Below are 115,343 nucleotides of genomic sequence, written 5' to 3' on the forward strand. Positions count from 1 at the left end.
AAAACTGGAATACAAAATGGCATGGCGGGAGCTTCATTGAATCGATTTCAGCCACATTCCAAGCACTGACGATATGTCGGCGGGAATCCGGGTTGTTTTTAATCGTTTCAATGACATTCGCAATCTGATCGATATGTTGTCCGTCTGTTGTTTCCCACGCACGCCATTGTGAGCCATACACAGGTCCCAGATTCCCCTGCTCGTCTGCCCATTCGTCCCATATCGTAACCCCGTTCTCTTTGAGATAAGAGATGTTAGTATCTCCCCGTAAAAACCACAATAACTCATGGATGACGGATTTTAAATGTACTCTTTTCGTTGTCACCAAGGGAAAACCCTTGGCCAGATCAAAGCGGAGCTGTCTTCCGAAAACAGAAAGTGTTCCCGTCCCTGTACGGTCCTCTTTTTTCACTCCATTCTCCAATATATCCTCCAGCAGTTCCAAGTAATTGCGCACTTTATTTCTCTCCTTTAAGCATAAATAAACACCGGCATTCATAAAATCCGGACGTAACTGAACGTTAAAACCATTTCACGTTCACGAACAGCATCCGATATTCCAAAGCCAGCAGCGTCAAATTCTATTCTAGAAAAGAGCTGCTATTCTGCACCCATATCTATATTTAGTTTATCATGGACTACACATTATTGACTATCTACTGTGTGAATTTTCATCGTCGTCCTGAAAATCCTAAAATATGAAAAAAAGAGACAAAGAACGCAGATATAGCGCTCCTTGCCTCTCTTTCCATGTATGAAAACCAAAAACGAGATAATGAAAAATGGTATTAGCGACGTGGTGCCAATGCATGGATCGGATGACCAAGCACGACTTCCGCTGCTTCCATAACGATTTCGCCCAATGTAGGATGAGCATGAATAGTCAAGGAGATATCTTCGAGTGTAGCACCCATTTCAATCGCCAGACCCAGCTCAGCAATAAGGTTGGAAGCTTCCAGACCCACGATTTGCGTACCCAGTACCAGACCTGTGTCTGCGTCAGCTACGATTTTAACAAAGCCTTCAGCAGCGTTCAGGGAAACGGCACGACCGTTTGCTCCATAAGAGAACTTGCCAACTTTGACATTGTGGCCTTTTTCTTTGGCTTGTGTCTCAGTGTAGCCTACGCTGGAGCATTCTGGATCTGTGAAAACAACAGCTGGAATACATTTGTAGTCTACTACAGACGGTTCGCCTGCGATCGCTTCAGCAGCCACTTTACCTTCGTAAGAAGCTTTGTGAGCCAGAGCAAGACCAGCAACGATATCGCCGATTGCAAAGATATGAGGAATGCTAGTGCGTCCTTGGTGGTCAACTTTCACCAGTCCACGCTCATCCAGTTCTACACCGATCAGATCTAGACCCAGTTCACCGTCCGTGTTTGGACGACGTCCAACGGTCACAAGCAAGTAATCAGCAGTTACTTCTTTGCTTTCGCCGTTAACGGAGAATTTCACCGTTACGTCTTTATCTGTTTGCTCAGCACTTTCCGCTTTAGCACCAGTGAAGATTTCAATACCGGTTTTCTTCATGCTCTTCGCAACGATCGAAGTCATATCCTTGTCGAAGCCAGGTAGAACGGTATCCATACCTTCAATGATTGTTACTTTGGAACCAAATTTGGAGTACATTTGTCCAAGCTCTGCACCAATGTATCCGCCGCCGATTACGATCAGGCTTTTCGGAATTTCAGGCAGGTTCAACGCTTCTGTAGAAGACAGAATACGTCCGCCAAATGGGAATGGTTTCAATTCGATTGGACGGGAACCAGTTGCGATAATCGCATTTTTAAAACGGTAGCGTGGTGATTCATGTTCGTTGAAAACACGCGCTTCGTTTTCGTTGATGAACATGCACTCACCATTGAAAACTTCTACTTTGTTGCCTTTGAGCAGACCGCTTACGCCGCCAGTCATTTTCTTAACAACACTGTTTTTGAATTCTTGTGTTTTAGCAAAGTCAACTTTTACGTTCTCAGCAGTAATACCAAAAGACTCGCCGTGTTGGGCAGCTTCATATTGATGAGCTGCAGAGATCAAAGCTTTGGAAGGAATACATCCACGGTTCAGACAGACACCGCCCAGCTCTGATTGGTCAACGATTAATACGCTTTGTCCCAATTGTGCAGCACGGATAGCAGCTACATAGCCGCCAGGACCCGCACCGATAACCAATGTGTCAATATCCAGAGAAGCGTCTCCTACTACCATTGATTACACCTCCATAACAAGCAACTCAGGATTAGCGAGCAGCTGTTTGATATAGTTCATGAAGTTTTGAGCAGTAGCACCGTCAATAATACGGTGGTCAAAGCTCAAGGAAAGGGCCATTACAGGAGCGGCAACAATTTCACCGTTTTTCACGACTGCTTTTTCACTGATACGGCCAGTTCCCAAGATCGCAACTTCAGGGAAGTTGATGATTGGAGTAAAGAACATACCGCCTGCGGAACCGATGTTAGAGATAGAAATTGTGCTTCCTCTCATCTCATTGGCAGCCAGTTTACCATCACGACCGCGTACAGCCAGATCACGAATGGAATCAGCAATCATCCAGATGCTCTTACGGTCAGCATCTTTAATTACAGGAACGATTAGACCGTTGTCTGTATCTGTAGCAATACCGATGTTGTAGTATTTTTTGTAGACGATTTCGTTTGCTTCTTCGTCGATCGAGGCATTCAGAGCCGGGAATTGACGGGAAGCTGCAACCAATGCTTTTACGATGAATGGCAGGTATGTTACTTTTGTGCCTTTCTTCTCAGCGATTGGTTTCATACGAGTACGGAAAGCAACCAGCTCGGTTACGTCCACTTCGTCCATAATCGTAACGTGTGGAGCTGTGTAAGCCGATTTAACCATAGCGTTGGAAATCGCTTTGCGGATACCTTTAAACGGTACGCGCTCTTCCTCAGCACGTGGATCTGCTGCTGGTGCGGATGGCGCTGCTGCTTTCGCTTCTTTTTTAGCTGGTTCTTGCGCTTTTGAAGTTTCTTTCGCTGCTGGTGCAGCCGCTTGACCTCCACCATTTTTGAAAGCTTCTACATCTTCTTTAGTGATTTTACCATTTTTGCCGGAGCCACTCACTTGTGCGATGTTTACACCTTGCTCACGTGCAAATTTGCGTACGCTAGGAGTAGCCAGCACGTCTTTGTTTGTTGCAGCAGGAGTTGCAGCTGGTTTTGTGTTAGCTCCGCCTTGTGCAGCATCCTGTTCTTGTTTAGCGGCAGCCGGTGCTTCTTCTTGTTCAGGAAGCTCACCCTCTGCAGCAATTACTGCCACAACTTGACCTACGTTAAAGATGTCTCCGTCTTTGGCAAATACTTCTTGAACCGTACCATTGACTGGACATGGAACTTCAACTACAGCCTTGTCGTTTTGTACTTCCATGATGATATCTTCATCTGTTACTTTGTCGCCGGGCTTGATGTGCATCTTGATGATTTCGCCCTCGTGAAGACCTTCGCCCAGCTCTGGGAATTTATATTCAAATCTAGCTGTACCTGCAGCTCCGCCTTGTGCAGCAACACTTGGCTCAGAGCTAGCAGCTGGTGCTTCCGGTGCTTCTTCTTGTTCAGGAAGTTCACCTTCTGCATCGATTACAGCTACGACTTGACCTATGTTAAAGATGTCTCCGTCTTTGGCAAATACTTCTTGAACCGTACCATTGACCGGACATGGAACTTCAACTACAGCCTTGTCGTTTTGTACTTCCATGATGATATCTTCATCTGTTACTTTGTCGCCGGGCTTGATGTGCATCTTGATGATTTCGCCTTCGTGAAGACCTTCACCCAGCTCCGGGAATTTATATTCAAATTTAGCCACGTTTAAAACCTCCCAAATTTACGGTGTGCTTTAATTAAAATTCCAGTACTTTATTAACCGCATCAATGATACGTGTTGGCGTTGGAAGCCAAGTATCTTCAATTTGAGCAAAAGGATAAACGGTATCTGGACCTGCCACACGCAGAACTGGTGCTTCCAGATGCAGAATTGCTTTTTCGTTAATTTGTGCAATCACTTCAGCAGCTACGCCAGAGCTCTTTTGCGCTTCTTGAACAACGATAGCACGATTTGTTTTTTGAATGGAAGCCACGATTGTATCAATGTCAATTGGGCTAACGGTACGCAGGTCAATAATTTCGACTTTAATACCTTTTGTTTTTTCCAGTTCATCAGCAGCTTTGACAGAAGTGTGTACCATCATACCGTAAGTGATGATTGTAACATCGGAACCTTCACGAACTACGTTCGCTTTACCCAGTTCAACTGTGTAATCATCCTCAGGAACTTCAGCGCGGAATGCATGGTACAAGTTCAAATGCTCCATGAAAAATACTGGATCGTTATCGCGAATAGCCGCGATCATCAGACCTTTTGCATCGTAAGGATTGGAAGGAACAACAACCTTGATACCAGGTGTTTGAGCCAAAAGTCCTTCCAGGGAATCTGTATGCAGCTCAGCCGCTTTAACCCCGCCGCCAAAAGGCGTACGGAATACGATTGGAGAATTGTAGCGTCCACCGGAACGGTAGCGCATACGGGATGCTTGAATTGCCATTTGGTCGAGTGCTTCAAAAATAAAGCCTACGAACTGGATTTCAGCTACAGGGCGGAATCCTTGGACACCCAGACCCACAGCAAGACCCCCGATTGCGGATTCCGCCAACGGAGTATCAAATACACGTTCTTCGCCAAACTCTTTTTGCAGACCTTCTGTTGCGCGGAATACACCGCCTACATGACCTACATCTTCACCGAAAAGCAGGACGTTAGGGTCGCGTTTCAACTCTACGCGCAGTGCGTCACGAATCGCTTCTTTCATGTTCATTTGTGCCATTTGCTTCATTTCCTCCTTAAACATTGACAGATCAGTTTCAGTTCAGGTCCAATTGAAAGACAGACCGGATCGGGATGCCGCCCGGTCTCTCTGATTTATTTCAAGCTCAATTATTTAAAATCAGCTTTTTGTTCTTCCAGATGCTTAGGCGTAGATTCGAACATGCTGTCGATCAGACCGGAAATGGTCATTTTTTCTGTTTTCTCGGCTTTTTTGATCTCTTCGTTCACTTTCGCTTTAGCTTCTTCTTTTACGCGAGCTGTATCTTCTTCAGTCCAAAGACCTTTTTTCTCAAGATATTTCGCAAAACGGGCAATCGGATCTTTCGCATTCCATTCGCCCTCTTCTTCTTTCGAACGATACTTACTTGCATCGTCAGACAGGGAATGCGGGCGGAAACGGTATGTTACCGCTTCAATCAATGTAGCACCTTCGCCGTTACGTCCGCGTTCAGCAGCTTCTTGCACAGCCTTGATAACTGCGAGTACGTCCATTCCATCGATTTTAACGCCTTTGATACCGGCAGCAACGGCTTTGTGAGCGATAGAAAGAGCAGCCGTTTGCTTCGCAAATGGAGTTGTGATTGCGTAGCCATTGTTTTGCACAAAGAAAATAACTGGCAGCTTGTAAACACCAGCATAGTTCAGGCCTTCGTAGAAGTCACCCTCAGAAGATCCGCCGTCACCTGTATATGTAATGGCGACTTGTTTTTGTTTTTTCAGTTTGTATCCCATTGCAATACCCATAGCGTGCAAAATTTGCGCGCCGATGATAATTTGTGGCATCAATACATTAACACCGTCCGGCACTTGGCCGCCGTGTTGATGACCACGGGAATACAGAAATGCTTGATATAATGGCAGGCCATGCCAAACGATTTGCGGAATATCGCGGTAGCCTGGGGCAATAAAGTCTTCTTTTTGGAGTGCATATTCACTACCAATCATTGTTGCTTCCTGTCCAGATACCGGAGCGTAGAAGCCGAGACGTCCTTGACGACCCAAGTTAACGGCACGATCATCCCAAGTACGTGTAAATACCATGCGATACATAATTTCTTTCAACTGATCATCTGTAAGTTCAGGCAATTTATCTTTATTGATAATTTCACCATCCGGAGAAAGCACGGACAGAGCCTCAACTTCCTCTGTGTACACTTCATAAGGAACCTTGCTCATTTTCTTCACCTCAACAAAAAAATTTGAATATCAAGTTCCGCTGTTATAGGATTATTATACACCTGTTATATTGCTTGCGTCAAAGATTTAGTTATTTTTTTTGAGTTCGCCACATTTTGTGTGTGTAACAGGGGTTATTTTTTACTATAACAGCTTAGTACATGATTGAAATTTTAGACATCTATTGCAATCAGGGTAATCTTAACTTATTGTGATCCCGAATGCAAAATCATCCCCCCGAAAGGTGACGAAAAATGACGGATTCCCGGTATTTGAAACGAACCATCCTAAAGGACGAAATAAACAGCCGCTTTCTTGGCGAAACCAGAACACTCCGTATTTATTTACCGCCCGGCTATAATGAAATTTTAAGCTACCCGGTCGTGTACTGTCAGGACGGAGAAGAATTTTTCAATTTTGGCCGTATAGCAACACAGGCAAACCGTCTCATTCTGGACGAGGGCGTTGAGCCTTTCATTATCGTCGGCGTTGAAGTCAACACGAAAATCAGAACTCAGGAGTATGCTCCCTTTGGCAATCGCTTTGAGGCGTACACCACCTGTTTCGCAGAAGAGATTATTCCCTATGTAGAACAGAAATATCCTATAAGAAAAGATGCGTCGTCCCGGATTCTGGCTGGAGATTCACTAGGAGGCAGTGTGTCTCTGCATTTGGCCTTGCTATATCCTCAACTGTTCAATCGTATTATCAGCCTGTCCGGTGCTTACTATGAAGCTTCACAAGAAATTATCGCTCGTGAGCGTGATCTGTCCCAACTGCGGGTGTGGATGACGGTTGGTCTTCAAGAAGATGCGTTTGAGAGCGACACCGGTATTTACAATTTTGTAGAGCTTAACCGCCAATGCGCAGATTTGCTACGCGAACGGAACGCCGATGTTTCCTATCGAGAAAAGGATGGCAAGCATTTATGGGGCTTTTGGCAAAATGAGCTGCCTGACGCGCTAATGTATTTTTTAGATCGCTCCTGAGTGAAGCTTTTCCAAAGCTACAGAGATGACCGGGGATTGAGCATTTGTTGACCAGATTAGGTCGTTATGCTCTTTCCTCTTTTTTCTCCGCATGTTGGATACGCTTTCAAAAATGTAACGAAAAACGGCATTTTTTGCCGTCTTCTGTCGTTCACATTATAGCTTTTCTTCTATGATTTTGTCCAGCAAGGCATTGCAGCCCGCGTCCATTAATCGGTATGTTTCTTCAAAATTTCCGGTAAAATACGGGTCCGGCACCTCTCTCAGCTTTTCTTGTGGCAGCAGGTCCATAAATTTTAAAATGTCAGCCTCCGCTCCGCCCGCGAGTTTGCGCATGTTTCGCTCATTGGAATCATCCATACACACGATATAATCAAACGCTTCAAAATCATGGCTTTTCATCTGTCGCGCCTGTATACCTTGTTCACTAATTCCATGCAGCTTAAGCTGCTTTAGCGTTCCCTCATGCGGGGGATTTCCGATATGCCAGTCTCCTGTTTCTGCCGAGTCTACCCTGATTTTCGCACCTAGTCCTCGTTCCTGCGCTTTATGTCTCAGTACCGCCTCCCCCATTGGGGACCGGCAAATATTACCCAAACACACAAACAAAACATTAATCATTTCGCTCTCCTTCCTATTGCACGTTACAACTTCTTTTTCCTGTTCCATTGTAGCTATGCCCTCCAAAATTGTGCAAGCCATATTTAACGCGTTATACTTAAACTCTGGTAGTACATCTAGACCGCATGACAGACAGAAAGGATGTTCGATATGATTAAGAAGCGCGCCATTGTATTTTCCGGCGGTCATCTTAGCGAAAAAGATCTACAACAAATACAACCCGAAGATTTCATTATAGGTGCAGATAAGGGTGCACTTTTCCTGATTGAGCATGGCATTACACCTGATGTATCTGTAGGAGACTTTGATTCGGTAACCCCTGAGGAAAAGTCGCGGGTTGAAACTGCAAGTAGACGTATGCTTTCGTGCGATCCGGTGCTCAAGGACCTGACAGATACAGAGCTCGCTCTGGAAATTGCCATGAATGAGCAGGCAGAGCATGTGCTTATGCTTGGCGTTACGGGTACCAGGATGGATCATACGCTCGCTAACATTCAAGTATTGGTACGTGCGATGCAGCATCATATAGGCTGTGCCATTATGGACGCCCATAACTATATTGAACTCACTGGATCGACGCTGGAGATTGAGCCCATGGGCTATACATATACGTCGCTCATTCCTATGACTGCCGAAGTAACCGGTATAGAGCTGGATGGATTTATGTATCCATTGCACAATGCCACACTTAAAATGGGACAATCACGCGGAGTCAGCAACCAACTCGTAGCTCCAAAAGGAACGATTTCCATTGAAAGCGGGCTTCTGCTTGTGGTTCAAAGCAAAGATTGATTATGACATTTTTGTAACCTTTTCAAAAGGATTTTTTTCTTTTAAAACCCTTGATTATCAAGGGTTTTATCATTTTCTCCGATTTTAAAATTCGATATTTTTTACAAATTGTAATTTTTAATCGTTTTTTAATAATTGGCGTGTAAGCCTTGTCCCTCAAGCATTTGAGCGTGCTTTTCCAACTATTAGGCGGTTTTAAAGCTGTTATACTCAACGCTGTAAGTTAGTTAGCAACTCAGCAAAATATTGCACAAATCAATTTCTGGAGGTACTTACAACATGAACATGCATAAAATCATAAAAAAGGCAATTATCACAGGAATGGCAGCCACTATCGGCTTTGGAACGTTTGCATTAGAGGGAACAAATACAGCTCAAGCTGCCACAGCTACTACTTCTGTAGGTCAAAAAATAATTAACTACGGTGAAAACTATATGGGAACTCCCTACAAATTCGGAGCTTCCACAAGCACTACACGCAATTTTGATTGCTCTTCCTTTACGAAACATATATTTCAGAAATACGGCATCGACTTGCCACGTACCTCTGTTGCACAATCGAATGTTGGACATGCCGTATCCAAGTCCAATCTGAAAAAGGGTGACCTTGTCTTCTTTTCGAGCGGTAGTCGCGCCACGGGTCGCAATATTACACATGTAGCGGTCTATGCAGGTGGAGGTAAAATTTTACACACATACGGTAGTCCGGGCGTTACAATCTCCGATTTGAATTCCGGCAACTGGAAAAGAACATACATCAAAGCACGCCGCGTGCTGTAGCATTCATTTGATTTAACGTATTTAAGCCGGGACACAGGGTCTCGGCTTTTTTATATTTTCCAATACTACACTACTCTGCTTCCGGGGGTGTCCTGAGTGAATAGCCTATACCTCGTTGCGTGCGAATCATTTTGAAGCTTTGCCCTTTGTCTACCTTGACTCTCAAATGCCTGATATACACGTCCACTACGTTCGTATCTACAATATAATCATGCTTCCAAACATCCTTCAAAATTTGCTGCCTGCTACAGACCTGATTAAGATGTATAGCCAGATGAAGCAAAAGATCAAATTCCTTCGGAGTTAATTCCAGCTTCTGTCCGCCTCTGCTAACCAGTCTTCTTCCACTATCAATATGTAAATCACCCGCCAGTATCGGCTTTTTCACATCACGTGCAGTACCAAAAATCCGCAATAAATTAGCCACTCTAGCTTGAAACACCCTAAGGGAAAAGGGTTGAACAATCACATCGTGTGCTCCCTGCTCAAAACAGGAAACAATATGGTTCTCATCGTCGGATGAGGTCATTACGAATATCGGAACAGTGGGATCATTTTGCTGCATGGTACGGATCAAGCCTTGTCCATCAGGCTGCTCTTTATCCATATTCAGAAGCAGCAAATTCACAGGATTCTCCTCTAAATAAGACTTTCCTCCCGCTATATTGCGGGCGTTAACCACCTGATAGCCTTGCTGCTTCAACTGACGTGTATACGTAGTAGCAGATTCTTCATTCTCATCCAAGAGTAAAATTAACGGGTTCATTCTTCTCACCCACCTGTGTTTGGACATAGGACTGCGTAATAGATACAGACGTATTTGATACAAACGATTCAAACCTATTTATTATATTGTAACAAAAAAGCAGTGAAATCATTCCACGAAGGAAGACTTCCTGCTTTTACGGTTTATCCTAAATAGCGGTGATAGATTTTCCTTGCTTCTGTGACGTCCTTCGTTCCATGTATTAATGCTCTCCCATCTGCAAAAATAACTAAACGGTGCGCTCCCTCACTGAAAGAAACCAGAAACGGATTTTGCTCCACTCTTCCCTCTCCCAAAGAGGCCAGTCTGTCTGCTGTCTCCATAAGATTCACCCGTATCGGCTCTGCTGGTCTAATTTGAACGGTATCCCGGCCGCACAGTACATCTGTTTTCTGGCGATAGGCTCCCGACAAATACGGGTAGGTAGGATGAGTGCCACAAGAAGGACAATCCACTTTTTTGACACTGTCTACTACTATAGCTACATACTCATTTTGCCACAGATCAAACGAAAGCAGCTTCCCCCTAAGATCGTCCGGGTATCCACCAAGTAGCTTGAAGGCTTCCGTGGTCTGGTTGGCCGTGACCATCTGCACCGCCTGCGGTATAATTCCCGCGGTATCACAGGTTTCTCCACCGAACGGTACAGCTCCAAGCAAACAATGAAGACAAGGCGTTTTCCCTGGTAAAATAGTATACGTAACCCCATAGCTGCCAACACATCCCCCATAAATCCAAGGAATGTGATGCTTTTGTGACATATCGTTCATAAGTAGCCGGATATCAAAGTTATCGGTGGCATCCATAATGAGGTCTACTCCCTGAATCAGCTCCTCCAATTCCTCTACCCCTACATCCAGTATATGTGCGTGAATGATCGTTTCCGAATTGATTTCCTTTAATCTTCGCTGGGCAGCTACTGCTTTGGGACACCTCTCTGCGGCGTCACTCTCCTGAAAAAGCTGCTGGCGCTGCAAGTTACTCCATTCCACATAATCCCGGTCTGCGATGGTTACAGTGCCTACGCCTCCGCGAACGAGCGTTTCCGCAATCCCGGTACCCAGCGCTCCAGCACCTATGATCAGTACGTGGGATGAAGCCAGACGACGTTGTCCTTCCGGCCCGAAAGGGGCGAATCTTTCCTGTCTGGAATAACGATCACTTGGTTGTACTTGCACACCCGTTTTTTCAGTCGCCTTCATGCCTGAACCAAGCCTTCTGTCGGGCTGCTCGCAGAGGCATAACGTTTTACAGGAATCATGCCCGCCTCAAAACCGTATCTGCCCGCGCGAACAGCCAGCTTCATCGCCTCAGCCATTTTTACGGGGTCCTGAGCTCCTGATACAGCTGTATTCAACAGCACGGCATCTGCCCCCAGTTGCATCGCCATTGCCGCATCTCCAGGTGAGCGAATGCCCGCATCGACGATAACTGGAACCTCCGCTTGTTCAATAATTAGCTCCAATGAGAACGGGTTTAGCAAGCCGCGTCCGGTACCAATGGGTGAAGCTCCAGGCATAACGGCATGTACACCAAGCTTTTGCAGCCTTTTGGCAAGAATCACATCATCCGATATGTAAGGCAGCACGATAAAACCTTCCTCCAGCAGTTTTTCGCTGGCCTTGAGCGTTTCAAAAGGATCAGGCAGCAATGTCTTGCTATCCCCAATGACCTCCACCTTAATCATATCGCACAGACCTGAGGCTCTCGCCAGCTGAGCGATGCGCACTGCCTCATCCGCTGTCGTCGCTCCTGCCGTATTAGGCAGCAACGTATAACGACTCAAATCCAGCGTATCCAGAAAATGTTGCTTATCCCGTTCCTCCAAATTTAATCTTCGCACGGCAAACGTCAATATTTCGGTCTCCGCAGCTTTCACAGCTTCGGATTGAATATCCAGATCAGGGAATTTTCCTGTACCCAATAACAGCCTTGACGTAAAAGATGCTTTTCCAATCGTTAACATCATTAACCGCCTCCCACAAAATGTACAATTTCCAAGCTATCTCCATCCTTCAGTACCGCTTCATCATGATCTTCACGAGTCAATATGTGACGATTCAGCTCCACCACTACAGTTTTTACTTTCAAATCCAGCTCTTTCAGCAGTTGATCCACATGAATGATCTGATTAGAAAAGGTCATGTTCTGACCGTTAATCGTCAGCTTCATTTGCTCGCCTCCTTTATACGTTCAGGAGAAAAGCTGCTTATTCCAAGCTCAGCCACACCAGCCCCTTTTAACAGCGCTGCAATCGCACGCCCGGTAGCTTCGCTCAGCAACACACCGTTCCGGTAGTGTCCGACCGCAGTATATACTCCTTCCACGCCGGGAACAGATCCAATACAAGGACGCCCCGCCGCTGCCTGCGGACGCAAGCCCGCCCAAGTGCGTATAAAAGAAGCTTCACGGACGCGAGGCAGCCAGGCAGAAGCACGGACCAGCAGCCCCTCCAGGCTTCCAATAGTGACCTCTTTGTCATACTGATGTGGCAGACTCGTCGCCCCAATCCAAAGCTCGTTATTCCGCTTGGGCACCAGGTAAATATCATCGGCGTAAATAGTATATTCCAATGGATGATCCTTCAAGGAGACTGCAACAGCCTCACCCTTGACCGGATTAAGCGGATATTCAAAACCAACCTGCTCCAGCAGTCGCATACTATCCAAGCCTCCAGCAATAATGACCTGTTCGCAGGAAAAAAAGCCTCTGTCTGTTTGCACGCCACAAACTCGCCCATGCTGTACTATGAGTTGCTCCGCCTGTGTACCAGTCCATATTGTTGCTCCCAGCACCGTAGCTGCCCTTGTATAAGCACAGCAAAGCTGGGCCGGAGAAATCTGCGTCTCCTTTGATCGGTATATAGCCCCGATCACTTGACCATCCAAACCTGGAATTCGGCGGACCAATTCTCTGGCATCCCACCACACAGGATGATCACCCTCTTGCGCAATAGCCGCATTCCAGCGTCTTTGTCCCTCGGCTTCCGAGCGGAAAGGAGTCACAAATCCTTCTGTCCGGAATTCTACTGGAACACCGGACAAATGCTCCAGGTCACGAACCAGCTCGGGAAATGCATCCCGGCTTGAGCGAGCGAACTGTGCAAACTCCGGGTCGGTGAATTCCTCACTCTCTGCTGCCAGCATCCCGACCGCAGCTCCTGAGGCTCCCTCGCCCGGAATGAATCGTTCCACCAATATCGTACTGCGACCCTCCTTGGCCACATGATAAGCAATCGAGCTACCGATGACACCTCCACCAATCACCAAGCATTCAGCATGTCCAATAGCTTGTGCCCCTGTTTTTATCTCTGGCATATGTTCCATCTCTCCTCTCCACTAATGATTCTGCTTGCGGCGATCTCCTACTTTCGTTTCACCACTACAGGCTGTGCACTACCCGATCCGCCATTCGCTTGTACGCCATCGCAGCCGCAACGGGGGACTCAGCCTCCCAGATGCCGGACATCACCGCAATTCCGCTTGCACCCGCAGTATACAGCTCGTGAATATGGCGTGGTTGTATGCCGCCTAGAGCGATCACAGGAATGTTCAGCAGCCTGCATATGCGCTCAAGCTGTACTATACCTCGCGGAGTAACACCAGGCTTGCAGTGAGTCTCATACACATGGCCATAGAGTACATAATCCGCTCCTGCCTGTTCGGCAGCCTGTGCCTCTTCCAAAGAATGCACCGACACCCCGCACCGCGTACCCTCTGAAAGTAAGCTTTTAACAGATGCAACAGGTAATCCGTCAGCCGGTAGCTGGATAGCTCCAACGGAGGTCAGCAATGCAACATCCACCCGGTCATTTACTGCAATTTGCTGTAAAGGAACTCCACGATTCACCATACTGCGGGTTAAAGCAAGCAATCCAGATGCGCCCTTCTGCTTCAAGCGCACGTGTACATAATGAACATACGGATGAATAGCAGCAGCCACTTGGGCAGTATGTGCATATGCATCGGAATTGCCTTCCATCGTAATTACGTGCAATTCGATCTTATTCTCACCTCACAATGGACTCAATGGTTGTAAGCTGACCCTGTATCTTTATAGTCTCATATCGTGCCATACGGTATGGACTAACCACGTTTACCAGCAAAAAAATGAAGGGGTACGGTATTATGAATACGAATATATGAATACGAACGAAAACGCAAAAAAACCACTTCCCGAAGGAAGTGGTTTAACGTACGTCCAATAACCAAACGGATCATTATATCCGTATACGTATATCGTCCCACATACAAACAAAGTAATAAATTCGTTACCTTGCTTGTACGGCGCTCACTTCCCTACGCTGGCATAACCCAGATCAGGTGCAAAGGGTCCGAAATCCATTTATTCCGTCTCAGCCGCATGGGCGGCTCCCCTAGTGTAACTATTTTATTGTATCAGCTAAAGATAGCTTAGCATATTTTCCTAATCCTGCAAACCCTGCTTCTTGTGAAGCTTGGTACAGAACTGGATATTTAATTGACTTTACTTGACCATTCTTCCACATTCCACGTTTTGGTTACCCAATCCTCATAAAAGTCTGGTTCGTGAGATACGAGCAGTACCGTTCCTTTGTATTCCTTCAAGGCACGTTTTAGCTCATCCTTCGCTTTGATATCCAAGTGATTGGTAGGCTCATCGAAAAGCACCCAGTTGCTTTCCCGCATTAGCAGTTTGCATAGGCGGACTTTGGCCTGCTCACCACCACTGAGCGCGGATAGCGGACGAGTGATATGCTCATTTTTCAAACCGCAACGCGCCAAATGCGCTCTGACTTCATGCTGGTTCAAGTGCGGGAATTCATTCCACACATCTTCAATCGGTGTAACTTTCTCTGCGCGTACCTCTTGCTCAAAATAAGCTGGCTGCAAGAAATCCCCTTGATAGGTCTTGCCACTGATCGGCGGAATTTTTCCCAGAATGGTTTTGAGCAATGTCGATTTACCGACACCATTGTAGCCCACAATCGCAATTTTATCACCACGTTCAATCGTCATGGACATTTTAGGCAACAGGGCATGGGTGTAACCAATTTCAAAATCAATACCCTCAAATACTGTTTTCCCGCTTGCACGCGCTTCTTTAAATTGGAATGTTGGCTTAGCCGCTTCTTCCGGTTTATCAATGCGCTCGATTCGATCAAGCTGCTTCTCACGACTCTTCGCCCGACCTGACGTAGAGGCGCGAGCCTTATTGCGTTGAATGAAATCTTCCTGCTTCTTAATAAAATCCTGCTGCTTCTCATAAGCTTCAATATGCTGATTTTTGTTCAGATCAGCCATTTCAAGGAACTTTTCATAATTGGCTGAATAACGGGTCATTTTGGCAAATTCAAGATGATAGATGACATTCACGACCTGATTCATAAACTCAGTATCATGAGAAATAAGAATAAACGCATATGGATAATCCTTCAGATAACGTGTAAGCCATTCAATATGCTCTACATCCAAATAGTTGGTAGGCTCATCCAGCAGCAGCACATTCGGCTTTTCCAGCAGCAGCTTGGCAAGAAGCACCTTGGTCCGTTGTCCACCGCTAAGTGCGGATACATCCCGATCCAGTCCTATCGCCGCTAGGCCCAGTCCATTCGCCATTTCTTCAACCTTCACATCGATGAGGTAAAAATCCCCCATATCCAGTTGCTCCTGAATTTCACCCATCTGTTCCAGCAGGACTTCCAGTTCTTCAGGAGAAGCTTCCCCCATCTTGTCAGTGATCTGCATCATTTCCTTTTCCAATTCCAACAATGGGAGAAAGGCGTCCTTCAGTACATCCCGCACCGTTTTACCGGGTGTCAGCTTGGTGTGCTGATCCAGATACCCATAACGTACACGTGGAGTCCATTCCACTTTGCCTTCATCCTTAAGCAATTTTCCGGTCAGGATGTTCATCAGTGTCGATTTACCAACACCATTGGCTCCCACCAAACCTACACGTTCCCCTGCGAGCAAACGGAAGGATACATTTTTAAACAATGCGCGGTCCCCAAAGTTATGGGATACATTTTCTACAGTCAATAAACTCATAAGCTGTTTTTGGCTCCTTATTGTCATCGGCAATGCCGACTGTTCTTATTTCATATGCATTTCTTTCAAAGCCTTATTGTAGCACATCCAGTAGCCTTATCGGAATATTGAAAATGGGTGAATTTGAAGGATTTTGATATTGTCTGCTTATAAAAAAAGAAAAACCACTCGTAGGAGTGATTTATTTAAAGATTGTTTAAAGATTTTATTTATAGTCATTATCACATTTATATTCAAAATACCCTGAAGCAGCCGCAGATTTTTCATCTGTAAAACGCTCTGTCGCTTTAAAGGGGACTGGGCAGGACTCTCTGTAAAAATATTTCATTCCGGTATCCGGCTCTACGCCGCCGATCATGGCTTGCTTCCTGACGACTCTTCCGCCACCGAACCCATAGTTATTGTAGTACCTGTCTCCAACCGGGATTCCCTGGAGAAACGCCATCAGCCCCACATCATCTACCGTGTTATACCATTCCTCTTGTGAGATAAGCGGTAGCGTAAATGTATAGGATATACCATTATGTGCTGCTTTTTCGTTATGGAGACTAATGAGTCGGCCCAGATCCTCCTGAATGCTGTGAACAATGGTGGAACGTCGTACTTGCTCAAAAGCTTCCGGGTCATTCAGCAACGAGATCGTTGTCTGTCCCTGAAGCTCCTTCTGAAAACCCTCTACCCACCTGTGATTCCTAGCATCATAGGCATGTACATAATTATCCAAAGTAAACCCTACACTGTTACCTGCTGAATCGACGTAGGCATAAGGTTTTTTTTCACTCCATTTGGGTCCCTGGACAGCTTGTCCATGCTCATCTGTGTAAGATTCGGAAGCGAACACATAATAGCCGTCATAGTCCAGAATCATAAGTGCAGGCATATAATCCAATAATGCGCGTTGTGCCACTGTATCCCCATCAATTCCCATATTAAGAAAAAGGGTATGCAGGAACGTGTGCAGCGCTTCTTCTTTATCTACACGAAAAAACTTGTCCGAGCCATACCCAGCCTCTCGTTCCTGACGCTCATTCTGTGAAAGCACGACACCTGCATCCTGAGCTGCGGTACGAAGGGCCGAGGTATATTTCATTTCCAATTGCTGTACTTCGCGCTGGTTCTGCACCCGCAGGTCACTAACCACGCTAAAGGGCAGAAAGAGCAGTATAAATATAACTGCAAAATCAGTAATCTTCATTCAGAACCATGCCCCCGTAAGAAGCTGTAACCGCAGGTTTGCCGCTATCTGTCCCACCAAGGAGCCATGATTTGTACAAGTCCGCAGGAGTTCGATTCGTATTGTGTACCCGCACTGTAAAATAATCTCCTGACATCATGGTATACCGACGCGTTTGAGCCGGCTTTGGCTGCTGATTGTCCGGAAACAATACAGGCAAGATTTGCGGGCTATAGTAACCGTCATATACGGAGGAATAGTAGCCGAGAAAACTATCCGGCCTCGCCGCATCTGCATAGTCCGGTACATATTTTTTGTGCATATGCTCCAATTCAACCTCATACGTATTTCCCGTCAGCTCTAGCTCACGTATAAAGTCGTTATACATTGTCGGTGTAATATATCCCTTGGTTCTCACCATATCAACAAAACGTACGGTTGAATGATACGTATTTAACCCGGAAATATCATTCTGCCGTTCAGCAGCTTGAGCTGCAGGCACTATGTACAAAAGCAATACAGCGAGCAGTGCCCCCAACAGCTTGGAAATAGATTGAACCACTTCAGTCCTCCCCCAATTTCTCAAAACGTATGGATTGTATTTCTCCATACTGATCACGCTGTGGATTCATGGAATATAAAGAGGAAGCATCAAGAGCCGATACATCGGGCTCAAACGGTTCGGAATACATATCGTACACTGTACCATCGACTTGGACAGTAATGCCGTCCTGCAAGTTCATACGGATTGCCTGCATTACTTGAGTTCCTTTGACCCGTTCTGGCATACTCACCTCTAAAGTACGATTGATACGCCCCTCGGAATGCTCCTCCTGCTGCGATCTTAATTCCAGTGTAGTGCCCATCTGACTGGACAGTTCTGCTGCCGCTGCACATGCGGTTATAAACAGCGTAACTGACACACCAAGCCGCAGCATACTTGAAGCGTGATCAGACATGCTACACATCTCCCTTACAATTGTTATCCTTATTCTTCTTCCTAGGATTGGGTGAACAACAGCCCGCGAACAACGTTTGATTTATCCTTGACGATTTCCGCCTTGAATTTACCACTTGGATTTACATATTCGTTTTCTTTCTCACTCAGCGTATTCGTTATTTTTCCTGTCTTATCACTTCCACCATTCACCGCTCCATACTGTTCACTGTCTGTGCTAATGTTCAGAGCATTACCGTACCACTGACCTGCCATGTTTTTTCCGGTTTTAATCTGAATACCAAATTGGTCCTTACCCTGAAATTTTCGCAGCGCATTGGTCACCTGGGACCCGCTGATCGTTGTACCGTCATATACTGTAAAAGAGGCTTGAGACAACTCGGTCTGGATATCGGCAAAATTGTTTTGTGCCGTTTTGGTTGCCTCCTGTGCTGAAATAAACAAAATAACTACGATTGTGATCAGTGCAATGGTCAAAAATATGCCAGCAGCTACTTTTAAGGCTGTTGATGCGTTATTCATTATTTTTCTCTCCTTAGCTGTGATATCGTAACAGTCGTATTAAAACTGCTATTGAATCTTTTGTATTTGCTCATAATAGCTATCCATTTGGACAAAGCTCATACCGATCAAAGGAATGACCAAATATAAAAAGATAAGTCCGTACATCGGAGCAAAACCAATCATCCTTCCCCAGATGGCCTTGCTGTCTATCATTTTTTCATACTCCTGTTTTCTTTGTTCAAAATAGTAGGACATATGGGAATCCAAATCGTCGAAGGCCTCTCGAATTGTAATTTTGCCCAAAGACAGATGCAGCTTGTCCACCAAGCGTTGAAATTCGGGGAGTGGCGCTTCTTCTTTCAACAAGTCAAGTGCTGCCTCAGGCCCATGCTCATAATGAAGCAAGCATTTTTGTATAGGCCTTTTGAAAATAACCGAAAATCGGTTCAGCCATTCCAATATTTCCTCAACAGACATTCGTTCCATGGCTCGCAAAATCGAAATGACCGTCTGAAACTGGTAAACCTCATGCCTCATATCCAAGCGCCGCATTTTTCGCTGCAAGTACAGTAAAAACATAGGCATCTGATAGGCTACATACCCGGCAACCAAACTAATCAGCACTTCCCACCACTTGATGTATTCCGCGTTCCACGCTCCCAGCTTTTGCAAAATACGACGCGTATTTTCGGAAAGCTGCTCCGGAGTGGCTATGCTACCAGAAACGCGCTCCAGCGCTGCGTACGTCTGCTCATAAGTACTGTCCGCCCTCATATTTAGCGCGTGCATCATTTTGCGGTCAATTTCACTCTGCTTTAAAGCTTCCTTTTCCTCCACCGTACTCAAACGTCCAAACATTTGTCCCGATTGAACCGGAGCGTAAAGAATATGTGTTTTCTCAGCTTCATGTAAAATAAATACTGTACTGATGCTGAGCACTAGTCCTGCGATAAAAAGAGTGATTCTGCGTATGTACAGCCACTCCAGCTTGACCTCTGCACCACTTTCCTTTAGCAGCCGGGTCAGTTGGAAATAAGAGGGCATATGCTGCTGCGGAATTAAAGCATCCACCACACTACGAATAAAGGGGAAACGGTACAGCTTTTGCTCCCAGACCCGCCGTCCTTTGCCTGCACGATATCCAGTCTCGTCAGTCTGTTGCAGCTTTTGGAGCAGGAAGTAAGATACAATAATTACAATATAGACGGACAATTTTGTGATAAAGCCCCATTTCCCCTGATAAAACTCATCCATAGATGGAAAGCTGGACCTTGCCCATCTTTCGATTGGCGTTGTAAAGAAAACAGGTGCAAGTGCGATCACATTTAAACTTTTGAGCAGGTAGTCCAGTTTGTTTCTCCGCAGCAGTTCTAGCTGGATTTCGCGTGCAAGACTGCCAAGTCCCTTTAAATAAATGGAGCCTCCCTCTTCAATCCGGTCACCAAACTCCATTACCATATACGAGATACCGGCAAAGGCTTTTAAAAACCGACTTGGAGCAGACTCATAATATCTTTCCAGCGCTTCGTGCGGATCAACGTCCGTCAGCGCCTCATGAATAAGTCGCGCATGCCTTCCAGCCTCAGCCCCTGCCAAATCGGCCGCCTCGGATATTGCCTCCTCCACCATGCCGTGCTGATGATAATGATGGCGTACATTGGCGAACAATTCGATCATCTGTGCAAGCAGTCTTTTTTCCATCCGGCTAATCGCCATATCTAAGATGAGACTGTTAATCACCACTCCGCATAACAGAGCCAGTATGGCAAACTCTATCCCCGGTTTCATCATAAGCAATACAATCCCGCTGCAAGCAAAAGCCCCCCAAATGAACAACGTCATCTTCATCGTCTCAAGGCGAAGCTTATATTCATCGTAGGCATGCAAACCGGATAATCGTTTGCGTACACTCGTGATATACCCAGATGTAATAGGGAATCTCATGCCTAGCGTGTACAACTTGTGCATTGCAGATTGCAATTGCCGTTGCAGCACTGCTTTTCCCTTCCGTCCCTCTCGCACAGAATGGATTCGCCCTCTGCGAACTGCATGACCATTACGCTTACGCAACCACCACAAAGTCACATAGAGAAGCGCAAAGCACCCACCCGAAATGAGCAAAACCCACAGTAAAATTTCTTTAAGACTCATAGGCTTCCTCCCAATAGCGAGTCAGGAATCTGCGAAAATCTCCGGCATCCTTTACGTTCATCTGCTCACACATTTCTTCTGCGCTTTTGACTGTTAGAGGCTCCATCGCCATATATCTCCCATTCCGATATTCCATAACATGACGGTAGCTATAACTCGACGCAGAGCTGGAGCCTGAATCTGTATGATCGGAGTCGTAAGGAACACATTCCGTAATCCGTTCAATATATCGCCGTCCCTCAGCATCACGCTTGAGATGCACATCAAAGTTAATGACATGAACGACCTGTTCCTCAGCAATACCTTCATGCTGGAACACCCCTGTTTTGAGCAGTGAATTACGAAGGGAGAACACAAGATCACGAAAGGTTTTGGCGTGATGGGTAAAAATGGTGAACAGACTGGCAACCTGCGACATTTGAATCATCCATGCGGCTACCTCATCACTCGCTACCTCACCAAGGATATTGACGGTTCCATCTGTCTTTTTCTGCAAATCGAGCCCTTGTTGCCCTGAAATATGATCCGTTTCCCGAAAGGTCAGAATGTTACGGCGGCTGTATATGCTACGCAGATGCAGCTCAAAGGCCATTTCCTGCACACGAAGCGTATACGAAGCATAAATATGCTTGACCATCGCCATCAGCAGCGTCGTTTTACCTGAGCCTTGCGCCCCGGTGATTGCTGTGATCCGGCTGCCTTTCATTAAATAAGAAAGTAACTGTATCGGAAACTCAGCATTTTCTCCCTTAATCAATTGCTTGAGCGATGCGCTTTGAATATCGAATTTACGGACAAAGAAAGCCCACGATTCTGAAAAAGGAGGTCGTACCACAACAACCCGTGACCCATCCTTCATTTCGTTCACCTTATAACCATTTGCTTCGGAAAGCTGCCCCGGGTAGTTGTATTTGTAAATATTTTGGCACACCCTTTTAAGCTCCCGCTCTGAACCGAAGGAAAGGAACGAAAGATGAATGGTCTTGCCTTTATAAAAAATCCATACACTCTCATAGCCATTCGTTATCGGTTCAGATGTTTGTTCGAATGCATATTGATCCTGAGGCCAATCGGCCGATACAGGCATTCCGCCTTCCGGCACACCGCTAACGCCCCCACTGACACCGTCGATCCGCTGGTCACGAATATCATCAATGACGGAAAAGCCTTTATAGTGCTGATAGATCCGCTGTACAATAATATCTACCTTCTCCAGAAAGGAGAGAGGACGATGCTCACAGTCATAGATATAGCGGATATCCTCTGCCGTGATATGATAGCTTCCATCCTCTTCATCTTGCTGCGAATATCTCATTTCCGCCAAATCATAAGTATCCAGCAAACGAGACAGGGCATCCACGCCAAACTTTTGCTGATATTGATAAAATACAATCTCGAATTGATCTTGTACGCTAAACAGTTCTGGTCTGGAAAATGGCATAACGGTATCGACGATCTTTTCATTCAAGCCGTAACCGTTAATCAGCAGCTCAGCCATCAAATTTTTAACAAAACGTTTGTCTCCACTGCTACCATTGGCACAGTCCTTTAACGCCCTGCGCAGTTCGGCCCTTTGATGGATACGCCGCCTGTATTCCTCCTCATGTAATCCGGCATCCGCCATCTGACTATGACTTAGCTCGTGCAGCGCATTTTTGATATACTCCATCAGCGCCTCCAATGTGGCATCTTCACTCTCTGGAGCTATCTGAATGGTTGAATGCCGCAAGCGAAGGCTCCCTCGGTATTTAACGATAACCAGTATGATACACAACAGAACGATGCAGGTAAGAATCAGCCCGTTAATCATTTGAGCGGACAGCATTTAAGCGCCCCTCTCCAAAGCCTTGAGCCGAAGATCGGACTCTGCCGTCTCCAGAATAGCCTTGCTGATCTGACGTATGCTCTGTGCCCATCCCACAGGCGTAAAAAGCTTACGATCCTTTTCTTTCCCGCTTCGTACATCTCGTTGCACATGACCTATCACGTCTCTGCGATTCCACGCGTCCATAAATTCAGTACTGTAAGGAACGGTATGGAGGGCTCCCTTGTAGCCATATCTCCTGCGAATATTCGCCACATTCGCTTGAGAATGCACATCATATTTTCCAAGTACGATCAATAACGGCAATCCCGAGTAAGTGGATAATGGAGACACAGATTCAAAGTAGGCATCCAGCTCTCTCATATTTTGAGTCAGCGAAAGAACTGCCAGCTTGGCTCGCACACATGCTTCATGCTGTACAGCTCCCCATCCTGCCCCACTCCCTGCATCAACCAGCGTCAAATCATAATACTGATCCGCCGTATCCATCACTGCCCGTACAAGAGCAGAGGATAACAGGGGCGGAGCGGCTCCAAAGCTTGAGGTTCCCTCAAGCACATCGAGAGTCTGCTCCAGCACAGGCGTCGTATAATTACGAATATTTTCTCTGGACAAAGTCCCTCGCAGAACTAATCGTGCAAGAGCATCCCAACCTCCCTCCTGAAGCTGTAAGCTTGGATCGTCCATACGATGTTCTTGTATGGGAAATCCCGATTCTATCCCGCTATGTCTGCGCCCCAAATGAGTCAACAGCAATCGCCCTCTATAAAGATTACCTATGGTAACAGCTATGGACGCCGCCAAAGAACTGCTTCCACTCGCTCCCTTAACCGGACTCCAAAACAAAATGGTACTCATGCCTTCCTCCTTTCCGCACGCTTTAACGCATGACGGCTCTCTTTGGGTTCCCAACCCATTAATTCTCCAATACAACGACTCAGCTCTTTCTTGTACACCCTGGACAATGGCTTAAGCTTGAGCCGTTGTTTGTGCTCATTTTCCAGCTTTAGGGCTAGATGCCCCTCATCCCATGGCAGTATATACGGCTCTTGCTGCCAAGAGGCCGGAAAGCGGTTCATGTATTCCCATAAATACGACTCCTCCACGCCACAATCTACGGCGTGTATAAATAACTTGTGAAAAACAAGATTCTTGGGAAATTCAGGTTGACTGAACAAACGCTCAAGCCACACCTGTCCGTTGTCCATTAACATCCGGCTATAGTCACTAACCCAAATCCGCTGTTCCGCCTCTTGCCAAGCAGATACGGGGCAGAAATCCGGCGACTCTACATCCAGAATAACGATGTCATAAGTCAAACCTGCTTTCCGATCAGCCATCATAGCGATATGCAGATCCTCCCAAGATGTAAAACCCGTGGCGACATCAAAATCGCCAAACTGCACAATGGGAAGTGGTTTGTCGAGCATCCCTATGCTATATCGATACTGTCCTCGCAGCGTGGCATCCACAAGTAATACCTGTTGACCGGATGCTGCCAATATACTGCTGATGTATAACAAGGTATCGCTTTTATCACATAGCCCGGCAAATATCCAAGTTTTCATACTTTAGTCCCTTTTCTTTGATTTATTTACCATATGGATCAGAGCTTCCACTCTGCGTCAAGATGTCTGCTTGTTCTTTGGCATCCTGCCCGTTTCCATATCCGTCCCCTGTACCTGTGCTCTCATTCAAAGCTCCACCTGCATTCGCTCCCGCATGCTGTGCTGCAACTTCCTCACTCAGGCTTCTTTCTATAGGTGTCGATATTACATTGTTTGACGCACTAAGTGCATTTTCAAGAGACTCCCGCAACTGCTTGGACACCTTTTGTTCAGCAACGCGGATCAAATTAGGATCACTGTTCATTAACTCTAACACCTTCGAATTGGGTGGATAGGTCGGAATCGCCTTCGGCTGGAACTGCGGATCGACATACGTTAATGCATAGATAGATGCTTTATGTAGATAGGCATCAACAATCCCGCTCGAAAGCAATAATATCTCCTGCTCATTCAAAGTAACCCAGATGACCGGACCTTCCAGCTTGGAAATTTTCTTTTTGGATAGCAAAATATAATCCTGCCCCGTTGGAAATTGAATGCGGATATCCACTTCGTCTCCAGCTTTCAGGTTGTTTGGGAGAACCACCACCTTCAGCTCCCGGTTGCGCAAGTCTTTAGGAGTCGGTTCATCGACAGTAATCATAGATGATGTAAGTACGGACCCTTTTTTCAGCTCAATTTTAGCCGTGGTGCCGAAAGCTTCATTTTTACCCGCAACCAAATTGGCTGGAGCCTGAGAGCTAGGAACCGTGATTCCCTTCAAATCACTAGGTGTAATCTGCTCACCCGGAGAAATGTCACGAACGACAACCCAGCCCTTTTTCGCATTCCGTAGTTCTTGCTCATAACTTTTCCATTTTTGTGCTGCCTCTGCTTCGACCTGTTTCCTGACATCATTCAATTGATGGGTGTTAAATATAAGGTAGCTCGCGAAGATAACGCCAACAATTCCCGCACCAATACAACCGGCGTAAAGCTTCTGCCTACTGCTTTTTCTTAGCTTGGACACACAACTTCTCCCCTGCCTTTTTGATCTATACCTTCTATCTAGCGGTGACTGCGTTTGAGGAATCCGAAGCGTTTCTTTCGGGCATCGGGAATGGCTCCACGAAACAGCTCATCCAGCACCTGATCCATCTCGTCCTCCTGCTCAAATGGATCGGAATGGAACGGTAAAGCAAATACTTTGTCGTGATCCAATTCCTTACGCAGTCTGCGTACAGCCTCCGATGTTGCCAGTGGCAAGCAGTAATTCCATTTATGCTGTGGGTGGCGCTGAAGTGAACGAGATAGCCCGGCCATATCTTGTATTTTCCACTCGGCTCCAGAACCAACCACTATCGGGTAATCCGCCCTCAAAAATTCTTCCAGCCGCTCATTCTCCTGCCCACTCCCCAAATCAAGCACGATAAATTGGTAAGAGCCACCCAGTAACGCAATGACATCCGCACGGGATGTTTGCCGCCAATAATGTACTCCATCTACCTCAAAGCGCCGGCTTGAGCTCGCTCGCCCAACAGGTACTCCGTCTACCACTTCTTGAAGCCGGGCAAATGCTTTAGCTGTGCTATGCAGTTCGACCAAAGCCACTGAACGGGACCTTCGGGCCAGGTAGTGGCTCACCGCAATCGCCGTATGCGTTGCACCGGAACCAGAAGACACGCCCAGCACAGCTACAACCCTTGTACCTCCATATTCAATAGAAGCATCACCAACGGATACTCCTTGTTGATTAGCTTGAAAATCTGCACTACGCCGAAGCTCCTCAATCACCTCTCCGGCAGACTGAAATCGCTCTCCTGGATGATGACGCAGCAGCTTGCGAATCACCGGAATCAAATGACGAGGTAATTCCCCACGAATATATCCCTCTACCCCGGTCGTCCACTCGCTATATTTGCCACCTGTACAGAGATACAACAACAACGCTCCCAAGCTGTACAAATCCGAACGGGCATCCGTTTGGCCCGCTCCATATTGCTCCGGGGCTGCGAAGCCCACTGTTCCCAGCTTTACCGTATCCTGATCCAGTTCAGCCTTATAGCTCCGCGCTATGCCAAAATCAATCAGCTTAAATTCCATTTCCGGTGTCAGCATAATATTCGTTGGTTTCAGGTCCCGGTAGATGACAGGCGACTGGCGAGTATGCAAGTAATCCAGCACATCCAGTACCTGCAAAGCGAATGGAACCATTTGCTCCTGCGGAATATGGCCTTGGTAACCCTTCATATACGCTTCCAGCGTAATTCCTTCAATATAGTCCATAACCAGATATACCGCCCCGGATGGCGGATACTCGAAAAAGTCAACAATTCTCGGTAATCGTGGATGGCTCAGCGAAATAAGCATCTCTGCCTCCGCGCGTACAAGCTTCATCATTTGCGGGTCGGCAACGGACTCCTTCACAGCCCATTGCTTGCCTGGCAGCTTCAAATCCTCTGCCATAAACACGCTGCTCGTACCTCCCGTACCCAATGTGCGGATAATCCGGTAACGCTCACCTACAATCGAGCCGTATTCCAAATTCGTTTGTTTTTTCATCTCTCTCCTACCTCCTTCCATAAGCAAACAACGCAAAAAAGGGAAAGCCTACCGCAAAAGCACAATCTTCATGTCACCATGAAAACGATGTTCGCGGGATGCTTTCCCTTTATTTAAACGTGATTATACTATTTTTGAGGAACAATTGGGTTTATTATATAGCACACCTATACCGATTGTAAAGCATTATTTTCCATACTTGATCATATACAGTGTAATCTCATCCCGGTTATGGAATAACTGCTTGGCCCGCTGGATCTGCATGCCGGACTGCTCGAACGAAGCGATTACATCATGAATAAGCGCCAAAGGCTTTTTATGCATTAGCTTGACCGTTACGATGGCAGTACCGCCACTGCGTAAACTATACAGCAAATCGGTGACGAGCCTTGCCATTTGTTTGGGACTCCAACTCATATCACAGACCAGCAGATCGAATGTATTTTCTTTGAATTTGACCTCACTCGCATTTTTACGCAAAAAAGTCAGATTGGCATACTTCATCAACGAAGGCTCCATCTTTGCCGGATCAACCGCCGTTACCTTGAGTCCACGCTCCAGCAAAAAGGAAGTCCATCCACCTGGCGCTGCCCCGATATCCAGTCCTTGATGAAAAGCACTAAAATCAATGCCAAACGTCGCTTCTGCCTCCAGAAGCTTGAATTTGGCACGAGAGATTTGTCCGTCCTCCTTCTGAAAACGAACTGCGCCTCCGCTCCAGTCAGACAGATTATCCTGAGGTTCCGACACACCTGCATACCATGTATCCTTATCGGCATAAACGGACACAATAACCTCGGCTCCCTGCACCGTAAGCTCCATGGGAAGATCACTTATTTGATCACTCAAAGCCTGCTTGAGCGCACCTGCGCTTTCAGTCCAACTGCTGTCAGCTCCTTTACGCACCTGTAAAGAAACACGCTGATCTATCAGTTCTCGGCGGTTACGAATAAAAGCAACCAAACGCTCCAGCACCTGAGCCAAATCCGTACCTTCCTCCTGAAAATGAACAGGAAATAGATGACGCAAAAACATTGGCGGCTGCCCCGTAATCGTCCCTACTGCCTCGCTTGCATCTGCAGGTAGTGTAGCCAGAAAAATTTCACCTGGTAAAAGTATTGTGCTTTTCACAGAGCCAAACATTCTTCTAAGCTCTTCTTGGGCATAAGGTGCAAACCCATGGTTGGTCGTGCAAACAAATCTTGACGATAACAAAGCGGTTTCACCCTGTTCATCTGTGCTCTTGTATATTTCCTTCAAAATAACGTTACCCTCCAGTGCACACCCGAATCCAGGGACGTTCGCCATCCCAATCCAGCTCAACTGGAACTTCATAAGTGTGCATAATCAATTCTTTCGTTAAAACATCTTTTTTCGGTCCGGCTGCTGCTACCTTGCCATCACGAATTAGCGCTACATGGGTAAAAAGGGGGACAATCTCCTCAATATGATGAGTTACATAGACCACTGACAAATCCCGCTTGCGAAGACGATCAATTTCAACCAGCATTTTTTCCCGTTCAAATAGGTCCAGTCCGGCGCAAGGCTCATCCATAATCAGCAAACGAGGCTCCGCCATCAGTGAACGAGCCAGCATCACCTTTTTGCGTTCTCCCTGAGATAAGGTACCCAGCGGATGATGCATCAGAGCGCCTAAATTCATCCCTTCCAGCAGAGATACGGCTTTTTCCTTTGTCTCTGTCGGAATCTCCTGATAAAAACGCAAAAAAGCATACGCTCCAGTAGCGACCACTTCCCAAACCGGATCTTTTAGAGCCAATTTCTCCAGCAACGTCTGGCTGATATATCCGATCTGCTTGCGTACTTCCCGCACGTCACATTGACCATACGTTTGTCCAAGCACCTCGACCGTTCCACGACTCGGAAACATATACCCGGTCATCATTTCCAGCATTGTTGTTTTACCAGAACCGTTACGCCCCAGAATGGCCCAGTGCTCATTTTTCCGTATTTCAAGATTCACATCGTCCAATATTCGTCTATCTTCCCGCTGCAATGTGATATTCTTCATGGATATCATTCCACCACACTCCTTATCCTGCTCAGCAAGTGTTCCACAGATTCCATTTTGTAGATGATTTCAGGATTTTCGTTCTCACCGTTATATAAAAGCAACGCAGGAACACTGGAAATCCGGTACTCCTGTACCAGTTCGGGAATATAGTTAATATCGCTTTGCAACACGACTCCTTCGGGGAGCAAATGCTCTGCCACTTCCAGCATCCGCCGGGCCGCCGCACAGGTTCCGCACATGGGAGTGTACACAAACAAAGCCAGCTTGCATCCCTCCCATATGGCGCGACGCACCTCCTTTTGTCCCAGCTCCTTCATCGTTCCGACTCTTTTTGGATCTCGCGCATGCGCTCCTCCGGTACCGGCCCGTTATGCACGGTAACTCCTTCCGGCTTGTTGGCATACAGCAGCTCGTACATGGCTCGTCTGCCCTCTGGACTAGAGGAATGCAAATAAATTTCACGCGGATACAACTGCTTTCCTGCAATAGCAGCAGCCACATCTTTCCCCGTTGGCTGACCCGGTCCCAAATCATAATCCAGCGATAGCACCGAAATCGGGTATTCATGAAGCAGTAACAAACACTCCTCTGCATCCCTTGCCAGCTTAAAGCCAGGAGGACAAGGCCGATAATCGTCCATAAACAAATGCATCAACATCTCCTCCTTTTTTCCCATGGATGTAAGCTTCATAAGCCTCAAAGATGAAGATCATCCTTCAGACTGTTTTCTGCCAGCTTTGGATCATTTGAATATCTTCACGATGTGTCCCATCAGATCCCGTTTCGGTTTCCAAAACGACAGGAATGCCTGTTACCGGCTCCTGCTCCAACATCCAATGCATGCCCTCCAGACCAATACATCCCTGCCCGACACGTGCATGTCTGTCTTTTTTAGAGCCATACGGGTATTTAGAATCGTTCAAATGAACTGCACACAGGGCTGGCCAATAACCGAGTCGCTCCCCTTTTTCGATCAACGCCTCATCACTTCCACCGTTCCACAATCCAGCTGCATACGCATGACAGGTATCCAGACAAAAGCCGATGCTGTCAGGATATTGGCACAACTGGCGAATTTGCACCATTTCCTCCAGCGTGGTTCCCATCGGACCGTGATCCCCTGCCTGATTTTCAATCAGTATTTTTGCATTTCCCTGCCAACCTTCCAGCACATCATCAAAACAACCAATGATATTCCGATAGCCGTCCAGCGGGTCAGACGCATGGGTATGCCCAAAATGAACGACAATCCCCTTCGAGCCACAGGCTTCAGCGATATCCAGATCGTTTCGCAATGAAGCAACTGTCAGCTCATAAAGCTCCTGTCCGCGTTCGCGCCCGTGAGCTGGATTAACGGGATATGGCGAGTGGCCAATAGATTGAAGTTCATGTTTTATACAATAAGCTTTGCAAGCAGCCGCATCAGCAGCATTCCATTCCTTCTGCCTAAGACTACGCGGGTTTTTCGGAAAATATTGAAAAGAACGTCCCCCCTGCTCTCGTGCACGCGCAGCGGCTTTGGAAAAACCGCCTCGCGTGCTCACATGAGAGCCGATCAGCAGTTTAGGCATCATGCTGCTGTACCGGGCAATAAAATGCTTTTTTTCCCGCCAGCTCTACCCGCACAATTTTCCCGCCGCTTGGCGATTCTTCTCCTTCACGGTCATACACCCGGCACTGATGGTCAAAACCGCCCGTCAGCGTATCCCCCTCCATCAAAGGAATTTCCATATAACCACCTTCCGCAGTAGCTTCACGAAGTACGGATTGCGTAGCATGGTACAGCTTTTCCACTTTTTCTGGCGACTGCACGATGTTTTGTACTTTGGAACCTGGTGTAAATCCGGCGATATAAGCAATTTCGTCTGAATAACAATTGCCAATACCGGAAAAAACATGCTGATTCACCAGCGTTGTTTTCAAAATACCCCTACGTCCCTTCAGACGTGCCGTGAACTTTTCCAATGTCATACGACGATCCAGCGGATCAGGTCCGAGTTCAGACATCGTCTCTTCTGTTTCTTTTGCCGTCAGCAAGTGCAGGTAACCCAAGCGCAGCCCGATAAAATAAAGCTTTACTCCACTAAAATCCAGTTCAATTTGAACCGTACGGTCAGGGCGCTGCTCCTCCGTTCCCAGATACAGCATTCCTCCCAGCATCAGATGCAGCACAAGCCGCCCGCCCGTGTTCAGATGAAAAATCAAGTGCTTGCCTCGACGCTCCATATATACAACGGTAGTTCCCAGCAATTGCTTCTCAAATGTTTCCACTTCGGTATTAATGGATTTCACACGGTTAACCGTCACTCCGGTAATCGGAATGTCCAAAATTTGTTTTGACAATAGCGTTCTGTAGTTCTCCATCTCAGGAAGTTCCGGCATGTCAACATCTTTCCTTTCGTAGCTGCAAATCACTTTTGATTCATGCAGATTTTTTTAAAATGTATATTTACTATTACTTAAACTCTTCTCGGAGCCAATCCTGCAATTCATCCAGATTGTCAAATATCAGGTCAGGTTTTACTCCAACGGCACGCATATGTCCGTCCATATTAGCGCGGGTCGAAACACCCGATAGTATGAGAGCTGTTTTGCAACCTGCCGCCGCACCTGCCGCAATATCGGTAAGCATATTATCGCCCACAACCAGAGCTTCATCCGCTCTAATGTTCAAGCGATCCAGCGCATAGTTCATTAACACGCTTGAAGGCTTGCCGATGACGACGGGCTTTACCTGTGATGCCGCCTCAATCGCAGCTCCAATCGTTCCTGCCCCCGGCGTGAGTCCATCTTGTGAAGGTAATTGAAGATCAGGGTTTGTCAAAATAAAAGTGGCTCCTTCCCGAATCCATCGCATAGCAGCAACCAGCTTATCATATGTAAATTGGCGATCTATCCCCTGCACCACATAATCGGGATGATCCTCCACAAGCTGCAATCCGGCATCCGTAAGAGCCTGACGCAATCCCGTTTCACCAATACAATATACACTTGCTCCAGGGCTTTGCTGTGCAACATATTGTGCAGCCGCCAGCGCCGAAGTACATACTTCATCGCTAACTGCATCAATTCCCATACCGACCAAATGCATTGCCACCGACTCAGGTGTGCGTGAAGCATTATTCGTAACATAAGCATAAGGTATCTGGTTCGTGCGCAATTGGGATATGAGCAGATCCGCACCCTTGATCATCCGGTCCCCATGGTACAATGTTCCATCCAGATCAATTAGTAACGATTTTATCGTAATTCCCTCCCGCACTTCAAATCAATTCATCATAAACATTTGAATGATAATTCATCCCATGAATAATGTTCACCCTCTTATTTAATCACCTTAATCATTTAGGTCATAAAATAAGAGGGTCTCCCCATTTCATCTTATCTATTTTAAGTCAAAAATACGTATGAAGTCCATGAATTGCTGATAAACCGTTCAAAATAATGCCATTCCTCGCTAAAAGCCGTCGCTTTCCCATGGAATAAGCTTACACCTCCGTCGAAATCCATCGAAGATGCCTTTTTTACAAGGGAAATTTCCTGTAGTTCCTCACCCTGCTTAAAATATAAAAACCTTAAAATTCGATATATAGAAAACGGAATATATCACACCTCCATATGTGGTAGTACAAATTCATTCGACCCCACCCATATGTCGTCCTCAACTCTTGTCACATCCTGCGCTTTCCCGGAAAATAATTTCGCAGGAAAAACAAAGGCACCGGAGCAAGCCCCGGCACCCATACACGTTTTATCCTCTATTACTACCGTTTATGAACCGATATCAGGCACGGCTAACAGCACATGCTGCTCCGCCAGCAATGAATTGGGGAATATACTCCGCGCTTCCTCCAGCAACGGCTGGAGCTGCTCCTGATCTTTATATCTGGAACTAAAGTGCGTCATAATCAACTGACTCGCACCTGCCGCTTTTGCTGCTTCCGCTGCCTGGAGTGCTGTACTATGATGATATTCATACGCCGTTTCCGCCAGCTCATGCAGAAAAGTAGCTTCATGAACGACAACCGTTGCATCTTGAGCCAACACTACGGTATTCGGGCAAGGTCGCGTGTCACCAAGAATGGTGATGATACGTCCTTTTTTCGGCGTACCCATTACATCCTGCGGATGAAGAATGACCCCACCCTCCACCTCGACGCTTTCTCCACGCTTCAGCTTACCATACACCGGGCCTGGCTTGATTCCGTATTGCTCCAGCAGCTCCTGATTGAGCTTGCCGGGCTTATCCATCTCTACAATACGATATCCGTAGCTGTCAATTCGATGATCCAGCAAAGCCGACTCCACACGAAACTGCCCATCATCAAACAACAGCCCTCCCGTATGCTCCACAATGTGTAGTGGGTAGTTGATATGGGATTGGCTTATTCCCAGAGATAATTCGACGTACTGCTTGAGTCCGAGCGGCCCGTATACCATCAGCGGTGTCGTCCCCCCCTGATACGCCCTGCTCGACAGCAGACCCGGCAGACCAAAGAGATGGTCTCCATGCAAATGGGTAATGAATATTTTTTCAAGCCTGCTTAGCTTAAGCGGCGAACGCAGTACCTCCTGCTGAGTTCCTTCGCCGCAATCGAACAACCACATGCTTCTTCGTTCTTCCAGCAAACGGAGTGCGATGGACGTCACGTTTCGCTGGATGGTAGGCACACCTGCATTCGTGCCGAGAAAATAAAATTCCATGACTTTTTAACCTTCTTCCTGCTGACCAGCAAAACCTCCGAAGCTCCGGAGGGTCTTTGCTATCCCATCTGATAAAGGTGTTATACCTTTTCGACGTTAAAATACTGCGCTTGAGGGTGGCTGAACACCATAGCTGATACTGAAGCCTCCGGTTCCATCATAAACCCTTCTGTGAGTTCAACGCCAATATCCTCAGGTTTCAACAGCTGGAACAATGGTCCCTGATCCTCCAGATCAGGACATGCCGGATAGCCAAAAGATACCCGTATGCCCTGATATCTAGCCCCATGCCGCTGTTTCATCGTCATGTCTGCCGAGTCCGGGAAACCCCAGCTGTCCCTTATAATATGATGAAGTCGCTCAGCGAGTCCTTCTGCCACTTCCAGCGCTACCGACTGAAGTGCATGAGAGCGTAAGTAATCCCCTTTTTCTTTCCATTGCGTGGAAAGCTGCTGAATACCATGACCCGCCGTAACGACCATAAAACCTACATAATCCATAACTCCAGATTCCACCGATTTCAAGAAGTCAGCCAGGCATAAATAAGGCTCTACTTGTTGACGCGGAAACGTAAATGTATGCAGTACCTTGCTCACATCTGATGGATCATAAACCAAAATCTGATCTCCCTGTGACTGCGCCGGGAAGAAACGGTATACAGCATGTGCCTGAATAATTCCATCCGTAACGGCTTCAAACATGATACTATCTACGGTTTCCTTTAACTGAGTCGCTTTCGGATTCCCCGAAGCCAGCAATTGCTCTACATTTCCTTTTAATCCAAGATGGTGCCCCATCAGCATCTGCATATTCACATAAGGCAAAATATAATTGAGCGGATAGTTACGCAGTACATGGCGATCCGTATCCGGCGGAATATATACGGGCAAATCCTGAGCAATGTTAGAGCGAACAGCCCGGGTAAGTTTAGGCAACGGCTTGGCTTCCACGACCGTTGCGGCTTCCGCTTCCCGTTCAGCCTCCATTTCCTCTGCCATTTTCTTGCGGGACTCAGGATTCATCAGCTTGTTAGCTATGTCCAAACCATCCATTGCATCCTTCGCATAGACAACCATTCCGTCATACTCGGGACGGATACGGTTTTTTGTAAACTTACGCGTCAAAGCAGCTCCGCCAACCATAATCGGGATATCAATATTCGCATTTTTCAAATCCTGTGCAGTCAACACCATCTGTTGAGCCGATTTAACAAGTAAACCGGATAAGCCAATCGCGTCGGCCTTTTCTTCACGGTAAGCCTCAATAATGCGTTCTGGTGGTACTTTTATACCCAGATTTACAATATGGTAACCATTGTTGGATAGAATAATCTCTACCAGGTTTTTACCAATGTCATGCACATCACCTTTGACCGTAGCCAGCAAAATCTTTCCTTTTACCGAGGATTCATTTTTCTCCATAAACGGTTCCAAGTAGGCTACCGACGCCTTCATGACTTCAGCGCTTTGCAGCACCTCTGCAACGATCAATTCGTTATTGTTAAACAAACGGCCTACTTCTTCCATTCCCTTCATCAGCGGCCCATTAATAATTTCCAGCGAAGAATACTTGGCGAGCGCTTGCTCCAGATCTGGAATCAGCCCCTCCTTACTGCCCTCTACTACATAGGAAGCCAGCCGCTCTTCGAGCGAAAGGTTGGACACCTTCTCCTTCTTCTCCACTTTCTTATTACGGAAAGCAGCCACAAAAGCAGCTAATGTATCGTCGTTCGTTTTATAAATCAGGTCTTCGGCGAGCTTTCGTTCATGCTCGGGTATCGAAGCATAACGTTCGAGCTTCTCCGTATTTACAATCGCATAGTCCAAGCCTGCTTTGGTACACTCGTACAAATAGACGGAATTGAGAACCTCACGCCCCGCCTCCGGCAATCCGAAGGACACGTTACTAATACCCAGAATGGTGTGAACTCCTGGAAGCGCCTCTTTAATAATCCGAATCCCCTCAATCGTTTCCTTGGCCGAACCGATGTATTGCTCATCACCTGTGCCCACGGGAAATACGAGTGTATCAAAAATAAGATCCTCCGGAGCCAGACCGTAACGGTTCACCAGCAGATCATAAGAACGTTTGGCCACCTCAAGCTTATCCTCACGTGAAATAGCCTGTCCGCGCTCATCAATGGTTCCAACAACAACAGCCGCGCCGTATTTATGAATAAGTGGTGCCATTTTCTCGAATTTCTCTTCGCCATCCTCCAAATTAATGGAGTTAATGATCGCCTTACCTTGCGAATATTGCAAGGCGGTATCAATGACCTTGATATCCGTCGTATCAATTACGAGAGGAACCTTTACCTTATTCACTACCAGCTTCAAAAAGGCTTCCATATCCGTCATTTCATCACGGTCCGGGTCCTGTACACAAATATCTATGACATGCGCTCCGCTCTTTACCTGAGCACGGGCAATTTCGGAGGCCTCTTCGTATTTGCCTTCCACGATCAAACGCTTGAATTTGCGGGAGCCAAGAACATTCGTTCGCTCACCAACCATATAGGGACGATTTTCCTGTTCAATATATACAGGCTCAATACCCGATACAGCCGGTGGGTGATGGCCTTCCAGCGGACGCGGCTCAAACTGAGCCATACTTTCACTCATAACCCGGATATGCTCAGGCGTGGTACCGCAACAGCCTCCTGCGATATTAAGCCAGCCTTTTTCGGCGAAAGCAGCCATTTTACGTGCCAAAGAATCAGGAGATTCATGATATTGACCGTTTTCATCGGGCAGACCTGCATTCGGATAACAGCTAATTGCTGCTGAGGACATATCGGAGAGAGAGCGAATGTGATCCCGCATAAATTCCGGCCCTGTAGCACAGTTTAGCCCGATCGACACCGGATGCAAGTGTTCCAGCGATATGCAGAAGGATTCAATATTTTGACCTGCTAAAGTCGTTCCCATTGGTTCAATCGTTCCCGAAATCATTAACGGAAGCTCAATACCTGTCTGTTCAAAAGCCTGCCGAATTCCAATACTTCCGGCTTTGACGTTAAGTGTATCCTGTGAAGTCTCCAAAAGCAGGGCATCCACGCCACCTTCAATCAGCGCCAAGGCCTGCTCTTCATAGCTCTCAATTAGCTCCGCAAACGTAACACCACCTGTCACGGATAATGTTTTCGTCGTCGGTCCCATGGCTCCTACAACAAAACGAGGCTTGTCCGCAGTATAGTACTTATCTGCTGCATTACGCGCCAATTTAGCTGCAACCAGGTTAATTTCACGGGCACGCTCCGGTATATCGTAATCCGCCAAAACAACGGATGTTGCTCCAAAAGTATTCGTTTCAATCAGGTCTGATCCGGCCTCCAAGTATGCTTCATGTATCCCTTGAATGACATCTGGTCTAGTCAAGACCAGCATCTCGTTGCAGCCCTCTAGCTCTTCCCCGCCAAAATCGTCGGGGGAAAGGTCCTCTTGCTGGATCATGGTGCCCATGGCCCCGTCAAGAATGAGTATTCTTCGTTGTAATGCATCCTGTAAGCTAACTTTATCCAAAATCTCTTCCCCCCCGCAAAACGTTAAATCCTAGTTTAGCAGAAACCGTATCATTTAGATAGATTGAAGTAAAACATACGTTTTATACGGCTTCTTTTGTGCAAAAGAAACTTTCGATATTCATTGTTACAGTTTTCAACATAAAATATTTCAAACCTATATTGTACAACGATTCAAGACATGATATCCTGTATATAACATTAAACCAAGTGGAAAAGAGGGATAATAGATGGCTGAAATCTTTATACGCAATACGAATGTACGAATTAGCGATGAAGACAAGGTACGTGAATTTTTGGAAAGTCAAGAGGTATTGTACGAGCATTGGGATGCCTCCAAGCTGTCCGGGGAGCTGCAAGAAAACTTCACCCTGACAGATGAACAAAAATTGGCTGTTCTAAGCACTTTTGAAGCCGAAATCAAGGATTTAGTCGCCCGCCGTGGGTATAAAATATGGGACGTTATCACCTTGTCCGAAGCAACGCCGAATTTGGACGAGCTGCTTGCCAAGTTTGAGCAAATTCATACCCATACAGAAGATGAAATCCGTGCTATTGTAGCAGGCAAAGGTATTTTCATCATTAAAGGTCCTGAAGAAATCGGTTATTTTAATGTTGAGCTCTCACCGGGTGACGTTATTTCCGTACCAGAAAATATTCCTCACTTCTTTACCTTAATGGAGAATCAGAAGATCGTCGCAGTACGTTTGTTCATCGAAGAAAATGGCTGGATTGCCGAACCGTTTGAAGATCCATCGTTTATTAAGGCATAATACCTGCTATTAAAGAATAATAAGAATTCACCCTAATGTGGATAAAGCAACTCCCTCTGCTCTGAGATACCTGAGCGGAGGGAGTTTTTTTGCCTTATTACTATAATAAGAAACGGAGAGCACTTACTTAAACGATTGAATAATTCCATTCAATTCGGACAGATGCTTAATTTCGAACTTTGGCTTGATTTCTGTAGTATTGGTTTTGGCGTTTCGGTTCACCCACACGGAGTGCACACCTGCTGCCAGAGCTCCTTGAATATCAGTCGTCAGCTTATCCCCAACCATTAAAGCATGTTCAGGCTCAATACCAAGAAGCCCCAAAGCATGCTGAAAAATAGACGGATCAGGCTTGCCTTTACCAAACGAACCTGAAATAACAACGTGATCAAAAAATGGAGCTAACTGCGGAACCCCATCCAGCTTTTCCTGCTGTAGATCAGGGGAGCCGTTTGTCAACAAAAGAAGCTTATACTGCCCTTTCAATTGCTCCAGAATCTCAAACGTTTCTTCATAAACATGGGGACGGGAGCGTCTTTCCAAAGCAAATTGGGTTGCCAGCTTCTGCGCCAACTCCTCATTATCTATCCCCAGCTGTTGGAGACCTCTACGCCAAGATTCCTTTCGATAAGCAGGTGCCAACTGTTCCAATTGCCGGAACTCAGGCTGCTCTCCTGCCGTAAAATTCGCCCACAATCCCTCAAACGGATTAATACCAATCAATTGAGTAAAACTGAAGGTTTCATAAGACTCATACAAAGAACGCGCTTCCTTGCGGACTGCTTCTTCCAAAGCTTCTGAATCAACGCCTGCTTCCTGGGAGCCTGTCTGGCAGGCCGCGTCAAATGCCTCTTCTACGCTGCGCTCATCCCACAGAAGTGTATCATCAAGATCGAACATTACGGCCTGAATCGCCATCTGAATCATCCACTCTCTTTCCACTTTATTATGTATGCTGGTTCCGCCTTATTGCGTCTACAAGCATTCCAATCGTTATGTGCCCATATTAGTCAAGAGGCCGCAATGTGTTATATGAAATAACATCATGCGACCTTATTTACAGAGGTTACAGGCCCACCGACAATTTAAACGATTCGTACCAACAGAAGTCGTTATTTTTTGTCTACTTGAACCTGATTAGATAGCGCAAACTTCTCAAGCCGCTCTGCAATGGCATCCGTATCATAACGGCCCAGTGATTTTGTAAAAATAAAGTTGCCACCCTTACCTTTTCTTTCAACTGTTACGTAACCCTTTTCAATCTTGATGGCTTTCATATCCTCTGCCGTCATTGGACGCTCTCTGCCACCCTTCAACATGTACAACGTGCTCTTTCCAACCTTCAAATAAGGACGGCGGATGAAAAAGATAACAGCCAGCATCAAATACAAGCCGAATACAAGCCAGTCCATGCCGCGCATACCAGTCTTAGTCAAAAAATAACTCATGAGCATGTACAGAACTGCAAGTCCAGCCAACATGATTGGCACGGTAATATTACGTCCACGGAAAATATCCATTGCAGAACCGGTGCCACTAATGGTTTGGATGCCTTGCTTTTTGCGCGACTTATTCAAATGCGCTGTGTTTTTGCGAACTTTTCTTTCAAATGACCGGGCCATCTCTCAATTCCCTTCCCAAATATATTGCCTAAAAACAATTGCCACCAATCCTAATCTATATAAATACCAAAAATAGATACCTAAAAAAACGAAAAGCAAATTACGCAGGCTAAGCCGCTTTAGCGACATTAATGTGTCAGCCCACCATTTCCCTTCGACGCATCTTCGTCCACAATTTCAATCGTATCAAGTTGCTGCCGAAAATTACGGCGAATGTTATCCAAATAAATTTCCCGAAGATTGGCGCGCTCTGTTGTTTCCTCTTCCGTCAATCCTTCGGCTTTTGCTTTGCGAGCCAATTCATTGATGCGCTGTACCAAGCTGTCTATATCCAAATTCTGTCCCCTCCATATAAGCAAAGATATAATACACTTTGACATGTAGAAAAGAGCTTGTCAAGGTTCTCGCATCACGTTCCCTAATAGCTCTAATGGTACTGCTCAGAAGTGTGGAAGCTTTAAAACCTGGCCTGCCTGCACTCCCCGTTCTTCCAGTCCGTTAATCCGAACAATTCCTTCTATATATACCCGTGTATCCATTCGTTTCGGTTTATGATTGGAAGCAATCCGCCACAATGTGTCCCCAGGCTGCACAATAAGTTTGGTTACCTCTACATTCGGAACCGATGGAGCCGCGAATACCGTCAGTACACCTGTACCCGCAATCCAGGAGATGATAACCAGAATAAGAAGTTTGGAGAGAATACTGTTAGTAATGGTCCGTACAAGCTGTGCCTTTCTCTCATTCCGGACATTTTGCATCTTTTCTAAATTCAATGGAAAAATACTTTGATATGTGCTATATTTCATCATTGGCTGCGTCCTCCAAACGTTTGTTCCTATGTTTTTTCACAATATAACACGAACATTTGTTTTATTCAATAGAAAAGAGAACAAAAGTTCGCGATTATTTTTAGGGATTATTTAGAACTTATGTTTGTACGAACGGAGGTTCTATGCTATAATTTTCCCAAACGTTACTAAATGGGGTTGATACGGTATGTCTAAGATTTCAAGCCGCCAGCAGGCCATTCTTGAATTTATCCGCAATGAAGTGCGTCTAAAGGGTTATCCCCCTTCTGTGCGCGAAATAGGTGAGGCTGTCGGATTGGCTTCCAGTTCTACGGTTCACGGTCATTTGGATCGTTTGGAGAAAAAGGGACTGATTCGTCGTGATCCAACGAAACCACGGGCCATCGAGTTACTCGGTCAAGATGAATCGGATAACAGCAACTTGATTAATTACTCAATTAGTCGTGTGCCGGTCGTCGGCAAAGTTACAGCTGGTTTGCCTATTACAGCAACAGAAAATATTGAAGATTACTTTCCTCTTCCCCAACATTTTGTTGGTGAGGATAAAATATTCATGTTATCTGTTGTAGGAGAAAGCATGATTGAAGCTGGTATTGCTAACGGAGACTATGTCATTGTACGTCAACAGCAGACAGCCGATAACGGCGACATTGTCGTGGCCATGACGGACGAGGACGAGGCTACTGTTAAAACTTTTTACAAGGAAAAAGATCATATCCGACTTCAACCGGAAAATCCGGCCTTTGAACCGCTTCGTCTGACGCACGTCAGTATTTTGGGCAAGGTTGTAGGACTCTTCCGGGACTTCCACTAATTTTTCATTTTTCAGCCCCGTTATTCTTCCCTCTACAACAAAACCGGCTGCCCATGGCAAGCCGGTTTTGTGTTGATTTTATATATACAAAACGTTCCTCAAAGCTATTCTTTTTCCTTTTGATAGCCTTAGATTTTAAATCTTTGGAAAAGCAACTTGAAGCCGTATGTACTTTCCGAAAGAAATAACTACACAGAGTACCATCAGGAATATAAAGTGCTTTCTGTAACTTTATCCTACAACGTAAGTGGAAAAGGATACGGCAGGAAAGCATGAGTTTTTCCGTTCCTTACCTCCATACTTTATTTGTTTCTGAATATTAGGATCATAGGTGATAGCTTTTTTTTGCTTTTAATAGATTTATGCTGATACATTGCTAGCGCTAATGACATATGAATAAAGTAGACCTTAGAAAAGGAGATAAGCTGATGATCAAAAATAGAGTCAAGACGTATAAGCATCGTATTGGCAAGAACAAATTTCTGGTCGTAAAAGTCTTTCAGGCCGCAGCCGCAGAAACAAGAAGCGGTAACGCACTAGCCACAAACGCATTAAACATCAAAATTTCCAAACGCAGCCGTAAGCGTAAACACTTTTAAGATTCATCCGTACCTTCATTTCTTGTGAAGGGAGGTGAATATCATGTGTAAAAGACATTTCAAACGTAGCGTGAGAAGAAGAGGCTTATTGATCCTTTCAAATCAGAGAGCCGTTGCACGTGCTAGAGGTAACGCACTGGCTGTTAATCTGTTTAGCGTAAATGATAGACAACGCAGACGTTAATGATGTTTTAAGCGAAAAGCGGGAAGGATTTCTTCCCGTTTTTTTGCCACATTATCGTGTATAACGGAAATTACACCTATAATAGAATCAATTTCATAATACCCACAGTAGCTTTAATAAAAAGTACATATAGATCAAAATGGTTTGATTTGTCTATATGTAGTATACATTTCGTTGGCTTAATCATTTATGAAATGGATTCAATAAAAATTGATTTTTATGGTTATTCTCCCCTATGAACTATTGTGTCTTTATCTTGACTGTATGATCATTATCCTAAATACTTTTAACGAAATGCTTTTCCTAGTGGAGATGCCTACTTCCCTACCTTTTGAAACAGAAAAGCTAGACCCGAACGGAATTTGTGCAAAGATCTTGCTAACCACAGCGCATTATTTCTCACTTCCGCAAAAACGAGCGAATGAGTGCTGAATGTCTCTTATGTTTTAACAGTATAAGGCGAGTATTTTTGACAAAAAAAAAGAGCCGCTATCTAGTAGCAACTCCAGTGAAGATTATGTTCGAATTAATGAAACCCATTTCCTCTATAACCTCTCCAAATCGGTGATAAGAGATTGGACACCTCTTCGACGTTTTTGTTATCTCACATTCAAAGTAAGCGTCTTTGAAAATGCCATTAACAATTTTCACCTTCTCCACATTCAGAGTATTGCTTCTGTCCACATTCAAGAAACGGAACCCATTATTATTTAGGAAGCTTTCCCAATGCTTTAAGGTGCCGATCATGTAATATGTTTTTTCGAATGTGTGAACTAGAATCTGATCCCTCTTATGTCCTTTAGATATGAAAAGAACCTTGTCCACGGGTATGTTTTCACCCTTGTTAATACCTCCAGGAACAGCTGATACGGTTAGGTTTAGCATTTCACATATCTCCACTTTATTTCAACAGTTCTTCAGGTGGTTCGGGACTGTGAATCCAAGACAAACTCGCTGTACTCACTGATGCAACTGCAAGTGAAGTCAGTAATATGGCGGCATTGTAGTACATGCCAATTTTAAATTTACTAAATATAGGACTTTTCATTTTTCGCACCTCCCTCCTATTAATGTTAAGCTCTGAACAAAAAAACTAGCAGCTACCACCGAAATAGCCAGCCACAAATTAAGTGTTATTATGAAGACTCCGAAAATCTTCAACAATGGGTAGTGCCGTTTAGGTATACGAGTCTTCCCGTCTATTCTAGACGGGGCGTAAACTAAGACAAGTATTATACTTAATACCGACGTAATAACTATCCCATTATAGTTTAAATTCACAAAGGACAAGGCAGTAAGTAAAGCTGTAGATACAACAATACATACCACATTGCTCCTTAAATGTATTCCTCCTACAACTTGACGCAGTATAGAAAAAGATATCATCGCCAGTATGGTTTCCTGCACCTTACCCGTAATAAATGAAAGACCGATAGTTAACACAATAATTGAAACTGTATTAATCACAACGGCTATTCCATGTTTTAAAACCGCAATAGAAGCTGGATGATCCGGTACAACTGTTTTGATATGAGTTGCAATATCAAGAGCGATAGTATCAAGATTTTTTATAATAATCACGCTCCGTCTTTAGCGCATAGTACAAGAACATTCCAGATGCCAAAGCTATAAACAAAATACTCAGAGGAAAATTATTGACGTAGAACATAAATGTACTAGCGGCTAGTACCCCAATTATTAAAATAACAACAAGTACATGTTCCCACCTAAAACGCAAGCTTTCATAATCTGCTGTAAAGCCTATTTTGAATTTATATAGCAACCATGATATAGCTAATACCCATGCACTGGTTACCGCTTGAGCTAACGATCCCTCTGGAGAGGTCTCCATGTCTGATGTCAATGTACCAAAGATCATTACTATGATTATTGCTTGGAACAGCGTATACAAAAACGTACCTGTAATGGATATAATAGCTGACCAAATAATAGGCATCCTTACAACAGTAGTTATCAATAATGTGAATAATATAATGTTTATAGTCGGAGCAAAAAAAGACAACGACGTTTCTTCTCTTAACACCAGACTTTGCAAATTCATGATCAGGCCGATAAACAATGCAGGCCAGACAAAATCTAAAGCTCGGATTCTGAAAATAGTAAGCATTAAAACAAACGCCGCAAATGTTTCAACATTAGAAAATAGCAAGAACCGTATAGGCTCCCACATAACACATATCCCCTTCACTCCATTGTAACCAATACTATAATTCTATATTTGCTATAACAGTATAGCAATACAATTACCTGTTTATTTGGAATATTATGTATTATGTTAGGTAGATATTTTTCACTCGTTTCCTTACAATGTGTGTATTGCTCTAAGAGCCAGATTTTCAAAAAAACTCTTGTTTCACGAACTGGAAAATACCACTTTCCTCCCATTTTTCGTTTGATAAGTCGCGGATCATGGAAAAATGCATCGAGAATTGCATTCCAACTCATACATGTCCTCTTCTTTAATTATTTAGGATGATACAAACAATCAAAAAGATCATAAAATACAATCAGCTAAAATGATTTGTCTTTTCCCTTTAACAGCAACTAAGTAACATCATAATTATCATAACCTTAATTTTTTCTTATAGCTATCCCGATGTTCTTGCTTACGGGCCACATTGGGTTAGACCCTTGAACCAGTGATCATAAAATATCAAATGCGTAACAAAAAAGGGCTGCAAAGTTGCTTTCATGCAAACCTGCAGCCCTTTTTTGTATTCTGTTAAGGGGTCAGCGTCTCAATTTTCAATAACGACGCGATTCAGCTTGAGATTTACCGGATTGGCAATCGTGTCGCCCACAGGACATTTGCTCTCCAGAAATTGCACGAATTGTTCGACCTTCTCGGCAGACGAATTGGTCTTGATGTAGAACGTGTATCGTATATCGGAGTAACCAGGGCGGATTTCAGATCTGTTAAAAAATCCGTCGAGATCCAGGTCACCTTCAATATCTACCCTAAAATCTTCAAGCTCTACATTGAATTTGGCAGCATATACCCTGGCCACAATGGATTGGCATGCGCCCAGGGAGGCAAGCAAAGCTTCTACAGGATTCATTCCCGTGTCAGTACCCCCAAGGTTTTTCGGCTCGTCGATGACCAGTTCGAATTGTCTTACATTGGTAACGACTTTAACCCCATCCTTTAAATGGGCAGTTGCTTTGAATGTTTGAACATTTGGCATACATTCACCCTCCTTTTTCTGTACAGCCCAAGTGTGGTTGGGTGTTTCGAAGTTATAATTTTAATATAATTATTCAACTAATTTTAGTATGAATTATAATTCTGCTGATCATAACCTGTCAATAGATGAGTGTTGTTTGGATTCCGACCTTTATTCTTGTCTTTCATCATTTGGCAATACTATCTTGTCCTTAAGGGTCGGTCTACTCGTTTAATTATAAAAACGGCCATATATCCTTATCAGAATGAATTATTCAACTAACTGTGAAAGATAGCTTAATAAAACAGCCCATTCAAAGAATAAAAGCCTCCCACTAATAAACTGTACCCTATGTAAAGGACATTTCTAAAAAAGACCTATACTGTTTGAAGAAGATGATCTCTGTACTGAACGGGGGTCATCCTTTTTAAATTCCATTGGTATCTGTAGTAGTTGTAGTAGGTCATATATGCCTTGATTTCTCGTTTGACTTCATCCAGCGTGGTGCAGTTCTTCAGCGATATTTCATCATTAAAATGACCAAAGAAGGATTCCTGCGGAGCATTGTCCCAGCAATTTCCCCGTCTGGACATGGATTGCCCGAGACCCATACGTTTCACTTTCTTCTGAAAATCCGGATGAGTGTAGTGGGTACCTTGATCGGAATGAATGAAGGCGTCTTGGGTCTTCTTGAATCTACGATTCTTCTGTAAGTGAAGCAAGGTGTTTGTCGCCAGATCCATGGTGGCTCGCTCCGACACATGATAAGCCAAAATTTCATTGGTGGAGCTATCCTTGATCGTGGACAGATAGGCTCGCTTCCCTTTTCCATAACTTAAGTAGGTAATATCGGTGAGAAGAATCTTGCCAGGCACTCCCTGTTTGAAGTTACGTTGTAATAAGTTAGGCACGACTCGATGCTCCTGGGTTGCCTTCATCATTCGCTTGTACGGATTCGCTTTTCGATGAGGACATACGATACCATATTTTTTCATGATTCTTCGGATTCGCTTGAGATTCCAGACGATCTGAAATTGTCCTTCCAGTGTCATCTTGATGGAGCGCGCTCCTTTGTTACGCTTTTTAAAATCGAAGGCCTTGCTGACGTGAACTCGGATTTCCTCGTCAGCCTGCTCTTTCTGATTGCGCCTGTGGATGGATGACGCGGTCCAATACCGGTAGTAGCCGCTTTTGGAGACACCTGCAATCCCGCACAGATAGCTCACCATTCGTCGGAGATTGTATTTCAGAATCACGGTGCCTCTTGCATCGTGCAAGCCTAAGTCGCCTTGCTCTCTGTAACGGGCTCTCCACCGTTTTGCAGCGGCTTTGATGCGAGTCATTCCAACGATCTGTACTTCGAACCCACAGGACTCAAAAATGTCCATGGGCAGCTTTCCTTGCTGATTCGATGTAATAAAGAGTTGTCTGAACTCATCTGTATACGTAATTCCTTTGGTCGATGCAGACTTCACATACGGGTTTTCGGAAAGTTGTTTCACTTCTTTTGTTGTAAACGTTTTTTTACTCATCGGCTGATCTCCATCCTTGTCTCGTTCGTGGCATAAATTAAAAATACCCCATAGATAGACTTTTTTAAAGTGTCTACTCTATAGGGTACAGTTTAATACTGGAGAAGCTTTTCTGTATCTATATTACAATTATATTTGGTGGCAAAATTCGCTTTCCATCTTCCAAATATTAATTCGTTTCTTTACTCTTCTGATCTTTTTTCTTCAACTCTTCTGGTATTGATTTAGCGCCAAATACTGTTTTTTCATTTTTAGTAGATTCGCCAGCGTATTTCCCCAGTTTTACATTTAAAGCTCTCGCCAATCTCTTATCCATTTCCGTTCCCCTCCTCTCCATATAGGAATTATACTGAAAGCTTGTACCGCTAAAGACAAACATATTATCGTTGATTGTGTAAAAAAATTCAACATGCAAATGGAAATGCATATGATTTTGAAATACTTATGGTTTGCAGACTTTTCAATATAGATAAAATGATTAGGTGCATAAACGAAAAACACTAGTAATGAGCAAACGCTAATAATTAAAAATGTTGATATTCCCATAGAGAAAAAAGGTATAGTAACACATACTGCTGTTGTAAAAAATAAACAGAACGTAAGACTAGAGAAGTGTGCACCTCCTGAAAATTTTCTTATTAACATAAGACTGCCAAGCGCTAATAACGACCCGAAGAAATGACCTGTTAACCAGCCTGTAAGTGAGACAAAAAGGATAGTCGAAAATTCAGTAAGCCTTATCCCGAGTGCATATTCCATCACTTCTATACTTGTAGGTCCATCAGGATCAGCTTTTTTTATTTCTGTTGCGATGTACCTGGATAACGCTTCTAGCATCCTCGTAATCCCCCCGCTCTGAAAAAAAATAGGACAATCCGAAAGTAAACAATGAAATGGAAAGTAATCCTATTGTGCTAGAGTTATAAAGCATATATAAAGTAATAAAGATAGTAATCGTTGATATTAGCGAACCTAAAATTAACATCTTATTTAGGGATGAGAAATAATTTTCACCTCTTAAAAAATCGTGTGGAGGCTGAATTATAAACGAGAACCCAAAGTTATATTTCCCCATAACAAAAGAAATCAAGTATGCAATAATGATAGAAGATAACTGAATAAAGTAAATAGAAAACCCAGAAGTGTAATTGATAGCACCCGGTTGTGCTGCTCCGAAAAAATTCGCAAATAGATATACAAATAGCTGTAGGTTAATGTAGGCTGTTAGACCAGAACCTGCAGAAAAAGCCCCCAGATGTGTTTTGATCCCTAAACCGAATCTAAAAAAGATAACCATAAACAAATACTGAAACGGCAAATCTAATTTAGGGACACCTATAACTACCCTCATAAGAAAAGAAAACAAAGCTATGCCAATTGCGTAGAAAAGTATTTTTCTACGATATTCCCAAACGGGAAGCATATAAAGCTTTAAGACCAAAGTCACAACGGCCAAAGCATCGAATACCCCAAGTAAAATATACAAAAAAGCAGATAACACAGATACACCATCCTCCTATTTAGCCTGCTGTAATTGTATATTTTACTGGGATTAGTAGCAATGCAATAACCTATTAAACTGGTAATTTTTGTCCTCATGTAAGATAATTATTTATAGTTTGTCCAAACAATATCCTACAACTTCATCCAACTAAAATCATCCTCGTATTTTTGGACAGCTTTACTTCCCTCCTGCTGGTGCTAATGGATGTTACTACACCAGTCATCACCGTGTCGTCGAACGGGCTAAATACTACCAGTGAGACGGTCGCGCGTGAGTTGTAGGAATCTATTAGTGCCTGCTCAATTAATTGGACCTATTGATCGTCGAGTTCTGGCTTGCCCCGGTGCTGACGATCCTTCATAAGCTTTAAGTAAGCTTCTTTATGTTCTGGTATGATGATCCGCGCACTCTCGAATATTCCATTGCCTTCAAGTTTCTTTCCCATGTATGTCGCCTCCTGATGTTTATGTAGAAATTATATCCCGAACATATGTTCCTTACAAGAACTTTTGTTTTCTATTTCTAAAACTTTGTACTAGGGCCTGTACGCAAACCAATTTGATTCATAAACGAATGGAAAGCAGCGTTACCATGAACATGTTTGCTGTTTTTTTCATAGCGAGTAATGGGGCAAATTTCGTCATGGTGCTCCTGTTCGAGCCACACAAAGCACGGCGCATTCAGCATCCGTCCTCCTTGTTTCTTTCGGGCTGGGGGTAACAAGGGTTCAAGTATATTCCATTCTTTATCCGTTAACTCGTATCTTCGTCTCATGTTCCTTATTTTACTATTTCTACGAGTTGTACAGTTTGCATACACGTCCTAGAGAATTAAATCCCAAAGAATAAAATTTTCTCTGATGTTCGTTGAGTCGAATTTGTGAAACAAAACAGGAAGGTTTTGTATCATCGAACTTTGGAGATTAGATTCGGAGATTAAGGACCGCCTTCTTCTTTGCTTTTTCCCGCAAACAGGTTTTAATCATTGTCCAATGCTGCATTCCCCTTAATAAACGTCGCGTAAGCTGTGGCGCCTGGCGACTAACTTTCCATATCTCCGGTACGGTATATCTTATTCTTTCCTAATTGTGCCGTTGCAAATTTCCCAGCGCCCGAAAGACGTTCGTTCACGGGAGACGTTTGGACATTGGGAGCTGGATACCGTGGAGTTCTTCCCTAAAGGCGCAGACTTCGTCAAATAACGGATGGATCCTTGGAGCAAGCAATACATTGAATCAATCAACCTCCAAGAAAATGCTTGAGTTGGAAAACCACTCACGAATTTTTCAAAGAATAACCGCCACACTTGGATTTACAATCTATCACTTACAAATTATTCAAGTTTTTTTGCAAGTACAGTCAAGATTAACTCAAGAGGGCAAATCTCTAGTCTCATCATAATAATTAAGGAGGAAATCTGCATATGAGTAAGAAAGTTAAAATGTTTTTGGCAATTTTTTCGATCTTTGCTGTATTTGGAAGTACGGCCGCTTTTGCAGCAGAAACTAAGGCGACAGATGAGTTGACATCACCGACTGATCTGCAAAGTCAGACGGTTACAAATACTGCAAATTCAATACTTGTTCCTGCCACAGAGGCAGAACTTCAAGTTCAGTTTAAACATGATTTCCAAGGGACTGTTATAGGGAACGGTGTTCGCTTACGGTCTACTCCTTCTAAAACGGGGGCAATTTTAGAATCGATGTATAGTGGTGAAAAAGTCTGGATTGATCAGAGCTACCCTACAAATGGTTGGTATCATGTTACCAGAATATCCACCGGTCGCACAGGTTATGTTTCTGACGATTATATTCAGCCTGATTTTGAGTGATTCTGAAAGCTGATTACTAACTTAAAAATAAAGAGATTTGACCTCAAAGGGACGAAGCAGGATAAACCTCTGCTTCGTCCCTTTTTCGTTTTTCCGCTATCTCTACTTTCTTGAACAGATTATGGGTCAGACTGATTATGATAATCACCTCAAAGAAGCGAATGAATAGTTCAAAACCTTGATGGTTAGCTAAGGAATCCGTGATAAGTGGACTCTTTTTAAGGAATACATTTTAAGTAGACGACTTGCTTACCAACATAACAAAATCAGTAAACAAAAAAACACAGTTGAAGCCATATCCGGGTCAGTTGTGTTCTTTACCCATTACTCATTCGTAAGAATCTCATACAATAAAAAATATCGCCTAGAAAAATATTCCTAGGTCTAATAGACTATATACAAATATTACTTGTGATTTAGGGGGATACTATGAAAATCGTAACATCTATAATGGTGGTTGCTGCTTTCTTAACAATTAGCGCTTGTTCGTCTGGCAATACAGAGGTCAGTAAAGACAATCAAGTGCAGAAACTTCAAGCAGAGTTGGCAACTGCCAAGAAAGAAAACGAGGCGCTTAAAAGCGTTTCAAACGGCAATTCTCAATCGGCAGATTCAAAGATAGAAGCCGCAACTGACAAATACCCTACTATTAGCAAAGGCACGCCTGTGACCATCAAAGACTATGCAGAGATCACTGTTAAAGATACTAAATTCGCAAAAAAGATTATTCCGTCGAATGCTAGTGGGCTCTATAGTCTGTATGAGTCAAAAGAAGCAGATTCTACATACTTTGCCTTAATACTTAAAGCGAAAAATTTGGGTTCCAGTGGCGTGGATTCCAGTAAAGTTGCAATTGTGAACTTAAAATTTGATAATAAATATGATTATGAAACATTCTCTACTATTGAGGAGAAGGGTGGAGAGGATTTTGGATATACAAGAGGGACAGATATTGATCCTCTTAAAACAGCTACACTTTATTATCTAGTCAAAGTGCCTAACGAGGTAGCAAAAAGTACCAAACCATTGAATGCAGAAATTTTAGTACAAGATAAAATATACAACTATAAAGTAAGATAAAAACAACCCCGGAGCAATCCGGGGTTTTAGTATTTCGTAAAGTATCTTGTTGCGTCTCCCATGGGCATGATGATCTTCTGATCCCGATCCCAGCCCTCGATGATGACGATATCCCTTAGCGTGGACTTGTATGCCCACATAATATAGTTATCCCTCTCCAGCTCAATCAGCCCGGCTCGTATGTCCGCTGTGGGTCTGCCTGTCTTTGTCTCAAGTTCCGCCATTGTGGGCATACAGCGACGGACCCGTGAATAATTGTACAGTATCCGAAGCAGCTTGCGCTCGATGTCCGCTAACATGATGATCACTCCTCTGCATTAATTATATGCAAACAAGCGTTCGTTATTCAAGATGCAAAAAAAGGAGCAGGAAGGGTCACCCCTCCTGCTCTTCAGGTTTGATTATTTAATTATACATATTAACATAAACATACGTACTAGCATCTCCGGTTATTTCTACTCGGTATATACCTTGCCCGTGTCTAATCTTAGCAAAGGCACTTGTTTCACTATCGGAAGACATTTGAACGTTATACACTACTTTATCTTGAACGTTTACATTTGAAAAATACACTTTCACTCTTGCTTTTCCAGTACCATTCATGAATGTATCGATACGTGTAGTACCATCAGAAATTATATGCCCACTAGCGAAAGTATAATTCTTATGTTTGTCTAAAGTCAATTCAGCCGCATAGGCACTCACACTAAATACGAAAGAAAGAACAAACATTAATAAAAAAACTGGCTTAAACTTTTTCAACTCAAACGACCTCCTAGAATTATGTAATAGTTCACTACTATCCTATCTCACTACCTGTGTCGAAGTAAGGGAAAATATGTAACTAACACAAGAAATTATCTAAAAATGTCAGAACCCGCAAACCAGTAGGTTTGGGGTTTTCTTATTTGAGTATGAATTCTACTTTGGTCCCGTCCGGATAATCTTCGAGCTGGTTCCCTACCCAGCTTCCAGACCCACGGTTATCCTTTGGACTTATGTACTTAATATCCGCACCCTCTCCACCTTCAGCACACATTGCCATTGGCCACTCGTCGCGGTCGTATCCTTTTTTAGTTGGATAGCCCTTAAGCGATTCCTTTTATCATCTGACACCTCCATAGTATTTAAATCTTCTCTATACTAATGGAGAGTCATGTCGAAGATCGCATAGCTTGTCGCAAAAAAAAGACCTTTCAATTATAGCGAACTAGAGAGAGTGAGAAAATTAAAATCCACTATTAAGCTTTATTTTGAATTTATAGACATAAATGTTTAGACAAGGGATTCTTTTTTGTATATTATTATTGTTGAATTTATAACCAATGAGGAGTGCTAAATATGAAAAAGGTATTGGTCAAAATTTTGCTTTCACTAAGCATAGGTCTTGCAGCTCTATCAACTTCAAATGCTCACGCCGCAGGTTTAGAATCAATAAATCTTGTGCCAAAAATGACAAGTAATACAGCACCTAGTGGTGAGGCTTTTGCAAGTTCAAGTATTGGTGGACAAGCATATATGCTTTTTGATCAAGTTAATACTAGTTATGATTATGATTGGGCAACCACTGCTCAACTTCCAGCCTATGTTGGATATGACTTTAAGGAGAACGCGGTAGTTACAAAATATACTTTAAGTCCTACTGATTCAGATACATATGTAAACGGCATACCTAAAACTTGGACTTTTCAAGGTTGGGATGGGACTCAATGGATAGATTTAGATAAACAGCAAGATCAAATAAACTGGAAAAGAGGAGAAATTAGAGAGTTTGCTATCATAAATAGCAAAAGCTATTCAAAATATCGTTTATATATAACAGCGGATAATGGCAGAACTGGTGGGTATACTTGTATTGGTGAACTGCAGTTATTCGGTTATAAAGAACCAATAACTCCGGATATACCCGAAATGGGGAATCGTGCAATACTTACAGTGACCATGATTACTGGTCTTGAAAAAGAATTCGATCTCTCAATGGATGAAGTATTAGCATTTATCAACTGGTATGATGCTAAGGATGCTGGTTCTGGGCCATCCAAGTATGCCATTGATAAGCACAATAACAACAAAGGACCATTCAGTAACCGTAAGGACTATGTAATATTCAATAAAATCCTTACGTTTGAAGTAAGTGAGTATTCAACTAAATAAACAACAAAGGACTCCATGCTGGTTACATAAGCAACGGAGTCCTTTATCATGTCTACTCTAAATTCAAACTGATCCCTCATGAAATACTTTCCGTTAATCTTGATCGACTCAAGCGAAAATTTTTCTACTGGACCACGTAATCCTCAAACGTCACCCGTATAACACCATATTCTGACTCGGATACTTTTTTTCTTCTCGACTTCCGTCTTGAAATTCACATGTAAAATAATAATACCGAGCCGAACTATCTTCTAACCAATTCATTCTTTTATCAACCACTTTTGCAACTCGTTCAATTTTTGGTTGCTTTAAATTTCTCACATGTTCTCGGTTTGAGGATATTATAATAGGCACAAAAACAACTAATAGTAAACCGATAACTGCAAGTAACATTTGAGGCTTCAGCCTAAACGGGACTACGCAGGTTGTAGTTAAATTACCATTGTGATAAACTGAATGTAATTTGATGATGGGAGTTGAACGGATATATGTAGAACTTTCTTGCTTCGAGATCACGAAAAGAACGGACTCAGCGATCGGCTGTGGTCGTTTTATTTCATCTCTGCAAGAAAGCTCTGCGTTTCGTTTGCGCTCCCTCTCCGGACAGTCATACGGCCCCTTGGAATTGGGCCGTATTTCCTCGTATGGATTAGAGCCGCAAGATAGCACCTTTCTTGCGGCTCTTTTTATTTCCAAACGAAAGGATGATTGCCATGCCCGCCATTCAGGTGACCAATCTCACTTTTGCCTATCCAGGCAGCTATGACCCCATATTCGAAAATGTTCATTTTCAAATTGATACAGACTGGAAGTTGGGCTTTACGGGGCGAAACGGTCGGGGGAAAACGACGTTCTTAAACCTGCTTCAGGGGAAATACGAATACAGCGGTACGATTTCCACACCAGTCGCCTTTGATTATTTTCCGTTTCCCGTCGAACACCCGGAGTATTTGACCTTAGACGTCGTCGAAGAGATCGTGCCAAACTATGAGAACTGGAAGTTAATGCGTGAACTGAACTTGCTTAAGGTTTCAGAAGACGTGTTGTACCGGCCATTCGAATCGCTGTCCCAAGGAGAACAGACGAAGGTATTGCTGGCCGTGCTATTCATCCAAGACAATCGATTTCTGCTCATCGACGAGCCGACCAATCATCTCGACTTGCACGCACGCAAGCTTGTCGCCGATTATCTGAATACGAAGCGCGGTTTTATTCTTGTTTCACACGACCGGGCTTTTCTCGACCGCTGTGTGGATCATATTCTATCGATCAACAAAACGAATATCGAAATCCAAAAAGGCAACTTCTCCAGCTGGTGGACGAACAAAACTCGCCAGGACACGTTCGAAATGGCACAAAACGAAAAGCTGTACAAAGACATACAACGTTTATCTACTTCTGCTAAACGTACTAGCGGCTGGTCTTTCGAGACCGAAAAATCGAAAAACGGCACACGAAATTCCGGTTCCAAGCTTGACAAGGGTTACGTCGGGCATAAGGCAGCAAAAATGATGAAACGCTCGAAATCCATCGAACAGCGGCAACACGCTGCTTTAGAGAAAAAATCGAAACTGCTCCGAAATATCGAACAGTCAGAAAGCCTTGCAATCTCTCAGCTCGTGTATCCCAAATCGGAATTGGCGATGCTGGATCACGTCACGATTTACTATGGGGAAAGAGCGGTTTGCAAGAACGTTTGTCTGACGATCGAACCAGGAGATCGGATTGCAATTTCAGGTCCAAATGGATCAGGTAAGTCTAGCTTGCTCCGTCTACTCAACGACGAGGCGCTACACTATACAGGAACGTTTCAGCGGGAGCCGCAGCTTCGCGTTTCCTATGTATCCCAGAATACTTCTTATCTGCGAGGAACGCTTTCCGATTATGCAGCAGAGCACAGAATTGACGAAAGCTTATTTAAGGCAGTGTTGCGTAAGCTAGATTTCGCCCGCATCCAGTTTGAGAAGGATATATCGGCGTTTAGCGGCGGTCAGAAGAAGAAGGTTCTGATCGCGAGAAGCCTATGTGAGGAGGCTCATCTGCATATTTGGGACGAACCACTCAACTTTGTCGACGTGATTTCCCGGATGCAAATTGAGGAGCTGCTGCTTGAGTACACGCCGACCATTGTATTCGTGGAGCATGATCGGGAATTTCATGACCGTGTCGCCACGAAAACGGTTGAACTCGGTGGGGATTAGAATTTTACAAAGTGACTTGGAGTAAGACATGATTTCAACGGCAGTCTAGGATTTTATTTTCTCGGCCTTGACTGCCGTTGTTTATATTATTGAGTGCAGTCTAATACTATTTCACGAATTCTAAGGGATTTATAATTCTTCTATAGCAGTTTTTGTTTCCATAAAATCATTCTATCTTTATAAAAGAGTAAAAAACCTCTCCGAACGTAGAGAGGTTTTTCTATATCTCTATTTTATTTACGTATAATGCTGTGACACTACGGATTTTATTTAAGTGAAGCTATAGCCTTATTTATTTCTTCTAATCCAGTCTTCAATCCTCTCTTTGCCTTGAAGGAATTATCTCGTAACTTGCAGTATCATTCTTATTTGAATAAATGAATGTTAGTAATGTAACATCTCCCTGTCTCAGGAAAGCATGAAAATTCCGGTAAGCATCTTCCCTATTCATACCTACATCAATAGAGAAATACAAGAAATTTTCATTTATATTATCGCATCTTGCATCACTGACCAAAGGTATGTCCATCTTTTGTGAGTCCTTATATGCTCTTCTTATGATTTGATATGTCGGTGTGTAGAAATATACTAACGATGGGCTTTTTTTATTTACAGCAAATTATTTTCATAAACTTTGATTATCCGGCTAGATTCCTCTTGAAACATATCACTACGATCACTCTCTAACCCTTTGGTTATAGCTAATTGAATTTGTTCGTCCGTGAAATCGTAGTACCAATGATTTTTCGAAACAGAAACGGATGCTTCATCCTGTCTTTTTTCCTCAGATAGAGAAGCAGAAACAAATGCTGTTATAAATACACCTATGACAACAGCTAAGATAATGCACGCACGTTTTATTTTGTTGTTCATGATATATTATTTTACGCTTGCAATTGCGGCATTAATTTCTTCTAATTCAGATTTGTATTTAGATAGTCCTTGCCCTGTCTCAGCTAAATCTTTCTTGGTTTCAGCAACACCCGCTTCACTGGAATAGACTTCTCCAGATCATTTTTTCTCATTTCCATTTTGTGATGCTCCAAGCCTCGAACCTGCCTGACTCCACGACTTTGTCGAAATTAGAATCAGCTTTTGAACTTATCGAAATAGATTGTTCCTTAACTGCCGACGAATCTGTTCACCTTCATTTAGAGCTTTTTTATTATGCGATGCTCCATTCTCATTGGACGACAGAGGACTGATATATGGAAAAAATAATCCAAGGGCTCATAAAAAACAGAATTGAATGATGATTTACGCATCCACTCACTTCGTCACACTTATGCAGTCCTCATGCTTGAAGCTGGTGCAGACATTAAGTTTGTTCAAGAGCAGCTTGGTCACGGCAGCGTTCAAATTACATCCGATGTGTATGCGCACATCTCTAAAAAGTTGGAAAAACGCAGTATGGATAAATATGAGCAATACACAGCTTCTATTCTCGGTTCAGAGTTGGGGGATAAAAAAGGGACACCACAGAAGAAATAACGATTTCCTCCAAGGCGTCCCCCAAACTAAAAATCCCTCAACGCTTAGAGCGCCAAGGGATTCCACATTTTAGTAAAGCGTCAAATATTGATCACGTTCCCATTGATGCACTTGGGTGCGATACATATCCCATTCAATTTCCTTAAGCTCGTAGAAGTAAGCCAGCGCATGGTCACCCAGAGCGTCAGAGATAACTTCGCTCCGAATAAGCTCGGACAACGCTTCTTTCAAGTCTGCAGGCAGGCTTGGAATCCCTTCTTCAATCCGCTCTTCCTCAGACATAACATAGATGTTACGATCAATCGGTGCTGGCAGAGCCATTTGGCGTTTGATACCATCCAAACCAGCTCTCAGCATCACAGCTAGTGTCAAATAAGGATTCGCAGCCGGGTCAGGATTACGAACTTCGACGCGGGTACTCAAACCACGAGATGCCGGAATTCGAATCATCGGACTACGGTTACTGGCGGACCATGCAACGTAACAAGGAGCTTCATAACCCGGTACAAGACGTTTGTACGAATTCACCGTTGGATTCGTGATTGCTGCCATCGCACGTGCATGCTTGAGAATACCAGCCATATAATGGCGAGCCGTCTGGCTCAATCCGAGTTCGTCTGATTCATCATAAAATACGTTTTCATTGTTCTTGAATAACGATTGGTTACAGTGCATACCGGAGCCATTCACGCCAAACAAAGGTTTTGGCATAAAGGTGGCGTGCAGACCATGCTGACGTGCAATCGTCTTAACAACGAGCTTGAACGTTTGGATCTGATCGGCAGCTTTGACTGCATCCGCATATTTAAAGTCAATCTCATGCTGGCCAGGTGCAACTTCATGATGGGACGCTTCAATTTCAAAGCCCATCTCTTCAAGCTTAAGAACAATTTCCCGACGGCAGTTTTCACCTAGATCCATCGGTGCCAAGTCAAAATACCCACCTTGGTCATTCAGTTCTGTAGTCGGTTCACCTTTTTCATCGGTTTTGAACAGAAAGAATTCAGGCTCCGGTCCGACATTCATCGAAGTGTAACCCATTTCTTCTGCTTCCTTAAGTACACGTTTCAAGATACCGCGCGGGTCGCCGGCAAAGGGAACCCCGTCCGGCTTATAAATATCGCAAATCATACGAGCTACACGATCCGAGGTTACCCATGGAAATACTACCCATGTATCCAGATCCGGGTATAAGTACATGTCAGATTCTTCAATGCGTACATAACCTTCAATGGAAGAACCGTCAAACATCATTTTGTTATCCAGCGCTTTTGGCAGTTGACTAACCGGAATTTCTACGTTCTTAATCGTACCAAGCAAATCTGTAAACTGCAAACGAATAAAACGAACATTTTCTTCTTCGGCAATCCGAAGAATATCTTCTCTGGTATAACTCACACTAACCTCTCCCTTTCTGTAACGACTATATAAAAATCAGCTGTTCCATAATCCTTTTAAATAATAAGGCCTGGTCTGCAAGTAAAGCGGTTGTAAGCCAAAATGCAGGCTCTACATTATCTCTTATTAAAAAAACGTGATAATTCACCTTGGATCAGGGATACCTGTCCTGGTCTTTTACCTGCCACAAGCTGTTGTTTCAGCAAGCGGTGAAGCTGGGTATCGGACATCTCACGACGTTTGACTTCCGTATCTGCAGTAATAACAGTAGCTTCTTCCGATTCCTTGGTGACCGGATTCATGACTTGTTTAATTCCCGCAATGTTAACACCCTTCTCAATCAACGCCTTGATTTCAAGCAAACGCTCTACATCGTTAAAAGAAAAAAGACGTTGGTTACCCGACGTACGGGCAGGAACTATCAAGTTATGCTGTTCATAATAACGAATCTGACGTGCTGACAAGTCCGTTAGCTTCATGACAATACCTATTGGAAATAAGGCCATGTTTCTGCGAATTTCGTCGCCCATTTGTCATCAACCTTCCAGTGATCTATTATTCACCTTATTGTACATTTAGCTGATGCAAAGTGTCAATGATATGTTAGAAAAACTCACAATAATTTACGTTCTTTCATCGTTTGCAGGGCCATCAGCACTCCATATTTCACATGAGAGTAGGTTAAGCCCCCTTGCATGTAACCAATATAGGGTTCACGAATCGGAGCATCTGCAGATAATTCCAGACTCCCTCCTTGTATAAAAGTGCCTGCAGCCATAATAACCGGATGCTCATAGCCCGGCATATCCCACGGCTCCGGCACCACATGGCTATCTACAGCGGCAGCACGCTGAATCCCTTGGACAAAAGCAATTAAATGCTCAGGTCCGCTAAAAGAAATGGCCTGAATCAAATCGGTGCGTTCCTCATGCCAGGCAGGTTTCGTTTCAAATCCCATGTCTTCAAAGACCGCCGCTGCGAATATACTCCCTTTAACCGCTTGCCCAACCAGTGTTGGAGCAAGAAATAAGCCCTGAAAGATACCTCTTGTGGTACCTAACATGGCCCCTACCTCACCACCGATTCCAGGCGCAGTTAAGCGGTATGCTGCCAGTTCCACATACTCCTGTTTACCGCAAATATATCCTCCCGTTTCGGCAATACCGCCACCAGGATTTTTAATCAGTGAACCTGCCATCAAATCGACACCGACCTGAGTAGGCTCCAGCTTTTCGGTAAATTCACCATAACAATTGTCCACAAAGACAATAACGTCAGGTTTAATCGCCTTTACACGGGCTGTCATTTCCTCGATATCTGCCACACTAAAGGAAGCTCTCCAATCATAGCCGCGTGAACGCTGGATGCCGATCACCTTCGTATTGGCATGGATTGCAGCCTCCACTGCTTTCCAATCTACTTTATCTTCTGCTGTCAGCGCCGTTTCTCCATAAGTAATGCCAAAATCCTGCAATGACCCGGTCCCATCGCCGGGCTTACCGATCACTTTGTGAAGCGTATCATACGGTTGCCCCGTAATATACAACAGCTCATCACCTGGACGCAGAACGCCGAATAAAGCAGTGGCAATCGTATGCGTTCCCGAGGCAAAGTGCGGGCGAACCAGCGCCGCCTCCGCACCGAACACATCAGCATAAACCTCCTCCAGTACCTCACGTCCCCGGTCATTGTACGCATATCCCGTAGAGCCGGCAAAATGGAAATCGCTCACTTGCTTCCGCTGAAATGCCTGAATAACCTTCCACTGATTTGCATCTACAATATGATCTATACGCTGTAGCCGTTCCTGTATTTTGCATTCTGCTGTTTCCTGAATTTGTTGGATTTCCGGACTAAAAACTACCATCTTACCTTCATGACCCTCTCTCTTTACGCAGACTTAGGCTATTGTTGTTATAATATCGTTCGCTTGGAATGATAAGCATTATCATTGAATTGACCTAAAAACATCATCAGATGTTAACCTTCTGTGAAGTCCCTGAGGGCATGACCATATTTTTCATATTCGCCTCGCTGAACTTCTACCTCATAAATGACATCATTCCCATCATATTCGGTCAGAAGTACGTCCCCGATCCGGTAAAGCACCGATGTCAGATCCCCACGTTCTGCCGGAATACGGAATCTCAGCGTATCTCCACTCAAGTGCTCCTGAATCAGCTCACGAAGACGTAGCAGATCACTTTCATCGAAGGAACTGATTTTCAAATAGCCCTCGCCGGAAGGAAGCATTTCCAGTTGCTCAGGAGTACAAGCGTCTTTTTTATTAAACAATACGATCTGTGGCTTGTCCGCTGCTCCCAATTGCTCCAAAATCGTTTCCACGACCTTCATCTGTTCGTCACGCATATCCGAAGAAGCATCTACCACATGCAAAATAAGGTGAGCCTCATTCGCTTCCTCCAAAGTAGCGCGGAAAGAAGCAACCAAATCATGAGGAAGATTTTGAATGAAACCAACGGTATCTGTAAGAATAATCTCTTTGCCGCTCGGCAGCTCCATCGTTCTGGAGGTAGGGTCCAGCGTCGCAAACAGTTGGTTCTCAATATATACATCAGCCGCTGTCAGCTGCTTTAACAGCGTTGATTTACCCGCATTGGTGTAGCCGACAAGCGCTACCTGCACAATACCGCTCTTTTGCCTGCGCTCTCTATGTAAATACCGATGACGGGTGACCTCCTCCAACTGACGTTTCAAATCACTGATGCGATCACGAATGTGACGACGATCTGTCTCCAGCTTGCTTTCACCTGGACCACGTGTTCCGATTCCACCACCGAGTCGTGACAGATTTTTTCCATGTCCAGACAAACGGGGCAACAAATAGGACAGCTGCGCCAGTTCAACCTGAATAATACCTTCTCGTGTTTTCGCTCGCTGGGCAAAGATGTCCAGAATAAGCTGCGTTCGGTCGATAATTTTGAGATCCAGACTTTCTTCCAGATTTCGCACCTGAGCCCCCGACAGCTCCTGATCAAAAATAGCCGTATTCGCACCCAATTCCTCGGCAGCTGCGCGCAGTTCCTCTACCTTACCTTTGCCGATAAACCATTTGGAATCCTTTACTTCCTTGTTCTGGGTCAAAACGCTAAGCACTTCAACACCAGCCGTCTCAGCCAGCTTCACAAGCTCATCCAGAGAGTATTCTGTATTGATGCCAGAACGCTTGACTTCATCCGTAATCAGACTGACCAGTACCGCCTTATCCTGCATTTCGGTTTGTGTATCATAAGTGGAGTTCGCCATATTGTTTGCTCCTTTATTTTCCATATTAACTCTCGCACAGAGACCGACCTGATATTCAGGCCGGCCCCCGTTCGACGTTATACAATTCGATGTGATTCAGATTTCTATTATCGCCTATCTTTTGTCCATTTTCAAATCCTCTGGACGCAGCGTCATCAGTTCCTGCTTTCCCGGCTGCCCGCTTCTGTACTGATTGAGCAACCTGACAGCCTGATGCCGAATCGCTTTTTCGATCACATTGCGGACATAACGCGCGTTGCTAAATGCATGAAGACTGTCGTTGCGTTCATTCAACAGATGCTCTTTCATTTTGAGTATGGACTGAGGCATGAGAATATAATCCCGTTCTTTGGCCATCATTTCGGAAATTTGGATAAGCTGATCCACGGTATAGTCCGGAAAATCCAGCTGGATGGGAAAACGGGAAGGCAAGCCAGGATTCGTACGCAAAAAGAAGTCCATCTCTCCCGAGTATCCGGCAAGGATCAAAATAAATTGATTTTTCTGATCCTCCATGGATTTTACTAAGGTATCAATAGCTTCCTTTCCAAAATCCTTTTCCCCTCCCCGCGCCAAACTATACGCCTCATCAATAAACAGCACCCCACCCAAAGACTTTTTCACCAGATCCCGCGTTTTTTGCGCTGTATGTCCGATATACTCTCCTACCAAATCAGCCCTCTCCACCTCAATCAGATGGCCTTTGCTCAGTACTCCCATTTTTTGCAGCATTTTAGCGATAATGCGGGCCACCGTCGTTTTCCCTGTACCCGGGTTTCCTTTGAAAATCATGTGATATACGTGCGCGTTACTCAACAGCCCCGCATCAGTACGCATATGGGCAATTTGCAAAAAAGCATATACTTCAAATACCAGATCTTTGATGTTATCCAAGCCAACGAGATGATCGAGTTCCTTCTGAATTTCCTGATAGAGACTAAGATACTGCGGTAACGCCTGCGACTTGGTCGAAGTTGCTGCATCCGTCTCATCAACATTTACCGAAGCTATCGGCTCCGGGCTACGCAGCACGACATTGATTTGTCTGGAAGGTCTCTCCTCCGTCCGCTTGCCCGCGGCGATTCCCCGTCCGTTCATGCATCCATCACCTCAACATTTCTTCAGGCACAGCTTACCCTATTAATGTATTCGGCCCGGCATGTCCTTATTAGCATAAAAGCAACAGGAGCTTGTGCAAAGCATTTTGTTTATAGAGAAGCTGCCTTTATGAGAAAACGTTATACGTTTCAGGACACCCAGGTTTGGGCACTGAGCCACCACTTTTGCAGCGTCCATTTGGCGTAAGCCAGTACCTCTCTCGATTGATGAAGCGGCATATTCAGTACTTTAGATTCCGCCAGAGCCATCTGAGGACGTTCCAAATTCAAAAATCGGGCTATTTCCAGCGCCCGTGGACCATGATAACTGTGGGTGATAATCACAGTCGAGCTCCAACCATACTCCTGCATGATACGCTGGCTATATAGTAGATTTTCGTAGGTGCTGGTCGCATGGTTTTCCAACACAATATGCTGCGCTGGAATACCTCTGTCAACCAAATAGCGTTGCATCCCCTCAGCCTCAGTATACGGGTAAGTTGGTTTGTCCAGCCCTCCGCTTACAATCAGACGCTTTACTGTACCGTTGCGGTATAGCTGCAGGGCCTCGTTCAGCCTCTCCTTTAGCCCCGGACTTGGCTCTGCTCCCCACATGGAAGCCCCAAGTACAATTCCTACCTGTGCTTGCTGAAGCGGAGTGGTAGAGGCAGCGTTATTCATATCCCAAAATCGAATACCTCCCCATACCAAAGCGATCACAATGATAACCAGCAGACAAAGCATAAGACGTTTGGCTGCTGAAAACTTTTTTTCTAGGCGGCTCAGCCTGTTTTTTGATTCAGAACTTTTTGGCCCAGTGCTTCTAATCCTCTGCAAAACCTTCACCGTTCCCTTTTAAAATCACCGTTGTGAAACCATTCTGCCCGGTGTTTCAGCGACATTTTAAAATATGGGAATTTATGGGTATCTATCCGTCGTAAAACCTCAGCCGCAGTACGATTAGCCAGTTCTGCCTCCTGTGTCGAGATATGCCCGCGCTGTAACGCATCCTCCAGCTCATCCTCATCCACTAAAAAGATTTCGCCATTTTTAAGTACAACAACATCCAAATACAAATCGTCAAACCAGGGCACTCCCTGATCAGTCACTCCCTGATTTCGGCAGGTATCAATATACCATTCCACAATCTGCTCCCGATTGTCGAACATAGCAGTTACTACATAATGCGCACCCTTCGGATAATATTGCAACCAGGAATACCCTTTATCCGCTATGCAAAACGTATGACCGCCGTAGCTTTTCCATAACGGCTCCTTGAGACTCAAAATGGTATACAAGGTCACATATCCTGTAAACACGTCACTTTCCACATACCGGCAAGCAAACTTGCGGTTCGTTATTCTGCGCCAGTTGGCCCGGTCTCCGAATTTGCGCTTCATAAATGATGTTCCTCTCCAACATTGGTAAAACCAGCTTACCATATTTAAACTGTACACTCAAAAATAACACCCTTTACCACAACAAAAAAGGTATTCCCAGACCATAATATGGTCCGAAAATACCTTTAGTATAAAACAAATACATATCACACACAGCATACGTCTTCTAATCTCGGTTGCGAAGTCCACGATTGGAGCTCGACTGACCGTTGGAGTTGGTTTCCTGACTGCCATCCGATGTGGTTCCTGTGGTAGATGGATCCGTGGTAACTGGATTTACCGTGGAATCACTATTGAAGGTACCTGCATCTGGTATTGTTGTCTGACCATTCCCCTGGTTCGTGTCACTACCGATGCCGGAGCCGCCACTATGATTGCCTGTACTGCCAGTGCCATTTCCGCCAGTGTCTCCAGGAATCGTCGGAACCTGTCCCGGGCTGGTGCTATTATCGGTACCTCCAGGAACTGTATTCCCCTGATCGGTGCCGTTCTGACCGTCTGTAGTCCCGCTGTTATCCGGTAATGTTCCATCCTGATTCGGATCGGTTCCCTGCTGCGGATCTACCGGAGTGGTCTCTGCCGGAATTTCCACACGGATTGTATTGGATGGAGCAGATTCCTTACCATCCGCTCCATAAGCCGTTACATAATATTCATACGACGCTCCGGCTAATGGAGACGTATCTTCTCCACTTGTGCCTTTCATTGCCTCCATAATCACCGTAAAGCCCCCTTCGGAAGCCTCTTTGCGATACACGCGGTATTGCACATTGTCTCCCGCTGCCGCAGTCCAGGACAACGATACAATTTGTGTATCCTGACTATAAGACCCGCTCAGCCCGCTTGGAGCAGTAGCCTGAACTGGCACGTCTGGCTTCTGCTCAACTGGTGGTTCATATCCTTTTGGCTGGCTGAATTGCGTAACCGGGTGCCCCTTGAGGGCTTCACCCATGACCCTTCCGAAAAAGGCTGCCGACTGCCCACTGTAGTTTCTCAGCATATGTTTGCTGTCCGGCTTGTCATAGCCCATCCATACCGCACCAGTATATTCCGGCGTATAACCGACAAACCAGATATCACGGTTGCCACTATTCCCGCTAATTCCACTCTGGGTTGTACCGGTTTTACCCGCTACTGGCCAATCAATACGGGCTTTGCGGCCCGTACCGCTATTGACTACGTTTTGCATCATCTGCGTCATTTCATAAGCTGTTTTCTCGCTCATTACGGTTTTAAATTCTTCTTTGTGAGTGTAAACCGTTTTGTCATCACTATCGTTAATTTGCTTGATGGAGTAAGCTTTTTGGAACTGTCCATTATTGGCAAAAGCACTGTATGCCTGTGCCATTTCAAGCGTGTTCGTTCCTTTACTTAATCCACCCAATGCGATAGCGAGCGAGTGATCATTTTTGTCCATCGGGATGCCTACGCTTTCCGCGAATTGGACCCCTCTTTCCACACCGATCTGATTGAGCAACCATACTGGCGGGATATTTTCAGACTTTGTAATCGCATCGGTCATACTGATGGTCGAAGAGTAACCATGCAAGTTTTTCGGGCTATACCCGTTAAAGCTCTGTCGCTCATTACTCAAAGGTGTATCCATTGTAAATTTGCCGGATTCGAGAGCCGGCGCATACGCCGCAATAGGTTTAAAGGCCGAGCCTGGCTGTCTGCGGCTTTGCGTAGCGCGGTTAAAGGTTCCCTTTTTGTAATCCCGTCCGGGTGCCATTGCGGCAATTCCGCCCGTCTGGTTGTTAATGATGACCATGGAGCCCTGAACAGGCTGATCGTCCGGACTTTTTTCGAACATACTATCATCTGCCATCGCCTGATCCAGCGCATTTTGGGCCTGAGCATCCATCGTCGTATGAATTTTGTAGCCGCCAACGATCAGATCGTTTCCGCTGACTCCCGGCAAAGCATCCTCCGCCTCATTCATCACATATTCCATAAAATTTTGATACTTTTGAACTTTTTCCGGCTGCTTGTAATCATAATCTACAGCCTTGGCCTCTTCCATTTCCTGCTTGCCAATCATTCCCTGCTCAAACATTAGCTGAAGAACCACAGCACGTCGTTCCTTTGAGTTTTCCGGATTACTGATTGGATTATATTTGGAAGGCCCTTTTGGAATAGCTGCCAATGTGGCGATCTGCCATAGCTTTAATTCTTTTAAGTTCGATTGCCCAAAGTACCCCACCGAAGCTGCCTTGATTCCTGAATAGGAGCGTCCAAACCAAATTCGGTTCAAATACAACGTAATAATCTCATCTTTAGTCAAATTCCGTTCTAGCGCCATTGCAATGGATACCTCGGTCGCTTTACGGAAAAAGGTCTTGTCACGCGACAAAAAAAGGTTTTTGGCCAACTGCTGGGTCAGCGTACTGCCACCCTCCACTGCCGAACGGGCTACGATATCTTTTACGGCCGCCCGGCCGATAGACCAAATATCAACCCCCTGGTGCTCCATAAATCGTTTATCCTCAGTTGCTATAAAAGCTTTTTTGAGCAATGGTGGAATTTCTTCACTTTTGACAGGATCGCTTTTTTGTACGGACAGCTCGCCCATAAGCACACCATTACGATCGTAAACCTTTGATGTCTCGTTCACTGTAATTTTATCCTTATTGGCTTTGTAAATTTGTTCGCCATTTACCATGACAAACAAATATCCACCCAACGCGCAAAATATAGCTAACGCCGCCGTAATAAACAGGGTCCATCCAACTTGCTTAGCTGTAATCTTCTTTTTCTTGCCCTTCGGCTTCTCTTTAGGTGTGTTTCTATTGCGATTGCCGGATCTGGACAATGAATCATTTGGCATTCCCCTGACTCCCTTTCGCGAATAATCATATGTTGCCGATCGTATACATAGCTTGCTGTCGACAGCATGAAAGCAATCGGAATGAAAAGAACAACCTGTTGAGGTTGCTCCCGGTCACATTCCTATACGGTTAGACGAGACGGTCGTTTAAAAAGTTTCATCAACCCAGGCGACCGTCAAGCCGTAATCAGTTATCGCTGGCGTTATCCTGTTGCTGTACAAGCGACACATTGCGTTGCGGTGAAAAGGTGGAAATAGCATGCTTGTAGATCAGCTGTTGCTTTCCATCCGAGTCGATAACAATTGTGAAGTTGTCAAATGCTTTAATCGTTCCCCGCACCTGAAATCCGTTGATCAGGTACACCGTTACTGGTATAGAATCCTTGCGCAATTGATTCAGAAACGTATCTTGGATATTAATGGACTTGTTCATTTTAGCCGTACCCCCAATAATCATTTGGATTGTTTTGAAGTATATTCAAGGTCTGTCCGGAACTTTCCTGCTATAATTTCGTGTATTCGGGCTGCATGAGCAGAAAAATTTCCGAAATCGGTGACATCTACCCACTGGATATCCTTCATATGGCGAAACCACGAGAGCTGCCGCTTCGCAAAATGACGCGTATCCCGTTTCAGCCAAGTCACCGCCTCTTCCAAAGACACCTCTCCTCGCAGGTAGGAGGATATCTCTTTATAGCCTAGACCTTGCATGGAGATGGCATCGCTTCGCACTCCCCGTTCCATTAAGGAAGTTACCTCAGCAACAAGCCCTTGATCGAGCATCCCGTCAATTCGGTCTTCAATACGTTTATATAGCATTTGCCTATCCATTGTCAAACCTACGATGCAGAGCTGATAGGGAGATTCCTTTTTTTGACTGGCCAATTGTGAGCTAAGCGTCGTTCCGCTAACATGATAAATTTCCAACGCTCGAACGACTCGGCGGCGGTCATTGGGATGAAGACGACGTGCACTTTCGGGATCAACCGCCTGTAGTCGGGCATGAAGCGCCTCGGCCCCAAATTGATCGGCATAATCAAGCTGTTCCTGACGAAAAGCTTCATCAGCTCCCACCTCGGAAAACTGGTATTCATAGCAGACAGACTCCACATATAAACCTGTCCCACCTACGATAAACGGCAGTTTCCCTCTGGCATGAATATCTGGTATGAGGCGACGGCAATCTTCCTGAAAAGCAGCTACCGAATATGGGTATTCCGGCTCATGAATATCAATCAAATGGTGCTTGATTCCTTCCATTTCCTGTTCGGAAATTTTGGCAGTTCCAATATCCATATGACGGTACACCTGCATGGAATCTCCGGAAATAATTTCCCCGCCAAATTGCCGTGCCATCTCGATGCTTAATTTCGTCTTGCCGACCGCAGTCGGGCCGACAAGAACAAGTAGTTTAGGCTTAGATGCCGCTATCAATATCAATCACTCCGTACACTGTTTTCGTTGTGCCTCGTTGCTCCACACGGAAGCCGAGGCGGGCAAATTCCCCACTGCCCCGTTTTTCCTTCAATACAATTGTTTTCCTTGCAATCCGTTTTGCCTGAACAATACTTTCCTCATCCAGCGCATCCGGGTTAGCCAACCCTCTCAATGGACTGATTGCACTAGAATCAAGCAACGGATCACGGAACATCGGGTCAAAATAGATAATATCCACACTGCGATCCGGCAAGCTCCTCAAATAGTCCAAATGATGACCAAAACGAACTTCAATGCTGGAAAATGCCTCATCTACCGCAGCGTTACCGGAACGGTAATGCCTCATTCCATCCTTGATTAAAGCATAGACAGGAAAAGAACTTTCCACAGCAGTTACTTGTCCAGAGCTTCCCGTTCCAATTGCAAACAGGAGGGAATCCGTTCCGAGTCCTGCCGTGCAATCTAGCACGGTATCCCCCGGAACGAGCCGAGCGGCGGTCAACATCGGATCAGGCTCGCCCTTCAGCACCCGCTTGGCTCGGATGAAGCCCATGCTCGGGTGAAAAGTCATCGCCGGTTGTTCCGAGCTAATCAGCCTCACCCCATCCTGTACGAGCACCAGCACTTGACGAACTCTATGAGCAGCAGTCAGCCTTGCTACCGATATACCACGACGGGGTGCATACAGCACTCCCAGCTCAGCTGCAAGCAGTTCCGCCCGCTGCACGACCTCAGCCGAGGGAGAATCCCCTGTAGTTACCAACAAATGGGATTCTCCCTCCTGGAGCCTCGCCTGCTTTTCTTCTTCACGGTTTTCCCGATCCTGTAACATATACAAACTCCCTTACATTACTCTCTTAAACAGCTTCTCCAAATCATATGTGGAAAAGGATACAACGATAGGCCTCCCATGCGGGCAGGTGTACGGCTGTCTGCACGCCGCCAAACGCTCCAGCAGTACGACAGCCTGTCGGTCGGTCAGCTTTTGGTTTGCTTTGATCGACGCCCGGCAGGAGCACATGATCGAGGCTGCCTCCCGTAGCTTAGCCAGATCTATTGCTTTTTCATCCAGCACCCATCCTGCCATTTCCTCAATAACATCCGCTTCTTCTCCTTGAGGAAGCCAGTAAGGATAGGAGCTAACACGGAAGGTTTGACCTCCAAAATGCTCCAAATACACTCCCGCCTGCTCAAACCAGTGCAGCCTTGTTTTCAGCTTTTCCGTCTCCGAGGGCGTAAATTCTAATGTAATCGGCAGCAGTAGCTCCTGCGATACCGCCTCGGGATTGCCGAATTTTTCATAATAAAATTCGTAGTTAACCCGTTCATGCGCAGCATGCTGGTCAATTAAATACAGCCCCTGATCGTTCTGCGCAATCAAATAGGTTCCATGGTGCTGACCAATCAAATTTAGCTCAGGAAAAGCGGGCAACTCGGGAGCCTCACCCGATACCACTGCCAACTGCTCTGCATTCAGCCGTGACTGACGTGTCTTCTGATCCGTGAAATAGCGGGAATCCTCGGCGTTTCCTCCACCCGGTGAAGCAGAAGACCGATAAGCTACAGAAGCAGCCGCTTCCTGTACTCTGCCGCTGTACAAGGGGGATGAGCTCGATCCGGCTTTATTCCCATCGTTTCCATCCACAAAATCTGCATCCAGTTCCTCGTCACTGACACGTTGCCCAGAAGACGGGTTCCCCCGACCAGAGGCAGGGAGCCTTTCCCTAGCTTGACGTTGCTCACGCTCCGTGCAAAGCCTGTGGTTTTCCTCATTCTCGTCCAAGCGAATGGATTGGCGCGGGTCACGACCCTCCGGGTAAGATCCGGAAAGCGACTGTGCCTCCCTCCGGCTCTCGCCAGCAGAAGAATTTCCTTCCATATCGTTTCCCTTCGAGAAATGAAACTGCTCCTGGACGAACGAGCCGCTATCCTTACCGCCAATTTCGCGCTTGACCGCCTTCGGAATCAGTACCTGTTGTCCTAAAACAGCCTTTACCGAATCCTCAACCAGTTGAAACAGCTCGGCTTCCTTGCTGAACCGCACCTCCAGCTTGGCGGGATGAACGTTAACATCTACTAGTGAAGGATGCATTTCCAACTGGATCACAGCCAGTGGAAAACGATTGATCGGCAGCAAAGTATGATACGCTTTGAGCAGCGCCTGATTCAATCCATAGCTGCGCACAAAGCGTCCGTTCACCACCGTTGAGATGGCGTTCCGATTCGATCTGGTCCACTCCGGGCGACTGACATAGCCGCTAATGCGGTAATCCAGACTCTCTCCTTCCAGCAGCAGCATGGATTTCGCAGCCGAAGTTCCATAAACCGCAGCAATCACCTGAAGCAAGTCACCATTGCCCAGCGTTTGAAGCAGTGTATTCCCATTATGCCTTAAGGTGAAGGCAACTTCCGAATGCGAGAGCGCCATTCGGTACAACACATCCGAAATGTGCCCCAGTTCTGTCTGGATCGTTTTCATATATTTCAGCCTTGCAGGCGTGTTATAAAACAGCTCCCGGACGGTAAAATCCGTCCCCTGTCGGGCCACTGCATCCTCATGGAGCATCAGCTTGCCGCCCTCAATTACCAATTTGCGGGCACGTCCGTCATCTCCGGCTGCTGTGAGCAGCTCCACTTTCGATACAGCCGCAATACTCGGGAGTGCTTCTCCCCGGAAGCCCAGGCTCGTGATCTGGAACAGATCGCGTCCGTGTCCGATTTTGCTGGTCGCATGCCGATAGAACGCCGTTTCCACATCTTCAGGCTCGATGCCACTACCGTTATCCGTCACCCGGATGCTTTGCAGTCCGCCTTCCTCTACCCATACGTCGATACGGGTACCGCCCGCATCAATCGCATTTTCCACCAGTTCCTTCACGACGGAGGCTGGACGCTCCACAACCTCACCGGCAGCAATCTGGTTGGCAATATGCTCATCCAGTACCCGAATTTTAGACATCCTTTTAACCTCCCCCTGACTTCAAAGTGTGATGAAAAACTGGAAATATAATATCGTTACCAACAGATATGGGTACTATAGGCCGTTGGCCTTGTTCTTCAGTTCGTTTAATAGCTGCATCGCCTGCAAAGGTGTCATGTTCATGACATCGGCGTTTTTCACCTTGCGTAAAATCTGGCGCACAATTGGGTTAACCTCGGTCGTCTCCAGCTGCGGCTTGACAGGAGCAAGCTCTTGCTCTCCGAAAATAGACAGCTGTACGACTCCGGTAGCCGTATGTTCCAGCACACTGGTGTCTTCCACAGCCTTTTGCGTGTTTTCTTTTACAACGGTGGCTTGCTGTGACACAGGCGAAGCCCGCAATGCCGCTTCTCTGCTCTCCCGCAGCGTCTGATCTGAATGGGTGCTGTCCGAAACAACGTTTTCCCTTGCTGCTGCAACAACCTCGGTGCCCGCCGTCACTTGGGCAGCCGCGTGCTCAAAGCCATGCAATAGCCCATTGGCACGTTCAATGATATTATCCGGCAAACCCGCAAGACGAGCACAATAGATACCGTAACTGCTGCTGGCCGCGCCAGATATGAGCTTACGCAGGAAATTCACCTTGTCGCCGCTTTCCTGTACCGCCATGGAATAGTTTCGCAGCGAGGACAGGCTTTGCTCCAAATGGGCCAGCTCATGAAAATGCGTAGACACCAGCGCCTTACAGCCGATCGTGTCATGGACAAATTCAATCACAGCTTGAGCAATCGCCATTCCCTCACTGGTGGACGTACCTCGTCCCAACTCGTCAATAATGATCAGGCTTCGCGGAGTCGCTTTGTCTGTCATGACCTGAATATCAGCCATTTCCACCATGAACGTACTCTGGCCGCCGATCAGATCATCCGCCGCACCGATGCGCGTAAAAATGCGATCCAGCATCGGCACTTTGGCATGTGCAGCCGGAACGAAGCAGCCGATCTGCGCCATGATTGCGATCAGCGCAACCTGACGCATATACGTGCTTTTCCCAGCCATATTCGGTCCGGTGATTAGCAAAATATGCGCATCTGCTTCCTCCAGCGCCGTACCATTGGCGATAAAGCTGCCATCCTTCATCACAGCTTCCACAACGGGATGTCGCCCTTGCTCCACCACGAAATCATATCCCGTTGTCAGCTCAGGCTTCACGAAGCCACGCTCTGCACTGACCGATGCCAGCGACTGGTACACGTCAATTTCTGCCACTCGCTCTGCCAGCTTTTGCAAACGCGGAATTTCAGTATTTAGTTTACTCCGAAGCTCAGAGAAAAGAGAGTACTCCAGATCCACCATCTTATCCTCGGCTTCCAAAATCAGTGATTCCTTTTCCTTCAGCTCCGGTGTAATATATCGTTCCGCATTCGCCAGCGTTTGCTTGCGTTCATATCGCCCTTCTGGCAATGAAGCCAGGTTGGATTTGGTTACCTCGATATAATAGCCAAATACTTTGTTATATCCAATTTTGAGCGACCGAATGCCCGTTGCTACACGTTCCTTCGCCTCCAGCTCGGCGATCCAGCGCTTGCCGTTCACGCTCGCTTCACGCAGTTCGTCCAGACGCTGATGATAACCTTCCTTAATGAGGCCCCCGTCCCTTACGGAAATAGGCGGCTCGTCCGCCACGGCTTCCTCAATCAACGCGCACAAATCTGTACAGCTATCCAGCGTTTGGGCAATTCGGCGCAGTGTCTCCGATTCCGATCCTGCACAGAGCTCACGCAAAGCCGGAATCCGGGTCAATGACAGCTTGAGCGCAATCAGATCGCGTGCATTGGCGCTACCAAAGGCAATTCGCCCAACCAAACGCTCCAGATCGTAAATTTCTTTAAGCTGTGCACGCACATCCTCACGAAAAATAAACTGGTGGTACAGCTTGTCAACCGCCTCCAGCCGTTCCTCGATCAGATGGCTACTAAGCAGCGGCTTGTCGATCCAGCGTCGCAGCAACCGCGCTCCCATCGACGTCTCCGTCCGATCCAGCAGCCATAGCAGCGAGCCTTTCTTGGAGCGCTCACGAACCGTCTCCACCAGTTCCAGATTGCGGCGGGTAAATGGATCAAGAATCATAAAATGGTTCGGATCATAAACAGAAATCTGGGTCAACTGGCCTAACGATCTTTTTTGCGTTTCATTCAAATAAGCAATCAAACGCGACACACACTGCCTGCGTTCCTCGTTGAGCCTTGCCCACGTTGCTTCACCAAATTGACCACGCACAAGTTCATCCTTAGACTTGTCCCAGGCTGTGTATACAACACGACGCCCAACGGGTGACATTCGGGAGGTTACGAAATCTAGCAGATGACCATCGCCCACCATTTCTGACGGCTCATAAATATTAATTTCATCCAATAGCCATTCTTTCGAATCCGGTACAGAGGTCACATACAGCTCACCTGTTGACAAATCGCAGGCTGCCAGTGCCAGCATCCCGCCCGTCTCGGTGACACATACCATGTAGTTGTTGGATTTGTCACCCAGCACCTTACCTTCCATCACCGTACCCGGAGTAACGACACGGACAATATCTCGCCGTACCATTCCCTTTGTAGCCGAGGCTTCCTCCATCTGTTCGCAGATGGCAACCTTATAGCCCTTTTCAACAAGGCGCTGTATGTAATTTTCCGCCGAATGATAAGGCACGCCGCACATTGGAATTTTTTCCGTGCCGCCACCCTCGCGTCCGGTAAGTGTAATCTCCAACTCCCTGGATGCAAGAATCGCATCATCAAAAAACATCTCATAAAAATCCCCCAGGCGGAAAAACAAAAACGCATCCTGGGCCTGGTCTTTTATGGATAAATATTGTTCAATCATCGGTGTATATTTGGCCATACCGTCTACTAACCCCCACACATTGTTCCGTTTAAACTTACATTACCTTTCATTATAGCAAAAATGACAGTCGATAACATGAAAGCAATCGCAGACAACATCTCTCATTTTACGAAAGCCTCCAAAACGGACGCAAATCCCGAGATTCATCCCATTGCTTTCCTTGGCGCAGACTGTCCAGCAAAGGCCCGACATATGCTTTATACTGCGGATATACATCCAGTAAAACGATATCCAAAATAAGAGGTTCCATATACCCTCCCAGCACAATCCGATTTCCTTCATAAAAAGCTCTATGGGCCTCTTCCTCATCTAGTGGCCTACGCTGCAAGCGCGGATATTGAGACGCGATGAGAAATGCCATTCCAATCACGCCTTTCGCGAGCTGCGGCGAAACGAGAAAGCTGGGTAGCGTACGGTATTCAAAACCGCCGTACGGTTGGCGGCGAAAATCGCCCAAATTGCCGTAATGTGGTCTGCGCCGGGCTGCGCATTTGTCTTCTAACAACGCCAAAGGCAGCGCCAAATAATTATCTAGCGCACGTAGCAGAGACCCGTTCAGCGAAATTCCGCTAAAATGCAGATGCCCTCCCAGCGGAAAACCCGACTGCGGCATCCCGCCTGCTTGCCAAATTAGCGTACGATCAGCAATGCGCCGGGCCGCTGCCGCAAAGGCATGGCGTAAATGGTTTAGCAAAAGATACGGATCGCCACTTGGTGCGGGTCGAAGCTCAGCGACCGGGTACAACGTCCGCCCCCGGCGCGTAACCGCATCGCATCCTGCCACGCCAAGGCGTCCCAAATATCGTGAAGCCGGTACGACCCGTCCTTCCGGCATGCGGACCAGCACAAATTCAGGGTCCATCCCGATTAGCAGCTGTTTATCCCCTTGTGCCGCTGGAAGATCCTCTCCCTGAACATCCTCCTCGCGAGCAGCGGCTTCATATAGCGTGTCTAGGCGTCTATCATTTAGCCATGGCTGAGCCACGACTTCACGTACCTGACAACTGCGCTCGCCCAGCAGTGTCAACGTCACCTCGCCACTGTCGAGGCCGAGAGTGTACAAAGTACGTACAGCTAGACGCTCCATTCGGACGGACAGCTGAGAGCTGCTATCCAACGCAGACGGATTATAAGCGCGGACTTTGGAGTGTCCTTCAATCGTGCGTCTTCGAATTTCCAGCATTCGTAGCTGATGGATCTGCACTGCATAGCCTACCGCAAAATCTGCTGCGTTGTCGTCAATCCAGCGAACCGATATGCCGGAGCGTTCCAGCCGGCGCTGCTTTTCATCATCCGACATCTGTCTAAAGCGTTTAAGCGCCTGTCCCGCCTGCTGCATTATCTTCCCCCCTACCAGATTACGGACGAATTCCCTTCCCTACAACAAAAAAAGGAGGGCCTCTCCCCCCTGCGCAGCTTCAGCCGGCGCAAAAGAGTAAAGCGGCCCTCTTTTTGATTACTTCCGTCAGAGCTCGTCGTCAATGAGGTCGGGGTCGAGCTCCTCATAGTCCCCTTCTTCCGCTCCAAAATCATAGTCCTTGTCAAAATCGTCACTGCTGCCATTCGGGAATACTTCTACAACAATTTTCGTTTCTGCCACCAGTTCCACCGCAAATTCCCGCTCGACCCGGATAATTACGCTGCCGCCCCCTGAAGACACACTGGCCTCAACGCAGCTTGGCTCCTGTGTCGCCTCGGCGGATACTTCCACTGTAGACGCCCGGTGCTTAGGATCAAGATACGAGAGCGGTACATTTTCTACGTACGACACCGTTTCCTTTGCCACATCGGTCTGCGAGTTTTTATCGTATGAGTACCAGATATTGATATCATACGTCCCCACGACCTCAATGCCGTCTCCAGCCGCCACAGACTCATACTGGTGGTTAATAATCCATGCCCCCAAAATGCTGGTCGGATTATTAGGCGGAGTTACGGTATGGGTTACGGTAGAGAATTTGCGACCTTTACCACAGATCGCTTTTGTAATAATCTCTCTACGATTTTTATGACTCAATGCCATTCTTGAACCTCCTCCATACAATCAATCATTCCATACATATGTATGCAGGAAGTAGGCGAATGTTGAGTGAATAGGCGAAAAGGAAAAAATATTATTTGTATAAGCTTATGCTCTAACGGCTTGAACTCATGCACGCCAATGTGTTACATGCTGCTCGACAATCCGTAAAAATTCGCTGAGCGCCGGGGATTTCCACTTTTTCGTATGATAGGCGACCTGGGTAGCCACCTGCTGTTCGCTGTCATCCCAGCTTAAACGCGCCATCTTCCCTTCACGCAGCTCATTTTGCACCGTAACCAGCGGAAGCAGCGCAACGCCCAATCCGGCCATGACACATTGCTTGATCGCTTCAATACTCCAAAACTCCAAACTAGGGTCTGCAAAAATACCGTGTCTGTTCAAATATTGTTCAAAAAGGATTCGATAGGTGCAGCCCGTCTCTGTGTGCAAAATGGTTTCGTCCTTCAAGTCAGCTGGCTCTACTTTACTATAGGAAGCCAGTGGATGGCCCAATGGTGCAACCAATGCCATCGGCTCGTGTATGAGCGTAGTAACATGCAGTTCTCTATCCTCCGTCTCCGGCTGAAGCAAAAAAGCCAAATCCAGCTCACCTGAGCGGGTCAAATCGCGCAATTCCCAGCATTCACCGGGTTTAAGCACGATTTTCACCTTGGGATAACGCTCTCTGTACTCACGGATCAGGCTCGGCAGGCGGAAAGCCGCCAGCGACTCTGGCGCTCCAATTTTGAGCGTGCCCGTCAGCACCGTTTCTGAGCGTAACGCATCCTTGGCAAGGGCATGCATCTTGGAAATCTCCTGAGCATAGGGCAGCAGGCGTCGTCCGGCATCAGTGAGCATGATTTTCTTACCTATGCGGTCAAAAAGAGGTGTGCCCAGTTCTGTCTCCAGCGTCTGAATTTGAGCAGTTATACTCGATTGTGCATAATCCAGTATACGCGCAGCCCGCGTAAAACTGCCTGCCTCAACCACATTTAAAAACGTAAATAAATGCCGTGATTCCATAAGTTGCTCCTTCAATCGTTTTTTTCGATGAAAGCTATCGTTATATTCCGTTTTTCCGATAGATTGATTATCTGATAAGCTGAAGGAAATGACAAGAGAAAGAAGGCTTACCTGCATGACAAATGAACATAAACTACAATCCACCATTGGTCTTCCACAGGCCATTGCGCTATATATCGGGGCGGTGCTGGGTTCGGGGATACTGATTGTACCCGGTCTTGCCGCCGAAATGGCGGGTCCGGCATCCCTATTGGCATGGGGCTTTATGACCCTGCTCATCTTGCCGATGGCCCTGTCCATGGGACTGCTGTCCGCCAAATTCCCGAGCGCTGGAGGGGTATCGCATTTTGTTACGCTGGCTTTTTCACCGCGTGCAGGCTCTTATATCGGGTGGTTTTTTCTAATGTCAGTTCCGATTGGGGCGCCTGTTGCCGCACTCACCGGAGCTGGCTATATGACCGCCGCCATGGGCTGGGGAGAGGGAAGCCGGATGGGACTGGCCGTCGCCATGCTGGCGGTTGGACTGATCATTAACTGGATCGGTATGAAGGTTGCCGGACGTATTCAGATCGCCGTTGTCATTGCTATCGTTGCTGTCCTGATCTTCGCCATTGTCGCAGCGCTGCCACAAATGAAATCGGTACACTTCACACCGTTTGCTCCGCACGGCTGGCTTCCTGTCGGTCAAGCGACCGCGATTCTGTTCTGGTGCTTCATCGGCTGGGAGGCCGTCTCCCATTTGTCAGAAGAATTCACCAATCCTCAGCGGGCGGCTGTTAAGGGTGTCACCGTTGCAGCCATCATCGTTGGCCTGCTTTATTTTCTTACTGCACTGGCTACAGTCGGGACACAAAGCTACCTTGCAGGCGGATCGGACGCTTCGCTCGTATGGGTGATTAGCCGGGCTATTGGTCCGTGGGGCGCAGTGATCGCGGGCTTGACGGGCATCTTTATTTGTACAGCTACGATTATCGCTTATGTAGGTGCTGCTTCACGCGTCGCGTATGCTTTATCCCGGCAAGGCCATGCCTTCCACTGGATGGGTCTCTTGTCCCGACGTTTTCATACGCCAATTGGGGGTATCGCGTTTCTTTCCCTTTGTTTCGTCGTCATTATGTCTCTTTACGGTAGCGGTACCGTTTCACTTACCAACCTGATCCAGTTCCCCAACGCCACCTTTATCCTGACCTATCTGGGCGGGTGTGCTGCGGGTATCAAGCTGCTACGGGGTAATCGCTGGGGCGTAGCCATTAGTTGGGTGTCATTCATCTCGACGGCGGTGGTGTTCCCCTTTGTCGGCTGGGCCATGCTTTATCCTTGCCTGATCACCGTTGCCTTATGGATCGCAGGTCGGATTCGGCACAAACGAACCCTGCCTGCGCCGTCCGTCATCACTGAAAAAGAAAAAGCTACTGTCCTTCATTAGACAGTAGCCGTTTAGATTGGGCCTCGATTCTAAGCTTTGACTGGAGTGGGGGCCTTGTCCTTTTTAGCAATTTTTAAATACTGATGTAATTCATGTGTAAGCTGCAACAGTGTCGAACGAATTTCGAACTCCTCCCGGGTTGCGGGAAGCTCCATTTTTTTAAATTCCTCACGCACCTGCTCCAGCAGCTTCTCCGTCTTCCCCGTATAATGTCCAGCCAGAACGTCATTGCTGAGCTGATCGAATAGCTCGGCCAAAAGTTTAGCCTGCGGCATATGCTGGTACATCTGCGAGATTAGCTGCATCATATTTTGAATCGAATCCAGTTGTTCCCTGCGCATATAAAAATACACATTCCAGCCCTCTTGCGGACGAAGCATCTGATTTTCCAATGAACGCCCCGCCTCGGTCACTCCTTTGGCGATGACATTGCTCGCTTCTATAACTTCCTTGCCATCCCATATGTATGCCGGACTGCGTAATGTATTGGCCATATTTCTGAATATAATGGAAAACGTCCGGTCCACCTCCTGCCGGATTTGCTGCATCGTGTTATCAGAGCGCGGCATGTAGGCCAGATTGACAACCATCGCAGACCCTAGTCCGATGACCAGCAGATACAATTGAGTCATTAGCACCTGCATATCAATCTCACCACCGCTAAATACACGGAACACAACGACTGAACCCGTGACGATTCCTTCTTTAAAGCCTACCCGTACAATGACCGGAAACGCCGTTAAAATATATAATGCCAGTACCCAATCATGGAATCCGAATACAACAAACAAAACACAAGCAAAAAGAAGCCCCACGACGGATGCAAAAAATCTCGCCGAAATGGTACGGAGACTTCTCTTGCGAGTGACATCCACCCCCAAAATAGCCAAAAGCCCTGCCGAGGTGGCTCCATGAATGCCAAAACCATCCGCAATGAGTACGGCCATTAATGCGGCAATAGCCGTTTTAATCGTACGAAAGCCCATGAAAAAATTCTGTCCTCTCTGGATGAAATCTGTTTTCGTAAAACTTTGAATCATTTTCATTTTCATGGTACTTTATTTTCACGTTTTACACAAATGAGGAATTTGCAAAATCCTGAAATGTATAGAAGTTTGATTCTTATCGCTGAGGACGATCAGACAGTAACAGTCGCTCCACATACACGACCGCCTGGTACATCAGTGTCGCTACGACCGCAATGATAAGTAAACTGGACATCACCAGCGTGAAATTGAACACCTGGAAGCCGTAGATGATCAAATAGCCCAGCCCGTTTTTAGCTACCAGAAATTCACCGACGATCACGCCAACCCAGGCCATGCCGACATTCACCTTTAGTGTAGAGACGATAGCTGGAAAGGATGCAGGCAAAATCACCTTGCTAAACGTATCGCGCCGCGATCCACCAAATGTGCGAACCACCTTGATCAGATTCGAATCCACTTCCTGAAAGCTGTTATACACGACTAACGTCGTAATAATGACCGTAATCGAGAGGGTCGTCATTAGAATAGCGGTAAATCCCGCTCCGAACATGACGATAAAGATCGGCCCCAGCGCCACCTTGGGCATACTGTTGAAGACAACCATATAGGGGTCCAGTACCTTCGACAGAAACGGCGACCACCAGATCAGCACAGCCAGCAGTGTTCCCAGCAGCGTCCCCAGTAAAAAACCCGCTAACGTTTCTCCAACCGTGACACCGACATGCCCCCACAGCTCGCCACTGACCGCATCCTTGCCTATTTGGGTAAATATTTTGCTTGGATAACTAAACAGCAGTACATCAATCCATTTCATCCGACCCGCAATTTCCCACAACACAAATAAAAATACTACAATAGCTGTCTGTACACCCGTTACCAACCGTCGCTCCGAGCGCCTGCTGCGCTGATACTCCTGATGCAGCCCTTGAATCCATCGCTGTTCGAGCCGATCCGCTTCGTCCTTCACTTTTCTACTCACTCCTTTGCTCCCGAAGCCTCCAGTTCACCCCATATTTCATGAAAAAGCTCATTAAAGCCCGGCTGCTCGCGTGCATAAAAAGGCTGAGCTTCGCGGATGGAATCCGGAATTTCAAAGGTACGCCGGATGTGGCCCGGATTTCGGCCCAGCACAATAATCCGGTCGCTAACCGCAATCGCCTCCGCCAAGTCGTGTGTGACCAAAATAGCTGTTTTCCTCCGCTCACGCAAGGTTTCGGCAATCAGGTCTTCCAACTGGAGCTTGGTCTGATAATCCAGCGCAGAGAACGGCTCATCCAGCAGCAGAAGTCCTGGATTGGTTGCCAGCGTCCGTACCAGCGCCACACGCTGGCGCATCCCCCCGGATAACTGGGACGGATGCAGATGCTCCTTCCCTTCCAGCCCCATGCCCTCCAGCAGGAGTCGGGTCCGTTCACGCGAGTCCTCATCTACCCGGTTGCCCAACTCCAGACCCAGCAGCGCATTATCCATGATCGTACGCCACGGAAACAGGTAATCCTGCTGCAACATGTAGCCGACCTCCGGACTCGGACCATTTACAGGCTGACCTTGCAGCAGCACCTGACCCGCCGCCGGGCGCAATAACCCAGCGATCATGGACAGGATTGTCGTTTTGCCGCAGCCGCTTGGGCCAACCAAACTGATAAACTCTCCTGTCCCTACGGCGAAGTCGATATCCTCAACCGCGAGCGAGGCCTCCCGGTCTGTTACATACACATGCGTCACTTGCTTCAGCTCCACCACCGGGACCGTTGCATCCGAAATAAGACAACTCCGTTCTTCTGTCATGGCGAGCCTCCGGCGTCTACACCTGTATCAGCGGCTCCATTTGTTCCCGCTTTTGCAGGCTGGTCAGCGTTCCCCGATGAGCCTGCTGCAATCACCTTCGCTGCAAAGCTTCGGTTCACCAATTGATCCAGCGCAACCGGACTTTCCAGCTCGCCCGCCGAAGTCATAACATCCTGTAAATTCTTCCATTCTTTTTCCTCAATCATTGGATTCAAGGCATAGGTGCCTTGTTCCTTATACCGCTTGACACTACTGGTCAGAACCGACAGATCTGTATCCTTGAAATAGGGCATAATGGCTTCGGCAATCTGCTCAGGTGGATGCGTGGCAATCCACTGCTGTGCCCGGTATACAGCCTTCGTAAATTTTTGTACGGCCTCGCCATTTTCGTTCAGATAGCTTTGCTTCGCCATATATACGGTATAGGGTAGCTCGCCGCTCTCCACACCAATGGAGGCCACTACACGTCCCCGGCTTTCTTTTTCGAAAATAGACGCCTGTGGCTCGAATAACTGCACATAATCCCCTGTACCAGAACCGAAAGCAGAGGCAACATTGGCAAAATCAATATTTTGAATCAGCTTCAAATCCTTGTGTGGGTCAATGCCGTGTTTGCGCAGTGCAAATTCCAACGACATTTGTGGCATTCCGCCCTTTCTTTGCCCAAGAAAATTTTGTCCTTTCAGCTTTTCCCAATCAAAGCTACCCTGCGTTTGCCGGGCAAACAGAAAGGTTCCGTCCGTCTGCGTCAGTTGGGCAAAATTAATGATGGGGTCCTCTGCCCCTTGCTGATACACATAAATAGATGTTTCCGCACCGATAAGTGCGATATCCGCCTGATTGGACAGCAACGCCGTCATCGTCTTGTCGCCACCGGGAATCGTCGCCAGTTGGACATTCAGCCCCTCCTGAGCAAACATCCCCTGGCTCAAGGCTACATACTGTGGCGCATAAAAGACCGTTCGGGCTACTTCGCCCAGTCTAATCTCAATCGTCTGCTCCCCTTTGGGTGCGCACCCGCCGAGCAGCAGCAACCCGAGCACTGCCGCAGCCGCCACAGCTTTGAAACGAGCGCCGATATTCATCCCTGTTCCCTCCCCACCTTTTTTGCATTGTAGACTGAATCAGTTTCATAATACCCTCAGTAGCTTTAATCAAGAGTACATATAGATCAAAATGGTTTAGTTTGTCTATATGTAGTACACATTTCGTTGGGTTAATCATTTATGAAATGGATTCAACTTCATATATTGTTATGCGGCTGCCTACTCAATGGTTAATCGCACACAAAAACCCCGCGTTCGCCCAGGAACGCGGGGTAGATGCACAAATGATGATGTTATAGCTTGTAAATCACAGCTTGTATATGGAGGTATATTTTTCTTCCAGATAATCAGCCAGATAATCCGGGTTTAGATCCTCGCCCGTAATGGATACAATCAGCTCGGACGGCGTCCGGCTCTTGCCGTAACGGTAGATCCGTTCGATCAGCCATTGCTTGATCGGCTCCAACTCTCCAGCAGCAATCAGCTCATCCAGATTTGGCAGTTCCTTGCGCAGTGTCGCCAAAATTTGCGCTGCATACATATTGCCAAGCGAGTAAGAGGCAAAATAACCAAAATCACCACCGGACCAGTGAACGTCTTGAAGAACGCCAAGCCCGTCATTCGGCGGAAGAAGTCCCAGATATTCCTTATATTTTGCATTCCATACTTCTGGAAGGCGCTTCACATCCAGCTTTTCATTAAACAGCATTTTTTCAATTTCATAGCGGATAATGATATGTAAATTATATGTCAGCTCATCCGCTTCAATACGAATCAGTGAATTTTCCACACGATTAACGGCCAGGTAGAACTGTTCTGCTGTGACCTTTGCCAGACGGTCTGGAAAATGCTTTTGCAAGTCAGCATAATATCGATCCCAAAAAGCACGGCTGCGTCCAATCATATTTTCCCACAAGCGAGACTGGGATTCATGTATCCCCATGGAGGTTCCTTCAGAAAGCAGCGATCCTGCCAGCTCAGGCGCAATATTTTGCTCATACAGCGCATGACCGCCTTCATGCAATGAGCTGAAAATCGCGCTAGTCACATCATCTTGCAAATAATGTGTGGTTATGCGCACATCGCCCGGATTTAATCCTGTCGCAAAAGGATGCACGCTCTCATCCAAACGACCTGCGTCGAAGTCATAACCCATCTGTTTCAAAATGAACAGGCCGAACTTCTCTTGCTGCTTCACATCAAACACACCGTCCAGAAAGCTCTTATCCGGCTGATTGGGTGAAGCCTGAATTTTAGACAACAGCGGCACAAGACGCTTTTTGAGACGATCAAACACAGCATCCAGCTTTTCAACCGTCATCCCCGGCTCATATTGATCCAAAAGCGTGTCGTATTCCGTATCCTTGACTCCCCAATAACCGATAAACTCACGTTTCATCTCTACGATTTTAGACAAATAAGGCTCGAATTCGGCAAAATTGCTATGTTCCTTGGCATCCTCCCACTTGCTCTCCGCCTGAGCTGCGAGTACGCTGTATTCCCGATAACGGTCAGCCGGAACTGAGCGGTTCAGCTCATAATTTTTGCGGCATTCCTCCACCAATCTGCGATCATTGTCCTCCAATTGCTCCAGTTTGTCTTCTGCGGTAAAAAATTGCAGCAATTGTCCCATTTCACCCGAAATAATCAGCTTGAACATCTCAGTGGACAACATACCCAACGTTTCCGAACGAATATCAACGCCCTTGCGCGGAGCACCTGTTCGTAAGTCCCAGTGCATCAAGCCCACGGCCTCGCCATAACTTTTGATTTTGTGTGCTAGCTCTTTTAAAGCTGCCAATTGGTCCAACGTCTGTTGCGCCATAATCGAGGTCACCTCTTTATCTAAAATGGATAAAACTTTATACTTCTTATACTTGATGATACTTATATTAAAAAGTATAATCAACACACAACATTTGCGACCAGCTCCTGAAGGCTTTAAAAAACTGTCAGATAGTACATATTTGTCAAGGGGTAAAACCTGATTGTCGGTCTGTGTGGATCGGAATTAGGCTTCTTCCATGCTGGTCTGCTACAAAAAAATGGTTCAACATTAAATAGTATACGGAGGGAACAATCGTGGATCACATCAAAGAGATTTTGGAATACAACCGCGTTTTCGTGGAAAACAAAGAATACGAAGCCTATCGTACAGGCAAGTTCCCCAATAAAAGAATGGTCATCATTACCTGTATGGATACGCGTCTGACTGAACTGCTGCCCAAAGCCATGAATCTGCGCAACGGCGATGTCAAAATTATTAAAAATGCGGGTGCGATTATCTCCCAGCCTTTTGGAAGCGTTATGCGTAGTGTGCTCGTTGCCCTGTATGAGCTGGAAGCGGATGAAGTGCTCGTCATAGGCCATTACGAATGCGGTATGGCCGCGCTGAATGCGGACCACATGGTCAATGAAATGCTGGAGCGCGGGATTTCACAAGAGGTACTAAGCACTCTGGAAAATTCAGGGATTAAACTAAACAAATGGCTGAAAGGTTTTGACAACATTGAGGAAGGGGTTAGAAGTACCGTAAAGCTTATTAAGAATCACCCCTTGCTCCCGCCTAATGCGCCTGTTCACGGTATGGTCATCCATCCGGACACCGGGGAGCTAACGCTGGTTGTTGATGGAAATAAGCAGTGAAAATCCTATAATTAACATTAAAAAGGGTATTTTTAAGGCGTACTTTACGACCTAAAAATACCCTCTTTTTTATGAAAATAAGCACATATGAGTGTATGATGATCCGAGTTAATTTTGGCTAACCTGTGAACGACCTATCTGAAAGTTGTCAAACCATACAGTTTCAGTGTACACTTTTCATGAAGCGGCAGAACACCTGCCGTAGAGCCGTTATAACCGTTACTAAGATGGATGAAGGAGATAAAATCTATGAATTTACTATCGTATGGTCTGTTGGGCCTTCTCGCCAGAGAAGAATCCTCCGGCTATGATCTGATGCTGCGTATCCAGCCTTTTTGGCAGGCTAAGCACAGTCAGATCTATCCACTGCTAGCGCGTATGGAAAGCAAGGAATTGCTTGCTTCCCGCTGGATTCAGCAGTCCGACAAACCTGATAAAAAAATGTATACCATTACAGACAAGGGAATTCATATGCTTCAGCAATGGTCCCAGGAATCACTGGCCGCTCCGGTCACACGGGACGAATTAAGCCTGCGGCTGTTCTGTCTCTGGCTGACGGACAAAAGCAGTGCCAACCGTATGCTGGAGGAACGCAAACGTCATTTCATCCAGCGAATACGGCACCTTGAGGATATTCTGAACGACATTCCCGACGAGGATCTGCATTTTGGCAGCAAAAACTTCGGTGATTACATTCTCGTGCAAAAAGGGCTTATGAATGCCAAAGCGGGTCTGGAGTGGTGCCAAATGGTACTCCGTATGTTGCTTGCCGGAGATGTAAGAGCGGACACTAATCCATTTTCACTTAAACCATAAGACTGAATGCTTTAGTCCAATCATGCATAGGCTTTATATATCAATAAAATTTGAATGTTTTAAATTTTTTGAAACCCTTTTCTATCCGTTTCGTATTACTGGTAAGCGGCTGTTTGACCTATATCAAACCAACATACCAAGGGGGATTATATTTACATGAAAAAAACATTTACTTTGAAAAATATGATGATGCTGATGATGGCCTTTACCCTGCTGATTGTTATGGTCGCACCATCTACAGCCGACGCGAGGCGAGGCGGCGGATTTAAATCCGGGCCAAAAACGTACCAATCTACACCGAGCAAGGCCACTAACAACAACGGCATCAATAAGTCCGATAGTGGCACCAAATCCAGTGCAACTGCAGGGAATACAAGCAGAACAGGTGGATTCCTTGGCGGTGGCGGTGGATTCCTGAAAGGCATGATGCTGGGTGGTTTGGCAGGTATGCTCTTCGGCGGACTGTTTGGCAACATGGGCGCACTGGGCAGCTTGCTTGGCCTTGCGGTCAACATTCTCGCTATATACGTCCTGATCATGGTCGGAGTAGGTATCTACCATGCTATTAAAAATCGTCGCAGACCTGATGATTCCCGTGGAGGACGTTACTAAGTTATGATTTTAAGTATGGATGAAATTGTAAACGCCATCTGTCTGCATATGGCTGAACGCAAAGGCGTCCAGCCCACTGATGTGACAGTAGAATTAAGCTGGGAAGAGGATACAGGATACTCAGCAGAAGTCCATGTACAGGGTCGCAGCCAGTATCTGGTGGAAGCCAACATGATCGAGGCCATCTTGAGATACCTGCATTCCGAGTACAATATGCGTGCCTATCGCGAGCAGGTCAGACTGGATCTGGACGAAGAAATTACAGCCATTGTCCAGACTGACTGAATAACGTGTAGAGTCACCTAACAGAATGTGCATTGAAACGGAAGAACCGACCTTCGCTTGATCCGAGGGTCGGTTCTTCTTTACGTTCTATAGGACCATGCTAAATGTGTGGAGCTGAGGATACCGGAACCTGGGGTGCTCTTTCGAGCAGACCACTGCCGTACATTTCCCGAAATGGCTGCTCCTCCATATGAATGTACCCGATATAACAGCCGCATTCCTTCATCCGGCACGGACGCTTGGCACTTAGTCCTTCAAGGCCATCTCTGTACAAGTGACCCAGCACTCGCCGATCCTGGTAGCAATGTTTTACACGTCCGTCACCCTGTACGTAAAATACATCCTCTCCAGCGCGACACGCCCGCCCCTGACTACTGTAATCCTGCAAATTCCATTGGAAATAGGGATCTATAGCCGTTAATTCAGCAATCTCGGCATCGGTATAATAATGTGGTCGATCCTTGTAAGCGTTGACCCACAAATAAACATCCTTCGGAAGCTGTGATCGCAAGGAATGAATAGCGGGAAAAGCCTGTCTCAGTCCCACGGTGCCGACACTGTAGGAAATACCAAGTTCATATAGCTTCATACCTTGAGATATAAAAGCCGGCTCCTTCGTCTCTCCCGGATGATACGTCGCCCACAGCGCAGCCGTCTTCGGATTCAGTTCCCTGGCCCAATCCAGCTTAGCGGACAGGTTCGTCTGTACAGCCACTTTATCCACATGCGCCATATGGGAAAACTCAATCATGGTCTTGCGGTACCAGGAATGAATGAGAGCTTCTCCATACGGATTGAAAAATATGGATAGTCGATGCCCCAAAGTTCCCTGTTCCCGTACCCAATCGGCAAAACGCTCCAGTTGCGCCCGATCCTTGTTCAATGTTTCACGGCTATCCACGTTTTTGCTGAACGGGCAGTAAGGGCAAGCATAGTTGCACGAAGCCAACGAGCCACGATAATATAGGGTTGCTCTCATGCGCCTACGTAGCCTTCCATCCGCTCCCGTACTGCCGTGGATATCATCCAATCGCCAATCGCATCGGAATAAGCCATTCCTTCCTCGGTCAGTCGCAGTGTGTCGTCCACAACCACCGCCATACCAGAATCCAATAACAAGGACATTCCTGCAAAATCATCCGCCAGAGACGCATCGAAGCGCGCGGCGTAAGCAGATAGCTCCAGACCTTCACGATGGAGAAGTGCCTTCAGAATAAAACGCCGCTTGCTCTCCTCCACATTTAAAATAAAACCGTAGTCAGCCAGATCATGGCGCTCGGCGGCGACATAATCAGCAATAATACCGCGCGTTGCGGCTGCACTAACACCGTATCGGCTAGCATAGTGAACATTACGCGTATAGGAGCGCGCACCGCAGCCCAGACCGGCCATGCCTTCCTCCTGACAGCTGTATGGCAGCAACTCCTTGCCGAGTGCATCATCATTTTTGGCAAAACGGCGCATGGAATATTGTACATATCCCGCCTGTTTGAGTCTTTCACGTGCTACTTCGTACAAGCTGAGACGAATATCATGATCCAGCCCGGTATAGCCCGGCTTTAAAATCGTATTTTCCCGAATGTATAATGGGTAAATAAAAATTTCACCCGGTGCGTAAGATAATGCCTCTTCCAGAGAGTACAGCCACGTTTCCACCGTTTGACCGGGGAGACCATAGATCAGATCCACGTTCAACAGCGGAAAATCGTACTCCACCAGCCGCGCAAGCGCTTCTCGTACAAGCTTGGGCTTCTGAGGGCGGTATATGGCCGCACTCTCCGACTCCACAAAGCTCTGGATCCCCATGCTGACACGGTCCGTTCGGCGGCGCTTGAGCACCTCCAGCCGATCTTCGGTTACCGTATCCGGCGACGTTTCCACCGAAATGGAAGCATGTTCCGGGTCTAAACCCATTATATTTTCCGCAATGTCAAACAATCGCTCGACCAAAGGAGCCTCCAGCAAGGTTGGCGTACCGCCGCCGATCGCAAAGCGTGAAAACGGCCGACCACCCATGATTGGCGCCCATTGTCGGGCTTGTCTTTCAAGCGCATCCACATACTCCTTATGCACATCCAGCCGCTTGTCAGGCAAAGTGAACAGGTTACAGAATCCACAACGAGCCGCGCAAAACGGAATATGCATATACAAAAAATAGCTCTCCAGCTCCTCCTTCTCCCACAACTCTTGCAGTGAGAGCTGTGTATCAAACGGCCGATAGGCCGTTTTATGCGGATAAGAGTACAAATAGGAGCGGTAGGGAGCTTCACGGATCGTACGTGCCCATTGGGCAGGGTTCTCAGGCCATGGAGACCCTGATGCTGAGCCTGCGTCCAGCCCTGCAGGGGGATTGCCTTCTGCTCCCGTTAGAAGCGAGTGATTCAAATGCATGGCTTTCATTTCTGCTCCCTCCTCGCGCTGGATTGATTTCTTTACATTTTACCAGTGCAATCTAAAATTTCTTGTACCTTACAACACAAATTCGCGGTAAGGCACATTCCATACTACCTCATGAGCTAGACGATGCCCTTCGTAGCCGTCTTCCCCATAAGCCGTACCATGATCGGAAAAGGCCATGCAAAACGTCTTTCCCCGTTCTCGTAAAGCATCAAACAAACGCCCAAGCTGCCCATCCACATAACGCAAGGCTACACGTTGGGACTCCACCGAATCCTTAGCTGAGCCCTCCAGAAAATAGTGATTAGGGCCATGAATAGCTGATACATTCAGGAACAAAAACAGCCGCTGCGCCGGGTCCGCCTTCTCCAGTAGCTTAAGGGCATGATTCACCTGATGCTCGGTTGAACGGGGATTCGTAACGCCGAAGGTCATACGCCAGTAGCTTTCCTGAAAATACCCCGGCAGCACCTTGGCAAGCTTGTTTTTTTTCGTAAAAAAAATAACGCCGCCGATGCAGATTGTTCGATACCCCTCACCCGCCAGCCCGGATACAATATCCGGTGCATCAAACAGCCACGTATGCGGATGCGTCCGCAGTCCCGTATCCATTGTATGAAACAGCCGTATGTGGGAGGCCTTATCCGTATTAGCCGGTGTAGGCAAAAATCCGCCAAAAAACGCATGATGTGCAGCATAGGTAAAGCTGCCCGGCGTATGGCGTTTTTCCCATGGTCCAGACTCGCATAGATTCGGACAGTTCTCCTCCTCCAGCTTGGCTACATCGTAACGCAGCGTGTCGAGCGTAATCATGACAATATCATGAGAACCGACAATCTGATTCATATCGGTCATAACGAGTCTTTCCTTTCCAAAGTTGCAGTCCCATTGGCGAGATGCAGCATTTCCCATTCATATGGATTCCATCCCTGATGCTTTACACGATATAGCAGGTCACCGAACGGATTAACATCCAGCACGTATGGACGACCGCCATGCGCCGGAACCAGCACATCCAGCCCAGCGACCATAGAGGCTGGAAATGCGCTCATCGCGGCTTCCGCAGTCTGCTGCACCGATTCTACCGTATCCTGCGGCAACCCAGCGCCCTCCAGCAAGAGCCGTTCATTGCGCAAATGCAGATTCGTAATCGGACTCCGACTCAAACGCAAAACGGCATGACAAGCCTCTGCTCCACAAACGAGCTGGCGTACATCGTAAACACGTCCGTTCAGACTCGCTTTAGGTATCCAGCGCTCCACATGCACCCCTTCCGAGCATAGCCAGCCCAGGGTAGCATGAATGTCCTGCTTGTCCGTATAACGGCGCAAGCGTCCGGCATTGTAATACATGCGCTGTCCGTGTACGATTTCCGTTCCGATGGTGGTTACCGCCAGTTCTGCCCGTGTCCGCGGATGCACCTGATAGGCTATTACACCAGAAGCACCGGACCCGCAAAATATTTTCACAAACAGGCGGTAAACCCCGCTCTCCTTCATCGCTGCGTGCAGATCAGCAACATCACGAAAGGTACCGTCTAATGGTGCAAGCACAGGCGGAACCCTTATGCCCGCCTTGTCCAATACGGTGCTGCAACGCCGTTTGTCGAACATCACAGCCACTTCCGTCGGATCATTCATCCAGCGCGACGAGGGCCACAGCTGGGCCGCTTCTTGCCGCAGCCACGCCAGCAGACGGCAATATCCCCGGAACCATTGTGCCGGGTGCCAAATGCGACCGTGCTGCTCCAGCAGGCCTCGCGCTTCTGCCGCCAATATGCCTGGGCCATATGCTAATTCCGCACACGGCAACAAAGAATCGTCTCCCTCCGCATCCGGGGCTCCCAAAGCAATCAGTTCACGCTCTATCTCAAAGCTTTCGCCTGGTGCATCCAGACGAAGCAGCGGACTAATGTCCGCCGCCCCCGTCTGTAACTGACAGATGCTCTCTTGCATATATACACTAGCATTTACACTGTCTGACGCAGACTGTATAGCTATTCGGGCCATCAGTTCACCCAAGCTTTGTTTTTCACGGATGGCTTCCAGCACATTTTTATAGGAAATCTCAACAGCTGGCGGAAGCTTCAATCTGCTTCGCGCCTCTTGTAGTCCTGTGGTCCGCCGATTCCCCGAATTGCCAAACAAAATAAACCGCTCGTTGACATTTCTGTCTGATACCCCAACCATAAAAGCCGCCTCACCTCACTTACTCAGTCAACGATGGATAGCGCCAATCATCTTCCTCGTCCGCTTGCTGCTGATCTTCCACATTCACAGACAGTCCTGTGCTTTTCCAACGTCTCATCATTTCATCAGACATATAGTGATAGCTCAAATCCAGATGCTTTAGCCCTTTGATGCTTTCGCTAGCCAGTAGTGCCTCTGCCCCTTTATCGGACAACGTGCCTTGAGACAGATCAAGTACCTCCAGTTGTCCAATCACAGTTGCGTTTGCCGCAGCAATCGCAATTTCATCCTGTATTTCACTATCCTTCAGCCCCAAATAGGTCAGCTTGGGAAAAAGATTGTCGTTCAGGAACGGTAATACGTCCTCCAGACCACCGTCAAAACCGTATTGATCCACGCCCAAGTACAGCTCCAGCTTACGTAGCTCTGGCAGCTCGGCATTACGAATCTCCTGAAGAACACTCGCTGGCAAACCTCCGCAAATAATAACCAATTCCTGAAGGTGGCTATGCCGCAATGGTTCCAGGCTCAAGTCCTGACTTCCTTTGACATAAAAGGATTCCAATGCTGGAAACGCCTCCAACAGCGGAGACAGATTCGTCTGATTAATCCACGAAACCTCACACTCGTCATATTCCATATCCCCGATAAACAGCTTACGCAGCTTCGGAAATTGATCTTTGTGCTTTACCAGCACCGGAATAAAATCCTCCGGCGATTGTTCATAGGCTCCGCCCCAGTCTCCAATAATCAAATCCGTTATTTCTGCGCTCTCTGGCTTGACTGCCAGTTCTTCAATAAAATTGGCCATCGTTTGACCCTTCTCATAAGCTTCATAATCCACAACCAGCTTTACTTCCATCTCGTAATACCTCCGATCACTGATCTGAAAATGTAATAAATCCCTATCTCATAAACTATCTATTTCCAGTTTAGTCTATCCTATCATACCAATGTTCGTCAAAAATAGACCCCTACCGACATCAATCCTATGTAAGATGTGCGTAATGAAATCAAAACAGGGCAGCCCGGTAAAATTACTCCAGTCTGCCCTGCGCCTATACTCCCTAATAAATATCTACTATATAATACATTAGATTTTGAAGCCGAATTATTGGCTAATGGTGATTGGTGAGTTATCCGACAGCAACGCCAGATTATTCACGATTACATTCTCTTCGTTGCTCAAGCCACTGGTAACCAGTGTTTGTGAGCCTGTCGTCTGAACCGTCTTCACTTCCTTGCGTTTCGCATGGTCACCATTCACAACGTATACATATTGCTTGCCCTGATCCTTTTGAATCGCTGCGGTAGGAACGACAATACCTTCTTGTGCATTCGCAGCGACAAAGCTGATATCAGCCAGCATACCGGATTTCAGTTTCACATCCGGATTTGCCACCGAAATTTTCACAGGATATCCTTTTCCACTTGCATCCAACGGGCTTACATTTTTCACTGTACCTGTTGTCACAATATTGGAAGCTGCTACACGAACCTGTACCTTGTCGCCTGCTTTTACATTGTTGATCTGCTCAGCAGGTACATAGATCAGTGTATTAACTGTACTCAGGTTAGCGATGACCAGCGCAGGAGCCTGAGCGGATACCATTTCGCCTACTTCTGCATTTTTCGTACCAACAATACCGTTTATCGGTGATGTAATCACAGTATCGTCAAGTGCGTCCTGAGCGATACTCACATTTAGCTGTGCCTGCTTGAGAGACTGTTGGCTGGACTCGATAACCGCTGTATTTTGAGATACCTTCAGTTGATTTTGTGCATTGCTGTAGCCGCTGTTAGCATTACTGTAGCTGTTTTTTGCAGAATCGTAGCTGTTACGGGCCGTAGTGAGCGCCTTCTGAGCAGCCACCAGTTGGTCCTGGGCATTAGCCTGGGCATTTTGCGCATTGTTGTATGCCGCTTCTGCGTTCACAACGGCTGTTTTTGCTTGTTCCAATTGTGCTTGAGTACTCGCACCTGCATCAAACAGGCTTTGAGTGCGCGTTACATTTTTCTGAGCATCCGCCAGCGCTTGCTGCGTTTGCTTCACCGTATTGGCCGCCGAGGAAACGCCGTGTGTTGCCTGTTCTACGGCTGTAGTAGCCTGATTAATGGCTCCCTGCGCCTGATTGATTGCGCTTTGGGACTGAATCACGCCGCTTTTGGATTGTACTACGCCCGAGTTGGCTTGAACCATTGTTGATTCATGGGATGCCTGAGCAGAACTCACTCCTGCTGCTGCCGCAGCTGCTGCGGCACGGGCTTTCGCTACATTATTCCGCATGTCCTTGTCATCAAGCTTGAACAGCACTTGACCTTTTTTGACCTCTGAGCCAATATCCACAGGCAGTTCAACTACTTTACCGCCCACTTTTGGAACGATATTCACCGTCTCCGAAGGTGTTACCGTTCCTGTATAAATGTTCCCTTGCCCAATGATACCCTGCTGCGCTTGGCTGATCTTGACAGGAACGACCATATCCTGCGCCGCCCCGCTATTACTGGAGCAGCCTGCCAGCACTGCGCCGCCGAGCACTAAGGCCGCTAATGTACTTTCTACTCTCAATATTTTCATGATAATTTCCTTTCTTTCTGTCCGTGGAAATAATGTAAGCCATCCAGTCGATATTTTGTAGTTCTTTATAAAGCTTCCGGCTGTGTCTTTGCTTTCTTCCTCTGAATAAACAAAAAGATTAGTGGAATCGTGCAAAACAGCGGTATGGATGAAATGAGGAATGTATCCCCAATTCCTCTTGATGTGGCATCCAGTGTGATTAAGCTACTTATGGATGACATCCATGAGCTGCCCAACGACGCTTGCAGCGCATGAGCCGCGTCCGGTGTAACAGTCTCTGAAATTTGTTGGGCATGAGCCGCCGAACGACTTTGCATAATCGCTGTCAGCACTGCAATAGCCATAGAAGCTGCAACGGTACGTACCAGATTGGATGCTGTAGACGCATTCGCTACTTTACTTGGATGAACAGCGTTCATACCGACCGTAGACAATGGCATCATACAAATGCCGATTCCCAGACCCCGAAATGCCATTACCGTTTCTAGCCAAATATGCGGTGTGTCTGGCGTAAGTTGATGCAAATGATATGTCATAAAGCTGGTCAACGTCAGGCCAACAAGTCCCAGGGGCACAATGCCGAACTTATCAAATAACCGCCCGGCAATCGGCATCATAGCCGCCATTGCAATCGCCTGTGGAATGAGAATGATTCCGGTATCAATCGGTGACACATGCTGAATATTTTGCAAAAACAACGGTGTCAAAAACGTACCTCCGTACATTCCCATCATGACCAGACTGGAGGCAATGACACTAATCGTATATTTTGAATTTTTAAATAATGAAATTTCAATTACAGCATTGTCTTTTCCGCTTTCCACATAAATAAGAAAGACAAGCGCCCAGAAGGCGACGAACAGTAGAGATACAATTTTAAAAGAGGTCCAGCCATCATGCTGCCCGTTAGTCAGTGCGTACAAGAGCGTCCCTGCACAAGTTGCGGCCAACAAAAAGCCCGGCAAATCAAACGGCTTTGGTGTTGCTTTAGGCGGCTCTTTGATTAGTAGAATGACCATTAAAATTGCAAATAAAGCTACAGGCAGACTGACAATAAACAGAAAACGCCAGTTAAACCATTCAATTAAGTATCCACTCAGCGTAGGTCCTACAGCTGGCGCTGCCATTGCGGCGATCCCCCAGATACCAAGGGACATACCAATTTGTTCACGCGGCATGATTTTGTAAATAATCGTCATGCTTAGCGGCATAATGACACCGCCTCCCAATCCAGCCAGTACCCGTGCTGCGATCAGAGAAGAATCACTCCATGCAAAAATACATATTCCCGTTCCCAGCGAGAACACGCTGAGGGCAAGTATTAAAAACTTTTTGTATCCGATACGCTGCTCCATATATCCGGTAATCGGGACGATTACACCAGATGCAAGCGTGTAACCTGTAATAACCCACTGAATACGTGTCGTCGTTGACCCTAAGTCTGTCGTCAATCGAGGAATGGCGACATTGATCAGACTGTTGTTCAGAATGGCGACAAAGGCGCCTAAAACGATGGCAAAAAAAGCAAGCCAGCGTTCTTTGGAAGAATCTGTCGAAGGAGCAGCAGCAGTTTCATTGGCAGCCACATGGACCCCTCCTTTTTAAGGTGTATGGATTTTAACTTCCACGTTCGTTCCTGGAATGAGCTTCATATCCTTCGGCTTGTTAACAGCTATTTCTACAGGCACACGCTGGGTCACCTTGTTAAAGTTACCGCTTGTGTTTACGGCAGGAATGAGCGAGAACACCGCATTTGAGGCTTCGCCCACTTTGCGAACTTTGCCTTGAATCGTCTTGTCGCCTGCTGCATCAAGCGTAATGTCAACAAGCTGTCCCGGTTTAATGCGGTCAATATCGGTTTCTTCAATATTCGTGGAGACATACAGACTGTTCATATCAACCATGGTCGCAACAGCACTGCCCGGAGAACCGATTTCATGCTCCTTCGAATAAATCTTAATAACGGTACCGTTGATCGGCGCACGCAGAACGGACTTGCTAATCATGCTGGAATCCAGCCCCGATACATCCTGCTCCGCAATCGGTTCATTGCGCTGAAGAACATCGCCTTCCTCCACATCAATGTGTGTAATCTCTCCTGAAATTTGCGGCATTACCTTATATTGATCCGCTTGAATACGCGCATCATCACTCTTAACAAAGTGTGTTGCCTGATACCAATAATAGTAGCCAATGACTCCGCCGCTCAGAATGAGCAGTACGATGAGAATTGGCAGTACAGTTTTCTTACTCACTTCTTCCACCCCTGTTGTCCAAAAAATTTTATTATTCAACACTAATATTTTAATTTTGAAATATTAGGGCATCAAACCAAACCGTAAACGCAAAATAAACACATGGCAGCATACCATGAAAAAGAATGAACATTATTTATGTACGTAGGCAATCCTTGTCTATGCTCACACACACCGTCTCCTTTATATTTAAATATTTTCATATAAATATCGTACATTGAAGTATTATAGTTATATTTATCTATTCAGGCAATATAAATTTTCAGTTTTTCAAAAAAAATTCATAAAAAAGAGCCTTGCTTTCCAAGGCTCCTTCAACGAAGAGGTGTTATTCATATTTAAAGGGGTTTAAAAATGTACTAAGAGAAAAGCAAAGTCCCCAATAATCGTTCTTTACAGTTTTTGGCCTCCTGCTGCTCTTTTGGGTTTTTATCCATCCTGTTGCTATTGCCCTGTGATCGTTGTCCCCCTATGCAGGCTCCACAGTGACATCGTTCTGTTGTCGCGTGTACATCCTCTCTGGAGTCCCGTAATAACCGAACGTAATCCAGAGATTGCTGTAAAGAAGCAGGACCCGGGATAAATCGGACTTTTTTTCCTTCCAGCAGACAGGAGACCTCAATGAGCTGAGGAAGAGCACCAAATGCATAATAACAAAAAACATTCGTCAAATGTTGAAATGTATGAATAACGTTGAGATTATAATCCACGATGTACTTCTGAATCAGTAAGGAATCGGCTCCAGCTGACAGTTGCCAGGCCGCCTGCACAATAAGCGAAATGTCAACCTCAAGCTCAGGGACCGACGTGCAAAATTGCTCGTACAACATCACTGGCACTGACAAGTCCCTATTTAACGCACAAATTTTAGACAGCTCGCCTGACACTTTATTTTTGACGTCCCAGTAATGGAACAACGATTCGAAGCCGGTTGGCTGTGTGGGCCACCATTTCTCCAGCACGTACTGGACGGGGATTTCCCGCCGCACCTCTACTTCCATTCCGAAGTATTCATTTAGCGCATGCCCTACCGCATATTGAACCCGTTGCCTCCAATTCCAGCCTTCACGCCCGCGTTTTCCCTGCGATTGACGGGTAGACTGAGGAGTTCTCCACATCTCCTCAAGCTGATAGTCGTGCAGAAGAGGAAAGCCGCTTAAGCTATCGCTGTTGCGCATATCTATCCCTCGCTCTCTTCTCAGGACACCCCAATACCAGCCTGTGCAAATTGTCTTCCGTAAGCCCTGCAATTTTCCTTTTCATCGTCCAGTGGGTTGAATTCGATCTTCAAGCTCTCCTGAACAACAGCTGCACCACGTTCTTTGACTTTTTGCTCTACCAGGTCAACCGCACCGCAGAATTGCGTATAGGATGTATCTCCGCTGCCAAATACAGCGGTCTTTTTACCGGACAAATCAAGTTCATCCAGTTCCTCGTAAAAATCTAAAAATTCATCAGGAAGCTCACCATCTCCCCATGTATATACACCCAACAGGAACCCGTCATAGCCGAGCAGTTCCTGCGCGCTGCAATCATACGAAGCCTTCAACTCCGCCTCATGTCCTGCCTGGCGGACGCCTTCGGCGATCAATTCTGCGATTTCCTCAGTATTACCAGTCATACTGGCATAAGCAATCATGATTTTACCCAAGTTCATCCCTCACTTTTGTTTGACATATGGAATGCATTCATTCCCTATTACTCAAATAATATTTGATAATGATTCTCATTGTCAAATATTAATTTCAAATAAGTGTTTTACACATGGTGCAACATACGCAAAACAGCCGCATAGCATGCGGCTGTTCGCTGATAAACCCTATGAGTAAGCTGCTTCAATAAGCAGCTTGTTTATTTATTGCATCCATTATTTATTACGCCAGTACAGTTCATTCCATTGCAGCTCCTGACGGAACTGACGGATGTTCGTGTTGTTGTCAATGACGACGGCTTCTATGCCTGTCAGCTCTGCGTAATCCAGCAATTGCTCCGTGGTTACAGCATAGGACAACACCGTATGATGCGCTCCACCCGCATGAATCCATGCTTCTGCGGACACTTCCAGAGAAGGCTCAGGTTTCCACAAAACGCTGGCTACAGGCAGCTTCGGCATTTGGTTTTTATTTTCCACAGCATGGATTTGGTTAATAATCAGACGGTAACGTCCTCCCAATTCAATGATGGATGCTACAAGCGCCTTACCCGGTTTGCCTTCAAAAATAAGACGAGCCGGATCGGCTTTGCCGCCAATACCCAACGGTTGAACATCAATACGCGGTTTGTTTACAGCAATCGTCGGACATACCTCCAGCATATGAGAACCCAAATTCAGTTCATTGCCCGGCTCCAAATGATAGGTGTAATCTTCCATAAAGGAAGTATCCACATTATTCGCCATCAGCTTCATCAGGCGCGTCAACGCTGCCGTTTTCCAGTCACCCTCGCCGCCGAATCCGTAACCTTGGGCCATCAAACGCTGAACCGCCAAACCAGGCAGTTGTTTCAGACCATGCAGGTCTTCAAACGTTGTCGTAAAGGCTCCAAATTCTCCGTCCTGCAAAAACTTTTTCAAGCCCAGCTCAATACGAGCCTGCTCCAAAATAGAATCACGTACTGCTCCCGGTTGCTTGGCTTCTGCGGATAGCTCATACAGGTCATGGTATTCCTCGAACAGAGAGTTAATATCCCCCTCTGACACGTTATTAACGACCTCAACCAGATCACCCACACCATAGCCATTGATTGACCAGCCCAACTGGGCCTGAGCAGATACTTTGTTGCCGTCGGTTACAGCTACTTCACGCATATTGTCACCAAAACGGGCTACTTTGAGATTTTGGCTTTCGCTATAAGCAGCAGCCGTGGACATCCAGCCGCCGATGCGTTTCTGAACGCCTTCTTCCTCCCAATAGCCAACAACGACTTTGCGAGTTACACCCAGACGGGCACCGATAAAGCCAAATTCACGGTCACCATGCGCGGATTGGTTCAGGTTCATAAAGTCCATATCAATACTATCCCAAGGGATATCACGGTTAAATTGAGTATGCAGGTGCAACAATGGCTTTGCCAAACGCGTCAAGCCAGCAATCCACATTTTCGCTGGAGAAAATGTATGCATCCAGGTAATAATCCCTGCACACAGGTCATCTCCGTTCGCATCAATAATGAGACGACGAATCGCGTCGGAATTCGTCAGAACCGGCTTGAGTACCACTTCAAACGGTAAATGACCACTACGGTTCAATCCCTCTACAATTTGACGAGAATGCTCTTGTACCTGATCGAGCGTCTCGGGTCCATACAAATGCTGACTTCCTGTAGCAAACCAAAATTTAAACGGTTTCATAATTAAAAATTCCTCCTGTCAGGAAATAAGTATAGTTGCAGCTGTATTCATAGATAAACTATTATGTACGTACAATCTAATATTTTTATCAATATTATGATGAAAAATGATTAGTTGTACGTACAAGTGGGATTGACTTCATTTTAATATGGAAGCGCTCTAATTACAAGTGTATTCGGCAAAAAAATATTTTTTATCTGGAAACTGAGCACTTCTCCTAGGTTAATATCCTAAGCATCTTAGTAAACAAGCACGTAAGCCCTAATAGTCATGACATATCAAACAATGCCAAGCCCTATAATTAGGACTTGGCATTATTGTGAGGAAATTCCCACACAAAGTTGATCATCTATTTTACATGAAAAACAGACATTAAAACTTTTAACTTACTTCATTTGTTGCATGAGGATGCCCCAACCCACCTGCCTTCTCTAATGGAATTTCAAACTGACGAACTGTCTTGATAAAGAACATGATTAGTCCAGACAATACGGTAATCAGGGCGCTGAAAAACAAGACCTCAGGCAGTGAGAATCGCAAAGCTAACGCGCCGCCAATCAGAGCTCCCAGCGGAAGGGCCGCATTCGAGAGGGTATTCGTAAAGGCGATCACACGTCCTAACAGCGGTAAGGGAGTAATAATTTGGATCAAAGACATTTGCAATATATTAATTATACCTGTAAAAGCACCTATTAGGAGAGCCGCCAGTAGTTTCATCCACATCTGGGGCATCACAGAAAACAGGAAAATGGCAAGTCCTGTAGCTACCCATGCAGCTGCAATGGTAAGACCGTTCCTTTTAAGCACATTTACCAGAAAAGAACCTACAAAAATGCCGATGAAATAAGAAATATACAGCAAACTGTAATAGATTGGCGAACCGTAATCGACAGCAATGGAGGGCATAGTAATAATCAGAAAAGCCATTGAAAAGTTGGCAAGAGCAAAGAATGGCAACATAATTCGCAAAAAGGTGTGGCGTTTTACAAAGGTATATCCTTCTTTCAGTTCTCTCCAATAGTGCCCTAATGTTAGCGAGCCCTCGCTATGTGTCCCTTCCGTTGAATGAGTGTCGAGCTGTTTGCTGAGTCTAATATATACGACACCTGCAAGGAACAGCATACCGCTGGCCAGTAAAAAGGTGTTTTGCATACCCATAGCGATAATGAGCGAAGCTCCAGCCAGATAACCAGCGATATTAATGATCTGGTCCGACGATGAAATCATAGAGTTCGCCCTAATAATTAAATCTGGTACACGAACAAGTTGAGGCAGCATTTTACTGTTAGCAGGATAGAACAGCATGGAGAAGCAAGACGCTATAAAAACGATCGCGAGGATAATTATCAAATTGGTCATCCCGTCTCGAATAAGAAACGGGACAATCGAAATTAGAATCGCCTGCGCAAACAAAGCAATGCTGGCCAAGCGTGCGGGTGAATAGCGATCTACGAGTGGGCCAACAAAAAAGCTGAAAATAGATGCTGTAGATACCGCCGCATACGTGAAACTGGTAAATGCCACTGACTGCGTCGATTGCTGAACAAAATATAACAACACAATGGAATAAATGCTATCCGCTATATTTGCCACGGTACGTGAAGCAAAAAAGCGGACAAACCGATTGTCTTTGAATAAATGATTCACGTTTTCAGCTCCCTACTGCCGTATGGCTAGGTCAGAAATAATCTTATCGTTAGCAGCTTGCAATATTCGATAGATATCCTCATGTTTCTCTTCATATGGTAGGCGCAGGAATATTTGAAGTACTGCTCCAGTATGGGCAGCTTCAAAGAAAATCACTTCTTCTCCGTCAACTAAGGTTGTACTTCTGTTTAAGGTGCTCAACATCTTCGAGGCCTCTTGCATTTCTCCCAGGTAATTGAACACGATTGGTAATTGTCCAAGTCCCTTTTTTAGCATACTGCTTGCTTGCGGATAGATAGGCTCCATTTCTTCATTAAAAATTAAATTAAAGAAGTTTAAATGATGATTTGCAGCAACGCTTAATTGTTTTTTGATCACCGCATGATAAGATGGCATTTCTTCCTTATGGAGTAACACGGGAATATGATCAATGTATTCTCCCACGGATTCAAAGTAATTCCGATCCCCATACTGTCTTCCATACTGCGTTAACCATAACGGAATTTCTGATTTTTGGAAATAAATACTAAAAAATCGGAATGCCATTTGGAGAGAAATCTCCCATAGGTTCACAGAATCATTCTGCATTGAAATACTCGGTAGTGTTATATCCCATTGATACGTTGTCATTTGTCCATATTTGAATTCCCGGGTCAGCTTATAAATTTGACTTGTACTCTCAACAAATGACTGGAGCTTATATTGCTCAACAATTTGCTGATCACTTATCCCCTGTGGTCCTTGACGAATATGTTTGACATAATCCATATAATGGAATACCTCTGTTGTATGCTCCAGTTGTGGATCCTCATATTCTTCAAGTAACTGACTCTCCAAAATCATGCTACTCGTGCCATCGAAAATAATGTGTGAGCACGGCAGAAGCAATAAGTGTTCCCGCAAATTCAAGCGAATCAACGCAATTCGGTATTGCAAAGATTTCGTCTGCTCATACGGTTCAAAATAAAGATGCGACATGATAGACGAAAGGAGCTTGCGCTGGGTTGGTATCGGATATGCCGATAGATCCACCATAGGTAAAGATAAGTTCTCCGGGATTGATCGGACTTCCCAAGCCCAACCCCCGTCTGATTGAATCAGTACGCTTCGCAGTAATTCATGCCTGCGCATGAGCTGCTGAACAGCTGTGGACAGACGTTGCTTATCTACATAGTGATTCAGATGAATCACCGTGCCAGAAGAAGCAGGATGCTGCAAATGATAATGTTGAGCAGGTGCCAATGGAAACTGTCCGATCGCCTCTGAGCTTAGCAGACTACCATTCCAAGTTGCATTCATTTCATCAATTATTGAAATAAATTCCATTGATTGAGAGTGAAGAACGTCTTCCTGTTCATCATCTGTTATTGTAATCATCGTGAGCAGAGCTTCAATCGACTGGCCTGCATCCTCTCCACCCATAGGCACAATGTAATGCGGATGCAGGTCAGGATGTACATGAGACGGAATGAAAGCAACGATCTTATCAACCTGATCTGCTCGAAATGGATGTACTTGTAGAAACAGATAGTCTTGCTCATCAACCGACACAAATTGAAGCAAAGCTTGTACATCAAAAGTGTTGCTAATCCACTGTTCAGCTTCCGTGATACTGGAAATCCATGATGTGTTATGGTGTGTGTCACAACGTTCAGCTTGCAACAAATCAGACAAACCACGAATAGTTTGATGTTGTAATACCTGATGGATTCCTAGATAGATACCTTTTTCCTGTGCTTTAGAGACAAGCAGTATAGCCTTTAGAGATTGACCTCCGAGTTCAAAAAAGTTATTGTCAATGCCTACCTTTTCCGCACCAAGCACCGTTTGCCAAAGCTCTACAAGTTGTTGTTCTAATGCATTTCTCGGGGCAACGTATTCTTCATTCCAACTACCTGTCCCTTTCGGTAAGGGTAGCGCTTTGCGGTCGATTTTCCCATTTGGGGTCAGGGGCATATACTGCAACTGCATAAGGTATGAAGGAACCATGTAATTGGGTAAATTTTTCAGCAACGTGTTACGCAGTTCGCTTACACTTACTTCACGTTCTGCCACATAGTATGCGACCAGTTGGTTTTGCCCCTGTTCATCCGTACTTGCCAGCACAATGACCTCTTGTACAGACTCCATTTTCAAAATTTGCGCCTCGACCTCGCCCAATTCAATTCGATACCCTCGGATTTTTACCTGATGGTCGATCCGGCCCAAATACTCAATGTTGCCATCCGGCATCCATCTTGCCAAGTCACCCGTTCGGTACATCCGTTCATAACTTGCTTCTCCGCTACTAAACGGATTTTTCACGAATTTTTCAGCAGTCAACTCCGGACGATCCAGATAACCTCGCGCTAACCCCGGACCGGATACGCACAGTTCACCCGGTACACCCACCGGCGCTAGACGACCATGCGCATCCACCATGTACACGCGATGATTCGGTATAGGACGCCCGATTGTAATCAGATCCTCAGCTCGCGGATCTTCAGACACGGACCATACCGATGTCGCGACCGAGTTTTCTGTTGGACCGTAAGCATTGTAATACGCCACTTTCTCCTTCCACTTAAGCACCAGCTCTATTGAGGCTGCTGAGCCTGCTGTGACCAAAATGCGTAAGTCTGGCATACGTGCTGGTTCCAGATACACCGTATAGGTAGGTGGGAGTGTGGCCACTGTAATTCGATGTTCCGACATGTACTTCTCAAACCACTCATAATTCAAAATCGTCTCTTGTGTCGGTACGTACAATGTCGCTCCACTGAATAGCCCCTGGAAGATTTCCCAGCAGGATGCATCAAACGAATAGCTGGCGAATAACAACACATGATCTGATGAGATAATCTGTAGCGTTTGATCAAAATACGTTTTCAGATTGGACAATCCTCGGTGTTCCAGCATAACTCCTTTCGGCTGTCCCGTGGTTCCCGATGTATAAATAACATACGCGAGGTTATTTGAACCACTTACCGAATCTAGGTTTGAACCATCCTTGTGATATATGGATGTTTTCCCATTCAGGACCAGCACCTGACCCTCAAACATCCCTTTTTCCACCAGATGACTTTGCGTCAACAGCAGTTTTGTTCCGGAATCTTCCAGCATGTATTGGATTCGCTCCTGCGGATACGTCGGATCAATTGGCACATAAGCCCCACCAGCCTTGAGCACTGCCAATATGCTTACGATCATCTCAATAGAACGTTCAACAAGTAAACCAATTCGCTGATCTGACTGCACTCCATAAGATCGCAGCGTTCTTGCCAATTGATTGGCGCGCTTATTCAGCTCACGGTAGGTCAACTGCTCTCCTTCGAAATACAAGGCGATCTGCTCTGGCGTCTGCAACACTTGCGCTTCAAACAAACCGTGAATCGTCTGCTCGTGCGCGTACTCTGCTGCCGTATCTCCCCAAATCGCCAGAATTTGTTCGCGCTCCTGCTCCGTCACAATGTCCAACTCGCGCACTCGAATGTCCGGTTTCGCCACCACTTGCTCCAGCAGCTGTACTAGATGGCCCTGAATTTGTTCTACACTGGTACGGTCAAACACCAATGCATTGTAGCTAAAGCTCATTTGGATCGTTTTTCCTGGCAACACCGCCAGATTAAAGTCGTCGGTCGTTGACTTGGCTACCTTTGCTGTCCATAGGCTGAGGTCGAATTCTTCACCATCACTCATATGCTCCACTTCTTCCTCGACCAGAACATCTGCAAAAATCACGCTATGATTGATCCAATCCTGAATGAGCTCAGATAGCCCCTGATTCTCATGGGGTGGATATGTGGCATGCACACGTGCATACTTGAGTAACTTTTCGTTTTGCTTCATTAATTCTGTGAACAAACTGTTTTCTCCGCCTTGGATACGCACAGGCATCGTGTTTATAAATGCCCCCGTCACTGCTTCTGTATTTGCCATATCAGCCGCCTGACCTACTACATGTACGCTGCCGAACACAACGTCCTCAGTTCCGTTATATCTTTGCAGTAAAATCCCCCATGCCGCCTGTAGTAACGTACTGACCGATACCTCTTCCTGCTCGGCGATTCGTCGTATTCCGGCGGTCAGCTCCATACCCAGATCCAGGTTTACATACTCCGCCTGATATGTTGTCTGATTCTGCTTTTTAGCCTGCGGTAAATGGGCTTGTTCCTCGTACCCGGCCAGATAGTTGCTCCAGTAGCGTAATGCTTTTTGGCGTTCTTGATGCTCTTTCAGAACAGGCACCGTTTCTTCCGTTGTGACCCATTCCAGCTCTCCAAGTGTTAGATCCGGGTTCACCACAACAGTCTCCACCAATCGTACAAAGTGGCGCGTCATCTGCTCTACTGTTTCCCGCTGATATAGCGATGTCGCATACTCTAATCCGAACCGAATACCCGCTGCTCCCTCAATGGCTTCCAGCGTCAAATCAAACTTTGCCGGGGCTTGCTCCATCCCATATGGACGGAAGCTCAGGTCAGCCAGCTTCAACTCGTTTTGCTCCGTGTTTTGCAACACAAACATCGTATCAAACAGCGGATTGCGGCTCATGTCACGCTTCACCTTCAGCTTGTCCACCAGTTCCTCAAATGGATAGTCTTGATGCTCATACGCCTTCAATGCATGTTTCTTCACATTCTCCACATAGCTACGGAATGTTTGCCCTGCGGTTGGGTAATTACGCATAGCCAGCGTCCCAACGAACATTCCAATGACTGGCTCCAGATCCGCATGCGGTCGGCCGGCTATCGGGCTACCTACAATAATATCCTCCTGCCCGGTGTACTGATGCAGCAATGCTGTATAGGCTGCCAACAGCACCATGTACAGCGTCGAGCCTGTTTCGGCCGCCAGCTCTTTCAGGCGCTGGCTGACCTTCCCGTCCAATTCGAATTCCACTGTAGCCCCTGCTGTACTTCGCACCTCTGGACGAGCAAAATCAGTCGCCAGGTTCAAGACGGGTAACTCACCATCAAAGGTGTCCAGCCAATACGCTTCCTGACGTTTTATCCACGCTTGCTGCGCTTCATTCTGCTGCCATACAGCATAATCCTTGTATTGAATTCGTAGCGGAGACAGCTCCTCTCCGCTGTACAGACGTACAAACTCGTCGGTCAGCACCCCTGCTGATACACCGTCCGAAATAATATGATGCATATCCAGCATTAAGAAATGCTGAGCTTCTTGCTTTGTTCCATGTTCCCCAAGGTCCAATAAAGCCACCCTCAACAGCGGAGCCGTTTCTAAGTTGAATGAGCGCACAAAAGCTTGAATCCGCTCTTGGACTTTCTGGTTTACAGCCTGCGCGTGTGCTACATCGCGGGGGTCACCTTCTACCCGTATTTTCGCATATTCTACTTCGAACGACACCCCGTCCTCAATAAGCTGTACAGGCTCGTTCCCTTTCATTTCAAAGCGGGTACGCAAGGATGCATGTCGTTCAATTAATTGACAAAACACCTCTTCCACACGCTCCACATTAAGCGGTCCACTTACCTGAAGCACAGCCGGCATATTATAGTTCACATTGTTCGATTCCAATTGTTGGAGCACATACATCCGTTTCTGTGCCGAGGACAGCGGATAGAACGAGCGCTCTTCTGCCACCGGAATGGACGCGTATGCCAGCTGATCCAAACCGTCCATCACTTCCGCCAACTGCTCAATTGTTGGAGCTTCAAAAATGCTGCGCAGTGGAAGCGACTTATTCAGTTCTTTATGAATTTTCGAAACCAGCGTCGTCGCTCGCAGAGAATGCCCACCTATTTCAAAGAAGTTATCTTTCACACTGACCTGCGCTAGATCTAAAATTTCCTTCCAGATCATCGCTAACTTCGATTCCACCCACGTCCGAGGTGCAATATGTTCTATTCCATCTTGCAATTTGCCCTCGGGTGCTGGCAGTGCCTTCCGATCAATTTTGCCGTTCGGGGTCAGCGGGATGTGCTCCAGTTGTACAAAGTACGTAGGCACCATGTAGTTTGGAAGCTCTTTAGCCAGCAAGCTACGTAATTCACTTGAACTGACTTCCCGCTCCGCCACATAATAGGCGACCAGTTGGTTTTCTCCCTGCTTGTCCTCATGAGCCAGCACGACGGCCTTTTGCACCTCTTCCGTTTTCAAGATTTGTGATTCAACCTCGCCAAGCTCAATTCTGAATCCGCGAACCTTCACCTGATGATCAATACGTCCAATAAATTCCAGACTACCATCTGGATTCCAGCGAGCAAGATCCCCCGTTTTGTACATTCGTGTTCCCGGTGAAAACGGGTTGTTCACAAACTTCTCCGCTGTCAGATCCTCCCGATTCCAGTACCCACGCGCGAGGCCTTCCCCTCCGATACATAATTCGCCAGGAATACCAACCGGTTGCAATCGCCCCTGCGTATCAATGATGTATATTTGCGTGTTAGCGATGGGACGTCCAATATCAATCCGGTTAGCAGTCGTCAATTCTTGCACCGTCGAATACACTGTCGTTTCCGTCGGACCATACATGTTATAGATACGCAGTCCGTTAATAGATTGCAGTCTGTTTAGAAGCTTCGGAGAAATTGCCTCTCCCCCGACTAAAACCTCCTGTACACCTTGTAGCGCATGAGCGCCTTCATCATGATCAAGTAGCATTTGCAGCCGGGACGGCGTCATTTGTAGCATATCGATATGATGAGCAGCGATCAGCTCCCCAAGCTCCTGTGGGTCTGTCTGATGACGGCGGTCACCAATTACAACTGTCATCCCACTAAGCAATGGCAGGATTGTTTCCAGCACGAAGATATCAAAGGAAATCGTCGTTAGCGATAAAATTGTTTTGTCTGCTGTGATGTCAAGGACTCCGTGCATCCCTGTTATAAAGTTCAAAACCGACCGATGCTGAAGCATGACCCCCTTCGGATTACCAGTCGAGCCTGACGTATAGATTACGTAAGCCAGCTGATCTGGCTGAGCCGTTACTTCCAGATTCGTTGTTTCCCCTTGGTACAACTCTTCATCTTCGACAAAATAAGTATTAGCACTATAGCTATGTCCTTCAACCAGATCACGGGAAGTTAAAAGTACAGTAGCTCCACTGTCTCCAAGCACATATTCAATTCTAGCTGACGGATATTCAGGATCGATCGGCACATAAGCACCGCCTGCTTTAAGTACAGCCAGCAGACCGATCATCATCTCTGCCGAGCGCTGTACCATCAAGCCCACCAATTTGTCGGGTCCCACTCCTTGTGTTTGAAGCACCCGTGCCAGTGAGTTGGCGCGCTCGTTCAACTCGCGGTAGGTTAATTGCTCTCCTTCGAAATACAAGGCTACCTTCTCTGGCGTCTGTAGCACTTGCACTTCGAACAAATCATGAACCGTCTGCTCGCGCGGAAACTCCATTGCCGTATTTCCCCATACTCTCAGGATTTGCTCGCGTTCCTGGGCCGTCACGATATCCAGCTCATCGATCTGAATATTTGGGTTCGTCACCACTTGCTCAAGCAGTTGTACCAAGTGGCCTTGAATTTGCTTTACACTCGCGCGATCAAACGCCAGTGCATTGTATCCAAAGCTCATTTGGATCGTTTTACCTGGCAGCACCTTCAGGTTGAAGTCATAGTTAGTCTGTTCCACCGACTCAACTCCGGTAATCGTGAAGCTCGCCTGCTCACCATTACCCAGCTGTTCGATTTGTTCTCCTACCGGATAGTTTTCAAAAATGATAATGTGATCGATCAAATCTTGCTTGAGCTCGGTCAACGCCTGAATTTCATACAAAGGGTACGTATCATAGGCACGTGAGGCGATGGATTGCTCCTGAATTTGTTTTATTACATCCAAGAAACGACTTCCCCCGCTGCTATTAATGCGCACTGGTATTGTATTTATGAACAAACCAATGATATGTTCCACATTTGGAATGTCGGCTGGTCGTCCAGAAACCACACTGCCGAATACAACATCATTTGTACCGTTATATTTTTGAAGCAAAATCCCCCACACGGTCTGTACCAGCGTATTTACCGTGACCTGGTATCGCTTGGCGGCTCGCTGCAGCGCAGACGTCAGGTTCTCGCCCAGATCAAAGTCAAGCTGCTCCGGCTGATACCCGTTCCCTAGTACTTTAGCCTGTGGCAAACGGGACTGCTCTTCATATCCGCTCAGATATGTGCTCCAGTATTGTGCCGCTTCTTCATGATCTTGCTGCTCCAACCATTCGATATATTGACTATACGGCGTCACAGGTACCTGCTTAGGCTGGTCTAGGGCCAAAATGGCAAAATAACTCGTGAACACTTCATTAGTCAACAGCGACATACACCAGCCGTCCATTACAATATGATGGAAACTCCATATTAATCGATATGTCTCTTCACCTGTGCGTAAAATCGCCACACGTATCAACACATCTTGATCCAGTTTAAAGCCTCTTAGCTTATCTTTACGAGTGAATTCGAGGATATGTCGACCCTGTTCATCTTCTTCCAGTTCACGTAAATCCTCTACATACAGTTCAGTTTGCTTATTCCTATGCACGATCTGAAGCGGTTCATCCGTCACATCGCTGTAGAAATTCGTCCGCAAAGACATATGTCTTTGCACCAGCAGATCCAGACTTGAAGCAAACGCAGCCGTATGAAAATGCCCATTCAGGTCAAAAGATACCTGCTCAAAATACGCGCTGGACTGCGAATCCATTAAATTATGAAACAACATTCCCTTTTGCATTGGTGTTAGAGCGTATACATTTTCCAGCTCGCCAGTCTGTGCAACTTGCTCTACCAGTTGATCCAGTACCCCGATGGTCAAGCCCTTGAAGGATACATCGCTTGTTGTCAACTCAGGCTGCTCTTTGGCAACGCAATGCGAGATCACCTCTTGCAGAGCTGATTGTAACAGCCCAGCCACATGTTCCATCGTTTCTTTTCGATATTGTTTATTGCTGTAGGCGATCGTCAATCGCAACGTACCTTCTGAAATCATCGCGTTCAAATCCAACGTGTGCAGCAACCTCGATTGAGCAGCATCTGTTTTACCTATACCGTAGGAGGAAAGGGTTATTCCGCTGTTTTGCAGATCTTCCTGATCAAGCTGACCTAAATAGTTAAAACTGATTTCCGGTTCTGTGAAGTAAGGACGGTTTCGAGTTTCGGCAGAAGCCTCGGACAGATAACGCCATGTACCATACGTCAAACCTTTGTGCGGAATAGCACGCAGTCCTTCCTTTGTGCTTTTGATACGTTCTCCAAGTGTAAAATTACCATCAATTTCTAATAAAACAGGATACAGGCTGGTAAACCAACCCACAGTACGTGTTATATCTACTTCCGGTATGATTGCTTCCCGACCATGTCCCTCCAGATGCACCAGCACACAATTAGTACCTGTCCAGTTATGAATGGCCAAGCCTAACGCACTTAGCAGCAAATCATTAATCTCGGTATTGTAGGCCCGGTGTACTTGCTTCAATAATTGCTGTGTTTCTGCCTCCGTCCATTCTAGCGTCAGCACTTCGCTATCTGCATTCAACGAACCAGTATAGGAAAAATCCTTGGGCAGCGGGGTAGCTCCCCCTTGAGCCTGTTCAAGCTGCTGCCAGTAAGTTTCGTCAGACTCGGCCGCTGAGCTGTTAGCATAAGTTGACAACTCACGCGCCCAAGTTTGAAAGGAATCTGTTTTAAACGGTAATCTTACCGGCAAGCCCTTCAGTACTTGCTCATAGCCTGTGGAGAAATCCTCGAACAGGATCCGCCATGATACTCCGTCTATGACCAGATGATGAATGGCTATTAGCAAATGATCGCCTTCATTTGTACGGAACAAACCAAGCTTTACCAAAGGTCCTTCGGACAGGTTGATACTACTTTGAATTTCAGTTGCTTTCGCTTCTAGCATGTCGGCAGCCGCCGACTCTCCACGTAAATCCGCAGTTTCGAGCGTATATAATGAGCCTTCCTCCACTCGGCGTGTCCATGCTGTATAACCAGATGGATGCTTGCGGAAGACTGTACGCAGGGCATCATGATGCTCCACGATCCAGTCCATTGCCTGGCGCACAATCGTCTCATCAAAACCTTCCGTCCTGTGCAACATCACCGCCTGATTGAAGTGCTCCGGACACTCAAGCTCCTGCGAAAAGAACCATTGCTGGATCGGAAGTAACGTAGTTTCTCCGCTGACCTCCCCTTGATCAGCTATATGCACGGCCTCATACATATACGGTGCCAGTGCCACTACCGTAGGATATCGGAACATATCCTTAACTTCCAGCTTGTAGCCCGCCTGAAATAATCGGGATGAAATTTGAATTGCCTTGATTGAATCCCCACCCAGATCAAAGAAATTGTCTAATATTCCAACCTTTGGGGCTCCTAATACTGATTCCCAGACCGCCACCAGAGTCCGTTCCGCCTCCGTACGCGGCTCAGCATAATCTGCTCCGCTTTGCAGGCTGACTTCCGGTGCTGGCAGTGACTTCCGATCAATTTTTCCGTTCGAGGTCAGCGGAATATGCTCCAACTGTACGAAGTATGCAGGCACCATATAATTTGGAAGTTCCTTAGCTAGCAAGCTGCGCAATTCACCCGCATCCACATCTTGTTCAGCTACATAATAGGCAACCAGTTGGTTTTGTCCTTGATTGTCTTCATGGACTAATACGACGACCTCTTGCACATCAGCCACCTTCATCAGGTTGGTCTCAACTTCACCCAATTCAATCCGATAACCCCGAATTTTTACCTGATGGTCAACCCGGCCCAAATACTCTATATTCCCATCTGGTAGCCAGCGTGCTAAATCGCCCGTCCGATACATCCGTTCATAGTTCGCTTCACCACCAGCAAACGGATTTGGCACAAATTTTTCAACCGTCAGCTCTGGTCGGTTCAGATACCCTCGGGCTACGCCAACACCGCTGATACATAGCTCACCGAGTACCCCTATTGGTTGAAGCTTCCCATGCTCGTTCAGAATATATGCGCGCGTATTGTGAATAGGTTTACCCAAATTTACTGCTATTTCTGGTTCACACACGGAAGCCAGTACATCAATGGTTGTTTCCGTCGGTCCATAATGATTATTCAGAATGTATCCTTTGCTCACTATTTTTTCCTTTAATGAATCTTCCAACCGTTCGCCACCGCAGATTAACGTATCTAAGCAAGGTATTTTGGCATCTTCAGATAAAAATGCTCTCATCAGAGCCGGTGGAATGTCTAGTACCCTGATATTATGAGTCTTAATATATTCGGTCAGTAGCTGCTTACTCAGCAGCGTTGTACGCCGGATACAGTGCAGCTTGCCCCCATGCAGCAACGTCCCAAAGATCTGCTCAATACTTGGATCAAATGTATATTCTGCCGTCAGGATCATATCAAGTCCATCACTTATTGCGTAACGTTCCGAAAACCAGCTCACCGTATTAATTGCACTACGATGGTTGACCATGACCCCTTTCGGCTGTCCAGTCGTTCCTGAGGTATAAAGAACGTATATCAGATGATCCACCCTGTCTGTGGACATCATCAAATTAGAGCCATCTGCACAATATATTCTGGAATCATCCAGTTCAAGAGTAATCCCGTTAAATGATATTCGTTCAGTAAATGCCCGTTGTGTCAGTACAATCTGCGCATCGAAGTCCTCCAACATATAATGGATACGTTCTGCTGGATATTCCGGGTCTATCGGTACATAAGCACCACCTGCTTTGAGAACTGCCAGTATACCAACGATCATCTCAATAGATCGTTCCACAAGTAGTCCAATTCGCTGCTCTGGCTGTACACCATAAGAACGGAGTGTTCTTGCCAATTGGTTGGCGCGCTCATTCAACTCACGGTATGTCAGTTGTTCACCCTCAAAAAATAAGGCTACCTGTTCTGGCGTTTGCAAGACTTGCGCTTCGAACAAACCTTGAATTGTTTGCTCGCTTGGATATTCCACCGCCGTATTTCCCCAAACATCCAAAATTTGCTCGCGCTCCTGTTCCGTCACAATATCCAGTTCATTCACCAGGATATCCGGGTTTAGCACCACTTGCTTCAGCAGTTGCATCAAATGTCCCTGAATTTGCTCCATATGTTCGTGATCAAATACCAGGGCGTTATAAATAGCTCTCATTTGTATCGTTTTTCCCGGCACTACAACCAGATTAAAGTCATAATTTGTCTGCTTTATCCAATCGATTTCGTCAATACAATAGCGATCCTCATCGCTATCACCCAGTTGCTGAATTTCTTTCTCTACTGATACACGATCAAAAATAAGGATGTGATTAATTAAATCGTGATTTTGCTCTGACATCGCCTCAATTTCTTCGAGTGAATACACTTTATGGGCAAGGTTGGCCATAGAAAGCATTTGTTGTTGCCTGATCTCTTCCAAAAATCGACTATTATGACTAGTTCTAATGCGCACAGGTACAGTATTTATTTGCAGATCGAGGGCTTGCTCTTCATTCCGTACCACAGATGTGCTTTCTAAAGCCACACTACCAAACACTACATCATCCGTACTGTTATATTTTTGCAGCAGAAGTCCCCACACCGTTTGCACCAGTATTTGGATGGTTACCTCATATTCCTGAGCAATCCGTTGCAGCCCGCCCATCATGTCTGCATCCAAATGAAAGTCATGATATTCGGTCTGACGACTCCATGTCTTATTCATTCGAGCCTGCGGTAAGCGAGATTGACCCTCGTACTCCTTCAAATACGCTCTCCAGTAATTCAAAGCGGCATTATGATCTTTGTAATCTGAATAATCAATATGTCTACTTTTGGCAAGTGTATTAAGTGTAGACATTTCATTTAACCTTGATAAAATCAACTGTTCTTCATTATCAGACAGAATATTCATGTCAGCCAGTCGTAATCTACTATCCTGGGTGATTGTCTCCAAAATCTTTATATAATGCTCTGCCAACTTCCTGATTGTCTCTGGCTTAAATAACTTAGTAGCATATTCCCAAACAAGGGTCACTCGATCTTGTTCTTCAGTCACAAGCAATGAAAAATCGACCTGGGCTACGCCAACATTATATTCCTCCGGTTTAAATTGGACCCCCTCGACCTCCAAAGTGTTCATCCCGACATTTTGCAAACTGAACATCGTATCGAACACAGGATTTCGGCTGACATCACGAACCAGTTCAAGTTGATCTACCAGTTCATCAAATGGATATTCCTGATGCTCCAGTGCCAACAATGTGCTTTGCTTGACCTCCTGTAAAAAGGACTGGAACGTCAGTGTCGAATGCGGGTAATTGCGGAGCGCCAGTGTATTGACGAACATCCCGATCATCGCTTGCGTATCCACATGTTCTCTTCCAGCCACAGGCGAACCTACAATGATATCTTCTTGACCCGAATACTTGGCCAGCAACACGTTATACGCTGCTAAAAGCACCATGAAAAGCGTTGATTCGGTATTTTGGGCTAGTTGGTATAAGGATTTTGCCAACTTTCCATCCAATGTGACCGTCAAACTATCCCCTTCAAAACTTTGTGTCTGCGGTCGCGAAAAGTCTGTAGGCATTTGCAGAACGGGAAGCTCTCCATTCAAAGCCCCTAACCAATAGGGTCTATGCTCCTTCCATTTACTGCTAGTGATTTGCTGCTGCTTCCAAGCCACAAAGTCCTTGTAATGAAGCTGAATGTCAGCAAGCTCTCTGCCCTGATAACGCCGGATGATCTCATCCATCATAATGGTCATAGAAAAACCGTCCGCAATGATGTGATGCATATCCATCAGGAGCATAAAACCGCCCTGAATAAATTCGAACAGTTTAATGCGGAGCAAAGGAGCTTTATCCAAGTAAAAGGGCCGAATAAACGAGATTCGTGCCTGCGCTGCCTCTTCTTGCGGAATCCGTGAGAACGGTATTTCAAACGTCATCGTGTCCCGGATTTTTTGTACAATCTCCCCAGCCTGCAGTTCAAAATATGTCCGGAAGGACTCATGTCTTAAAATAACTTCCCTAGCAGCTTCAATAAACTTTGAAACTACCAAGTCTCCTTCTATGAGGAGCTGACCTGAAATATGGTAGGCTGTTCCGCCACCCAATTGATCCAGTGCGTACATCCTTTTTTGGGCTGAAGACACCGGGTAAAAAGGTTCGGGGGTCACAGGAACAATCGATTCATATGTTTGCTGCTGCCCTCCGACAATAAATGCAGAAAGTTCGGCAATCGTTTGCAAATCGAAAATGCGGCTGAGCGGGATATGTACACCCAACTCCTTGTTCACTTTGGACAAGATGACAGTCGCTTTTAACGAATCCCCACCCAATTGGAAAAAGGATTCA

96 protein-coding genes, 4 pseudogenes and 1 riboswitch (2 of these 101 only partly in view) are annotated in these 115,343 nt (G+C 46.1%); of the genes and pseudogenes, 16 read left to right on the plus strand and 84 right to left on the minus strand.

The genetic code is table 11. The annotated features are described in order from the left end of the window. The 5 genes from thyA to pdhA form a co-directional block, all read right to left on the minus strand. Positions 1 to 457, minus strand: partial view of a thymidylate synthase gene (gene thyA, locus NST83_RS13210; protein WP_342414545.1) — the 5' portion only. Its footprint begins 338 nt before the window's first position; the window shows 457 of its 795 coding nt (coding positions 1-457); its start codon is at positions 455 to 457; its stop codon lies beyond the left edge, outside the window. 331 nt (positions 458 to 788) lie between these two features. Further along, a complete protein-coding gene (gene lpdA, locus NST83_RS13215; protein ID WP_342414546.1) occupies positions 789 to 2,210 on the minus strand; it encodes a dihydrolipoyl dehydrogenase in 1,422 nt (473 codons plus the stop codon). 3 nt (positions 2,211 to 2,213) lie between these two features. Then, positions 2,214 to 3,827: a 2-oxo acid dehydrogenase subunit E2 gene (locus NST83_RS13220; protein ID WP_342414547.1), complete on the minus strand. Its 1,614-nt coding sequence runs from the start codon at positions 3,825 to 3,827 to the stop codon at positions 2,214 to 2,216. Between the two features lie 34 nt (positions 3,828 to 3,861). Then, complete coding sequence (locus tag NST83_RS13225; protein WP_342414548.1) at positions 3,862 to 4,842, minus strand: alpha-ketoacid dehydrogenase subunit beta; 981 nt, start codon at positions 4,840 to 4,842, stop codon at positions 3,862 to 3,864. Positions 4,843 to 4,952: 110 nt separating this feature from the next. Next, positions 4,953 to 6,020: a pyruvate dehydrogenase (acetyl-transferring) E1 component subunit alpha gene (gene pdhA / locus NST83_RS13230; protein WP_137063862.1), complete on the minus strand. Its 1,068-nt coding sequence runs from the start codon at positions 6,018 to 6,020 to the stop codon at positions 4,953 to 4,955. Positions 6,021 to 6,274: 254 nt separating this feature from the next. Between pdhA and NST83_RS13235 the strand changes: the two genes are divergently transcribed. Then, a complete protein-coding gene (locus NST83_RS13235; protein WP_342414549.1) occupies positions 6,275 to 7,009 on the plus strand; it encodes an alpha/beta hydrolase-fold protein in 735 nt (244 codons plus the stop codon). A gap of 156 nt (positions 7,010 to 7,165) precedes the next feature. Here NST83_RS13235 and NST83_RS13240 read toward each other — a convergent pair whose 3' ends face one another. Beyond that, entirely contained in the window at positions 7,166 to 7,630 is a 465-nt protein-coding gene (locus tag NST83_RS13240; protein ID WP_342414550.1) for a low molecular weight protein-tyrosine-phosphatase, read from the minus strand. 150 nt (positions 7,631 to 7,780) lie between these two features. Between NST83_RS13240 and NST83_RS13245 the strand changes: the two genes are divergently transcribed. Together NST83_RS13245 and NST83_RS13250 are read left to right on the plus strand one after the other, a co-directional pair. Beyond that, entirely contained in the window at positions 7,781 to 8,422 is a 642-nt protein-coding gene (locus NST83_RS13245; RefSeq protein WP_342414551.1) for a thiamine diphosphokinase, read from the plus strand. A gap of 279 nt (positions 8,423 to 8,701) precedes the next feature. Next, on the plus strand, positions 8,702 to 9,202 hold the full coding sequence (locus tag NST83_RS13250) for a C40 family peptidase (protein ID WP_137063294.1): 501 nt from the start codon (positions 8,702 to 8,704) through the stop codon (positions 9,200 to 9,202). A 70-nt stretch (positions 9,203 to 9,272) separates the two neighbouring features. Here the strand turns inward: NST83_RS13250 and NST83_RS13255 are convergent, their stop codons facing one another. From NST83_RS13255 to metH, 26 genes are all read right to left on the minus strand, one after another. After that, the gene (locus tag NST83_RS13255) at positions 9,273 to 9,968 is read right to left on the minus strand and encodes a response regulator transcription factor (protein WP_342414552.1); all 696 of its coding nucleotides are present in this window, start codon (positions 9,966 to 9,968) and stop codon (positions 9,273 to 9,275) included. 143 nt (positions 9,969 to 10,111) lie between these two features. Further along, entirely contained in the window at positions 10,112 to 11,170 is a 1,059-nt protein-coding gene (locus tag NST83_RS13260) for a ThiF family adenylyltransferase (protein ID WP_342414553.1), read from the minus strand. Then, positions 11,167 to 11,934 (minus strand): thiazole synthase, encoded by a 768-nt coding sequence (locus NST83_RS13265; protein WP_342417951.1) that lies wholly within the window; start codon positions 11,932 to 11,934, stop codon positions 11,167 to 11,169. The genes NST83_RS13260 and NST83_RS13265 overlap by 4 nt, the downstream gene beginning before the upstream one ends. 2 nt (positions 11,935 to 11,936) lie before the next feature. Further along, on the minus strand, positions 11,937 to 12,140 hold the full coding sequence (gene thiS / locus NST83_RS13270) for a sulfur carrier protein ThiS (protein WP_137063298.1): 204 nt from the start codon (positions 12,138 to 12,140) through the stop codon (positions 11,937 to 11,939). Beyond that, positions 12,137 to 13,285, minus strand: coding sequence for a glycine oxidase ThiO (thiO, locus tag NST83_RS13275; protein WP_342414554.1), 1,149 nt, complete (start codon positions 13,283 to 13,285; stop codon positions 12,137 to 12,139). The genes thiS and thiO overlap by 4 nt, the downstream gene beginning before the upstream one ends. A 64-nt stretch (positions 13,286 to 13,349) precedes the next feature. Further along, on the minus strand, positions 13,350 to 13,949 hold the full coding sequence (locus NST83_RS13280) for a thiamine phosphate synthase (RefSeq protein WP_342417952.1): 600 nt from the start codon (positions 13,947 to 13,949) through the stop codon (positions 13,350 to 13,352). 297 nt (positions 13,950 to 14,246) lie between these two features. Continuing rightward, positions 14,247 to 14,355, minus strand: a riboswitch (TPP riboswitch). 88 nt (positions 14,356 to 14,443) lie between these two features. After that, positions 14,444 to 15,997: an ABC-F family ATP-binding cassette domain-containing protein gene (locus NST83_RS13285; RefSeq protein WP_342414555.1), complete on the minus strand. Its 1,554-nt coding sequence runs from the start codon at positions 15,995 to 15,997 to the stop codon at positions 14,444 to 14,446. 205 nt (positions 15,998 to 16,202) lie between these two features. Then, positions 16,203 to 17,192, minus strand: a complete 990-nt coding sequence (locus NST83_RS13290) for a hypothetical protein (RefSeq protein ID WP_342414556.1) — start codon at positions 17,190 to 17,192, stop codon at positions 16,203 to 16,205. Then, a complete protein-coding gene (locus tag NST83_RS13295; protein WP_137063303.1) occupies positions 17,179 to 17,733 on the minus strand; it encodes a hypothetical protein in 555 nt (184 codons plus the stop codon). The genes NST83_RS13290 and NST83_RS13295 overlap by 14 nt, the downstream gene beginning before the upstream one ends. A gap of 1 nt (position 17,734) precedes the next feature. Then, entirely contained in the window at positions 17,735 to 18,130 is a 396-nt protein-coding gene (locus tag NST83_RS13300; protein ID WP_137063304.1) for a hypothetical protein, read from the minus strand. A gap of 41 nt (positions 18,131 to 18,171) precedes the next feature. Next, complete coding sequence (locus NST83_RS13305) at positions 18,172 to 18,651, minus strand: ABC transporter permease (RefSeq protein WP_137063305.1); 480 nt, start codon at positions 18,649 to 18,651, stop codon at positions 18,172 to 18,174. 48 nt (positions 18,652 to 18,699) lie between these two features. Further along, positions 18,700 to 20,784, minus strand: a complete 2,085-nt coding sequence (locus tag NST83_RS13310; RefSeq protein WP_342414557.1) for a hypothetical protein — start codon at positions 20,782 to 20,784, stop codon at positions 18,700 to 18,702. Next, complete coding sequence (locus tag NST83_RS13315; protein ID WP_342414558.1) at positions 20,774 to 22,609, minus strand: ATPase, T2SS/T4P/T4SS family; 1,836 nt, start codon at positions 22,607 to 22,609, stop codon at positions 20,774 to 20,776. The genes NST83_RS13310 and NST83_RS13315 overlap by 11 nt, the downstream gene beginning before the upstream one ends. Then, entirely contained in the window at positions 22,610 to 23,467 is an 858-nt protein-coding gene (locus NST83_RS13320) for a hypothetical protein (RefSeq protein ID WP_137063308.1), read from the minus strand. It abuts the gene before it with no gap. After that, on the minus strand, positions 23,464 to 24,177 hold the full coding sequence (locus NST83_RS13325) for a hypothetical protein (protein WP_342414559.1): 714 nt from the start codon (positions 24,175 to 24,177) through the stop codon (positions 23,464 to 23,466). The genes NST83_RS13320 and NST83_RS13325 overlap by 4 nt, the downstream gene beginning before the upstream one ends. A gap of 22 nt (positions 24,178 to 24,199) precedes the next feature. Next, on the minus strand, positions 24,200 to 25,186 hold the full coding sequence (locus tag NST83_RS13330) for an SAF domain-containing protein (protein ID WP_342414560.1): 987 nt from the start codon (positions 25,184 to 25,186) through the stop codon (positions 24,200 to 24,202). A gap of 38 nt (positions 25,187 to 25,224) precedes the next feature. Then, positions 25,225 to 26,718: a serine/threonine-protein kinase gene (locus tag NST83_RS13335; protein WP_342414561.1), complete on the minus strand. Its 1,494-nt coding sequence runs from the start codon at positions 26,716 to 26,718 to the stop codon at positions 25,225 to 25,227. 186 nt (positions 26,719 to 26,904) lie between these two features. Beyond that, positions 26,905 to 27,978, minus strand: coding sequence for an SAM-dependent methyltransferase (locus NST83_RS13340; protein ID WP_342414562.1), 1,074 nt, complete (start codon positions 27,976 to 27,978; stop codon positions 26,905 to 26,907). A 7-nt stretch (positions 27,979 to 27,985) separates the two neighbouring features. Next, positions 27,986 to 28,759, minus strand: coding sequence for an ATP-binding cassette domain-containing protein (locus tag NST83_RS13345; RefSeq protein WP_342414563.1), 774 nt, complete (start codon positions 28,757 to 28,759; stop codon positions 27,986 to 27,988). Next, a complete protein-coding gene (locus tag NST83_RS13350) occupies positions 28,756 to 29,070 on the minus strand; it encodes a thioredoxin family protein (RefSeq protein ID WP_342414564.1) in 315 nt (104 codons plus the stop codon). The genes NST83_RS13345 and NST83_RS13350 overlap by 4 nt, the downstream gene beginning before the upstream one ends. Continuing rightward, positions 29,067 to 29,405 (minus strand): cyclic-phosphate processing receiver domain-containing protein, encoded by a 339-nt coding sequence (locus NST83_RS13355; RefSeq protein ID WP_342414565.1) that lies wholly within the window; start codon positions 29,403 to 29,405, stop codon positions 29,067 to 29,069. Before NST83_RS13355 ends, NST83_RS13350 begins: the two co-directional genes overlap by 4 nt. Before the next feature lie 64 nt (positions 29,406 to 29,469). Then, complete coding sequence (locus NST83_RS13360; protein WP_342414566.1) at positions 29,470 to 30,327, minus strand: deoxyribonuclease IV; 858 nt, start codon at positions 30,325 to 30,327, stop codon at positions 29,470 to 29,472. Further along, on the minus strand, positions 30,317 to 31,135 hold the full coding sequence (locus tag NST83_RS13365; protein ID WP_342414567.1) for a DNA-formamidopyrimidine glycosylase family protein: 819 nt from the start codon (positions 31,133 to 31,135) through the stop codon (positions 30,317 to 30,319). Before NST83_RS13365 ends, NST83_RS13360 begins: the two co-directional genes overlap by 11 nt. A 73-nt stretch (positions 31,136 to 31,208) precedes the next feature. Next, positions 31,209 to 32,015 carry a TIGR01457 family HAD-type hydrolase gene (locus NST83_RS13370; RefSeq protein ID WP_342414568.1) on the minus strand — a complete coding sequence of 269 codons (807 nt, stop codon included), beginning with the start codon at positions 32,013 to 32,015 and terminating at the stop codon, positions 31,209 to 31,211. A gap of 509 nt (positions 32,016 to 32,524) precedes the next feature. Then, a complete protein-coding gene (gene rnz / locus NST83_RS13375) occupies positions 32,525 to 33,457 on the minus strand; it encodes a ribonuclease Z (RefSeq protein ID WP_342414569.1) in 933 nt (310 codons plus the stop codon). Positions 33,458 to 33,537: 80 nt separating this feature from the next. Then, complete coding sequence (gene metH, locus NST83_RS13380; RefSeq protein WP_342414570.1) at positions 33,538 to 36,978, minus strand: methionine synthase; 3,441 nt, start codon at positions 36,976 to 36,978, stop codon at positions 33,538 to 33,540. A gap of 229 nt (positions 36,979 to 37,207) precedes the next feature. Between metH and NST83_RS13385 the strand changes: the two genes are divergently transcribed. After that, a complete protein-coding gene (locus NST83_RS13385; protein WP_342414571.1) occupies positions 37,208 to 37,750 on the plus strand; it encodes a cupin domain-containing protein in 543 nt (180 codons plus the stop codon). 123 nt (positions 37,751 to 37,873) lie between these two features. On the opposite strand, the gene NST83_RS13390 is transcribed toward NST83_RS13385, so the two are convergent. From NST83_RS13390 to NST83_RS13405, 4 genes are all read right to left on the minus strand, one after another. After that, a complete protein-coding gene (locus NST83_RS13390; RefSeq protein ID WP_342417953.1) occupies positions 37,874 to 38,668 on the minus strand; it encodes an HAD family hydrolase in 795 nt (264 codons plus the stop codon). Between the two features lie 194 nt (positions 38,669 to 38,862). After that, the gene (locus tag NST83_RS13395; protein WP_137063321.1) at positions 38,863 to 39,372 is read right to left on the minus strand and encodes a hypothetical protein; all 510 of its coding nucleotides are present in this window, start codon (positions 39,370 to 39,372) and stop codon (positions 38,863 to 38,865) included. 128 nt (positions 39,373 to 39,500) lie between these two features. After that, a complete protein-coding gene (locus NST83_RS13400; RefSeq protein ID WP_137063322.1) occupies positions 39,501 to 39,707 on the minus strand; it encodes a DUF896 domain-containing protein in 207 nt (68 codons plus the stop codon). 105 nt (positions 39,708 to 39,812) lie between these two features. Continuing rightward, positions 39,813 to 40,181, minus strand: coding sequence for a LysM peptidoglycan-binding domain-containing protein (locus tag NST83_RS13405; RefSeq protein WP_342417954.1), 369 nt, complete (start codon positions 40,179 to 40,181; stop codon positions 39,813 to 39,815). 190 nt (positions 40,182 to 40,371) lie between these two features. Between NST83_RS13405 and lexA the strand changes: the two genes are divergently transcribed. Both lexA and NST83_RS13415 read left to right on the plus strand, forming a co-directional pair. Next, entirely contained in the window at positions 40,372 to 40,998 is a 627-nt protein-coding gene (gene lexA, locus NST83_RS13410) for a transcriptional repressor LexA (RefSeq protein ID WP_013310545.1), read from the plus strand. Between the two features lie 428 nt (positions 40,999 to 41,426). Next, the gene (locus NST83_RS13415; RefSeq protein WP_170970855.1) at positions 41,427 to 41,597 is read left to right on the plus strand and encodes a hypothetical protein; all 171 of its coding nucleotides are present in this window, start codon (positions 41,427 to 41,429) and stop codon (positions 41,595 to 41,597) included. 673 nt (positions 41,598 to 42,270) lie between these two features. Here the strand turns inward: NST83_RS13415 and NST83_RS13420 are convergent. From NST83_RS13420 to NST83_RS13465, 10 genes and pseudogenes are all read right to left on the minus strand, one after another. Further along, positions 42,271 to 42,666: a LytTR family transcriptional regulator DNA-binding domain-containing protein gene (locus tag NST83_RS13420; protein WP_137063323.1), complete on the minus strand. Its 396-nt coding sequence runs from the start codon at positions 42,664 to 42,666 to the stop codon at positions 42,271 to 42,273. Between the two features lie 16 nt (positions 42,667 to 42,682). After that, positions 42,683 to 42,829: a cyclic lactone autoinducer peptide gene (locus NST83_RS13425; protein ID WP_137063324.1), complete on the minus strand. Its 147-nt coding sequence runs from the start codon at positions 42,827 to 42,829 to the stop codon at positions 42,683 to 42,685. Continuing rightward, positions 42,826 to 43,362 carry an accessory gene regulator B family protein gene (locus tag NST83_RS13430; protein WP_342414572.1) on the minus strand — a complete coding sequence of 179 codons (537 nt, stop codon included), beginning with the start codon at positions 43,360 to 43,362 and terminating at the stop codon, positions 42,826 to 42,828. Before NST83_RS13430 ends, NST83_RS13425 begins: the two co-directional genes overlap by 4 nt. Next, positions 43,340 to 43,972, minus strand: a complete 633-nt coding sequence (locus tag NST83_RS13435) for a hypothetical protein (RefSeq protein ID WP_342414573.1) — start codon at positions 43,970 to 43,972, stop codon at positions 43,340 to 43,342. The genes NST83_RS13430 and NST83_RS13435 overlap by 23 nt, the downstream gene beginning before the upstream one ends. Before the next feature lie 146 nt (positions 43,973 to 44,118). Continuing rightward, a pseudogene (locus tag NST83_RS13440) lies at positions 44,119 to 44,265 on the minus strand (group-specific protein); the annotation flags it as partial. Between the two features lie 275 nt (positions 44,266 to 44,540). Further along, positions 44,541 to 44,987 (minus strand): OsmC family protein, encoded by a 447-nt coding sequence (locus NST83_RS13445; RefSeq protein WP_342414574.1) that lies wholly within the window; start codon positions 44,985 to 44,987, stop codon positions 44,541 to 44,543. A gap of 356 nt (positions 44,988 to 45,343) precedes the next feature. Continuing rightward, positions 45,344 to 46,498, minus strand: a complete 1,155-nt coding sequence (locus NST83_RS13450) for an IS3 family transposase (protein ID WP_342414575.1) — start codon at positions 46,496 to 46,498, stop codon at positions 45,344 to 45,346. 169 nt (positions 46,499 to 46,667) lie between these two features. Further along, positions 46,668 to 46,814: a hypothetical protein gene (locus tag NST83_RS13455; protein ID WP_342414576.1), complete on the minus strand. Its 147-nt coding sequence runs from the start codon at positions 46,812 to 46,814 to the stop codon at positions 46,668 to 46,670. A 471-nt stretch (positions 46,815 to 47,285) separates the two neighbouring features. Then, positions 47,286 to 47,999 (minus strand): hypothetical protein, encoded by a 714-nt coding sequence (locus tag NST83_RS13460; protein ID WP_342414577.1) that lies wholly within the window; start codon positions 47,997 to 47,999, stop codon positions 47,286 to 47,288. A gap of 134 nt (positions 48,000 to 48,133) precedes the next feature. Beyond that, positions 48,134 to 48,447 (minus strand): annotated as a pseudogene (locus tag NST83_RS13465) (YolD-like family protein). Between the two features lie 977 nt (positions 48,448 to 49,424). Between NST83_RS13465 and NST83_RS13470 the strand changes: the two are divergent. Beyond that, positions 49,425 to 49,832, plus strand: a complete 408-nt coding sequence (locus NST83_RS13470; protein ID WP_342414578.1) for an SH3 domain-containing protein — start codon at positions 49,425 to 49,427, stop codon at positions 49,830 to 49,832. 429 nt (positions 49,833 to 50,261) lie between these two features. Further along, positions 50,262 to 50,912, plus strand: coding sequence for a bZIP transcription factor (locus tag NST83_RS13475; RefSeq protein ID WP_342414579.1), 651 nt, complete (start codon positions 50,262 to 50,264; stop codon positions 50,910 to 50,912). 26 nt (positions 50,913 to 50,938) lie between these two features. On the opposite strand, the gene NST83_RS13480 is transcribed toward NST83_RS13475, so the two are convergent. From NST83_RS13480 to NST83_RS13490, 3 genes and pseudogenes are all read right to left on the minus strand, one after another. After that, the gene (locus NST83_RS13480; protein WP_342414580.1) at positions 50,939 to 51,211 is read right to left on the minus strand and encodes a hypothetical protein; all 273 of its coding nucleotides are present in this window, start codon (positions 51,209 to 51,211) and stop codon (positions 50,939 to 50,941) included. A 106-nt stretch (positions 51,212 to 51,317) separates the two neighbouring features. Further along, positions 51,318 to 51,674: a hypothetical protein gene (locus tag NST83_RS13485; protein ID WP_342414581.1), complete on the minus strand. Its 357-nt coding sequence runs from the start codon at positions 51,672 to 51,674 to the stop codon at positions 51,318 to 51,320. Between the two features lie 142 nt (positions 51,675 to 51,816). Further along, a pseudogene (locus tag NST83_RS13490) lies at positions 51,817 to 52,014 on the minus strand (NucA/NucB deoxyribonuclease domain-containing protein); the annotation flags it as partial. A 239-nt stretch (positions 52,015 to 52,253) separates the two neighbouring features. Between NST83_RS13490 and NST83_RS13495 the strand changes: the two are divergent. Together NST83_RS13495 and abc-f are read left to right on the plus strand one after the other, a co-directional pair. Next, on the plus strand, positions 52,254 to 53,066 hold the full coding sequence (locus tag NST83_RS13495) for a hypothetical protein (protein ID WP_342414582.1): 813 nt from the start codon (positions 52,254 to 52,256) through the stop codon (positions 53,064 to 53,066). 713 nt (positions 53,067 to 53,779) lie between these two features. Further along, a complete protein-coding gene (abc-f, locus tag NST83_RS13500; RefSeq protein WP_342414583.1) occupies positions 53,780 to 55,267 on the plus strand; it encodes an ABC-F type ribosomal protection protein in 1,488 nt (495 codons plus the stop codon). 609 nt (positions 55,268 to 55,876) lie between these two features. Here the strand turns inward: abc-f and NST83_RS13505 are convergent. Then, a complete protein-coding gene (locus NST83_RS13505; RefSeq protein ID WP_342414584.1) occupies positions 55,877 to 56,140 on the minus strand; it encodes a hypothetical protein in 264 nt (87 codons plus the stop codon). A 381-nt stretch (positions 56,141 to 56,521) separates the two neighbouring features. Here NST83_RS13505 and NST83_RS13510 point away from each other — a divergent pair. Next, positions 56,522 to 56,758 (plus strand): annotated as a pseudogene (locus tag NST83_RS13510) (tyrosine-type recombinase/integrase); the annotation flags it as partial. 69 nt (positions 56,759 to 56,827) lie between these two features. Here the strand turns inward: NST83_RS13510 and glnA are convergent. From glnA to NST83_RS13590, 16 genes are all read right to left on the minus strand, one after another. Next, positions 56,828 to 58,156, minus strand: coding sequence for a type I glutamate--ammonia ligase (glnA, locus tag NST83_RS13515; RefSeq protein WP_342414585.1), 1,329 nt, complete (start codon positions 58,154 to 58,156; stop codon positions 56,828 to 56,830). Positions 58,157 to 58,272: 116 nt separating this feature from the next. Next, complete coding sequence (locus NST83_RS13520) at positions 58,273 to 58,686, minus strand: MerR family transcriptional regulator (RefSeq protein WP_007430683.1); 414 nt, start codon at positions 58,684 to 58,686, stop codon at positions 58,273 to 58,275. 83 nt (positions 58,687 to 58,769) lie between these two features. After that, complete coding sequence (locus NST83_RS13525) at positions 58,770 to 60,023, minus strand: methionine gamma-lyase family protein (RefSeq protein ID WP_342414586.1); 1,254 nt, start codon at positions 60,021 to 60,023, stop codon at positions 58,770 to 58,772. A gap of 113 nt (positions 60,024 to 60,136) precedes the next feature. After that, positions 60,137 to 61,423 carry a GTPase HflX gene (gene hflX / locus NST83_RS13530; RefSeq protein WP_342414587.1) on the minus strand — a complete coding sequence of 429 codons (1,287 nt, stop codon included), beginning with the start codon at positions 61,421 to 61,423 and terminating at the stop codon, positions 60,137 to 60,139. Between the two features lie 114 nt (positions 61,424 to 61,537). After that, positions 61,538 to 62,521, minus strand: coding sequence for an AAA family ATPase (locus tag NST83_RS13535; protein ID WP_137063337.1), 984 nt, complete (start codon positions 62,519 to 62,521; stop codon positions 61,538 to 61,540). 149 nt (positions 62,522 to 62,670) lie between these two features. Next, complete coding sequence (locus NST83_RS13540) at positions 62,671 to 63,366, minus strand: YdcF family protein (protein WP_342414588.1); 696 nt, start codon at positions 63,364 to 63,366, stop codon at positions 62,671 to 62,673. After that, positions 63,363 to 63,920, minus strand: a complete 558-nt coding sequence (locus NST83_RS13545) for a DUF402 domain-containing protein (protein WP_342414589.1) — start codon at positions 63,918 to 63,920, stop codon at positions 63,363 to 63,365. Before NST83_RS13545 ends, NST83_RS13540 begins: the two co-directional genes overlap by 4 nt. A 166-nt stretch (positions 63,921 to 64,086) precedes the next feature. Beyond that, positions 64,087 to 66,747, minus strand: coding sequence for a penicillin-binding protein 1A (locus NST83_RS13550; RefSeq protein WP_137063339.1), 2,661 nt, complete (start codon positions 66,745 to 66,747; stop codon positions 64,087 to 64,089). A gap of 187 nt (positions 66,748 to 66,934) precedes the next feature. Further along, a complete protein-coding gene (gene hfq / locus NST83_RS13555) occupies positions 66,935 to 67,180 on the minus strand; it encodes an RNA chaperone Hfq (RefSeq protein ID WP_137063340.1) in 246 nt (81 codons plus the stop codon). A 20-nt stretch (positions 67,181 to 67,200) separates the two neighbouring features. After that, on the minus strand, positions 67,201 to 68,181 hold the full coding sequence (gene miaA, locus NST83_RS13560) for a tRNA (adenosine(37)-N6)-dimethylallyltransferase MiaA (RefSeq protein WP_137063341.1): 981 nt from the start codon (positions 68,179 to 68,181) through the stop codon (positions 67,201 to 67,203). Then, entirely contained in the window at positions 68,165 to 69,016 is an 852-nt protein-coding gene (locus NST83_RS13565; RefSeq protein ID WP_342414590.1) for a class I SAM-dependent methyltransferase, read from the minus strand. The genes miaA and NST83_RS13565 overlap by 17 nt, the downstream gene beginning before the upstream one ends. Positions 69,017 to 69,028: 12 nt before the next feature. After that, positions 69,029 to 71,143, minus strand: coding sequence for a DNA mismatch repair endonuclease MutL (mutL, locus tag NST83_RS13570; protein WP_342414591.1), 2,115 nt, complete (start codon positions 71,141 to 71,143; stop codon positions 69,029 to 69,031). Positions 71,144 to 71,218: 75 nt separating this feature from the next. After that, entirely contained in the window at positions 71,219 to 74,002 is a 2,784-nt protein-coding gene (mutS, locus tag NST83_RS13575) for a DNA mismatch repair protein MutS (RefSeq protein WP_342414592.1), read from the minus strand. 109 nt (positions 74,003 to 74,111) lie between these two features. Next, positions 74,112 to 75,344: a hypothetical protein gene (locus tag NST83_RS13580; protein WP_342414593.1), complete on the minus strand. Its 1,233-nt coding sequence runs from the start codon at positions 75,342 to 75,344 to the stop codon at positions 74,112 to 74,114. A gap of 126 nt (positions 75,345 to 75,470) precedes the next feature. Further along, complete coding sequence (locus NST83_RS13585; RefSeq protein ID WP_137063346.1) at positions 75,471 to 76,028, minus strand: outer spore coat protein CotE; 558 nt, start codon at positions 76,026 to 76,028, stop codon at positions 75,471 to 75,473. Between the two features lie 126 nt (positions 76,029 to 76,154). After that, on the minus strand, positions 76,155 to 77,051 hold the full coding sequence (locus NST83_RS13590) for a LysR family transcriptional regulator (RefSeq protein ID WP_137063347.1): 897 nt from the start codon (positions 77,049 to 77,051) through the stop codon (positions 76,155 to 76,157). Positions 77,052 to 77,166: 115 nt separating this feature from the next. Here NST83_RS13590 and NST83_RS13595 point away from each other — a divergent pair, with 115 nt between their 5' ends. Continuing rightward, the gene (locus NST83_RS13595) at positions 77,167 to 78,477 is read left to right on the plus strand and encodes an amino acid permease (RefSeq protein WP_342414594.1); all 1,311 of its coding nucleotides are present in this window, start codon (positions 77,167 to 77,169) and stop codon (positions 78,475 to 78,477) included. Positions 78,478 to 78,506: 29 nt separating this feature from the next. Here NST83_RS13595 and NST83_RS13600 read toward each other — a convergent pair whose 3' ends face one another. From NST83_RS13600 to NST83_RS13620, 5 genes are all read right to left on the minus strand, one after another. Further along, a complete protein-coding gene (locus tag NST83_RS13600) occupies positions 78,507 to 79,463 on the minus strand; it encodes an aromatic acid exporter family protein (protein WP_137063349.1) in 957 nt (318 codons plus the stop codon). 136 nt (positions 79,464 to 79,599) lie between these two features. Beyond that, positions 79,600 to 80,433: an ABC transporter permease gene (locus NST83_RS13605; protein ID WP_137063867.1), complete on the minus strand. Its 834-nt coding sequence runs from the start codon at positions 80,431 to 80,433 to the stop codon at positions 79,600 to 79,602. A gap of 8 nt (positions 80,434 to 80,441) precedes the next feature. After that, a complete protein-coding gene (locus tag NST83_RS13610; protein ID WP_342414595.1) occupies positions 80,442 to 81,254 on the minus strand; it encodes an ABC transporter ATP-binding protein in 813 nt (270 codons plus the stop codon). Beyond that, a complete protein-coding gene (locus NST83_RS13615; RefSeq protein WP_342414596.1) occupies positions 81,251 to 82,339 on the minus strand; it encodes an ABC transporter substrate-binding protein in 1,089 nt (362 codons plus the stop codon). The genes NST83_RS13610 and NST83_RS13615 overlap by 4 nt, the downstream gene beginning before the upstream one ends. A 268-nt stretch (positions 82,340 to 82,607) precedes the next feature. Continuing rightward, a complete protein-coding gene (locus NST83_RS13620; protein ID WP_342414597.1) occupies positions 82,608 to 84,125 on the minus strand; it encodes a carboxypeptidase M32 in 1,518 nt (505 codons plus the stop codon). Between the two features lie 257 nt (positions 84,126 to 84,382). On the opposite strand from NST83_RS13620, the gene NST83_RS13625 reads away from it, so the two are divergent. From NST83_RS13625 to NST83_RS13640, 4 genes are all read left to right on the plus strand, one after another. Next, the gene (locus NST83_RS13625; protein ID WP_044647778.1) at positions 84,383 to 84,946 is read left to right on the plus strand and encodes a carbonic anhydrase; all 564 of its coding nucleotides are present in this window, start codon (positions 84,383 to 84,385) and stop codon (positions 84,944 to 84,946) included. Between the two features lie 249 nt (positions 84,947 to 85,195). Next, positions 85,196 to 85,762: a PadR family transcriptional regulator gene (locus NST83_RS13630; protein ID WP_044647777.1), complete on the plus strand. Its 567-nt coding sequence runs from the start codon at positions 85,196 to 85,198 to the stop codon at positions 85,760 to 85,762. Positions 85,763 to 85,918: 156 nt separating this feature from the next. Further along, on the plus strand, positions 85,919 to 86,374 hold the full coding sequence (locus NST83_RS13635; RefSeq protein ID WP_342414598.1) for a hypothetical protein: 456 nt from the start codon (positions 85,919 to 85,921) through the stop codon (positions 86,372 to 86,374). A 3-nt stretch (positions 86,375 to 86,377) separates the two neighbouring features. Beyond that, on the plus strand, positions 86,378 to 86,659 hold the full coding sequence (locus tag NST83_RS13640; protein ID WP_342414599.1) for a YxcD family protein: 282 nt from the start codon (positions 86,378 to 86,380) through the stop codon (positions 86,657 to 86,659). A gap of 100 nt (positions 86,660 to 86,759) precedes the next feature. Here the strand turns inward: NST83_RS13640 and NST83_RS13645 are convergent, their stop codons facing one another. The 13 genes from NST83_RS13645 to NST83_RS13705 all read right to left on the minus strand — a co-directional run. Continuing rightward, complete coding sequence (locus tag NST83_RS13645) at positions 86,760 to 87,638, minus strand: STM4011 family radical SAM protein (RefSeq protein WP_342414600.1); 879 nt, start codon at positions 87,636 to 87,638, stop codon at positions 86,760 to 86,762. Next, positions 87,635 to 89,059 (minus strand): STM4012 family radical SAM protein, encoded by a 1,425-nt coding sequence (locus tag NST83_RS13650; RefSeq protein WP_342414601.1) that lies wholly within the window; start codon positions 89,057 to 89,059, stop codon positions 87,635 to 87,637. The genes NST83_RS13645 and NST83_RS13650 overlap by 4 nt, the downstream gene beginning before the upstream one ends. A gap of 69 nt (positions 89,060 to 89,128) precedes the next feature. Beyond that, entirely contained in the window at positions 89,129 to 89,911 is a 783-nt protein-coding gene (locus NST83_RS13655) for an STM4013/SEN3800 family hydrolase (protein WP_342414602.1), read from the minus strand. Then, entirely contained in the window at positions 89,908 to 91,245 is a 1,338-nt protein-coding gene (locus NST83_RS13660; protein ID WP_342414603.1) for an STM4014 family protein, read from the minus strand. The genes NST83_RS13655 and NST83_RS13660 overlap by 4 nt, the downstream gene beginning before the upstream one ends. A gap of 19 nt (positions 91,246 to 91,264) precedes the next feature. Next, a complete protein-coding gene (locus tag NST83_RS13665) occupies positions 91,265 to 92,107 on the minus strand; it encodes an STM4015 family protein (protein ID WP_342414604.1) in 843 nt (280 codons plus the stop codon). A gap of 249 nt (positions 92,108 to 92,356) precedes the next feature. Beyond that, the gene (locus NST83_RS13670; RefSeq protein ID WP_342414605.1) at positions 92,357 to 93,823 is read right to left on the minus strand and encodes an efflux RND transporter periplasmic adaptor subunit; all 1,467 of its coding nucleotides are present in this window, start codon (positions 93,821 to 93,823) and stop codon (positions 92,357 to 92,359) included. 65 nt (positions 93,824 to 93,888) lie between these two features. Further along, positions 93,889 to 95,409 carry a DHA2 family efflux MFS transporter permease subunit gene (locus NST83_RS13675; protein ID WP_137063361.1) on the minus strand — a complete coding sequence of 507 codons (1,521 nt, stop codon included), beginning with the start codon at positions 95,407 to 95,409 and terminating at the stop codon, positions 93,889 to 93,891. Positions 95,410 to 95,424: 15 nt separating this feature from the next. After that, the gene (locus NST83_RS13680; protein WP_137063362.1) at positions 95,425 to 96,078 is read right to left on the minus strand and encodes an HlyD family efflux transporter periplasmic adaptor subunit; all 654 of its coding nucleotides are present in this window, start codon (positions 96,076 to 96,078) and stop codon (positions 95,425 to 95,427) included. A 359-nt stretch (positions 96,079 to 96,437) separates the two neighbouring features. Then, positions 96,438 to 97,256: a hypothetical protein gene (locus tag NST83_RS13685; protein ID WP_342414606.1), complete on the minus strand. Its 819-nt coding sequence runs from the start codon at positions 97,254 to 97,256 to the stop codon at positions 96,438 to 96,440. A 20-nt stretch (positions 97,257 to 97,276) separates the two neighbouring features. Next, positions 97,277 to 97,735 carry a flavodoxin gene (locus NST83_RS13690; protein ID WP_342414607.1) on the minus strand — a complete coding sequence of 153 codons (459 nt, stop codon included), beginning with the start codon at positions 97,733 to 97,735 and terminating at the stop codon, positions 97,277 to 97,279. Positions 97,736 to 97,945: 210 nt separating this feature from the next. Continuing rightward, a complete protein-coding gene (araA, locus tag NST83_RS13695; protein WP_137063365.1) occupies positions 97,946 to 99,427 on the minus strand; it encodes an L-arabinose isomerase in 1,482 nt (493 codons plus the stop codon). A 381-nt stretch (positions 99,428 to 99,808) separates the two neighbouring features. Then, a complete protein-coding gene (locus NST83_RS13700; RefSeq protein ID WP_342414608.1) occupies positions 99,809 to 101,074 on the minus strand; it encodes an MFS transporter in 1,266 nt (421 codons plus the stop codon). 12 nt (positions 101,075 to 101,086) lie between these two features. Beyond that, positions 101,087 to 115,343, minus strand: the 3' portion of a protein-coding gene (locus NST83_RS13705; RefSeq protein WP_342417955.1) for an amino acid adenylation domain-containing protein. Its footprint extends 2,816 nt past the window's final position; only the last 14,257 of its 17,073 coding nucleotides appear in the window; the start codon falls outside the window, past its right edge — the gene reads right to left on this strand; its stop codon occupies positions 101,087 to 101,089.

The sequence above is a fragment of the Paenibacillus sp. FSL R10-2782 genome, assembly GCF_038592985.1.
Lineage (GTDB): Bacteria > Bacillota > Bacilli > Paenibacillales > Paenibacillaceae > Paenibacillus > Paenibacillus terrae_C.

Coding starts and splice junctions, on each gene's coding strand:
- NST83_RS13365 (WP_342414567.1), bottom strand. CDS start 31,135: ATGCCGGAACTTCCTGAGATGGAGAACTACAGAACGCTATTGTCAAAA.
- NST83_RS13245 (WP_342414551.1), top strand. CDS start 7,781: ATGATTAAGAAGCGCGCCATTGTATTTTCCGGCGGTCATCTTAGCGAA.
- NST83_RS13635 (WP_342414598.1), top strand. CDS start 85,919: ATGAAAAAAACATTTACTTTGAAAAATATGATGATGCTGATGATGGCC.
- araA (WP_137063365.1), bottom strand. CDS start 99,427: ATGAAACCGTTTAAATTTTGGTTTGCTACAGGAAGTCAGCATTTGTAT.
- NST83_RS13495 (WP_342414582.1), top strand. CDS start 52,254: ATGAAAAAGGTATTGGTCAAAATTTTGCTTTCACTAAGCATAGGTCTT.
- mutL (WP_342414591.1), bottom strand. CDS start 71,143: ATGTCTAAAATTCGGGTACTGGATGAGCATATTGCCAACCAGATTGCT.
- NST83_RS13255 (WP_342414552.1), bottom strand. CDS start 9,968: ATGAACCCGTTAATTTTACTCTTGGATGAGAATGAAGAATCTGCTACT.
- abc-f (WP_342414583.1), top strand. CDS start 53,780: ATGCCCGCCATTCAGGTGACCAATCTCACTTTTGCCTATCCAGGCAGC.
- NST83_RS13615 (WP_342414596.1), bottom strand. CDS start 82,339: ATGAATATCGGCGCTCGTTTCAAAGCTGTGGCGGCTGCGGCAGTGCTC.
- thiS (WP_137063298.1), bottom strand. CDS start 12,140: ATGAAGCTGACGATTAACGGTCAGAACATGACCTTTTCTAATCAGATC.
- NST83_RS13310 (WP_342414557.1), bottom strand. CDS start 20,784: ATGAGTCTTAAAGAAATTTTACTGTGGGTTTTGCTCATTTCGGGTGGG.
- NST83_RS13425 (WP_137063324.1), bottom strand. CDS start 42,829: ATGAAAAGTCCTATATTTAGTAAATTTAAAATTGGCATGTACTACAAT.
- hflX (WP_342414587.1), bottom strand. CDS start 61,423: ATGGCGAACTCCACTTATGATACACAAACCGAAATGCAGGATAAGGCG.
- NST83_RS13225 (WP_342414548.1), bottom strand. CDS start 4,842: ATGGCACAAATGAACATGAAAGAAGCGATTCGTGACGCACTGCGCGTA.
- NST83_RS13610 (WP_342414595.1), bottom strand. CDS start 81,254: ATGACAGAAGAACGGAGTTGTCTTATTTCGGATGCAACGGTCCCGGTG.
- NST83_RS13395 (WP_137063321.1), bottom strand. CDS start 39,372: ATGGCCCGGTCATTTGAAAGAAAAGTTCGCAAAAACACAGCGCATTTG.
- NST83_RS13435 (WP_342414573.1), bottom strand. CDS start 43,972: ATGTGGGAGCCTATACGGTTCTTGCTATTTTCTAATGTTGAAACATTT.
- NST83_RS13240 (WP_342414550.1), bottom strand. CDS start 7,630: ATGATTAATGTTTTGTTTGTGTGTTTGGGTAATATTTGCCGGTCCCCA.
- rnz (WP_342414569.1), bottom strand. CDS start 33,457: ATGGAATTTTATTTTCTCGGCACGAATGCAGGTGTGCCTACCATCCAG.
- mutS (WP_342414592.1), bottom strand. CDS start 74,002: ATGGCCAAATATACACCGATGATTGAACAATATTTATCCATAAAAGAC.
- NST83_RS13520 (WP_007430683.1), bottom strand. CDS start 58,686: ATGGGCGACGAAATTCGCAGAAACATGGCCTTATTTCCAATAGGTATT.
- NST83_RS13660 (WP_342414603.1), bottom strand. CDS start 91,245: ATGGTTGGGGTATCAGACAGAAATGTCAACGAGCGGTTTATTTTGTTT.
- NST83_RS13445 (WP_342414574.1), bottom strand. CDS start 44,987: ATGCCAAATGTTCAAACATTCAAAGCAACTGCCCATTTAAAGGATGGG.
- NST83_RS13580 (WP_342414593.1), bottom strand. CDS start 75,344: ATGCAGCAGGCGGGACAGGCGCTTAAACGCTTTAGACAGATGTCGGAT.
- NST83_RS13685 (WP_342414606.1), bottom strand. CDS start 97,256: ATGCGCAACAGCGATAGCTTAAGCGGCTTTCCTCTTCTGCACGACTAT.
- NST83_RS13655 (WP_342414602.1), bottom strand. CDS start 89,911: ATGACCGATATGAATCAGATTGTCGGTTCTCATGATATTGTCATGATT.
- NST83_RS13355 (WP_342414565.1), bottom strand. CDS start 29,405: ATGCATTTGTTTATGGACGATTATCGGCCTTGTCCTCCTGGCTTTAAG.
- lexA (WP_013310545.1), top strand. CDS start 40,372: ATGTCTAAGATTTCAAGCCGCCAGCAGGCCATTCTTGAATTTATCCGC.
- NST83_RS13335 (WP_342414561.1), bottom strand. CDS start 26,718: ATGAAAAAACAAACGAATTTGGAATACGGCTCGATTGTAGGTGAGCGT.
- NST83_RS13665 (WP_342414604.1), bottom strand. CDS start 92,107: ATGGAAGTAAAGCTGGTTGTGGATTATGAAGCTTATGAGAAGGGTCAA.
- NST83_RS13415 (WP_170970855.1), top strand. CDS start 41,427: ATGATCAAAAATAGAGTCAAGACGTATAAGCATCGTATTGGCAAGAAC.
- NST83_RS13670 (WP_342414605.1), bottom strand. CDS start 93,823: ATGAAAATATTGAGAGTAGAAAGTACATTAGCGGCCTTAGTGCTCGGC.
- NST83_RS13455 (WP_342414576.1), bottom strand. CDS start 46,814: ATGGATAAGAGATTGGCGAGAGCTTTAAATGTAAAACTGGGGAAATAC.
- NST83_RS13645 (WP_342414600.1), bottom strand. CDS start 87,638: ATGAGAGCAACCCTATATTATCGTGGCTCGTTGGCTTCGTGCAACTAT.
- NST83_RS13350 (WP_342414564.1), bottom strand. CDS start 29,070: ATGAAGGAGCTGGGACAAAAGGAGGTGCGTCGCGCCATATGGGAGGGA.
- NST83_RS13505 (WP_342414584.1), bottom strand. CDS start 56,140: ATGAACAACAAAATAAAACGTGCGTGCATTATCTTAGCTGTTGTCATA.
- NST83_RS13640 (WP_342414599.1), top strand. CDS start 86,378: ATGATTTTAAGTATGGATGAAATTGTAAACGCCATCTGTCTGCATATG.
- NST83_RS13420 (WP_137063323.1), bottom strand. CDS start 42,666: ATGCTAAACCTAACCGTATCAGCTGTTCCTGGAGGTATTAACAAGGGT.
- NST83_RS13550 (WP_137063339.1), bottom strand. CDS start 66,747: ATGCCAAATGATTCATTGTCCAGATCCGGCAATCGCAATAGAAACACA.
- NST83_RS13600 (WP_137063349.1), bottom strand. CDS start 79,463: ATGGGCTTTCGTACGATTAAAACGGCTATTGCCGCATTAATGGCCGTA.
- NST83_RS13280 (WP_342417952.1), bottom strand. CDS start 13,949: ATGGAAGGCAATTCCGATGCATATGCACATACTGCCCAAGTGGCTGCT.
- NST83_RS13630 (WP_044647777.1), top strand. CDS start 85,196: ATGAATTTACTATCGTATGGTCTGTTGGGCCTTCTCGCCAGAGAAGAA.
- NST83_RS13320 (WP_137063308.1), bottom strand. CDS start 23,467: ATGAGTACCATTTTGTTTTGGAGTCCGGTTAAGGGAGCGAGTGGAAGC.
- NST83_RS13305 (WP_137063305.1), bottom strand. CDS start 18,651: ATGAATAACGCATCAACAGCCTTAAAAGTAGCTGCTGGCATATTTTTG.
- NST83_RS13450 (WP_342414575.1), bottom strand. CDS start 46,498: ATGAGTAAAAAAACGTTTACAACAAAAGAAGTGAAACAACTTTCCGAA.
- NST83_RS13480 (WP_342414580.1), bottom strand. CDS start 51,211: ATGTTAGCGGACATCGAGCGCAAGCTGCTTCGGATACTGTACAATTAT.
- NST83_RS13300 (WP_137063304.1), bottom strand. CDS start 18,130: ATGTCTGATCACGCTTCAAGTATGCTGCGGCTTGGTGTGTCAGTTACG.
- NST83_RS13585 (WP_137063346.1), bottom strand. CDS start 76,028: ATGGCATTGAGTCATAAAAATCGTAGAGAGATTATTACAAAAGCGATC.
- NST83_RS13265 (WP_342417951.1), bottom strand. CDS start 11,934: ATGTTAACGATTGGAAAAGCATCTTTTACGTCAAGGCTGTTATTGGGT.
- NST83_RS13405 (WP_342417954.1), bottom strand. CDS start 40,181: ATGAAATATAGCACATATCAAAGTATTTTTCCATTGAATTTAGAAAAG.
- NST83_RS13260 (WP_342414553.1), bottom strand. CDS start 11,170: ATGAAGGCGACTGAAAAAACGGGTGTGCAAGTACAACCAAGTGATCGT.
- NST83_RS13595 (WP_342414594.1), top strand. CDS start 77,167: ATGACAAATGAACATAAACTACAATCCACCATTGGTCTTCCACAGGCC.
- thiO (WP_342414554.1), bottom strand. CDS start 13,285: ATGCCAGAGATAAAAACAGGGGCACAAGCTATTGGACATGCTGAATGC.
- NST83_RS13475 (WP_342414579.1), top strand. CDS start 50,262: ATGAAAATCGTAACATCTATAATGGTGGTTGCTGCTTTCTTAACAATT.
- lpdA (WP_342414546.1), bottom strand. CDS start 2,210: ATGGTAGTAGGAGACGCTTCTCTGGATATTGACACATTGGTTATCGGT.
- NST83_RS13650 (WP_342414601.1), bottom strand. CDS start 89,059: ATGAAAGCCATGCATTTGAATCACTCGCTTCTAACGGGAGCAGAAGGC.
- NST83_RS13545 (WP_342414589.1), bottom strand. CDS start 63,920: ATGAAGCGCAAATTCGGAGACCGGGCCAACTGGCGCAGAATAACGAAC.
- NST83_RS13470 (WP_342414578.1), top strand. CDS start 49,425: ATGAGTAAGAAAGTTAAAATGTTTTTGGCAATTTTTTCGATCTTTGCT.
- NST83_RS13690 (WP_342414607.1), bottom strand. CDS start 97,735: ATGAACTTGGGTAAAATCATGATTGCTTATGCCAGTATGACTGGTAAT.
- hfq (WP_137063340.1), bottom strand. CDS start 67,180: ATGAACAAGTCCATTAATATCCAAGATACGTTTCTGAATCAATTGCGC.
- NST83_RS13325 (WP_342414559.1), bottom strand. CDS start 24,177: ATGAAAACTTGGATATTTGCCGGGCTATGTGATAAAAGCGATACCTTG.
- NST83_RS13385 (WP_342414571.1), top strand. CDS start 37,208: ATGGCTGAAATCTTTATACGCAATACGAATGTACGAATTAGCGATGAA.
- NST83_RS13535 (WP_137063337.1), bottom strand. CDS start 62,521: ATGAACGGACGGGGAATCGCCGCGGGCAAGCGGACGGAGGAGAGACCT.
- NST83_RS13590 (WP_137063347.1), bottom strand. CDS start 77,051: ATGGAATCACGGCATTTATTTACGTTTTTAAATGTGGTTGAGGCAGGC.
- NST83_RS13285 (WP_342414555.1), bottom strand. CDS start 15,997: ATGAGTTTATTGACTGTAGAAAATGTATCCCATAACTTTGGGGACCGC.
- NST83_RS13565 (WP_342414590.1), bottom strand. CDS start 69,016: ATGTTACAGGATCGGGAAAACCGTGAAGAAGAAAAGCAGGCGAGGCTC.
- NST83_RS13345 (WP_342414563.1), bottom strand. CDS start 28,759: ATGATATCCATGAAGAATATCACATTGCAGCGGGAAGATAGACGAATA.
- NST83_RS13315 (WP_342414558.1), bottom strand. CDS start 22,609: ATGCTGTCCGCTCAAATGATTAACGGGCTGATTCTTACCTGCATCGTT.
- NST83_RS13390 (WP_342417953.1), bottom strand. CDS start 38,668: ATGGCGATTCAGGCCGTAATGTTCGATCTTGATGATACACTTCTGTGG.
- NST83_RS13290 (WP_342414556.1), bottom strand. CDS start 17,192: ATGAAGATTACTGATTTTGCAGTTATATTTATACTGCTCTTTCTGCCC.
- NST83_RS13620 (WP_342414597.1), bottom strand. CDS start 84,125: ATGGCGCAACAGACGTTGGACCAATTGGCAGCTTTAAAAGAGCTAGCA.
- NST83_RS13360 (WP_342414566.1), bottom strand. CDS start 30,327: ATGATGCCTAAACTGCTGATCGGCTCTCATGTGAGCACGCGAGGCGGT.
- NST83_RS13525 (WP_342414586.1), bottom strand. CDS start 60,023: ATGGTAGTTTTTAGTCCGGAAATCCAACAAATTCAGGAAACAGCAGAA.
- NST83_RS13250 (WP_137063294.1), top strand. CDS start 8,702: ATGAACATGCATAAAATCATAAAAAAGGCAATTATCACAGGAATGGCA.
- NST83_RS13235 (WP_342414549.1), top strand. CDS start 6,275: ATGACGGATTCCCGGTATTTGAAACGAACCATCCTAAAGGACGAAATA.
- pdhA (WP_137063862.1), bottom strand. CDS start 6,020: ATGAGCAAGGTTCCTTATGAAGTGTACACAGAGGAAGTTGAGGCTCTG.